The 115,343-nt window shown below is 30.6% G+C and carries 104 protein-coding genes and 1 tRNA gene (1 of these 105 running past the window's edge); 43 read left to right on the top strand and 62 right to left on the bottom strand.

The features are described from left to right. The 12 genes from atpA to ACYU7A_RS04000 all read right to left on the bottom strand — a co-directional run. Nucleotides 1–1,577, bottom strand: partial view of a F0F1 ATP synthase subunit alpha gene (gene atpA, locus ACYU7A_RS04055; RefSeq protein WP_344815852.1) — the 5' portion only. 1 nt of this gene lie to the left of the window's left edge; 1,577 of the gene's 1,578 nt are visible here — the first part of the coding sequence; its start codon is at nt 1,575–1,577; the stop codon is cut by the window's left edge — 2 of its three bases fall inside, at nt 1–2. Nucleotides 1,578–1,588: 11 nt separating this feature from the next. After that, nucleotides 1,589–2,056 (bottom strand): hypothetical protein, encoded by a 468-nt coding sequence (locus ACYU7A_RS04050; protein WP_460574298.1) that lies wholly within the window; start codon nt 2,054–2,056, stop codon nt 1,589–1,591. Between the two features lies 1 nt (nt 2,057). Further along, nucleotides 2,058–2,591, bottom strand: coding sequence for an ATP synthase F1 subunit delta (atpH, locus tag ACYU7A_RS04045; RefSeq protein WP_344815986.1), 534 nt, complete (start codon nt 2,589–2,591; stop codon nt 2,058–2,060). Continuing rightward, the gene (locus tag ACYU7A_RS04040) at nt 2,591–3,091 is read right to left on the bottom strand and encodes a F0F1 ATP synthase subunit B (protein WP_460574297.1); all 501 of its coding nucleotides are present in this window, start codon (nt 3,089–3,091) and stop codon (nt 2,591–2,593) included. The genes atpH and ACYU7A_RS04040 overlap by 1 nt, the downstream gene beginning before the upstream one ends. Nucleotides 3,092–3,178: 87 nt before the next feature. Then, complete coding sequence (gene atpE, locus ACYU7A_RS04035) at nt 3,179–3,379, bottom strand: ATP synthase F0 subunit C (protein ID WP_395052897.1); 201 nt, start codon at nt 3,377–3,379, stop codon at nt 3,179–3,181. A gap of 59 nt (nt 3,380–3,438) precedes the next feature. Beyond that, nucleotides 3,439–4,605: a F0F1 ATP synthase subunit A gene (atpB, locus tag ACYU7A_RS04030; RefSeq protein ID WP_460574296.1), complete on the bottom strand. Its 1,167-nt coding sequence runs from the start codon at nt 4,603–4,605 to the stop codon at nt 3,439–3,441. A gap of 514 nt (nt 4,606–5,119) precedes the next feature. Then, nucleotides 5,120–5,347 (bottom strand): AtpZ/AtpI family protein, encoded by a 228-nt coding sequence (locus ACYU7A_RS04025; protein WP_460574295.1) that lies wholly within the window; start codon nt 5,345–5,347, stop codon nt 5,120–5,122. After that, nucleotides 5,316–5,720, bottom strand: coding sequence for a bactofilin family protein (locus ACYU7A_RS04020; protein WP_460574294.1), 405 nt, complete (start codon nt 5,718–5,720; stop codon nt 5,316–5,318). The genes ACYU7A_RS04025 and ACYU7A_RS04020 overlap by 32 nt, the downstream gene beginning before the upstream one ends. 4 nt (nt 5,721–5,724) lie before the next feature. Next, nucleotides 5,725–8,586: a type IX secretion system periplasmic lipoprotein PorW/SprE gene (gene porW, locus ACYU7A_RS04015; protein WP_460574293.1), complete on the bottom strand. Its 2,862-nt coding sequence runs from the start codon at nt 8,584–8,586 to the stop codon at nt 5,725–5,727. A gap of 111 nt (nt 8,587–8,697) precedes the next feature. Continuing rightward, a complete protein-coding gene (locus ACYU7A_RS04010; RefSeq protein WP_460574292.1) occupies nt 8,698–9,276 on the bottom strand; it encodes a methyltransferase family protein in 579 nt (192 codons plus the stop codon). 4 nt (nt 9,277–9,280) lie between these two features. Continuing rightward, nucleotides 9,281–9,979 carry an ABC transporter ATP-binding protein gene (locus tag ACYU7A_RS04005; protein ID WP_460574291.1) on the bottom strand — a complete coding sequence of 233 codons (699 nt, stop codon included), beginning with the start codon at nt 9,977–9,979 and terminating at the stop codon, nt 9,281–9,283. Nucleotides 9,980–10,076: 97 nt separating this feature from the next. Next, complete coding sequence (locus ACYU7A_RS04000; RefSeq protein ID WP_460574290.1) at nt 10,077–11,546, bottom strand: DUF5687 family protein; 1,470 nt, start codon at nt 11,544–11,546, stop codon at nt 10,077–10,079. Nucleotides 11,547–11,664: 118 nt separating this feature from the next. On the opposite strand from ACYU7A_RS04000, the gene ACYU7A_RS03995 reads away from it, so the two are divergent. Beyond that, entirely contained in the window at nt 11,665–12,720 is a 1,056-nt protein-coding gene (locus tag ACYU7A_RS03995; protein WP_460574289.1) for a 2Fe-2S iron-sulfur cluster-binding protein, read from the top strand. 197 nt (nt 12,721–12,917) lie between these two features. Next, nucleotides 12,918–13,520, top strand: coding sequence for a hypothetical protein (locus tag ACYU7A_RS03990; RefSeq protein ID WP_460574288.1), 603 nt, complete (start codon nt 12,918–12,920; stop codon nt 13,518–13,520). On the opposite strand, the gene ACYU7A_RS03985 is transcribed toward ACYU7A_RS03990, so the two are convergent. Then, nucleotides 13,510–14,490 carry a glycosyltransferase family 9 protein gene (locus tag ACYU7A_RS03985; protein ID WP_460574810.1) on the bottom strand — a complete coding sequence of 327 codons (981 nt, stop codon included), beginning with the start codon at nt 14,488–14,490 and terminating at the stop codon, nt 13,510–13,512. The genes ACYU7A_RS03990 and ACYU7A_RS03985 overlap by 11 nt on opposite strands. 58 nt (nt 14,491–14,548) lie before the next feature. After that, complete coding sequence (locus ACYU7A_RS03980) at nt 14,549–15,154, bottom strand: DUF4254 domain-containing protein (RefSeq protein WP_344815844.1); 606 nt, start codon at nt 15,152–15,154, stop codon at nt 14,549–14,551. A gap of 67 nt (nt 15,155–15,221) precedes the next feature. Between ACYU7A_RS03980 and upp the strand changes: the two genes are divergently transcribed. Further along, nucleotides 15,222–15,875 (top strand): uracil phosphoribosyltransferase, encoded by a 654-nt coding sequence (upp, locus tag ACYU7A_RS03975; RefSeq protein WP_344815843.1) that lies wholly within the window; start codon nt 15,222–15,224, stop codon nt 15,873–15,875. Here the strand turns inward: upp and ACYU7A_RS03970 are convergent. Continuing rightward, complete coding sequence (locus ACYU7A_RS03970) at nt 15,870–16,799, bottom strand: DUF6427 family protein (RefSeq protein WP_460574287.1); 930 nt, start codon at nt 16,797–16,799, stop codon at nt 15,870–15,872. The genes upp and ACYU7A_RS03970 overlap by 6 nt on opposite strands. Nucleotides 16,800–16,847: 48 nt before the next feature. Here ACYU7A_RS03970 and ACYU7A_RS03965 point away from each other — a divergent pair, with 48 nt between their 5' ends. Then, the gene (locus tag ACYU7A_RS03965) at nt 16,848–17,078 is read left to right on the top strand and encodes a DUF6341 family protein (protein WP_344815841.1); all 231 of its coding nucleotides are present in this window, start codon (nt 16,848–16,850) and stop codon (nt 17,076–17,078) included. On the opposite strand, the gene purD is transcribed toward ACYU7A_RS03965, so the two are convergent. Beyond that, nucleotides 17,070–18,344, bottom strand: a complete 1,275-nt coding sequence (gene purD / locus ACYU7A_RS03960; RefSeq protein ID WP_460574286.1) for a phosphoribosylamine--glycine ligase — start codon at nt 18,342–18,344, stop codon at nt 17,070–17,072. The two genes, ACYU7A_RS03965 and purD, sit on opposite strands and share 9 nt — an antisense overlap. A gap of 152 nt (nt 18,345–18,496) precedes the next feature. On the opposite strand from purD, the gene ACYU7A_RS03955 reads away from it, so the two are divergent. The 3 genes from ACYU7A_RS03955 to ACYU7A_RS03945 are packed head-to-tail and all read left to right on the top strand — an operon-like array spanning nt 18,497 to nt 22,084. After that, complete coding sequence (locus ACYU7A_RS03955; protein WP_460574285.1) at nt 18,497–19,810, top strand: phenylacetate--CoA ligase family protein; 1,314 nt, start codon at nt 18,497–18,499, stop codon at nt 19,808–19,810. Nucleotides 19,811–19,814: 4 nt separating this feature from the next. Further along, a complete protein-coding gene (gene wecB / locus ACYU7A_RS03950; protein ID WP_460574284.1) occupies nt 19,815–20,900 on the top strand; it encodes a non-hydrolyzing UDP-N-acetylglucosamine 2-epimerase in 1,086 nt (361 codons plus the stop codon). After that, the gene (locus tag ACYU7A_RS03945) at nt 20,900–22,084 is read left to right on the top strand and encodes a glycosyltransferase family 4 protein (protein ID WP_460574283.1); all 1,185 of its coding nucleotides are present in this window, start codon (nt 20,900–20,902) and stop codon (nt 22,082–22,084) included. Before wecB (ACYU7A_RS03950) ends, ACYU7A_RS03945 begins: the two co-directional genes overlap by 1 nt. Here ACYU7A_RS03945 and ACYU7A_RS03940 read toward each other — a convergent pair. The 5 genes from ACYU7A_RS03940 to ACYU7A_RS03920 form a co-directional block, all read right to left on the bottom strand. After that, a complete protein-coding gene (locus tag ACYU7A_RS03940) occupies nt 22,081–23,448 on the bottom strand; it encodes an undecaprenyl-phosphate glucose phosphotransferase (RefSeq protein ID WP_460574282.1) in 1,368 nt (455 codons plus the stop codon). The two genes, ACYU7A_RS03945 and ACYU7A_RS03940, sit on opposite strands and share 4 nt — an antisense overlap. Nucleotides 23,449–23,451: 3 nt before the next feature. Then, the gene (locus tag ACYU7A_RS03935; RefSeq protein ID WP_298305063.1) at nt 23,452–24,435 is read right to left on the bottom strand and encodes a UDP-glucuronic acid decarboxylase family protein; all 984 of its coding nucleotides are present in this window, start codon (nt 24,433–24,435) and stop codon (nt 23,452–23,454) included. Continuing rightward, a complete protein-coding gene (locus ACYU7A_RS03930; protein WP_460574281.1) occupies nt 24,432–25,751 on the bottom strand; it encodes an O-antigen ligase family protein in 1,320 nt (439 codons plus the stop codon). Before ACYU7A_RS03930 ends, ACYU7A_RS03935 begins: the two co-directional genes overlap by 4 nt. Next, nucleotides 25,711–26,820, bottom strand: a complete 1,110-nt coding sequence (locus tag ACYU7A_RS03925) for a DUF1972 domain-containing protein (RefSeq protein ID WP_460574280.1) — start codon at nt 26,818–26,820, stop codon at nt 25,711–25,713. The genes ACYU7A_RS03930 and ACYU7A_RS03925 overlap by 41 nt, the downstream gene beginning before the upstream one ends. A 63-nt stretch (nt 26,821–26,883) precedes the next feature. Further along, on the bottom strand, nt 26,884–27,990 hold the full coding sequence (locus ACYU7A_RS03920; RefSeq protein ID WP_460574279.1) for a glycosyltransferase family 4 protein: 1,107 nt from the start codon (nt 27,988–27,990) through the stop codon (nt 26,884–26,886). A gap of 75 nt (nt 27,991–28,065) precedes the next feature. Between ACYU7A_RS03920 and wecB (ACYU7A_RS03915) the strand changes: the two genes are divergently transcribed. Next, complete coding sequence (gene wecB, locus ACYU7A_RS03915) at nt 28,066–29,178, top strand: non-hydrolyzing UDP-N-acetylglucosamine 2-epimerase (RefSeq protein ID WP_460574278.1); 1,113 nt, start codon at nt 28,066–28,068, stop codon at nt 29,176–29,178. Here wecB (ACYU7A_RS03915) and ACYU7A_RS03910 read toward each other — a convergent pair. From ACYU7A_RS03910 to ACYU7A_RS03820, 19 genes are all read right to left on the bottom strand, one after another. Beyond that, a complete protein-coding gene (locus ACYU7A_RS03910) occupies nt 29,141–30,166 on the bottom strand; it encodes an O-antigen ligase family protein (protein WP_460574277.1) in 1,026 nt (341 codons plus the stop codon). The genes wecB (ACYU7A_RS03915) and ACYU7A_RS03910 overlap by 38 nt on opposite strands. Before the next feature lie 251 nt (nt 30,167–30,417). After that, nucleotides 30,418–31,230: a glycosyltransferase family 2 protein gene (locus ACYU7A_RS03905; protein ID WP_460574276.1), complete on the bottom strand. Its 813-nt coding sequence runs from the start codon at nt 31,228–31,230 to the stop codon at nt 30,418–30,420. After that, nucleotides 31,231–32,523 carry an oligosaccharide flippase family protein gene (locus ACYU7A_RS03900; RefSeq protein ID WP_460574275.1) on the bottom strand — a complete coding sequence of 431 codons (1,293 nt, stop codon included), beginning with the start codon at nt 32,521–32,523 and terminating at the stop codon, nt 31,231–31,233. 2 nt (nt 32,524–32,525) lie between these two features. After that, nucleotides 32,526–33,680: a glycosyltransferase family 4 protein gene (locus ACYU7A_RS03895; RefSeq protein ID WP_460574274.1), complete on the bottom strand. Its 1,155-nt coding sequence runs from the start codon at nt 33,678–33,680 to the stop codon at nt 32,526–32,528. A 229-nt stretch (nt 33,681–33,909) separates the two neighbouring features. Continuing rightward, nucleotides 33,910–34,452: a hypothetical protein gene (locus tag ACYU7A_RS03890; RefSeq protein WP_460574273.1), complete on the bottom strand. Its 543-nt coding sequence runs from the start codon at nt 34,450–34,452 to the stop codon at nt 33,910–33,912. Between the two features lie 19 nt (nt 34,453–34,471). After that, complete coding sequence (locus ACYU7A_RS03885) at nt 34,472–35,212, bottom strand: glycosyltransferase family 2 protein (RefSeq protein ID WP_344815825.1); 741 nt, start codon at nt 35,210–35,212, stop codon at nt 34,472–34,474. Further along, on the bottom strand, nt 35,212–36,273 hold the full coding sequence (locus ACYU7A_RS03880; RefSeq protein ID WP_460574272.1) for an NAD-dependent epimerase/dehydratase family protein: 1,062 nt from the start codon (nt 36,271–36,273) through the stop codon (nt 35,212–35,214). The genes ACYU7A_RS03885 and ACYU7A_RS03880 overlap by 1 nt, the downstream gene beginning before the upstream one ends. Then, nucleotides 36,273–38,168, bottom strand: coding sequence for a hypothetical protein (locus ACYU7A_RS03875; protein ID WP_460574271.1), 1,896 nt, complete (start codon nt 38,166–38,168; stop codon nt 36,273–36,275). Before ACYU7A_RS03875 ends, ACYU7A_RS03880 begins: the two co-directional genes overlap by 1 nt. 1 nt (nt 38,169) lies before the next feature. Next, nucleotides 38,170–39,231, bottom strand: coding sequence for an NAD-dependent epimerase/dehydratase family protein (locus tag ACYU7A_RS03870; protein WP_344815822.1), 1,062 nt, complete (start codon nt 39,229–39,231; stop codon nt 38,170–38,172). Between the two features lie 64 nt (nt 39,232–39,295). Continuing rightward, on the bottom strand, nt 39,296–41,368 hold the full coding sequence (locus tag ACYU7A_RS03865) for an OstA-like protein (RefSeq protein WP_460574270.1): 2,073 nt from the start codon (nt 41,366–41,368) through the stop codon (nt 39,296–39,298). A 91-nt stretch (nt 41,369–41,459) separates the two neighbouring features. Beyond that, nucleotides 41,460–42,323: a dTDP-4-dehydrorhamnose reductase gene (rfbD, locus tag ACYU7A_RS03860; protein WP_460574269.1), complete on the bottom strand. Its 864-nt coding sequence runs from the start codon at nt 42,321–42,323 to the stop codon at nt 41,460–41,462. Then, nucleotides 42,317–42,868, bottom strand: coding sequence for a dTDP-4-dehydrorhamnose 3,5-epimerase (rfbC, locus tag ACYU7A_RS03855; protein ID WP_460574268.1), 552 nt, complete (start codon nt 42,866–42,868; stop codon nt 42,317–42,319). Before rfbC ends, rfbD begins: the two co-directional genes overlap by 7 nt. Nucleotides 42,869–42,944: 76 nt before the next feature. Beyond that, the gene (rfbA, locus tag ACYU7A_RS03850; RefSeq protein ID WP_460574267.1) at nt 42,945–43,808 is read right to left on the bottom strand and encodes a glucose-1-phosphate thymidylyltransferase RfbA; all 864 of its coding nucleotides are present in this window, start codon (nt 43,806–43,808) and stop codon (nt 42,945–42,947) included. A gap of 98 nt (nt 43,809–43,906) precedes the next feature. Then, entirely contained in the window at nt 43,907–44,902 is a 996-nt protein-coding gene (locus tag ACYU7A_RS03845) for a hypothetical protein (RefSeq protein ID WP_460574266.1), read from the bottom strand. Nucleotides 44,903–44,911: 9 nt separating this feature from the next. Beyond that, entirely contained in the window at nt 44,912–46,600 is a 1,689-nt protein-coding gene (locus ACYU7A_RS03840; protein WP_460574265.1) for a DUF6909 family protein, read from the bottom strand. 42 nt (nt 46,601–46,642) lie between these two features. Beyond that, nucleotides 46,643–47,524: a carboxypeptidase-like regulatory domain-containing protein gene (locus tag ACYU7A_RS03835; protein WP_460574264.1), complete on the bottom strand. Its 882-nt coding sequence runs from the start codon at nt 47,522–47,524 to the stop codon at nt 46,643–46,645. 11 nt (nt 47,525–47,535) lie between these two features. Beyond that, the gene (locus tag ACYU7A_RS03830) at nt 47,536–49,029 is read right to left on the bottom strand and encodes a GH3 auxin-responsive promoter family protein (RefSeq protein WP_460574263.1); all 1,494 of its coding nucleotides are present in this window, start codon (nt 49,027–49,029) and stop codon (nt 47,536–47,538) included. Nucleotides 49,030–49,031: 2 nt separating this feature from the next. Then, a complete protein-coding gene (locus ACYU7A_RS03825) occupies nt 49,032–49,310 on the bottom strand; it encodes an SdpI family protein (protein WP_460574808.1) in 279 nt (92 codons plus the stop codon). A gap of 82 nt (nt 49,311–49,392) precedes the next feature. Next, nucleotides 49,393–49,881 carry a peptidase gene (locus tag ACYU7A_RS03820; RefSeq protein ID WP_344815810.1) on the bottom strand — a complete coding sequence of 163 codons (489 nt, stop codon included), beginning with the start codon at nt 49,879–49,881 and terminating at the stop codon, nt 49,393–49,395. 209 nt (nt 49,882–50,090) lie between these two features. Here ACYU7A_RS03820 and tatA point away from each other — a divergent pair, with 209 nt between their 5' ends. After that, nucleotides 50,091–50,294: a twin-arginine translocase TatA/TatE family subunit gene (gene tatA, locus ACYU7A_RS03815; protein WP_345093482.1), complete on the top strand. Its 204-nt coding sequence runs from the start codon at nt 50,091–50,093 to the stop codon at nt 50,292–50,294. Nucleotides 50,295–50,358: 64 nt separating this feature from the next. Here the strand turns inward: tatA and ACYU7A_RS03810 are convergent, their stop codons facing one another. From ACYU7A_RS03810 to ACYU7A_RS03790, 5 genes are all read right to left on the bottom strand, one after another. Continuing rightward, entirely contained in the window at nt 50,359–52,485 is a 2,127-nt protein-coding gene (locus ACYU7A_RS03810; RefSeq protein ID WP_460574262.1) for a Tex family protein, read from the bottom strand. Between the two features lie 12 nt (nt 52,486–52,497). Beyond that, nucleotides 52,498–52,821, bottom strand: a complete 324-nt coding sequence (locus ACYU7A_RS03805; protein WP_460574261.1) for a hypothetical protein — start codon at nt 52,819–52,821, stop codon at nt 52,498–52,500. Further along, complete coding sequence (locus ACYU7A_RS03800; RefSeq protein ID WP_460574260.1) at nt 52,818–53,153, bottom strand: hypothetical protein; 336 nt, start codon at nt 53,151–53,153, stop codon at nt 52,818–52,820. Before ACYU7A_RS03800 ends, ACYU7A_RS03805 begins: the two co-directional genes overlap by 4 nt. Next, the gene (gene rpiB / locus ACYU7A_RS03795; protein WP_460574806.1) at nt 53,154–53,585 is read right to left on the bottom strand and encodes a ribose 5-phosphate isomerase B; all 432 of its coding nucleotides are present in this window, start codon (nt 53,583–53,585) and stop codon (nt 53,154–53,156) included. 681 nt (nt 53,586–54,266) lie between these two features. After that, entirely contained in the window at nt 54,267–54,500 is a 234-nt protein-coding gene (locus tag ACYU7A_RS03790) for a DUF2007 domain-containing protein (RefSeq protein WP_460574259.1), read from the bottom strand. 109 nt (nt 54,501–54,609) lie between these two features. Between ACYU7A_RS03790 and rnr the strand changes: the two genes are divergently transcribed. The 4 genes from rnr (at nt 54,610) to ACYU7A_RS03770 (ending at nt 59,186) form a co-directional block, all read left to right on the top strand. Further along, nucleotides 54,610–56,790, top strand: coding sequence for a ribonuclease R (rnr, locus tag ACYU7A_RS03785; protein ID WP_460574258.1), 2,181 nt, complete (start codon nt 54,610–54,612; stop codon nt 56,788–56,790). Nucleotides 56,791–57,085: 295 nt separating this feature from the next. Continuing rightward, entirely contained in the window at nt 57,086–57,754 is a 669-nt protein-coding gene (locus ACYU7A_RS03780) for a head GIN domain-containing protein (protein ID WP_460574257.1), read from the top strand. 84 nt (nt 57,755–57,838) lie between these two features. Further along, the gene (locus ACYU7A_RS03775; protein WP_460574256.1) at nt 57,839–58,543 is read left to right on the top strand and encodes a LysE family translocator; all 705 of its coding nucleotides are present in this window, start codon (nt 57,839–57,841) and stop codon (nt 58,541–58,543) included. Beyond that, on the top strand, nt 58,527–59,186 hold the full coding sequence (locus ACYU7A_RS03770) for a hypothetical protein (RefSeq protein ID WP_460574255.1): 660 nt from the start codon (nt 58,527–58,529) through the stop codon (nt 59,184–59,186). The genes ACYU7A_RS03775 and ACYU7A_RS03770 overlap by 17 nt, the downstream gene beginning before the upstream one ends. Nucleotides 59,187–59,524: 338 nt before the next feature. Here the strand turns inward: ACYU7A_RS03770 and ACYU7A_RS03765 are convergent. Next, nucleotides 59,525–59,595 (bottom strand) — tRNA-Cys (locus ACYU7A_RS03765). Nucleotides 59,596–59,701: 106 nt separating this feature from the next. Beyond that, nucleotides 59,702–60,061, bottom strand: coding sequence for a dihydroneopterin aldolase (gene folB / locus ACYU7A_RS03760; RefSeq protein ID WP_344815799.1), 360 nt, complete (start codon nt 60,059–60,061; stop codon nt 59,702–59,704). 117 nt (nt 60,062–60,178) lie between these two features. Between folB and ACYU7A_RS03755 the strand changes: the two genes are divergently transcribed. The 4 genes from ACYU7A_RS03755 (at nt 60,179) to ACYU7A_RS03740 (ending at nt 63,487) form a co-directional block, all read left to right on the top strand. Beyond that, entirely contained in the window at nt 60,179–62,281 is a 2,103-nt protein-coding gene (locus ACYU7A_RS03755; RefSeq protein ID WP_460574254.1) for a glutamine--tRNA ligase/YqeY domain fusion protein, read from the top strand. Nucleotides 62,282–62,549: 268 nt separating this feature from the next. Further along, on the top strand, nt 62,550–62,879 hold the full coding sequence (locus ACYU7A_RS03750; RefSeq protein ID WP_298303296.1) for a YtxH domain-containing protein: 330 nt from the start codon (nt 62,550–62,552) through the stop codon (nt 62,877–62,879). Continuing rightward, complete coding sequence (locus ACYU7A_RS03745; protein WP_460574253.1) at nt 62,879–63,229, top strand: competence protein; 351 nt, start codon at nt 62,879–62,881, stop codon at nt 63,227–63,229. The genes ACYU7A_RS03750 and ACYU7A_RS03745 overlap by 1 nt, the downstream gene beginning before the upstream one ends. A 3-nt stretch (nt 63,230–63,232) precedes the next feature. Then, nucleotides 63,233–63,487 carry a DUF6327 family protein gene (locus ACYU7A_RS03740; protein WP_396144395.1) on the top strand — a complete coding sequence of 85 codons (255 nt, stop codon included), beginning with the start codon at nt 63,233–63,235 and terminating at the stop codon, nt 63,485–63,487. 27 nt (nt 63,488–63,514) lie between these two features. Here the strand turns inward: ACYU7A_RS03740 and ACYU7A_RS03735 are convergent, their stop codons facing one another. Then, nucleotides 63,515–64,501 carry an SPFH domain-containing protein gene (locus ACYU7A_RS03735; protein WP_460574252.1) on the bottom strand — a complete coding sequence of 329 codons (987 nt, stop codon included), beginning with the start codon at nt 64,499–64,501 and terminating at the stop codon, nt 63,515–63,517. 74 nt (nt 64,502–64,575) lie between these two features. Between ACYU7A_RS03735 and ACYU7A_RS03730 the strand changes: the two genes are divergently transcribed. From ACYU7A_RS03730 to ACYU7A_RS03720, 3 genes are all read left to right on the top strand, one after another. Continuing rightward, on the top strand, nt 64,576–65,235 hold the full coding sequence (locus ACYU7A_RS03730; RefSeq protein ID WP_460574251.1) for an outer membrane beta-barrel protein: 660 nt from the start codon (nt 64,576–64,578) through the stop codon (nt 65,233–65,235). Nucleotides 65,236–65,239: 4 nt separating this feature from the next. Further along, the gene (locus ACYU7A_RS03725; protein WP_460574250.1) at nt 65,240–65,818 is read left to right on the top strand and encodes a hypothetical protein; all 579 of its coding nucleotides are present in this window, start codon (nt 65,240–65,242) and stop codon (nt 65,816–65,818) included. Nucleotides 65,819–65,924: 106 nt separating this feature from the next. After that, nucleotides 65,925–67,331, top strand: a complete 1,407-nt coding sequence (locus ACYU7A_RS03720) for a hypothetical protein (RefSeq protein ID WP_460574249.1) — start codon at nt 65,925–65,927, stop codon at nt 67,329–67,331. Nucleotides 67,332–67,364: 33 nt separating this feature from the next. On the opposite strand, the gene gltX is transcribed toward ACYU7A_RS03720, so the two are convergent. After that, a complete protein-coding gene (gene gltX / locus ACYU7A_RS03715) occupies nt 67,365–68,870 on the bottom strand; it encodes a glutamate--tRNA ligase (protein WP_460574248.1) in 1,506 nt (501 codons plus the stop codon). 138 nt (nt 68,871–69,008) lie between these two features. Here gltX and ACYU7A_RS03710 point away from each other — a divergent pair, with 138 nt between their 5' ends. From ACYU7A_RS03710 to ACYU7A_RS03685, 6 genes are all read left to right on the top strand, one after another. Beyond that, complete coding sequence (locus ACYU7A_RS03710; RefSeq protein WP_460574247.1) at nt 69,009–72,395, top strand: hypothetical protein; 3,387 nt, start codon at nt 69,009–69,011, stop codon at nt 72,393–72,395. Further along, nucleotides 72,388–72,807 (top strand): rRNA maturation RNase YbeY, encoded by a 420-nt coding sequence (gene ybeY / locus ACYU7A_RS03705; protein ID WP_460574246.1) that lies wholly within the window; start codon nt 72,388–72,390, stop codon nt 72,805–72,807. The genes ACYU7A_RS03710 and ybeY overlap by 8 nt, the downstream gene beginning before the upstream one ends. An 85-nt stretch (nt 72,808–72,892) precedes the next feature. Then, a complete protein-coding gene (gene mnmG / locus ACYU7A_RS03700; protein ID WP_460574245.1) occupies nt 72,893–74,764 on the top strand; it encodes a tRNA uridine-5-carboxymethylaminomethyl(34) synthesis enzyme MnmG in 1,872 nt (623 codons plus the stop codon). A gap of 144 nt (nt 74,765–74,908) precedes the next feature. Further along, nucleotides 74,909–75,760, top strand: a complete 852-nt coding sequence (locus ACYU7A_RS03695) for a class I SAM-dependent methyltransferase (RefSeq protein WP_460574244.1) — start codon at nt 74,909–74,911, stop codon at nt 75,758–75,760. Nucleotides 75,761–75,994: 234 nt separating this feature from the next. Then, a complete protein-coding gene (locus ACYU7A_RS03690) occupies nt 75,995–76,573 on the top strand; it encodes an OmpH/Skp family outer membrane protein (protein ID WP_460574243.1) in 579 nt (192 codons plus the stop codon). A 100-nt stretch (nt 76,574–76,673) separates the two neighbouring features. Next, nucleotides 76,674–78,944 carry a helix-turn-helix domain-containing protein gene (locus ACYU7A_RS03685; RefSeq protein ID WP_460574242.1) on the top strand — a complete coding sequence of 757 codons (2,271 nt, stop codon included), beginning with the start codon at nt 76,674–76,676 and terminating at the stop codon, nt 78,942–78,944. Here ACYU7A_RS03685 and ACYU7A_RS03680 read toward each other — a convergent pair. After that, complete coding sequence (locus ACYU7A_RS03680; RefSeq protein ID WP_344815786.1) at nt 78,941–79,324, bottom strand: DoxX family protein; 384 nt, start codon at nt 79,322–79,324, stop codon at nt 78,941–78,943. The genes ACYU7A_RS03685 and ACYU7A_RS03680 overlap by 4 nt on opposite strands. 3 nt (nt 79,325–79,327) lie before the next feature. Then, on the bottom strand, nt 79,328–80,476 hold the full coding sequence (locus ACYU7A_RS03675; protein WP_460574241.1) for a DNA polymerase III subunit: 1,149 nt from the start codon (nt 80,474–80,476) through the stop codon (nt 79,328–79,330). A 227-nt stretch (nt 80,477–80,703) separates the two neighbouring features. Here ACYU7A_RS03675 and ACYU7A_RS03670 point away from each other — a divergent pair, with 227 nt between their 5' ends. From ACYU7A_RS03670 to ACYU7A_RS03645, 6 genes are all read left to right on the top strand, one after another. Continuing rightward, nucleotides 80,704–82,665: a hypothetical protein gene (locus ACYU7A_RS03670; protein WP_460574240.1), complete on the top strand. Its 1,962-nt coding sequence runs from the start codon at nt 80,704–80,706 to the stop codon at nt 82,663–82,665. Then, on the top strand, nt 82,655–82,816 hold the full coding sequence (locus ACYU7A_RS03665) for a hypothetical protein (RefSeq protein ID WP_460574239.1): 162 nt from the start codon (nt 82,655–82,657) through the stop codon (nt 82,814–82,816). The genes ACYU7A_RS03670 and ACYU7A_RS03665 overlap by 11 nt, the downstream gene beginning before the upstream one ends. A gap of 77 nt (nt 82,817–82,893) precedes the next feature. Continuing rightward, nucleotides 82,894–84,081, top strand: coding sequence for a phosphoglycerate kinase (locus ACYU7A_RS03660; protein WP_460574238.1), 1,188 nt, complete (start codon nt 82,894–82,896; stop codon nt 84,079–84,081). Nucleotides 84,082–84,182: 101 nt separating this feature from the next. Next, nucleotides 84,183–86,519: a LysM peptidoglycan-binding domain-containing protein gene (locus ACYU7A_RS03655; protein WP_460574237.1), complete on the top strand. Its 2,337-nt coding sequence runs from the start codon at nt 84,183–84,185 to the stop codon at nt 86,517–86,519. Nucleotides 86,520–86,558: 39 nt separating this feature from the next. Continuing rightward, nucleotides 86,559–87,542 carry a DUF4837 family protein gene (locus ACYU7A_RS03650; protein ID WP_460574236.1) on the top strand — a complete coding sequence of 328 codons (984 nt, stop codon included), beginning with the start codon at nt 86,559–86,561 and terminating at the stop codon, nt 87,540–87,542. 1 nt (nt 87,543) lies between these two features. Beyond that, complete coding sequence (locus ACYU7A_RS03645; RefSeq protein WP_460574235.1) at nt 87,544–87,999, top strand: GNAT family N-acetyltransferase; 456 nt, start codon at nt 87,544–87,546, stop codon at nt 87,997–87,999. On the opposite strand, the gene ACYU7A_RS03640 is transcribed toward ACYU7A_RS03645, so the two are convergent. The 9 genes from ACYU7A_RS03640 to ACYU7A_RS03600 all read right to left on the bottom strand — a co-directional run bounded on the left by ACYU7A_RS03640 (nt 87,996) and on the right by ACYU7A_RS03600 (nt 97,676). Beyond that, nucleotides 87,996–88,832: an OmpA family protein gene (locus ACYU7A_RS03640; RefSeq protein WP_460574234.1), complete on the bottom strand. Its 837-nt coding sequence runs from the start codon at nt 88,830–88,832 to the stop codon at nt 87,996–87,998. The two genes, ACYU7A_RS03645 and ACYU7A_RS03640, sit on opposite strands and share 4 nt — an antisense overlap. 3 nt (nt 88,833–88,835) lie before the next feature. Further along, nucleotides 88,836–89,651 (bottom strand): OmpA family protein, encoded by an 816-nt coding sequence (locus ACYU7A_RS03635; RefSeq protein WP_460574233.1) that lies wholly within the window; start codon nt 89,649–89,651, stop codon nt 88,836–88,838. After that, nucleotides 89,651–91,285: a S41 family peptidase gene (locus ACYU7A_RS03630; RefSeq protein WP_460574232.1), complete on the bottom strand. Its 1,635-nt coding sequence runs from the start codon at nt 91,283–91,285 to the stop codon at nt 89,651–89,653. Before ACYU7A_RS03630 ends, ACYU7A_RS03635 begins: the two co-directional genes overlap by 1 nt. Beyond that, nucleotides 91,278–92,153 (bottom strand): DUF4349 domain-containing protein, encoded by an 876-nt coding sequence (locus ACYU7A_RS03625; RefSeq protein WP_460574231.1) that lies wholly within the window; start codon nt 92,151–92,153, stop codon nt 91,278–91,280. Before ACYU7A_RS03625 ends, ACYU7A_RS03630 begins: the two co-directional genes overlap by 8 nt. A gap of 156 nt (nt 92,154–92,309) precedes the next feature. After that, nucleotides 92,310–92,690, bottom strand: coding sequence for a ribonuclease P protein component (gene rnpA, locus ACYU7A_RS03620; RefSeq protein WP_460574804.1), 381 nt, complete (start codon nt 92,688–92,690; stop codon nt 92,310–92,312). Nucleotides 92,691–92,703: 13 nt separating this feature from the next. Next, nucleotides 92,704–93,117, bottom strand: coding sequence for a hypothetical protein (locus ACYU7A_RS03615; RefSeq protein WP_460574230.1), 414 nt, complete (start codon nt 93,115–93,117; stop codon nt 92,704–92,706). Between the two features lie 79 nt (nt 93,118–93,196). Then, entirely contained in the window at nt 93,197–95,092 is a 1,896-nt protein-coding gene (locus ACYU7A_RS03610; protein ID WP_460574229.1) for a M1 family metallopeptidase, read from the bottom strand. Nucleotides 95,093–95,154: 62 nt separating this feature from the next. Next, nucleotides 95,155–96,750: a S8 family peptidase gene (locus ACYU7A_RS03605; protein WP_460574228.1), complete on the bottom strand. Its 1,596-nt coding sequence runs from the start codon at nt 96,748–96,750 to the stop codon at nt 95,155–95,157. A gap of 65 nt (nt 96,751–96,815) precedes the next feature. Then, nucleotides 96,816–97,676 carry an MBL fold metallo-hydrolase gene (locus ACYU7A_RS03600; RefSeq protein ID WP_298303343.1) on the bottom strand — a complete coding sequence of 287 codons (861 nt, stop codon included), beginning with the start codon at nt 97,674–97,676 and terminating at the stop codon, nt 96,816–96,818. Between the two features lie 166 nt (nt 97,677–97,842). On the opposite strand from ACYU7A_RS03600, the gene ACYU7A_RS03595 reads away from it, so the two are divergent. The 4 genes from ACYU7A_RS03595 (at nt 97,843) to sufD (ending at nt 101,799) form a co-directional block, all read left to right on the top strand. Further along, nucleotides 97,843–98,172 carry a HesB/IscA family protein gene (locus ACYU7A_RS03595; protein ID WP_298303344.1) on the top strand — a complete coding sequence of 110 codons (330 nt, stop codon included), beginning with the start codon at nt 97,843–97,845 and terminating at the stop codon, nt 98,170–98,172. A 6-nt stretch (nt 98,173–98,178) separates the two neighbouring features. Next, a complete protein-coding gene (sufB, locus tag ACYU7A_RS03590) occupies nt 98,179–99,627 on the top strand; it encodes a Fe-S cluster assembly protein SufB (RefSeq protein ID WP_460574227.1) in 1,449 nt (482 codons plus the stop codon). 36 nt (nt 99,628–99,663) lie between these two features. After that, on the top strand, nt 99,664–100,413 hold the full coding sequence (gene sufC / locus ACYU7A_RS03585) for a Fe-S cluster assembly ATPase SufC (protein WP_298117636.1): 750 nt from the start codon (nt 99,664–99,666) through the stop codon (nt 100,411–100,413). Between the two features lie 69 nt (nt 100,414–100,482). Then, nucleotides 100,483–101,799, top strand: a complete 1,317-nt coding sequence (gene sufD, locus ACYU7A_RS03580) for a Fe-S cluster assembly protein SufD (RefSeq protein ID WP_460574226.1) — start codon at nt 100,483–100,485, stop codon at nt 101,797–101,799. Between the two features lie 77 nt (nt 101,800–101,876). Here the strand turns inward: sufD and ACYU7A_RS03575 are convergent, their stop codons facing one another. Beyond that, nucleotides 101,877–103,235: a serine hydrolase domain-containing protein gene (locus ACYU7A_RS03575; RefSeq protein ID WP_460574225.1), complete on the bottom strand. Its 1,359-nt coding sequence runs from the start codon at nt 103,233–103,235 to the stop codon at nt 101,877–101,879. Nucleotides 103,236–103,392: 157 nt separating this feature from the next. Here ACYU7A_RS03575 and ACYU7A_RS03570 point away from each other — a divergent pair, with 157 nt between their 5' ends. From ACYU7A_RS03570 to ACYU7A_RS03545, 6 genes are all read left to right on the top strand, one after another. Then, complete coding sequence (locus ACYU7A_RS03570) at nt 103,393–104,607, top strand: aminotransferase class V-fold PLP-dependent enzyme (protein ID WP_460574224.1); 1,215 nt, start codon at nt 103,393–103,395, stop codon at nt 104,605–104,607. 9 nt (nt 104,608–104,616) lie between these two features. Further along, the gene (locus ACYU7A_RS03565) at nt 104,617–105,051 is read left to right on the top strand and encodes a hypothetical protein (protein ID WP_460574223.1); all 435 of its coding nucleotides are present in this window, start codon (nt 104,617–104,619) and stop codon (nt 105,049–105,051) included. 33 nt (nt 105,052–105,084) lie between these two features. Beyond that, nucleotides 105,085–105,504 carry a SufE family protein gene (locus ACYU7A_RS03560; RefSeq protein ID WP_460574222.1) on the top strand — a complete coding sequence of 140 codons (420 nt, stop codon included), beginning with the start codon at nt 105,085–105,087 and terminating at the stop codon, nt 105,502–105,504. 6 nt (nt 105,505–105,510) lie between these two features. After that, nucleotides 105,511–105,834 carry an SUF system Fe-S cluster assembly protein gene (locus ACYU7A_RS03555; RefSeq protein ID WP_298117622.1) on the top strand — a complete coding sequence of 108 codons (324 nt, stop codon included), beginning with the start codon at nt 105,511–105,513 and terminating at the stop codon, nt 105,832–105,834. A gap of 1 nt (nt 105,835) precedes the next feature. Beyond that, nucleotides 105,836–106,342: a DUF2480 family protein gene (locus tag ACYU7A_RS03550; RefSeq protein WP_460574221.1), complete on the top strand. Its 507-nt coding sequence runs from the start codon at nt 105,836–105,838 to the stop codon at nt 106,340–106,342. Nucleotides 106,343–106,442: 100 nt separating this feature from the next. Then, a complete protein-coding gene (locus ACYU7A_RS03545; protein WP_460574220.1) occupies nt 106,443–107,330 on the top strand; it encodes a DUF3078 domain-containing protein in 888 nt (295 codons plus the stop codon). Nucleotides 107,331–107,381: 51 nt separating this feature from the next. On the opposite strand, the gene hflX is transcribed toward ACYU7A_RS03545, so the two are convergent. Further along, nucleotides 107,382–108,608, bottom strand: a complete 1,227-nt coding sequence (gene hflX, locus ACYU7A_RS03540; protein WP_460574219.1) for a GTPase HflX — start codon at nt 108,606–108,608, stop codon at nt 107,382–107,384. Between the two features lie 188 nt (nt 108,609–108,796). On the opposite strand from hflX, the gene ACYU7A_RS03535 reads away from it, so the two are divergent. Next, nucleotides 108,797–115,343, top strand: a 6,547-nt coding sequence (locus tag ACYU7A_RS03535; RefSeq protein ID WP_460574218.1) for a fibronectin type III domain-containing protein, incomplete at its 3' end; no start/stop codon positions are given.

Raw genomic sequence — 115,343 nt, 5'->3', positions numbered from 1 at the left:
TAATTATATTTCGCTGAAATTTCTTTAGCTGCTTTTTCTAAAACATCAGTAATGTTGTCATCCAACTTACCAGCTTTAAGAGCATTAAGCGTGTCTCTGTGTTTGTTATTTAAGTATTCGATATAATCATTTTCGAATTCTTTAACTTTATTTACAGGAACATTTCTTAACAAGTTTTTAGAACCAGCGTAGATAATTGCTACTTGGTCTTCTACTGTGTAAGGATCGTTTACTGCTTGTTTTAAGATTTCAACGTTTCTTCTACCTTTTTCAATTACGTTTAAAGTAACCGCATCCAAATCAGAACCAAATTTCGCGAAAGCTTCTAATTCACGGAATTGAGCTTGGTCTAATTTTAATGTTCCTGCAACTTTTTTCATTGATTTAATCTGTGCGTTACCTCCAACACGAGATACCGAAATACCTACGTTAATTGCAGGACGAACTCCAGAGTTAAACAAATCTCCATCAAGGAAAATTTGTCCGTCTGTAATCGAAATTACGTTTGTTGGGATATATGCAGATACGTCACCAGCTTGAGTTTCGATAATTGGTAAAGCAGTTAACGAACCACCACCTTTTACGATACCTTTCAAGTTGTCTGGTAAATCGTTCATGTTTTTTGCGATATCATCATCGGCAATTACTTTACAAGCTCTTTCTAATAAACGAGAGTGTAAGTAAAAAACGTCTCCAGGATAAGCCTCACGACCTGGTGGTCTTCTTAATAAAAGAGACACCTCACGGTAAGCAACCGCTTGTTTTGATAAATCATCATAGATAATCAAAGCAGGACGACCTGAATCACGGAAATATTCACCAATTGCAGCACCAGCCATAGGAGCATATACTTGCATTGGAGCTGGATCAGAAGCATTTGCAGCAACAATAACTGTGTAAGCCATTGCACCTTTTTCTTCTAATGTTTTTGCAATTAATGCAACAGTTGAAGCTTTTTGTCCAATTGCAACATAGATACAAAATACTGGTTGACCAGCATCATAAAATTCTTTTTGATTTAAGATAGTATCGATACAAACAGTTGTTTTACCTGTTTGACGGTCACCAATAACCAACTCACGTTGTCCTCTACCAACTGGAATCATCGCGTCGATTGACTTGATACCTGTTTGTAATGGTTCAGTTACTGGCTGACGAAAGATAACTCCAGGAGCTTTTCTTTCTAATGGCATTTCATATAGTTCTCCACCGATTGGTCCTTTACCATCGATTGGATTACCTAATGTATCTACCACACGACCTACGATTTGCTCACCAACTTTTAAAGAAGCAATACGTTGTGTACGTTTTACTGTAGAACCTTCTCTAATTCCTGTAGATGGTCCTAAAAGTACAACTCCTACGTTGTCTTCTTCTAAGTTCAAGACGATAGCTTCCAATCCGTTTTCGAATTGTACTAACTCTCCGTATTGAGCATTTGATAAACCGTAAACACGAGCGATACCATCACCCACTTGAAGTACAGTTCCTACTTCTTCTAACGATGCACCTGATTCAAAACCAGATAATTGTTTTTTTAATATTGCTGAAATTTCAGCAGGTTTAATTTCTGCCATAATATTTATGATTATCTACCTATGTTTATATTAACGCCTGATCTTCTTGGCTCTTCTTTTATAATTATTGTGTTAGTTGAATTTCCTTTTAATCTATCTTCAACTTTTTCATCATATTTTAAAATAAAATTTTCTAATTTTTCATCATTTAAAACACAATCAACTAAAGCATTAGACTTTATTAATTTTTCAATCAACGCCTTTTTTGTAAAAATATAATTTTGAGATGTGAATTCTCGACGAGATTCAATGAAAATTACTTTGGTATATAAAGATGCTTGAGAACCGTCTGGTCTCATATACTTTAATATCATTATATCGTCACCATTTAGGTTTTGATAAGTAACAGTATTTGCATCAGAATCGTATTTCATGCATTCTTTTCCGTCTACAGAAATAATTCCTTTCTTAAAATCAATATCTTGACTAAATCCTAAAAAAGAAAAACTTGATAAAAATATGATTAGTATATGCTTCATCTTAATTTGCAAATTCACGTTTCAATTCACTCAATTTACCTGCTACAGAAGCATTATACTGCTGGTCGCCAACTCTTAGAATAAATCCACCAATAATTGAAGGATCTACTATATTTTCAATTGTAATTTTATTTTTTGAAAATTCTGCAATTTTAGCCAATACTTTAGTTTCTAATTCAGCAGTAATTGGGAAAGCTGTTGTTACTTTGGCAACTTCAACTCCATTACTTACATCATACAACTTAGTGTATTGAACCGCTATTGATTCCAGAATTTCGTATCTTTTGTTTTCAAACAACAAGTTGAACAAACTTTGAGTTTCAGCTTGAACATTTGAAAATATTTCAGATATAGCTGATTTTTTTACATCCATTTTGATAACTGGACTTGATAAAAAATCTTTCAACTCTGTACTTTCTGCAACAGCTGTAACGATAGATTTCATATCATTATTTACTGCCTCAGCTTTTCCTGAAGTTTGAGCAATATCTAAAATTGCTTTTGCGTATCTAATCGCTGCTCTAGACATAATGATTAGTTTAATTTAGCATCACCTAACATTTTCTCAACTAATTTAGTTTGAGATTCTTTGTTAGATAATTCGTCTCTTAATACTTTTTCGGCAATTTCTAATGACAAAGAAGAAACTTGATTTTTCAATTCTGTCATAGCTGCATTTTTTTCACTTTCGATAGCTGCTTTAGCTTGAGAAATCATTTTTTCTCCAGCTGCTTGAGCTTCTGATTTTGCATCGTTAATCATTTTTTCTTTGATTTCACGAGCTTCTTTCATCAACAAGTCTCTTTCAGCTCTTGCATCAGCTAATAATTTTTCATTATCTGATTTAAGGTTTTGCATTTCTTTTTTTGCATTTTCAGCAGAAAGTAATGCATTTTTGATTCCTTCTTCTCTTTCGTTAACCGCGTCAAGAATTGGTTTCCAAGCGAATTTTTTTAATAGAAGAACTAGTCCTACAAAAATAATTAATGCCCAAAAGAACAATCCGAAACCAAAATCATTTATTAACTTATCCATATTATGATGTAATTATAGTATGTAATGTAATTTTTTAATTTAGAAACAAAAGCTACAACCAACCGTTATAGCTTTTGATTTTTTCTACTAGTTTTCAGCTACAGCAAATAATGCAGCGAAACCAATTCCTTCAATAAGTGCAGCTGCAATAAGCATAGCTGTTTGGATTTTTCCAGATGCTTCTGGTTGACGAGCAATAGCGTCCATTGCAGAACCACCGATTCTACCGATACCAATACCAGCTCCAATAACAACTAAACCTGCTCCAACAATTCTTGGGATGTCCATAATATATGTATTAAAAATTAAACATTCTTTTTAAAATAGATATTACTATCTATTGACTATTAATGATGAGCCTCTTCGTGATGATGCTCTTCTACTGCTGCTCCAAAGAACAAGGCAGATAACATTGTAAAAATATATGCTTGTAGCAAAGCTACTAATATTTCGATTGATGAAATTGCAAATGATAGTAAGAAAGATAAACTACTTCCTAACCAGCTTTTGAAAATAAACATTAATGCAATCAAACTCATTAATACAATGTGTCCTGCAAAAATATTTGCATAAAGACGTATCATTAATGAAAATGGTTTAATGATTACACCTAATAATTCGATTGGAGCTAAAATAAATTTCATTGGTGTTGGAACTCCTGGCATCCAGAAAATGTGTCCCCAATAATTTTTATTAGCTGTAAGATTTGTAATGAAGAAAACAATAATTGCTAAACAAGCTGTTACTGTAATATTTCCAGTAGCGTTAATTCCAAGTGGTGTTAAACCAATAATGTTTAAGAACCAAATAAAGAAAAATACTGTCAATAAGAAACTCATGTATTTTTTATAGTGTTTTTCACCAATATTTGGAATTGCAATATCATCACGAACATACAATACAATTGGCTCAAAAAATCTTCCAACTCCTGAAGCGATTCCGCCATTCTTAACATAAGACTTAGCTAAACCTTTGAATAAGAAAAACATTAAAATAGCTACAAGTAACATTGAAAAAACCGCTTTAGTAATCGATAAATCTAGTGGTTTTACATTTGTTGGGTGATGCTCGTCACCTGTTAAAGTTCCTGCTGCATCTGTTTTGTATATTTTTTCGTCGTGTCCTAATTTAAAGTAAGCACCTTTAGATTCTGCAACATCATGACCATGATTAAATTTAGATGAAGAAAAGATATGTAATCCGCTTTCTTTATCCCAAAGAATTATTGGAAGTGGAAATCCATAATGTTTTCCGGCTGCTTCATCTTCAAATAATGAAAATTCGTGAGCATCCAAAACGTGGTGATTGATATATGCGTTGATTTTTGACTTTAAATCAGTTGGTTCAGCATGTTCTCCGTGAGCTGCTTTTTCTGTGTGAGCAGTTGCTTCTGCATGAGTTGCCTCTGCTTTTGCATGAACAGAATCAGTTGCAGTATTTGCAGAACTAAATAAGGGAAGACAAGCGACTAAAACGGCTACTATAAATTGGAGTGGTTTGTTTGAAAACACCATATCTGATAATTATCTTTAATTTATTTTCTGAAATTTGGTGCAAAAGTACAATTTAAATTAATATTAAAAAGTATTACTTTTATTTTTTTTGATGAAATTGTCGATTTTTGAACTATTTATTGTTTATTGTTCAATATTCTTATGGTAACAACAGTTTCTATTATTAAAAACAGAATGAAAATAACGAAGAAATTGATTTTTTCTGATCCTGCATAAATACTTTGAGAATTGAGAATAGGTTGCATAAAAAAATAGGCAATTGCCATTTTTAAACTCGTTAAGAACATAAATGAAAAACCTACATTATTTATATTCTTTTGATTAATCTTGATCAAGATAAATAATATGATTGCGGCGAAAACAAAAAAGAAGGCATAAAGAAGTTCAGTTGAATAAACGAAACTCGATTCAAATTTTTCTGGTGCAAATAAAAGAAAGGCCGATTTGTGAATAGCAAATAGAACTAGAGCTACAAAAAAAGAAATAAAAATAGATTTGTATGGATTGGATTTCATTATTGAGAGGAATTAATGTCTTTTAGTTGTCTATTAAGATTGTAAAAGGCAATAGCTACACCTATTAATGTAAGGATTTTTACAAATAAACCATGTTCATTTATATATTTTTGATCAAGCCAATTACCTAAGAGGGAAAACAAATAAATAATTACTCCCATTTGAATAGGTATATTTATCAAAGCCAACCACTTGTTACGCTGTTTTTTCTTCGACTGGTTGTCCATTTTGTGGAAGATTTTTTACATGAGGTTTCATAACACATGTGGCACTAAACTCTGCTCCTGGTTCAACGGCTAGTTTTCCACAAACTACTTCTCCATGAATTATTGCTTTAGATTTCAAGTTCAAAATTTCTGAAACTTGAATTTTTCCGTCAAATTTACCTTCGATATCACAACTTTTACAAATAATATCGCCTTTTACACTTCCTGCAGGTCCAATAACTAGTTTGCCTTTTGACTCGAAATTACCAATTAAATGTCCGTCTAAACGAAAATCAGCTGGGGAAGAAATATCACCTTTAATTGTGGTTCCTTCAACTATTCTATTAGTTTTTCCTAAAAGGTCTGTGTATGATTTTGGTTTTTTATCAAACATAACTTTATGGTTTTTTAGGTAATTCAGGTGTTGGAGGCATCATTCCTTTTGGTGGAGCATCATCAGTTTCTATTGAATTAACTCCTTTTGGTGCTTGATTTGATCTACCTTTTTCTGGAGGAGCTTGTTGATTGAGTTTGTTTAAAACATCTTCTTTTGTGAGCTCTGGTTTCTTTTTTGCATCTTCTTTAGGTTGGTCTAATTCAAGAGTTCTCTGAACAGGAATTATATCTTTATTTAACCAATCGCCTGAAAGATATTCGTCGATGTTCTTTTTAACCTGAACTACTTTATAATTCTCACTCGAAATAACAATAGCTGGTTCTGCAATTTTGTATTCTTTAAACTCTTTTAAAACCTGAGCAATTCCTTTTGCGTTATCTAAAGATTTGATTCCGTGAATTACAATGAAGTTTTTGTCAATGGTATAAATATCTGTTGATATTGTTAATTTTTCTATTGTTCTTTCTTTGGCAAACTTGTTTAACTTTTCTAACAATGCTTTAGTGTTTTTGTCTTCCAAGTTATCTGCTTTATACAAAATATTCCAAGATAGAGGAAACTCCGAATTAAAAGAAAGAGATTCTAAGTAAGGCATTTTTTTAGCCAAAAACACTTCAGTAGATTTTCCTTCCTCACTATTAGGATATGTTAACGCTACATAATTAAGTGCTTTTTTAAATTCACTCAATCCTTTAAGTTTTCCTAAAAGATTGGCTTTTAGTAATTCAAATTTTGATGCCATTTCCTCACCTGTAAACTGCTCTACTGCAAGTTCGGTTTTTGGCAGCACTTCTCTATACAATCCTTTTTCATAATCTTTATAAAGTAAATCATAAGCTACTTCAGGTGTAGAACCTAATTGACCAGAATTTGATGAATTATTTATAATTAGTGCATAACGAGAATCTGGATATTGAGCCGTAATTTTAGCTTTCATCGCTTGCGCTTTACTTGAATCTATAATTTCATAAATCTTGTATAAATTATACATTGAAGGAAGCACTAATCGCTCTTCAGGATTGTTAAGAAGTAGTTTTTCAAGTTTTTCAGCAGCTCTTTTGTACTCTTTAAATTTCTCTTTGTAGATAACACCCAATTGATAGTAGGCGAAATTTCTTTCCTTAGCAATACTATCCAAATCTTTATCTGAAGAAGGAATTTGTTTCAAATAGAAATCAGTAGTGTAACGTTCATCTACTTCTTCTTTTTTATCACTATTGTCGGCAACTTCGTTATTGTCATCAGGATTTTTATCGTCTTTGATAATGTCTTTTGACCATCTCCAATTTTCTACATGAGGTCTATTTCCCCATTTTTTCTTAAACTCTACTTTACCTAAAGCGACAGTTGATGGATTGTAAAAGTAAAATGTGCTTGAATTACTTGAAATTGAAGGTTTTGGTGCAATTGCTTTTGGAGCTACTTGCTTAGAAGTCATATTGTCTGGTTGGGCTAATTCTTTAGCTCCGTTTTTACCTAAAACATCACCATCAGATGAGTTTAAGGCAGCCAACTCTTTAATTTTCGCTTCTTTCTCAGCTAATTCTTGCTTTCTTTTTTCTTCTTTTTTAAGTTCATCAATAAACTGTTTGTAATAATTCTCCTTTTCAGAAGATGACATTGATGCCACTTTCAAAATACTATCATTACGTTGCGCAATTCCTTCAAATTTAATTACATCTTCTAGATTCTCTCTCTTTTTTGTAATCAATTTAAACTCACGTGTTCTTGAATTTAAAACAGTTAAAGTGCTATCAAAATATTTTCCTGCTGTTACATATTTAGCTTTGTTGAAATAAATTTCTGCTAAATTTCTATAATTAGAAGCTATTAAATATTCATCTTGAGATCTAGATTTTAATGATTTATTATAATATTTTTTAGCAACTTCAGGCTTTTTTGATTTGTCATAAAATAAGGCCATTTGATGATTAAGAACATCTAAATGAGGACGATTTTCTCTATCTTTCAAAAAATCTTTATATTTTTTTATAAAGGATAAAGTGTCTCCTTTTTCAAAATCAAATTGTTGTGCTTGACGAGCATGTGCTTGAATTACATATTGTCTTGCTGCTTTTCTCTTCATATCAATTACATCTTGATATTTAGCAAACGCACTGTCCTTATGACCCATTTGTTCATATACTTGTCCTAAAATGAACTGATATCTTGCTTTTTCTTCGTTAGATTTTGTAAATTCTGTAGCCAATTTCAATTTTGCTACAGCACTATCTTGCTCTTTTAAGTTCAGAAAAGCCTGAGCTAATGTTGCATTTGCATCAGCAAAAATTTGATCTTTAAATTTAATTTCTTTTAGAAGTTTTCTAAGATTTGTAACCGCTAACGCGTCATTATCCATGCGCATATTAGTTTTTTCTCTCCAAATTTTCACTTCATAAATCTTGTCGCTATTTGGATATTTGTATAAAACATAATTAAATGCTTCTAATGCAGGAACAAATCTTTGGTCGTAGTAACGCGCTTTCCCCAACATTAAATGTGCTTCATCCATTTGCGGATTCTTTTCACCGCCTTCAATATTCATTGAATGTTTTTGAATGGCTTTTGTTGCTTTGGTTTCGGCTCTTTCAAAATTGGCGTTTTTGGCTTGACCAGGAAGCATTTGATCTTGAGTAATTTGCATTCGCTCTACTGGAAGTACTTCCCAGAAGTTATCTTTATACTGAGATTTTAAGTCGGCAATACCTTTATCTAAAGCAATACCACCATTATAAAGGATATTATATTCTGTACTTAAAGCATGTGAATTTCTAGCAAGAAAAGTGTTCTTCTTTGTTGAACAAGCCACAAAAAAAACAATAGTTCCTAGTAAAAAAATGTATTTGATAGTATTTGATTTCAATGTAAAAACGTTTTAATAAGTAACTCTAAAAGGTTAATTTTAGTATAACTAACTGGTAAAAATACGTTTCTTTTTGATAAGTGAAAATAAATTGATAGTTTTTTTGATTTACTATAGCAAATAAGGAAGAATTGCTTTGGTGGTTTTTTTATAATTATGATAGTCTTCGCCAAAAATTTCTATCAGCCATTTTTCTTCTTTTTTTAGTTTAAACCAAAAAGAAATGAAAACTATTAACACAGCAATAATTCCTCTGTAATCGCCTACAATTATAGTGTTTCCAATGAAAATTAAAAGAATTCCTGTATAAATGGGATGACGTAAAATAGAATAAGGTCCAGATTTTATTAATTCATGATTTTCTTTTTTTTGAACCGATAAACTCCAATTTTTTCCTAATAAATATCGAGACCAACAAGCAATTAATAATCCCATGAAAGATATTAAAAGTCCTATTCCGCCGACTAAATTAGTGTGTTCAACAAAATTTTCTCTAATGAGAGAATGACCAAACCATTCACCTGGACCAAGAAGTAACATCGCAATTAATATTGGCAACCAATAAAGAAGAAGTCTTTTAAAAAAAGATTCTTTGTGAATTGATTGTTTGTTGTTTCTTCCGGATAGTATCCAAAATAACAATAATGAAATCCAAATTAATGACAATCCAATTTTGATGATTTCACTCATGATTTTATACTGCAAAAAATGCTTCTAATTCTCTAAGAGTTTCTGGCGATGTTTCAATATCTTTTACAATTTCGCCTTTGTTTAAAGCTACAATTCTGTTACAAACCTCAACGGTGTGAACTAAATCGTGCGAAGAAACTAAAACAGTAACTTCTGGATTTTCAGACAATTCTTTGATAATTTTCTTTAATCTATTTACAGTTGTTGGATCTAAATTGGCAAATGGTTCGTCAAGAATTACAACTTCAGGACTTCCTATTAAAGTGGCAATGATTCCCACTTTTTTCATATTTCCTTTAGATAAATCACGTAAATATTTTTTGCTTTTTAAGATTTCTCCATTAAAAAACTCTTCGTGTTTTGCTAAAAGTGTATCCACATCGGCTTTATTTTGACCACGCAAATCTCCAATAAAATAGAAATATTCTTCGGCTGTCAAATATCCTATAAGGAAACTTTCGTCAATAAATGCTGCGGTAAAAGGTTTCCAAGCTTCACTAGTATTTACTTGAATGGCGTTATTTTTTATAGAACCTGTAGTAGGTTGAATTAAATCGAGTAATAAACTGAAAAATGTTGTTTTTCCTGCACCATTATTTCCTACTAGACCAAAACTTTGCCCTTTTGGAATATCAAGATTGGTGATATTTAAAACTTTAACTCCGTTGATATATGTTTTTGAAAGATTGTTTACTTGTATCATTTTTAAAATAGTTTAAAAGTTTATCCTGAAATAAATTCAGGGTTTATGGGTTTAAAAGCCTAGCTCAAACTGAATCCTGCCAACTGAAAACTGAACACTAATTCTTTTGTTTGTAAGCTGCAATGGTTGCATATTTTTCTCTTTTGTAGATTTTTTCAATCTGACTGAAAACGTAATTTCTAAAAGCAAATCCGAGAATTCCTGCCAAAGCCACAAATAATAATCCGATGTTTGGTGAAAAAAAGTAATATCCTATTGCATAAAGCGCCATTGGAATTAGCATTTTTGGAAGAGAAATTAACATGGTTTTTATATTGAACGCTTGTTTATCGCCAAAAGCTCCTTTTCCGGTTGTTAAATCGATTGGTGTTTTTACAAATGCACCGCCAAGCATTACCAAATGCGAGTTTACTCCGATGTTGAAAATCGCACCAACTACAATTAATAAATAGGTGTGAACTCCAAAGAATAAATAAAACGATGCTAAAATTGTTGAAATCACTGTTCCAATAACCATCAACCACCATTTAGAACTAATGTATTCTCTGTATTGAATGTTTTGACTCATCATCAACTGATAATAAGCGCTGTCCCAACTTGGTACAAATTGTCCGAACGTGAAAAGAAATCCGCCTGAAACAAAAATTCCAGCAAAAATTTGAAACATCGGACTTCTATAAGCTTCTATCGAATTTGTGAAAAACAATAATCCATAAAAAATAAATAAGAAACTCATTGTAAGAGTAGTTTTAGAACGCTTGTTTCTTAATAACAATCGAAGGTCATTTTTCAAAAACGTTCCTAAAGTTCCGAATTGGTCTAGGAAAGAAAAGTTTTGTGTCTTTGCAATTTCACTTTTCTTCGCCAAACCTTCATCTAAATTCAAATTACTTTTAAAATAGTTGAAAGCAAAATAATAGGTCGCAACTACCAAAATTATTGGAATCAAAAACACAAAAACCGTGTCATACATTCCTTGAAAAAAAGGTTGTGTATAAAGCGTAACATCAAATAATTTATAATAATGAGCCAGACCTAAGCCTGCAACAACAGCCAAAACCGAGTAGAAAACACTGTCTTTATTATTGATTAAAACATTTATAAAATTATTTAAATAAAACAGCGCCATAATTCCTAAATGCCAAAGAATTACATTCAAAACAGAATAACCATTCATCATTAAAACAATAGAAAACGGAATGAAGAACAAGGCATGCGACCAATTGAAAAAAGACAAGGCCGTTTTTCCTAAAGTAAAATGAACAATCGTATTTCTTTTAATAGGTAACGTCAACAAAGGACGAATATTCATCACAGGCATTTTTTGAAGAAAATACCTAACCACTAAATCTAAGACTAAATAATAAATCATAAACTTATTTACTGTTGATAGCGGTTCAAGTCCAGACTTTTTCAAAATGAAGAAAACTCCAATACCAGCTGCAATAAAAATCACCATAAAATAAGCTGCAAAAAAACCAATAAAGATTTTCATTGCAATATTAGTTCCTAAGGATGCCGAACGAAGAAATGCCTTCCATTCGAGCATGATAAAATGTTTGAACATAGTTGATTGTTTTTGGATGAAGTATTAGATGATGAATTTAAAAATTTGTTACAAACATTTCAAATTTTAAATAAAAGTAAATAATTGCTATTTATTACCTTTGTAAAAATTACTTACAATGTCACAATTCTATAAATTACAAATCAAAGAAGTAAAACGTGAAACGCCAAGCGCAGTTTCTGTAGTTTTTAATGTTCCTTCTGAATTACAATCGGCTTACCAATTTATTGCAGGTCAATATATTAATCTAAAACTTACACTTGACGGACAAGAAATACGTCGTGCCTATTCTATCTGTTCTTCACCAGAAAGTGGTGAATTGCGCATTGCTATTAAGTCAGTAAAAAACGGTCATTTTTCAAAATTTGCAAACGATAATTTGAAAGTTGGCGATATTATAGAAGTGGGTCAACCTGAAGGTAAATTTACTTTTGAACCACAAGTTGGCAGACAAAGAAACTACGCAGCTTTCGTTGCAGGAAGTGGAATTACGCCAGTGATGTCTATTCTAAAATCGGTTTTGCATAACGAAAAAGACAGCACTTTTGTTTTAGTTTACGGAAATAAAAACACTGACGAAACCATATTTCATCAAGAATTACACGATTTGCAACAACAATATGTAGGAAGATTTTTTGTTCATTTTGCGTACACTCAAATTAAGGTTGAAAATGAACTTTTTGGTCGAATTGACAAAGCCAACGTAAACTTTGTTTTGAACAACAAACACAAAGAAAAAGAATTCTCAAAATTCTATTTATGTGGTCCAGAGGAGATGATTAATTTGGTTTCCAATGTTTTAAAAGAACATAATGTTGCTGATAAAAACATCAAATTTGAATTATTTTCAACATCAACTTCAGCAGAAAAAGAAATTGCAACTTCTGAAAATGGTCATACCAAAATCACAGTTTTAGTTGACGACGAAGAAACAACTTTTGAAATGAGCCAAAAGCAAACTTTATTGGAAGCAGCTTTAAAACAAGGCATCGATGCTCCTTATTCTTGTCAAGGAGGAATATGCAGCAGTTGTTTAGCGCGAATTTCAAAAGGTACAGCCGAAATGAAAAAGAACTCCATTTTAACTGATAAAGAAGTTGAAAGTGGTTTAATTTTAACTTGTCAAGCGCATCCAACGAGTAGTGAGATATTTGTTGATTTTGATGATGTGTAGTTAGTTGGGATTGTTCAGATTTCAGTTATAAAGATTGTGCTTAAATTAACTTATGCGTTTTTGCCACAGATTCACAGATTTTGAATGATTTCTAATTTGAAAAGATGTGTTTTGGATATTTGTTGAGTAAATCTGTTTTATTCTTGAGTTAAAGTTGATACTTAAAGTAATAATTAAAATCTAAACATAAAAATAATATGAGTTACGGATATGATTTAAAAGATATCGCAAATAATTATTCTAAAAAAACAGATTCAGAATTAATTTATATTGCAACTCAAAAAGCTAGCGGTTTAAGACCCGGAGTTATTGAAATTATTGAAGATGAATTAAAAAAAAGAAATCTAAATTTAAATATTCTCGATGGTGTAAAAGCACAAAATAAAGAATATTCAATTGAAGAAATTAATGAACTTTCAAAAAAACTGAGAGATTTGCCTTGTCCTCTATGTGGAGATAAAACATCTAAACTTAATGGTACAATAATGCATACTGTAAAAAGTTTTGTTTTGTTTTCAACTTTCAGAAAAGAATCAATTCTAGGTTGCCCAGATTGTTTAGATAAAAAAAATCAAGAATCTATTATTTCAACTGCATTATTTGGATGGTGGGGTTTTCCTTGGGGATTATTAAAAACACCTTTCTACATTTATAACAATATTAAAGCCAAAAAACAAAATAGAATTTTAGAACCTAATGAAGCCTTACTGAGTTTTACTTTAGAAAATGTAGGTCAAATTGAAAGTTATACAGATAATGTTGAAGAACTCAAAAAAATAATAAAATACGTTAAAAAATAATCTTCTCAATAACACTTTCCACAGAAATACTTCGCATCACGTCTTCATAACCAGCAACTTTTTTATTTCCATACACAGAAGTTGGTAATAATGGATATTGATTTCTATCGGAAGTCAAGCAATTTTCTAAAGGTTGATTGAATGGTAAAAAACCAGCAAACGGATGTGTTGCGCCCCAAAGCGTGATGGTTTTTATGCCAAACATGGCTGCCAGATGTGCGTTTCCACTGTCCATCGATACCATTAAATCTAAATTTGAAATCAGATGTAATTCATCATCAAAAGATATTTTCCCAGCAAAATTTATTACATTTTCATTTGAAAACTCTTCTAATAGTTCCATTTCCTTTTTTCCTCCACCAAAAAGAAGGATTTTTAAGTTTGGATTTTCAGATAATTTACTAATAACTTCTCTCATCAAATCCATTGGATAGGTTTTACTTTGGTAATGAGCAAAAGGTGCTATTCCTATCCACTTTTGACTTTTATTCCCAATAATTTTTTGTGCTTTCAAAGGAATATCCATTTGTCTCAAAAAAACAGGGTTGCTTAAATCTATATCATAACCTAACTGTTTAAAAGTATCAATATGTCTTTCAAACATTGATTTTAATGGCTTGAAAATTTTATTTTCTGCACGTGTTAATTCTTTTTTCTCTTTTCTTCCTTTATCAGTATAAGCTACTTTTTTTCCGCTTAAAGCAAATAAAAATCTAATAACTTTTGAACGCAAAACGTTGTGTAAATCGGCAACTTGTTCAACGTTTTGGTGTTTAATTTCTTTGTATAATCTATACAATCCAAATATTCCTTTGTGTTGGTGATTGGTATGAACTGATAAAAAAGTTACATTAGGTATATTTTCAAAAATGGGTTTGAAAAATGGGCGAGAAACCATCGTTATTTTAACTTCTGGATACTGATTGACTAATGCTAAAATAACAGGAACTGTCATCGCGACATCTCCCATTGCAGAGAGTCGAATGACAGCTATATGTTTTATTTTATGTGACAAAGTTTGTCGGAAATTATTTTTTATTCTGATACAAAACCGGATTCAAATCATCGTCATTGTACATTTTCATTTGTTTGTACACTTTCATGAATTTGTCACCATTTTCAATATCAGTCAATAAATCGTCGATTGCTGTTGACAAATCGGTTCTTTGCTCTAAAAGTACGTTCAGTTTTTCTTGACATTTATCTCTGTGTTCTTGTGAAGCTTCAGCACGAGTTGCTTCTTCGTTCATGTGATAAATTTTTAAAGCTAAAATTGACAATCTATCAATCGTCCAAGCAGGCGATTCTGAATTGATTTTAGCTGTTGGTTTTACTTCAACATGAGCATATTTTTGAAGAAAATAACTGTCAATATATTCTACCATGTCGGTACGTTCTTGATTAGAAGCGTCGATTTTTCTTTTCAAAGTTAATGCTGCAACAGGATCGATATTTGGATCACGAATAATGTCTTCATAATGCCATTGAACCGTGTCAATCCAGTTTTTAAAATAAAGTAAATGTTCTATTTTTTCCTTTGGATACGGATTGTTAATAGGTTGGTTTACATTGTCGTAAACGTGATAATCCTTGATACTTTGTTCAAATATAGAATAGGCAAATTTTGAAAACATAATGATTAATTTTATTTGCAAAGATAGTTTTTATACTTTTACGTAAACATACAAATTTTTTACTTTTATGCAAATTCATTACATCTCTGAAAACAATAGTATTCTTAATCATTTTTTGGCAGAAATTCGTGATGTCAACATTCAAAAAGACAGCATGCGTTTCAGAAAAAATATTGAACGTATTGGAGAAATTATGGCGTATGAATTGAGTAAAACTTTAGAATATAAATCAATTGATGTTCAAACTCCTCTTGGCGTAAAACACACTACAACTATTGCAGACAATGTCGTTTTATGTTCTATTCTTCGTGCAGGATTGGCATTGCATACAGGTTTTATGAATATTTTTGATAATGCCGAAAATGGTTTTGTTTCTGCTTATCGTCATCATCCAAATAACGATGATTATTTTGAAATTTTAGTAGAATATCAAGCGGCGCCATCCTTTGAAAATAAAAACTTAATTCTAATTGATCCCATGTTGGCAACAGGTCAATCTATTGTTGCTGTTTTAAACAAACTGCATTTGGAACAAAAACCAAAAGAAATTCACCTTGCTGTCGTCATTGCTGCGCCAGAAGGAATTGCTTATCTTGAAGAAAATCTTCCTAACAATTGTCATCTATGGGTTGCCGCTCTTGATGAAAAACTAAACGAGAAAAATTACATTATTCCAGGACTTGGAGATGCAGGTGATTTAGCTTACGGAAGTAAATTATAACTGCGAAAAGAAACAGAATACTCCACAAATAATTGATACGAACAAAATAATTTCTTGTTGAATTTTATTCTGTAAATATTCTACCGTGTTTGTCGCCATTATAGCCATTGGTAAAAACGTGTAAACCAATACTTCATTACTTTTATTTGCTGAGATAAAGAAAATTGCTATACCAATAAAAAAAGCTAACAACACTTTTTTATAGGAAGCTTGTAAATTTAGTGGCTTGTTTGTTAAGGTAAACAGATAAGGTAAAACAAAAAAAACAGCGAATACTGCATAAATAGAAAAAGCAATATTTTGATAATTATTAGTAAAATAATCTACCTGCAAATTTATTACTTCCGATTGAAGATAAACATCAATAGCTCCTTTATCAAATAGTAAAGCATAAAAAACAAAGATTATTGATGAACTGAAAAGGGCTACAAAAGGAATTAACCAATTTCTATAATCTCTTGAAACGTGAAAAATTATGGAGATGTAAACCAATAAAATAAAAAGTATTGCCCAAAAATGGAATAAACTAGCTACAAAAATCCATAACGAAGCATCAAATATTTTTTCTTTTGGGGCTTTCAATGTTTGCAAAGAAACCAATCTTCTCATCGCTAATAAAATGAAAAAATTTGATACAATTAGTTTGTAATTATCTAAAACATTCGGGAAAAACATTAAAAAAATAAAGAAAAATAAAATAGTATAAGCACTATCCTTTGTTAATGCGTTTTTCTTAACAATAAAATTTGATATAAAAAGTGATGCAAATAAAATCAATAATAAAGCCGCCTTTTTTGCAATTTCAAATAACGAACTTGTCCATTTTGTATCCTGCAACTGGTAGGTAAAAAAGACAAAAACCATCAAAATTCCTATAAAAGAATAATTAATTGGTGTAGATTTTTTAAAAACGCTTGTTATCATGAGGATATTTTATACTTTTGTGGATGTAAATATAACACTTGTTTAAAAATGAAAGCATTTTTCGAAGCAATACAATCACTTTTTGTAGATTTTTTATTTAAACCACTAGATTGGTTACGTGCATTAGAGTTAGATAATTGGTGGTTGGCTAATATCGTTAGCTGGACATTAATGGCAATTTGTGCTAAATACATTGTATACTGGTGCAAACAATTGGCTGCTCACCAAAAAAACAACGAAGAAAACCAAGATACAACGGCTCACTCTTTCTTAAAGTAAGTCGAAACCGATATCTTTTCTAAAATACATCTTATCAAAATGTAGCTTGTCTATGTTTTGATAAGATTTTTTTATGGCTTCTTGAAAGCTTTCGCCAAATGAAGTAATGGCAATAACTCGACCTCCATTGGTAACAACTTTTCCGTTTTCTAATTTTGTTCCGGCATGAAAAGCAATCGAATCTTCGATGTTTTCTAAACCAGAAATTTCAAAACCTTTCCCATAATCTTCAGGATATCCGCCAGAAACTACCATAATTGTTGTGGCACTTCTGTCGTCGATTTCTAAAGAAACTTGATCTAATGTTTGATTTCCAACCGCTTGAAAAAGTTCCACCAAATCCGATTTCAACCTCGGAATTACAACTTCCGTTTCTGGATCGCCCATTCTTACATTGTATTCAATAACAATTGGTTCTCCTTTCACATTAATCAGTCCAATGAAAACGAAACCTTTATATTCAATTCCGTCGCTTTGCAAACCTGCGATTGTTGGTTTTACAATTCGTGTCTCAATTTTTTCTAACAAAACTGCATCTGCAAATGGAACTGGAGAAACTGCTCCCATTCCACCAGTATTTAAACCTGTGTCACCTTCACCAATTCTTTTGTAATCTTTCGCTGTTGGAAGAATTTTATAATTTTTTCCGTCGGTTAAAACAAAACAACTTAATTCAATTCCGTCAAGAAATTCTTCAATCACGACTTTTGCACTTGCTGTTCCAAATTTTTCATGAACCAACATGTTTCTTAATTCAGTTTTGGCTTCTTCCAAATCTTGAATAATCAAAACACCTTTTCCAGCAGCCAAACCATCCGCTTTAAGAACGTATGGCGGTTGTAATGTTTCTAAAAAATGACACCCTTTTTCAACTGTTTCTTTGGTAAAACTATCATAAGCTGCAGTTGGAATTTTATGTTTGATAAGAAATTCTTTAGCAAATTCTTTACTTCCTTCTAATTGCGCTCCCACTTTTGATGGTCCAATCACAGGAATTTGATTTAAATCAGCGTCGTTTTTGAAGAAATCATAAATTCCATGAACCAATGGGTCTTCAGGGCCAACAACAACCATGCTCACTTTTTCTGCTAAAGCAAATGTTTTTATCGCATCAAAATCTAAAATATTTAAAGAAACATTTGTGGCAATTTGAGATGTTCCAGCGTTTCCTGGCGCTACAAAAAGTTTAGAACATTTGTCTGATTGTAACATTTTCCATGCTAAAGCGTGTTCGCGTCCACCTGAACCAAGTAGTAAAATTGTCATTGTGTGTGTAGTTAGCCCTTTACTTCGATATACTCAGTATAAACTAGCTCAGGGTAAATTGTCATGCAAAAATAGTTTGTTTTCAAAAGAATTTAAAGCTAATTGATAGAAAAGTTTTTGTTTTTAGTATTTTTGAACAAAATAGATTTTTTGTGTTCAACATTTTCAATTTATCACTCAAGGCAAACGGTTTTCCGATGAAGGAAGCAATTGCTGAATTTGAAAAAATTCAAGCCATTTCTGATGCTGAATATGAAAATTATATTAATCTAAAACGAAAAGAAATTGTTGACTACCATTTAAAAAACAACGAATCATATCAAGAATTTGTTGGGAAATCTGAGATTAAAAATTGGCATAAACTTCCAATAATGACTAAAAAAGAATTTCAGAAACCTTTATCTGAAAGACTTTCAAATGGATTTAAAATTAAAAATGTTTACGTCAATAAAACTTCTGGTTCAAGTGGCGATCCGTTTATTTTCGCGAAAGATAAATTTTGTCATGCCTTAACTTGGTCAAATATTATCAATCGATTTGGATGGTTTGGAATTGATTTTAATTCGTCTAAACAAGCAAGATTTTATGGAATTCCTTTAGATTTTATTGGAAATAAGAAAGAACGATTAAAAGATGTTTTGAAAAACAGTTATCGATTCACCATTTTTGATTTATCAGATAAAATTCTTGAAAAAGTATTGCTGAAATTTCAGAATAAAAAGTTTGATTACATTAATGGTTATACTTCTTCCATCGTTTTATTTGCAAAATTTCTTCAAAAGAAAAACATTGTATTAACATCAGTTTGTCCTAGTTTAAAATGTTGTGTTGTTACTTCCGAAATGTTATTTGAAGAAGATAAACTATTGATGGAAAAACAATTTGGAGTTCCAGTTATCAACGAATATGGGGCTTCAGAATTGGATTTGATTGCTTTTCAAAATCCAAATGATGAATGGCAAGTAAATTCTGAAACCTTATTTGTAGAAATTTTAGATGAAAATGATAACGTTCTTCCCAACGGAAAAGAAGGTCGAATTGTAATTACTTCATTGTATAACAAAGCGCATCCATTCATTCGATATGATATTGGAGATGTTGGAATTCTTGATGAGAAAAGCACCTTCAAAAAACCAATTTTAAAGAAACTGATTGGTCGAACCAACGATATTGCTATTTTACCAAGTGGAAAAAAATCACCAGGATTAACATTTTACTACGTAACCAAAAGTATTATTGAAGACGACGGAAATGTAAAAGAATTTGTGATTAAACAAACAAAAATCGATACTTTTGAAGTGGAATATGTAAGTGAAAATGCATTAACCGAAAGTCAAATTCGCGATATTGAAAAAGCAATTACTACCTATTTAGAAAGTGGTTTGAACTTTAGCTTTATTAGGAAAGAAAAATTAACACGAAGTAAAAGTGGTAAGTTGAAACAATTTGTTTCATTGATGAAATAACAATATGAAAATAACCATAATCGCAGGCGCAAGACCTAATTTTATTAAAATCGCACCCATTATAAAAGCGATTGAAAAACAGCAATCTGAAGGAAAAACTATTTCTTATAGATTAGTTCACACAGGTCAACATTATGATAAAAATTTGAGTGATACTTTTTTTGAGGAGTTGAATATTCCGCATCCAAATGTAAATTTGGAAGTAAAAAGTGGTTCACAAGCAGAGCAAACTGGTGCAATAATGGTAGCTTTTGAAAAAGAATTAACTCAAAATCCTTGTGATTTGGTTTTGGTTGTTGGTGATGTCAATTCGACTATGGCTTGTGCTATTGTAGCTAAGAAAATGAACATAAAAGTCGCTCATGTGGAAGCCGGAATTCGTTCTGGAGATATGACAATGCCTGAAGAAATTAACCGAATTGTTACCGATAGTATTACGGATTATTTCTTTACAACGTCAAAATCTGCATCTGAAAATTTATTGAAAAATGGAGTTGATTCTTCTAATGTACATTTTGTTGGAAATGTAATGATTGATACTTTACATCAGAATTTAAATCGAATTTCCGCTCCGAGTTTTTGGGATGAATTCTGTTTAGAAACTGGAAATTATATCATTTTAACCTTACATCGTCCATCCAATGTTGATGAAGAAAAATCATTAATCAATTTATTGGAAGGAATTGATAAAATGGTTGGAGATAAAAAAATAATCTTTCCAATTCATCCGCGAACGAAAGCAATTTTAGGTGAAACCAATTTGAATTTGAAAAACATATTATTTGTTGAGCCACAAGGCTATTTGAATTTTATGTATTTGATAAAAAACAGTTTTGCTGTGATTACCGATTCTGGTGGAATTTCTGAGGAAACTACGGTTTTAGGAATTCCATGTTTTACTATGCGAACCACAACCGAAAGACCAGAAACTATTGAAATTGGCACTAATAATTTAGTTGGAATTTCAATAGAAAATTTGACTATAGAATTTAGTAAATTTCTAAAAAATGGTTTGTCGAAAAGAGGGATTCCTGAGCTTTGGGACGGAAAAGCATCAGAGAGAATTATTGATATTTTGCTTTCAAAATAATGGAAGAAATTCTAATTATATCTAATTATTATCCGCCTGAAAAAGGTGCTGCTGCCAATAGAATTGAACAGTTGGCTTTGAAGTTGCATCAAAATAATTATAAAGTTTCTGTAATTTGTCCGCTTGGAAATTATCCAAAAGGTGAATTGTTTCCTGAATATAAAGGAAAGTTTTCAGTTACAGAAAATCGAGATAATATTGCTGTAAAACGTCTTTGGATTTATCCGAGTGTGAGCAAAAATTTGGTTGTTCGAATAATTTCTGTTTTGTCTTTTTCGTTGAGTTTGTTTTTCTATTTACTATTTAAAAAGACTCCTAAAAAAGTGGTGGTTCAATCTCCGCCTTTATTACTTTCTTTTATCTCTGTTTTTGTACTGTCGTTGAAAAATAAAAAGATAATTCTCAACATTTCAGATCTTTGGCCATTGGCAGCAATTGAATTGAAAGCGTTGAAAGAAGGCTCTTTTTCACATAAATTCTCTTTGTTTTTAGAACGATTTATTTATAAAAAAGCAACTTTAATAATTGGTCAATCTAACGAAATTATTACTCACGTAAAATCATTATTACCTGAAAAAAAATGTTATTTATATCGCAATTTTCCAGATCATAAAGTTGAAGAATTTGATTTAAAGTTTGAAAAAAATCAGCCTATAAAAATATTTTATGCCGGTCTTTTAGGAATTGCGCAAGGTGTTTTAGAAATGTGTGAAAAAATCAACTTAAACGGCTTAAATATTGAATTACACCTATTTGGTGATGGTGCTGAAAAAAGTCAAATCGAAGCTTTACTATCCTCTGAAAAAGGGAAAAATATCTTCTTTCACGGCATGATGGAACGTAATGATTTACACGAAAAATTAAAAACTTTTGATATTGCTATTGTTCCATTAAAAGTTCGAATTTATGGTTCTGTTCCTTCAAAGATTTTCGAATATGGTGCACTTGGATTTCCTATTTTATACTTTGGAGGTGGAGAAGGCGAAACTATTGTTGAAGAAAACAATATGGGTTGGATTGCATCTGTAGAGAATTATGAGCAATTAAATCATGAAATTCAAAAGATTTCGAAGATGAGTAAATCAGAATTATTCGAAATGAAAAAGAGCATCTTTATTAAATCAGAAATCAATTTCAATTTAGACAATCAAATGAATTATTTAATTGAAAAAGAGGTGTTTTAGTAAGCTTTATCTTCACCTTTAAAAATGTTTACAACAGTTTGAAAAATGATTTTGATATCCATTACTATTGACCAATTTTCAATGTAGAAAACGTCAAATTTGATACGGTTTATCATGTCTTCATCGGTTTCAATTTCACCACGATATCCTTTTACTTGAGCAAGTCCTGTTATACCTGGTTTCACATAGTGACGAACCATATATTTTTTCACCTTACTTGCATACGATTTATTCTGTGACCACAAGTGCGGTCTTGGTCCAACAACCGACATATCGCCAAGTAATACATTGAAAAATTGTGGTAATTCATCAATACTGGTTTTACGCATAAATCGTCCCATTTTAGTAACTCTAGGGTCGTTTTTGGAAGCTTCTTTTTCAGTTGTTTCATTGACTTGCATGGAACGAAATTTATAGCAAAAAAATTCGTTTTCATCTAAACCTGGTCTTCCTTGTTTGAAGAAAATAGGTCCTTTAGATTCTAATTTAATTAAAATTGCAATTAAAGGCATTAACCAAGAAAGGATGAGAACGATAACCAAAAAAGAAAAAATAATGTCAAATCCTCTTTTAATCCCTTTTATTGTTGGGTTATGAAGTTGGGTTTTTTGAAGCGATAAAACAGGGAAAAGCTCATAATAATCAATTCTCATGTTTTTAGAAAATATCTCTTTTGTATCAGGAATAAATTTTATTGTTTTATTGTTTTCGTCAGAAAACTCAACTAATTCTTTCAATTTTTCATTAGAAATCTCATTTAGAGAACAATAAATTTCATCTATTTTTTGATCTATAACAAAATTCTTAATGTCGTCTACTCTACCTTTTACCTCAGGATTCTGTTTTTTATCTGAAAAATATCCTTGAAAACGATATCCATAATCTAATCGATTATCAAAAACTTCTTTAAGTCGAATTGCCTCTGGAGTATATCCTATTATAATTGCATTTCTGAAATTATTTTTGGTGGTAATTCTGTATTTTTTTAGGTAAAAAAACAAGAAGTATTTAATTCCTGCAATAATAACAAAACTGATAGTTGTCATAATTGCAATTGCTTTTCCGCTGAAAATTACTGTTTTTGCAAAAGGAAAAAAAGCAATTACAACTAATAGAAATAAACTAAATTGTTTAAATATTTTAGATATAATTTCTACCGGAGTTGTAAACCTATATACCTCATAAAACTTGAGTAAAAAGGCAATGAATATCCAAGCAAGTGTTTGATATGCGATATAATATACCATATTAAGATTTAAATCTCTAAAGAAATATAAACTTAATATGGTGATGACCAAAATATCTATTGTGATACTTATTGGTCTAATATATTTTGAATATCTACCTGTTTGCTGTGCAACCATATTTTAATGGATGTAACCTTTGAAATCTTTGTGTTCTTCTTTTAGTAATTCTTCCGATGATAAAGATTTGAAATAATCATACGTTAATTTCATACCTTCTTCTCTGTTTACTTTAGCTTCCCAACCTAGAATTTCTCTAGCTTTAGTAGTGTCTGGTTGACGTTGTAGAGGATCGTTTATTGGTAATGGATGATAAACAACTTTTTGTTCAGTTCCAGTTAGTTTAATAATCTCATCAGCAAAATCTTTAATTGTGATTTCATCTGGATTACCAATATTCACAGGATAAATATAATCTGAATGTAATAGTCTGAAAATTCCTTCAACTTGGTCGGTAACATAGCAAAAAGATCGTGTTTGACTTCCGTCACCAAAAATAGTTAAATCTTCACCACGTAAAGCTTGTCCGATAAAAGCTGGAATTACACGTCCATCGTTTAGTCGCATTCTTGGTCCATAAGTGTTAAAAATTCTAACTATTCTTGTTTCCACACCATGAAAAGTATGGTAAGCCATTGTTATTGATTCCTGAAAACGTTTCGCTTCATCATAAACACCTCTTGGACCAATGGTGTTTACATTTCCATAATATTCTTCTGTTTGTGGATGAACTAAAGGATCTCCATATATCTCTGAAGTAGATGCAATAAGAATTCTAGCTTTTTTTACTCTCGCTAATCCTAAAAGATTATGAGTTCCTAAAGATCCAACTTTAAGTGTTTGAATAGGAATTTTTAAGTAATCAATTGGTGATGCAGGAGATGCAAAATGAAGAATATAATCTAGTTTTCCAGGAACATGAACGAATTTAGTTACATCGTGATGGTAAAATTCAAAGTTTTCAAGTTTGAATAAATGTTCAATGTTTTTTAAATCTCCTGTAATCAGGTTATCCATTCCGATAACAAAGTATCCTTCTTTGATAAAACGATCACAAAGATGTGATCCTAAAAAACCTGCCGCTCCTGTTATTAATATTCTTTTCATAATTTTGTTTCTATATTAATTGATTCTTTGGGGCTTATTGAATTGAAAATACAAAATAATAATGTAAAAAATACAACGCCTCTTTGCCTGCAAAGAAAAGATTCTGTCAAAAATAAACTTATCATTAGAACTGCAAAAGAAAAATGCATAAAATCTTTGTTATTTATTGCTTTTTTTAATATTTGAAACAGCATAATGACTAAAAGTAGCCATCCAACCACGCCAATTTCGGCAAAATTCTGGATGTATTGATTGTGAAAGTTAAATCTTCCGTATCCATTATGTAGATTATATTTCTTTTCTTTTTCTAATAATTTAATTTCGGAAGCATTTAAACCAAATCCTTTAAGGAAAATTGATTCTTCTTTTAAAAGTTCCAAAAACATTCTTGCTTGATAAACTCTTAAAGCAGTTCCTGGAAAGTAATCATTTGGAGAAAATTTTTCATTGTTCCATGCTTCATAGATACTAACGTTGTGCACACCATTCTCAAAAGTTGCTGAAACATTTGTGCTTATACTATTTGGTGCATTATTTCTAAACTCCTCTTGAAAACGTTGTTTAATTTTGCCAAAAGACAGTCCAATCACAATAATCCCTCCAAAAATTATAAGATTTCTTAGTCTCATTTTGTTAGATGCTTTTGAATAGTAGAAAAAGTAAACTAAAATTAAAACAACAACAACTAGAATTATATTTTTGGAAGAAAGTAAAATAATAAATCCTGCGAGAAGTAATGAGAGTGCAATATCAATTTTAGATTTAATTTCTTTTGTGAAAAAATAAAAAAAAGCTAATGCAACAAAAACTGAAACATGAATTGCATTTAATAGATTAGGTACTAATCCATAATCATCATTGTTTTCTCCATGGTAGAAAAAGCTCCGTGTGTCTTGACTTATTAAATATCTAAATATTGCTCTTAAAAGGAAAAAAACTACAATCAATACCATTGAAAAGCTATAATATTTCAAAAGTTTTTCTTTTTCTGTTTTGGAAATTTGTACTTTCATGAACACCAATGGAAGTAGAAGTAAAGTAATTCCTTTTGGAATAGCTTTTAACGTTTCATGTTTATCAATACTCCAAAAATAGGATACAGACATCCACAAAAACAATACTATTGGAAAGAAAAAAAGTAGATTTATATTAAAATTGGTCTTATTGAAATTTATAAGAACCGATAAAATTAATAGTATTAATGCAATATTGTTTAAGGCTAATGAAAATGGAATAGTAACAAGTAATACTAAGGTGAAAATAAAAGAACTATTATTATTGCTTTCTTGTTTTATGTCTTGAATAACACTCTTCAAAAAGTTGTAAATATTGACCATTTATTTTCTCCCAATTAAAATCTTTAATTATAGCTTGATAGTTATTTTGAACTTTCTGCAAGTTATCAATTTTTTTGACAGATTCTAAAATATTTTTTACTTCAGAAGGATTAGAAAAATAGATTCCATTTTCTTTCAAAATCCCTTTATTGAAATCATTATTGTGGGCAATAACTAATGATTGCGAAGCCATAGCTTCTAAAAGTGATGGATTGGTTCCGCCAACAGAATGACCATGAAAATATAATTTTGAAAAATAACGAAGATTATTTAAATGCTCAAGATTATAAATTCCTCCTAGAAATCTAATATTATCATGACTTTTAAATTTATTTTTTAGGTATTCACCATATTTTGTTTCGTGTTTTCCTATGACTAAAATTGGTGTTTTATCGTTGGATTGAGCAACACCTTCGAGAACCATATCAAGATTGTTTTCTGGTTCAAAACGTGCCATAATCATGTTGAAATTTTGTTTTTCAACATTATATTCTTTTAGAAAATCTTCATTAGGTGAATCAAACGGATAAGCTCCATAGGCAATGTAGGTTGATTCTTTTTTGTATTTTTCTTTTAAAAATTTTTCAATTCCAATAGAATCTGAAACTAAATAATCACTTGAATTTGCTGCAAGTCTTTCGGCAAATTTTAAAAATTGTTGAACCGGTTTAGAATACTTAGTCCTTTTCCACTCTAAACCGTCCATATTTGTAATAATGATTGGCTTTTTTGGAAGAAGAAAAAACCAAATTGAATTACTGGTATAACCTAATTGAAGGATAATATCAAAATCTCTTTTGCGAGAATCCATGATGCAATTGTAGTCATAAATAAACTGCCCAAACGTTCCAAATTTATGTTCTGGATCATTTTGGTGAATGATATTTACTCCATGAAAAGTTTTTTCTTGAAACTTGTGATTATGCGAGTTATAGCAATATACTTCATGTCCTTTTTCTACAAGATAAACCGAAAAAAATTCAGCAAATTGTTCAAAACCTCCGTAATGATTTGGAATTCCACGAGTTCCGAGAATGGCAATTTTCATGAAGTGATTTCTTTTTCTGAGAGCAAAAATAGGGAATTTTGTTGTTTTAAAAAATTATAAAAACTAATGTTTTAATATTAATTCATATCCTTTCAAGGTTTCTTGTGCGGTTTTTTCCCAAATATAATCAGTGAGTATTTTTTCCTTTAGTTTTGGATTGAATGTTGAATTGTAAGCTTTATCAATTGCTCTTTTAATCGAATCTACATCATCTGGTTCACAATAAAATGCATAATCTTCAAAATAGTCATAGGTGTCTCCTTTTTTGGTAACAACTATATTGCATCCCATTGCGGCAGCTTCTAAAGATGATAATCCTGGTGTTTCCATCCAACTTGCTAATACATGTACTCTAGCAACTTTGTATAAATCTCGTAAATCATCATGTGAAATTGCACCTAAAAAAGTTACGTTGTCTCCAGCTTCTTCATGAACTTGTTCAACATATTTTTTTTGATTTTGTGATTCTTTACCTACTAGAACTAACTTATAATTAGTTCCTTTCACTGCTTTTACTAAATTTAATGTTGATTTCCTTCCTTCTATTCTGGCCGCACAAAGTATACAATCTTTGAATTCTGAATATTTATTTGGCTTTTCAGTATCGCTATCTGTAAAAACCGATTTATCAATTGCATTTGGAATTGAAACAAAATTATAGTTTTTAAGATTAAATTCAGTTGCAACTCTGTTCATTTCGGAAACTGAATTAGGTAAAAAAACAGAAGTGTTATCAACAATCTCTTTCATTAAGCCATAATATCCTTTATAAATCATTTTGAAAACTCCTTTGTGAAAACGTTTTTCAAAATAGTGTTTTATTAATGTTTTTAAATAATTTATCTGATATGGAGAGAGAAAATTGGCTACCTTTTGAAAAATTCCACCACGTGCTTTCCTTTCAAATTCGGTATAAAGACCATAAATTGTTGATAAAGCAATTTTTTTATTTTGCTTTTTGGCATTTACCATTTGACGATAAATGTCTTGAGGCTCCATTAAGTTAAATAGATGAACTAAATCATAATCTTTTAAGTCTGGTTCAAATTCTAATGAAACATCAACGGTTACACCAAGTTTTTCAAGAAATTCCTTCGTTTTTAACATTTGAACCATGTCGCCACCTGGAGCATCAAATAAATTGGTTCGAGATTGAAAAAGCACTTTCATTTTAGCAAATTAAGAGTTGCAAATATAGTTTTTATTAGTAGTTTTACACTTCTTAAAATTAGGATTATTCTAATAATGAAAAAAATACTATTCCTATTTGGAACTCGACCAGAGGCTATAAAAATGGCTCCGCTAATTCAATGTTTTTCTAATGATGAATTATTTGATGTAAAAGTTGCTGTTACAGCTCAACATAGAGAAATGTTAGATCAAGTTTTACATTTTTTTAATATTAATGTTGATTATGATTTGAACATCATGAAGCCTAATCAAACTCTTCATCAGTTAACTGCCGATTTGATTTCGCGTATTACAGATGAAATTTTATTAAAAGAGCATTTTGATTATGTTTTTGTTCAAGGCGATACTACAACAGTTTTAGCATCGTCAATTGCTGCTTTTTATCAGAAAATTAAAATTGTACACATCGAGGCCGGATTAAGAAGTAATGATATGCACTCGCCGTTTCCAGAAGAAATGAATAGGGTTTTGACTTCAAACTTAGCATCTTTTCACTTTTGCCCTACTGAAAATTCTAAAGAAAGTTTAATAAAAGAGAATATCAATAAAAATGTTTTCGTTGTTGGGAATACCGTTATAGACGCTTTGCTTTTAGGATTAGAAAAAGTAAAAATGATAGAAAATCAATTTGTTGAAAAGTATAATTTTATAGATTTTTCAAAAAAGATACTATTAGTTACGTGCCATCGAAGAGAAAATTTTGGAGAACCATTTGAAGATATTTGTGATGCTTTACTTGAAATTTCTTCAACGTATTCAGAAAGTGTTGAAATTGTATATCCTGTTCACCTTAACCCTAATGTTAAGGATATTGCTTATAAAAAACTAATTGCTAAAAACATAAAATTAATCTCACCTCTTGATTATCCTGATCTTATTTGGATGATGAGTAAAAGTAATATAATACTAACCGATTCTGGTGGTATTCAAGAAGAAGCTCCAAGTTTAGGGAAACCTGTTTTGGTTTTAAGATACGTTACAGAAAGAATGGAAGGTGTTGATGCAGGAACAGCAATTTTAGTAGGTTCAGACAAAGAGAAAATTGTTTCAGAAACAAAGAAATTATTAGAAAACAACGACTATTATAATTCCATTTCAAAAGCAACAAATCCTTATGGTGATGGAACTACTAGTGAGAAGATAAAGCAGGCTTTGTTGATGAATTAATTTTATCTTTAAAAAACAATAATGCTCCAAGAATAAAAACAATTATATCTCTAGAATTGTATATTCCTGTAATGGTTAGTGTTGTAAAAAAATATAAAATTCCAATTGAAGAGATAAAAGCCGTTGCGTAATTAGAGTTCTTATATATTACTTTATATAAAGAAATTAAAAAACTTAAATAAATTATTAAACCAATAATTCCGGTTTTATAAAAGACATAGGCAAATCCGTTGTGAAGCTCAGAAATAAATTTCATTCCTTTATTTTCACCTGTAAGTGGTGCTTCAAACTTTAGATTGACTAAAGAACCATAACCTGTTCCGAAAACAAAACTACTTGGATATTCTGTCATTAGATCGAAAGCTCTTTTTGCTTCATATCCACGCCAGTGATCCCATAATTCTTTATGGTTTTCTCTATCTATTCTTGTTTTAAAAATTTCTTCGGGAGCAATTTTTACTTTAAATAAAAATGCTTCTAATCCTGGTTTGCCTCTGTCTATTTTTATACTATGTAAAAAAACATAAAATCCAATAATGGCTAATAAAAATATTCCCATTACTTTTAATCCTTTCGTCGTTATTTTAGTATATCCATTGATTGATAATAAAAGTAATATTGCCAAAACCATCATTGTTCTAGATAAGTACAAAATACACGATAATAAAAGAACCCAAAAGACTATTCTATAATTTAATTTATTATCAAATAAGTTGTCTTTTGTTAGTTTTTTGTAAAACGATAAAAAGAAAAAAGAAAACAATTCTAAGTAATTATCTTTCCCATATTCTCTTATTTCTGCAACTGTATTGGTTTTACTAAAACCAAAAACAATAATAAAATGAATTATTGCAGAAATAAATCCAACTAAAACAATTGTTTTAGTAAATGTCTTTAAATTATCAATCTTCTTGTAAAACAAATATCCAATAAGTAAACCTGTTATTGGTTTTAAAAAATGTGAAATGTCTTTTATTATGTTAAACATTCCAAAATTATTGATAATTGCTCCTATAAATCCAATAAAAAAAAGAAGAAAAAGTGGTGTAATAATTTTATAAAACTCAATATTTACTTTTATTTTTTCATAAAAGAAAAATAGTGCCAATAAAAATAATTGAAAAATTATATTTAACTTAAATGATGGCAAGTACAATTGCAATAAAATTACAATTACAAACAAGCCGCTATAAAATTTAGTGGAATTTATTTTCATTTAGGTTTTTTGAGAATTCAAAATTAATCTAAATTCAGAGATGATTTTATTTTTTTTACTAACTTATTTATTTTCAAAGCCGTCATCACCTTTAGTTTTTCTAAACCATTAAAGTGTTTGGAAATATATAATTCATAGCCTTTGATTAGCATTGGGTTTTTTGATTTTGTGAAGCCTACAAAATGAATATAACTATAGTTTGGTAAAAACACTCTTAAGCGTCCTTTATTTGCAATCTTTTTACAAAAATCTACATCTTCTACGTACATAAAATAATCTTCATCAAAACCGTTTATTTCATCGTAAAGGGTTTTGGTTAGTAATAAGAAAGAGCCTCCAAGCCAATCTACATTATAACTTGATTTTGAAAAATTTCCATTAACAAATTCATCATCTATTTGGAGAAGTTTCTTCATTAGAAACATATTGTTGAAATTAGGAAACACGCCTGCAGCAGGAATGTATTTTTTTTCCTTATTCAACATGTTTATGCCAATTACACCAATATTTGCATTGCTTTTTATGTGATTTAAAACTGGTAATAAATTGTCTAAAACAATTGTATCATTATTAATTAATAATAAAAATTCGCCTTTAGCATATTTGACCGCTTCGTTGTTTCCTTTACCGAAACCATGATTTACTTTTGACTCAATTAAAATTACTTGAGGATAATTTTCTTTTATAAATAAGCAGCTGTTATCTGAAGAATTATTATCAAGAACAATTATTTCAAATGAAATTCCTTCAAGTTTATTGTATAACGAATCAAGGCAATCTTTAAAATAAATTTGCCCATTATAATTAACTATTATAACTGATAACTCAACTTTCATTTAAAAAAAGGTAAAAAATCCTAATTTCTTTTTAATGTAAATATTACAAATTAGATTCATTAAGACGGTTGAACAAGTACTTGCAATTGCGGCTCCTACTATATTATACTTTGGTATTAAAATGTAGCAAAGTAGAATATTTATTACTAAACAAATCAAATTTATTCTTAAAAGTGTGTTTTGATTGTTTGACATGTTCAAAATTTGATCAACGTTTCCTGATATTGCACTAAAAAACGATGATAAAATTATTATTGTCAAAACGGTTGATCCTTCTTGATAATTACTTCCTAAAATTGCCAATAAATCTTTGTTGAAAACTAATAAAAATAAAACTATTGGTAACGTTATAATTGCTGTAAAGTATGTTGATTGATGAATTATTTTTTTAAGTTCAGCTATTTTATTTTTGTGAAAGAGTTCAGCAATTTTTGGACCAATAATAACATTTACAGATGCTAGAACAAGTAAAACTAAAAGTCCAATTTTATATGATGCATTATAAATTCCAACACTTTTTGATGTTGACATTATTCCTAACATAAAAACATTTGTTGTATTCAATAGAAGTAATAATAATCCACTTGTCATCATTGGTAAAGCGTTTTTGATAATCTCTTTATATGAAATAACATTACTTATAATTTTAAATGGCTTGTATATGTATATAATTTCTATTAAAAAAGTTATTAAAAAAGACAAGCCATAAAGCAAGGTGACATTTATATTTTGTATTAGAATTTTTTTGCAAATTAGTACTAATAGAATAAAAAAAGTGTTTGGTAAAACAAACATAAATAGCCCAAAGCTGATGAATTTTTTTCTCGCAATAAAAAAGTATAGTATAATTTCATGAAGCAAAAAAGGCAATAAAAAGAGAGCAATATTTTTGAAATCATGTTGTAAGATTTCCTTTGAAAATATATTTAAAGCTATAAATTTTGAAAAAAAGTAAATTACAATAATTGGAATTATTGAAGTAAACAAAATTAGCTTTATGGCTTTGAATAAAATATTTAATTGAGCCGAATAATCATCTGGATTTGTAGTAGCAACATTTATGATTAATACATTTTGAATACCAAGTGTAAAAATCATGGTTAATACTAAAATCGTTGATTGAACAAGCGAAAAATTTCCATAAGTATCTACATTATAAGCATTAGAAACTAAATCTATAATGTAAAAACTTAGCCCCATGCCGAACATTCTAAACAAAAAAGAAATACCTCCTTTTCCCAAAAGGAATTTTATATTTGAAGTATCTAATGGAAGTAGTGTTTTAATGTTCAAGTCTAGGATTTGTTATTATTACTAATTTTGGAAATTATTTCGGCCACTTCATTAGCCCAATTTTCCCAATTTAATTTATTTAAATACAACGCTCTTGATGATTTACTTAAGGCTTTGTACTTTTCTTTATCTTCAATTAGTTGAACTATTGTATTGTAATATTCTTTTGGACTTGCATTAACATCTAAGCAATAACCATTAATACCATCATAAACAGCATTAGGTATTCCTCCAGTATTTGTCGTTATACTTGGGATTCCATAAGCACTTGCTTCGCAAAAAACTATGCCAAAACATTCTGCTTTACTTGGTAAAAACAAAAAGTGTGTTTGTGAAAGTATGGTATTAAAAGTTGCAAAATCTTCTTTATTATTTTTATTCAAAAATGGGTAAACCGTCATTTTAGGATGCGAAACTGGTGGAATACAACCACAAACAATTAAGTTTATATCGTATCCATTTTCTAGTAACATTTCAAAAGTTTTAAATACTACATCGCCTCCTTTTCTTAACCATTCGACTCCTAAAAAAAGTAATGTTATTGGTGTTTTATTAGAAATTTCTTTTTCTAAATATACAATATCTTCATTATTTATATTGGCACCAAATGGAATAACGCTTACATTTTGTTCATCAACACCATAATTTTGAACAATATAATTTGCCGCCCATTTTGAAGGATAAATAAAATAATCTGATTTATCAATTGCTTTTTGTTCTATGTAATTAGACTCTTTACTAGAAAATTTAAATAAATTAGAAAAAACATCATAATAACCATTTAATTGTCCAAAGGAAGAATCTGAAAGGTAAATAATTTTTGCATTAGTTTTTATAAATGCTACTTCTGAAGAAGATGCTGGAGCAAAAATTATATCGTATTTTTTTTTATTAATTCTCTTATTGATGGTTAATGATAAAAGGTAACTTCTAACGATGGAGTTATTGTGATTATAACCTTTATTAAATAAAAAACGAGAAATTTTATTTACAATTCCTATTGATTTTAATAAAAAACCATCGATTGGACCAATAACATCAACGGTTACAAAATTATTTTTCAAGGAGTTATACATACAATAATGAATTCCTGACCATGATCTTTTATCATTTGGATCTGTAGAAGTTAGAAAAGCTATTGTAAGATTTGATTTCACTATTTTTTGATATTACTTTTTAAGTCCTTTTTACTATAATCGTTTAAACTTATTTAACTCTTTTTATAATGTAAATAAATCGCTGTTTTTTGTAGTTTATACTTTTATTTTTACTGATAATATCCTTTATCTATGCTTGAAAGAATTAATAATTATTGTTATCATTGTTTCTTAAAAAAGAAAAAGTTATCTTGCTGAGATAACTTTTTAACCTATTCTATTGTGAAAATTATTTTAATAATTTTTGTAATTCAACACCAACTGGTTCCATTGGATATAGTATTGGATCATAAACAACACCTTCTTTAACAACTGGTGTTAATGTTGATAAATCATAATTTAAAGTCATTTGGTCATTTGGTCCAAAAAATTGAAAAAACAAATTACCTTTTGCTTCCCATTTTTTATCAAAGTAATTGACTAAAAAATTGTTTATTTTTATTTCGCTTTGTTTGTTGTTTTCTCCCATATCAATTCGCAAAAAAGTAAACTTCACATCCTCTGGTAACTCAAAAACAACTTTTTGACTGTTTTCACTTCCTTTTACAGGTGTTCTTACAGAAAATTTGTCATTAAAATTTAATGTTCCATCTTCAGTATAAAATAATTGAAAAGTGTCGTCTGTCTTAACTACCATATCAATTGTAACTTTAACTTTACTCTCAACCACTTGAGGTGTTTCAACTTTTAAATCATCAACAGATTTTTCATTTTTACACGATAAAATTGAAATTGACACCAATACTAATAGGAATTTTACTCTTGCTTTCATTTTTTTATTTTTTGCAAATTTATAATTTTTTTATTTTAAAATCACCTCGTGAAAAATATTTTTCAACAAAGCAATATACTAAAATGAAAAAATAGCGACTTCCCATTTCTTTTATTTTTAATTTTGATTCTCCATATTTTCTATTTGTCCAAGAGTTTGGAACAACAGTATAGCTAAATCCTCTTATAATTGCTTTTAATGGCAATTCTATTGTTAAGTTAAAATGTGGAGAGAGGATTGGTTTTACACCATTAATGACTTCTCTTTTATATAATTTAAATGCATTTGTTGTATCGTTGTATTTTATTCTCATTACAAATCTGATTATAAAATTTGCGATTCTATTAATAATCTTTTTTAACCAAGGATAGTCTATTACTTTTCCACCTTTTATAAATCTACTACCAAAAACACAATCATAATTTCCCTCAATCATTGTGGTGTAATATCGAATTAAATCATAAGGCGAATCAGATAAATCAGCCATCATTACTGCTACACAATCTCCAGAATATCTTTCTAACCCATATCTAACAGCGTATCCAAAGCCATTAGGTCCTGAATTAGTTTCGTATTTTAAAGTTGGATATTTTTGAGCTAACATTTCAAGAACCTTCAATGTTCCATCTTTTGAGTTATCATTAACTACAAATATCTCATGATTAATATTTACTTTAGACAGCGCTTCTTCTATTTGATCAATTGTTTCTGAAATTGATTCTTCTTCATTATAAGCTGGAATTACTATACTTAACTTCATTATTGTTTATTAGTTGTTGCTTCAAATATTTGAGTTAAAATATCATTAATGTTATATTTCCATGTCCAATCTGGATAATGTGTCTTAAACTTTGAAACGTCACTAATCCACCAAATATGATCCCCTATTCTATTTGTTTCAGAATATTCATAATTCATTGGCTTACCTGTAATTTTTTCACACATTTCAATTGCTTCTGCCATAGAACAATTTGAATGTCTTCCACCACCAGCATTATATACTTCACCTTGACGAGGATTTTGATAAAAATGCCAAAACATATTTACTAAATCCCAACTATGAATGTTATCTCGAACTTGTTTTCCTTGGTAACCAAAAACGGTGTATTTGTCGCCTGTTATTGCACATTTCATTAAATAAGAGAGAAAACCGTGGAGTTGTGTACCTGAGTGATTTGGTCCTGTTAAACATCCTCCGCGAAAAACACCTGTATTCATTCCAAAATATTTTCCATATTCTTGCACTAAAACATCAGCAGCAACTTTTGAAGCTCCAAATAGAGAATGTTTCGTTTGATCAATACTCATTGTTTCGTCGATACCATCTTTGAAATAAGAATGAGATTCATCTATTTCCCATCGCTTATCTAATTCAACTAATGGTAAATAATTAGGAGTGTCTCCATATACTTTGTTAGTTGAAGTAAAAATGAAAGTCGCTTCTGGAGCGTGTAAACGAGTCATTTCTAACATGTTTAATGTTCCGTTTGCATTTACGGTGAAGTCTGTTAATGGTTCGCGTGCTGCCCAATCATGACTTGGCTGTGCTGCTGTATGAACTATTAACTTTATATCCGATTTATGTTTAGAAAACAATTTTTCAAGCTCTTCAATATTTCTTATATCAATAGCGTGATGTTCAAAATTTGGCACATCGTTAATTAATTTTCTGGTATTCCATTCGGTAGAGGCATTTTCACCAAAAAAAACTTGGCGCATATTATTATCTACACCAATTATTTTATCAAATTTATCAGCAAAAAAACCAACTGATTCACTACCTATTAAGCCTGATGAGCCTGTGATTATACAAATTTTCATTATTGTTTTATTTTATATTCTTTTACTCTGATCTTTTCTTTAAAATAATGGTCTTTTACTTTAAAACTAAAACTTTTTATTTGATTTGTTGCATCTAAACTATCGTTTTTTAAAACCTTTTCAAAATCATCAGTGCTTTCAATAAAATGAGTAAAGAAAAGACCTGTTTTTAATTGCGCTTTAGAACTTTTAAAATCAATTAATCTATTGTTGCTCGTTTTTATATTTAGCACAACTTCAGGTGCATATTCCATAAAAGACTTTATTTTTCCATTAACTGAATTATACAATTCAACTTCATAAAAACAATTTTCTTTTATTACTAAAGGCGAATTTAATAATAAAGCATACTCATTTTGCAATATTAAACTAATTGGTTTAAAATCACTTTTTCGTTCTAAAAGTAATAACTTTCTTTCTTGGAAAATGAAGGATTCTACTAGTTGATAATTTTTAAACAAAACTAAATGAACTTTTGATTCGTCGAGCAAAGGATAAGTCGCATTGATTGATTTATAATCAAACAAAACAAATTTTGGCGCTTTTGATGAATTGTAATGATTAAAATTTAAATCTTCAAGATATGGAGTATATGCAGTATATGATTGAATTACAGGTCTTGGTAAATAATTAAGTTTATTTTCATATAATAACTGAATGTTCCAAGGAAAAATATCGATAGTGTTATCTTTTACTTTATTTAAAACTGATTGTGGTAATTGATTATTGTTTGGAAATAATTTAAAAGTTGATGTAGGTGTATAACTTGAATAACTATCTATGTATCCTTTTTTACTAGTTTTATCTTTAATACTGACAAAAAGATTTGGTTCATTATTTGCCACAACATAAACAGGAATTACAAAAATCGGTATAAGAAGTAAATTAATTTTATTCTTAAAAGAAAATTCGAAAAAACAACTCAAACCTAATACTAAAAGTGGAAAGAATTTAAAAAATTCCATAATATGAGGTAAATCTGCTCTTAAAAAGGCTTGTTTATATAAAATAAATAGTCCTGAAAGAAATAATACAAAAACAAAAATGTTTTTAAACAATATTCCTTTTTCTATGTACATTTTATAAACAAAAAATATTACTGTGATAATAATCAATAATAATGATGTTGGGTGTAATTTTTCATAATCCTCAGCTCTAAGATACATTATTTCGTTATATCCACTAACCATTTCTAATCCTACTTTAATGTAATTTAAAATTGATACATTTAAAATTTGTGAAAATAGAACTATTAATATGATTGGTGATATCAAATAAAATAGTAATAGAGTGATTTTTTCAAGTTTGAAAAATCCTAAATAAATAAGAGAGAAAACAAATAATAAAAAGCAAACTAGTCCTGTATTAAATTTTATAAAAAATAATAGTACAACAATTAATATTTGGAAAACATAATTTATTAAAGCTACTTTATCTGTATTTTTTTTTATCCAAAAAAGAAGAAAAAAGTAAAATACAAGCGCATTTCCACCACCCAAATAATTTGGTAAAAACAAGACAACTAGAGCAATAAAAACAGCAACTATAATTTTGTTTTTACTTTTTGAAAAATTATCATTAAATAAAAAAAATAAATTTATAGCATAAAATAAATCAAATAACAAGAAATAAATAGCTTTACAATTCCAACCCATTTTTATCGCTAAATATGATAACGGACCATAGGTAAATGCTATATCATTTCCCCAATTCAAATTTTGAAAGTTAGCATAGTTTAAAGTTACAGCCCAAGATGGGTCAAGAGAAGCTCCTTCGGAAACAGGATAAATATCTAATGCCAAAAATGATGGAAACAATAAGTATGCACAAATTAATGAAAATACGAATCCTGTTATTTTTATTTTGTCATTTAATAGTTGTTTTATTTTTTCCATACTATTTTAATATTGATTCCAATTGCTTTTCGTTTTCTTTAATCCAATTATAAATATCTTGAAATGTTGTTTCAACCGATTTTTTAGGTTTCCAACCAATTTCAGATTCAATTTTAGAATTATCTGTTACGAAAATTCTTAAATCGGCAGTTCGTGTTTCAGGAATTTCATCAATTTGAATTGTGTTTCCTGATATTTTTTCACAAATAACGGTCATTTCTTTTAATGATGCACTATTTTCTATTCCGCCACCAACATTGTAAATTTTGCCTTCAAATTTTTCTATATTATGGATTTGTAAATCTACTAAATCTACTAAATCATCAACGTGAAGAATATCACGAACTTGTTTTCCTGTTCCGCCATATCCAATATATTTCAACGATTGATTCCAATAGTGTTTTGCCATCCAGAGAGTTACAACTCCTTGGTCTGTTTTACCCATTTGTCTTGGTCCAGCAATAACACCAAATCTTGTAATTGCAGCTTTTAAACCATAAAAAGCAGCATATTCCTGAATAAATAATTCTGAAGATAATTTTGTTGTTCCATAAAAAGATCGCGCGCCATCTAACGATAATCTTTCGGAAATCCCTTTTGGAGAAATTCCATCACTTTTTTGGTTTTCATTAAATATAAATCGAGTATCGTTTTCAGTAAAAGTTGCTTCTTCTATTATTTCAATAGGATAAACTCTACTTGTAGAAAGAAAAATAAGTTTGGATTTGTATTTTACACAAGCGTTAAAACAATTTATTGAACCGTAAAGATTGTTATTAATCACATATGTAGGATCAGAATCTAAACCAGCTGTAACCGATGGTTCGGCAGATGCTTCAATTAAAACATCAAAATTTCCTATGGCAAGAATATCTTCATTGTTACGAATATCACCGTGAATAAACTCTATACCTTGTTTTTGAAAATCAATTAAATTTAATTCAGAACCTCTTCGCTTCAAATTATCAAAAGCAACAATTTCATATCCAGGGTATTTTTTTTTTAGTTGAATACAAAGCGTTGAACCAACAAATCCTGCTCCACCTGTTATAACTATTTTCATTATTTTTAAATTTAATTTTTATTCAACTAAAAAAGACTGCTATATAAAAGCGAATGTTATCTTATTATTTTTTAAAATTTTTAAGCGCTTTAACCATCTTTAAACTGCAATTTAAATTAGGGTCAACTTTTTTTGATTTATCTTTACTTTTATGAATAAAGGTTTGATTATTTTCATTGTATATCAAATCATTATTTATAACAAAATAATCTAATATTTCCTTGCTATTTATTATGATTTTTTTGTCGTTTTTTTCTATTGTTATACTTTTAATATTGATTTCTTTTTGATGAGGATTTTCACCTAAGTCAAGCCTTAAATTAGTAAAATTTAAATTTTCAGGTAAATAAAAAACAACTTTTTGTTTTGTGAGATTTCCTATTATATTTACTTTTTCCGAATTTCCTTCGGTAAAGTTAAATGTATTATCAATAGTGTAAAATAACTGAAACTGATCGTCGTTTTGAACAACAACATCTAATATTATTTTATTGTTTGTGTTATTATAATTTGGTCTAAAATTAGTGTCTAAAACATAATCTAAAACTTTATATTTAGCGAGTTCTTCACTTTCTTTACTTAATATTTCATTTACATTTGAACTCTCTTTTTTATACTTTTCCCTACTTTCCTCCACTATTTTTTTATCCAATTCTACCTCATCTTCTGGGAAAATATCTTCTTTTGTCTTTATTCGTTCATCACCTCGCCATACAAAACCTCGAAGTTTTCTTGCGTTTTCGGGTAAATCTTTTTCTGGATAAATATCACCATCTACATTATTGAAAAAAGTAATTGTTTCTACTTTACTTTTATCATCCATTATCATATTAATCTTGCTACTAACGTTTTTATTGATTCCTATTAGTTCGTTTTTGTCATTTCGCATGTAATAAACAACCTCTGTATTCTTAATTACATCGACTTCATGAAGCTTATTTTCTAAAAATTTTCCATAAAGATTTAAACCTTTTATCTGGTTAAAACCATCACCAATAGTATCTTTTGAAATAATAAAAGTATTGTTTAACACTTTAAGTGAATCTAGTTTTTCTGTTTTATTATCACCTATCAAATGCATTACATCACCTGTAAGTTGGTTTTCAAAATTCCAAAGAATTGGTTTTCCAATAAGTTGCGTTAAAGCTCTCTTTTGGTCGGAATGAATAGAATCACATTTACCACTTAAATCTGTTTTGAAAAATCTAACGTTTTTTTGTCCTCTCACAATTCGTTCGCCTGTTTTTCCGGTTAAATACAACTTTTTAGCGTGAACAAACATCGAATCGTTTTCAACTTTATAGCGTATTGAAGCGTGCTTAGTCATGTAAACAGAGTCCTTTTGTTTAAAAACTTCGCCATAATGTCCTTTGATGATGGCTTTATTAATGGAATCTGTAATTTTTACATTATTAGTTCCAGAGGCATATTCAATTTTTCTATCGTAATATAAACTGTCTCCTTCTATCAATCTGTCTTTGTATTTTATATACGATTTTTGGAGAAAATGTCCTGTATTGTTCTTGCTGTTATAATGTCCGTTTTCTGTATAAATAAAGGTTTCTTTACTTACAATAGTTGACGGTCCTTTTAAATCGGAATTGCCTTGGGTTGTTTTGTAATCTAAATGATTTGTCTTTATAGTATATTCTGCGTTTTTTAACTCAACAGCAGATAAAAATTGGTATTTTTTTTCCTTTAAATAATAACGTCCTGCTTTACTTTTTAAAGTGTTATTTTTATTTACAATGGTTCCGTTTGAATTAAAATAAGCTTCTTGAGTGTTTCGGTCAAAGTGAATAGTATCGGTTGTCATTGTTGACTCTGGTGAAGTCATAACTACATTTCCTGCTGCAAATGCTTTTTTGATATTTCCATTATACTCGGCATATTTACTGTTTAAATAAAGTGTGTCGCCTTGCACCATTTGAACATCTCCAAATGCTTTTATATAGTTTTCTTTTTGATAATAATAGGCTTTGTTGCAAGTCATTGTTGCTCCATCATGACTAAGTCTCACATTACCTGTTAAAAGTACAGCGTCTGGAACTTCATATTGATTAATGTCTGAGTAATCAGTATGTTCAATAACAATTGTTTTTGCTTTTTGGGCAAATACAAATGCAATGTTCATCATTAGAAAACTCAGTATAAATATCGTCTTTTTCAAAAGTACTGTTTTGTTGGTAAAATTATATTTTATGAATTGATAAACTCCTAAATAAAATTTAAATTTTACATGCTTTTAAACTTTCTTTCCAATCCTTAATTTCAACTTGAAAAAACTTTTTTATTTTAGTTTTATCTAAAACACTATAAGCTGGGCGTTTTGCTGGTGTTGGAAAACTTGTTGTTGGTATAGCGCTTAAATTTATATTGACATTATTTATTTCAAATATTTCCTTAGCAAAATCATACCATGAACATCTTCCTTCGTTTGAGAAGTTATAGATTCCGAAAATATTGCGAGTTTCGGGTTGCGAGTTTTGGGTTTTTATTATAATTGAAATCAAAACTTCGGCTAAATCTACTGCGTTTGTTGGTGTTCCAATTTGGTCATTTACTACTGATAAACTATCTCTTTCGGAAGCTAAACGAAGCATGGTTTTCATGAAGTTATTTGCGAATTGCGAATAAACCCAAGAGGTTCTTATAATGAAATAATTATCAAATGTTTCTTGAATCGCTTTTTCTCCTTGTAATTTTGTCAAACCATAAACTCCTGTTGGATTTGGTGAGTCTTCCTCCTTATAAGCTATTTTGTTAGTGCCATCAAAGACAAAATCAGTAGAAACATGAAGTAAAATAGTGTCATATTCCTTACAAGCCTCAGCCAAGTTTCTTGCGCCAATTATGTTTATTGATTGTGCTTTTTCTAGTTCACTTTCTGCTTTATCAACTGCTGTGTAGGCTGCTGCGTTTATGCAATAGTCTGGTTTGTACTTTACAAAAACAGCTTCACAACTTTCTTTTTTAGTAATATCTAAATCTGAAGAAGAGCAAAAAACAAAATCTATTTCTGGATAATTTCCTGAAATAGATTGTAACGCTTGTCCTAGTTGTCCGTTTGCTCCTGTTACTAAAACTACCATACTTTTTTAGCGTTTTTTAAATTGGGAAGCTGTTGGTCTTTCTCAGATATAATTAGTTCATCAACATCAAATTGCCAATCAATATTGATATCTGAATCGTTATATTTTATTCCGCCTTCGCTTTCTTTGTTATAAAAATTATCACATTTATAAAAGAAGGCGGCTTTTTCACTCAAAACCAAAAATCCATGAGCAAATCCTCTTGGAATAAAAAACTGTTTTTGGTTATCACCTGAAAGTAAAATAGCAATATGCTGTCCAAACGTTTCAGAATCTGGTCTTATGTCTACTGCAACATCAAGTACTTCTCCATTTAAAACTCTTACAAGTTTTGCTTGAGCATGTTCTCCTGTTTGATAATGCAATCCCCTAAGTACTCCTCTCGAAGAATAGGATTGATTATCTTGAACAAAATGTACTTTTTCTCCTGTACCTTTTTCAAAAGTTTGTTCATTAAAGCTTTCCATAAAATAACCTCTTTCGTCATTGATTATTTTTGGTTCTATAATAAAACAACCTTTAAGTTTTGTTTCTGTAAAAATCATGTTCAATAGCAATTTCAATAGCAAAAATCAAAGTCAATTTCTAAAAAATCAAACTTCATTTAAACTTAAATTAATTTTATTCTTCTAATAAACTCATTAAATGTAATCCGTAACCGCTTTTAAGTAATGGTGTTGCAAGTTCTTTTAATTGTTTAGCATCTATAAATCCCATTTTGTATGCCGCTTCTTCTATTGCTCCAATTTTCAATCCTTGGCGTTCTTCAATTACTTGTACAAACTGTCCGGCTTGCATTAATGATTGGAAAGTTCCTGTGTCTAACCACGCGGTTCCTCTATCGAGAATACTAACTTTTAGATTTCCTCTTTTTAAATATTCTTTATTAACATCAGTTATTTCAAGTTCACCTCGATGACTTGGTTTTATATTTGCTGCCACTTCAATAATGGAATTATCATAGAAATAAATTCCAGGAACTGCGTAATTTGATTTTGGTTTTTCCGGTTTTTCTTCTATTGAAAGAACGTTTCCGTCTTTATCAAAATCAACCACTCCATATCGTTCTGGATCATGAACGTGATAAGCATAAATAATTCCTCCATCAGGATTACTATTGGCTTGTAACAATTCGGCTAAGCCTGTTCCGTAGAAAATATTATCTCCAAGAATAAGAGCTGCTTTATCATTTCCTATAAACTCTTTTCCAATAATAAATGCTTCTGCAAGACCGTTTGGATTTTCTTGAACGGCATACTCAAAACGACAACCAAATTTTTTTCCATCGCCTAATAATTGTCTAAATAAAGGCAAATCGTGTGGTGTTGAAATGATAAGTATTTCATTAATTCCTGCCCACATCAAAGTTGAAAGTGGATAGTAAATCATTGGTTTGTCATAAATAGGCATTAACTGTTTGCTTACAGCAAGAGTTAATGGGTGTAATCTAGTTCCTGAGCCACCAGCTAAGATAATTCCTTTCATATATTTAAATTTTATTTATCATTAGTTGAATATGGTATCGCCTTTGTTTATTGATGTTTGTTGCGCAAACTTTATGTTAATGGCGATTTCATAAATTTCTATTTTGTTTTAGTTGATTGATTTTTATAAAAAGCCAGAAATAGAGAAATAAGTACAAATAAAGAAATAAATAGTATAGGTAAAATCAATTTCATCTTTCCATTTGTCCCTTTATTATTTATAATATTTGGAGTTATACTAATGTCTTTTATAAAAGATTCTATTTTTACTAATTGTATTTTTTGAGAAGCAATTTCACTAATAAGATTGTTTTTTAACTCAAACATTGCATTTATCTCGCTGTTTTCGTTATTGTATATTAGATTATTACTCTTGTTGTTGTTAGAAATGTTTTTAGATATTACACTAATAAGCGAATCTATTTGAACGATTTCTTCTTCGTTCTTCTTCATTTTTATTAATATATTCTCCTTATTAATTTTTGAAATCTGATTCATGTAATCATCTGTATTCAAATATTTTAATAAAGGTTTAATAATATCATCTGATTCTATTCTACCGTTTGATGATATAAGTAAAGAATGATATGGATAGTTTTTACTTGTAAGTTCATCTTCAATTACTTTATTAATATCATTGCTTTCTGCAAGTAATTTTATTACTTCAAAGTTTTGAGTGTTTTGAGCATTTGAAGCGATTGCAGTATTGTTGTTTACAAAATTATAAAGATCAACAATTGGTTCAATTTTTATATTTTGAATTTTATCTGAATTGGTAATCCCAATACTTTTAAAAAAAGTCTCGTCTTTTTCAGATAGTCTTGATTTAATCAAATCAATTTTTGAATATAAATAATCAACTCCTCCACTTGGTGCAACAATTATTTGACTATTATAATTTTTATTTGAATCTAAAAAATAACCTAATCCTGCTCCGATTATAAATAATAATCCTAGAATTAAGGCTTTTCTTTTAAAAAACAAAATCAAATTAAAAATTGACATTAAGACAGCGTCATATAATCCACCAATTTTTTTTGAAATATCAGACAAGTCAATCTCTTGATTGTCATTATTTTGAGAATTTGTACTCATAGAAATATGTTATTTTACGTTGAAAATTTGTTCTAATATTTTGATTGTAATCAAATAAGTTGGTTTTACTCCTGTTGTTCCAAGTCCGCCTGAAGCTAATGTACTTCCTGTTTCTAAAGGATTATCTGAAGCATAATAAGCATAACGAACTTTTACATTTGGATTAATGCTTTTTCTAATTTTAGATGCTGATTGAATAGCTTTTTGATAATAAGCACCTTCCATTTCTAGACCAATTACGCTCCAAGTTGACTCGTGGAAAAATTTCAATAAATCTTTATTTTGAAGTGATGTTCCTAAAACAGTAATCATTGGTCCGGCAAAAACAGGAATTCCGTTTCCTTCAAGCATTTCGGCAGTTAATTCATTTTCAAAGAAATAATTATCTGCTGTTCCTTCGTTAATATGAGCGTTTGGAATCATGATGTCGCCTTTTCCGCCTTCTAAAATTCCTGCTTTACCCATAATGGAAACCGATTCTACATTAAGTAAAATTTTCTCTTTTCCGTTTTTGTAAGGTTTCAATAATTCATCAATAGTTTCGTAAGCTTGTTCTCCAAAAGCATAATCCATTACAATAATAACCGGATTATCTTTTCCAACTTTTGCATTTGGAAATGCCGATTTTATCCAATCAATTTTTGAAGTGTCAAATATTTGAACATCAATGTTAGTTCCAGATTGGTCTGGAAGCGAAATCATTCCGTGTTTTAGAGCAAATTCTTCTACTTTATCACGAACATCATGTGCGCCTTGACGACTCAATTCTTCAAAAATATCAAAATCTGATTTTCCTTTGAATTTTGAACCTAAAACATGCGTTGCAAAAATTGAATTCATCACACTGTGCATGTTCGCACTAATAATATGAATTGGTCTTCCTAGTAAATTATTTTCTTTTAAAACTTCTTTGATATTGGTTGCCCAAATTTCACCGTGAATGTGGTGTCCAAGACGTTCTCTCAAAATTGGACTGAAAGTAATTGTTCTTTTGTTATTGTCAACCACTTCTTCAATGGCAAGTTTTCCTAACCAGTAAATTACGTGAAGAAATCTGTCTGGTTTTTCTTTGGTTCCAAAAGAATCATAAATATCTAAAACCTCAACAAACGTTCTTCCCAACACATTTGCTGCGTGAGAAATGGCTTTCTCCTTTTCAATTTGAGTTAGTTTTTTGGTTTGTAAAGCGGCTTGTTCTAATTTTTGCCAATCGCGTGAAATTCTTCCTTCATCATCAATTAAAACTCTGTCTTTAATTTTGTGAGATTCGATGAAAATGAAAGTCAAATGTGTCAAAATATCATAAATGTCTGAACGTCCGCGAGTAATTTCTACATTCATTTGTTCTTCATCAATTCGGTAGCAATTTCTTCTACGTTTTGGTGGAACAATGGCTTGAAAATGTGATTTTGAATACCCTTCATCTGAAGTTAAGTTGATGTAACGGCATTCTTCAATTCCTACTGGAAGTCTTTCTATTACATAAAGTAAACCGTTAAGTTCTACTTTTTCTTCTGCAATACTTCCATAAATTTCTGGTCGAAGCTCTAATAATGCTTCTCTTAAAGTTTCTCCTGAAACACCCATTGGTTTGTAAAAACCTCTGTTAAATAAATGTCTCATGGTAATGTACAATCGTTCGATAGCTGCCGACGATTCTTGCGCTCTTGAGCGCGAAATGTTTTTAATTTCTTTCATTAAATTTTATTTTCTAACCTGCAAATATACTGATTTTATGCTTTAGTTGGTTAGGATAAGGTTAATTGCCGGCTCATTTATCATCATTTTACTCACTGAACCATCAAGATTGAATTTTTGTTGTTTGCTCCATTTTCCGCCAGAATATTCAAATTGAAAATCTTTTTCAACAAAATTATATAGTAAGAATGGGTAATATTTTTTTTGGGTTTTTGTTGTGTTCGAATTAAAATCTGTAATTGTAGTTTCAAGTTTGTTCTTCTCGATAAGTAATTTTTCAAAGCCCACAAAAAGTCCTGATTTTGGCATAGTAAGATTCAAATCTGAAATATCAAAAGCATGATTGTTTACACCTTTTTTAACAGTTAGTATCAAATCTTTTTTTAATAACTCTTTTGATGGAAAACCTAAAGAATCAACAGCATAAAAATGTAATTTTATCGTGGCGTTTTCTATTTTGCTATCAGTTAAAACAGTAACTTTTTTTATATATTTTGTTGCTTTATAGGACAATTTATAAGGAAAGAATTTAGCAACAATTTTAGGACCATTATCAAATGCTTGTGAAATCGAATTTTTGGTTTTGCCTATTTCAATTTGCTTGGTTTCTTTACTATTAGAAAGCACAATTTCTTCCAATAAATATTCTACCGATTTTAGTTTTACTTCTTTACTTTCTAAGATTTTTACAATTTTTTTCTCAAAGCCAATAGCAGAAAATATTAAGTTTTTACTCTTTTCTGAAGTATAAATTTCAAAAGTTCCGTTTTCTTCTGAGCTTGCACCAATATTCTCATTTTCTACCCAAATGTTTACATAAGGAATAGGATTTCCTGTCAAACTATCTTTTACAACGCCACGAATTTGAGAAAAAGTAAATTGTGAAATTAAAAGTAAAACCCAAACCAATCTTTTTTCTATCATCTTTTTTCTATTTACTCAAAAAAATTGGCTATTTTTCTATCATTAGAAAGTCTTGGTAATTTGTTTTGACCACCTAATTTTCCTATAGATTTCATGTATTCTTGGAAACCGTTTTTAGAAACTTTTGTTATTACTAATGTTCGCAATACTTTTCCAACTATTAAATCATCGTAATACACATTTTGCTTGCGCATTGCGTTATCAATTTTTAACGCAAATTCTTCAAGATTATTTGGTTCTTCCGAAACTTCGGAATCAAATTCGATAAACCATTCATGATAAGGTAATCCTGAATTTGGAGCAATTTGTGGTGCTACAGTAAATTCATTCACACGAATATCGGTGTCTTCCATAGCTTCTTGCAAAGCGTGTTCGACTTCTTTGCCAATTACATGTTCACCAAATGCGGAAATATAATGTTTGATTCGACCAGAGACGATAACTCGATAAGGTTTTAAACTTGTAAATTGAATCGTATCGCCAATGTTATATGCCCAAAGTCCGGCGTTAGTTGAAAGAATTAAGACGTAGTTTGTATTAAGTTCGACTTCACCAATGGTATATCGTTTGGGATTTTCTGTGAAAAATTCGTCGGCTTTAACAAATTCGTAGAAAATTCCTGAATTCAAGAGCAACAACATTCCTTTTTCTTTTTGAGAATCTTGGTAAGCAAAAAATCCTTCAGAAGCTGGAAATAACTCAATAGAATCTACTTTTCGTCCGATTAGATTTTCGAATTTGGCACGATAGGGTTCATAGTTTACACCACCATAAATAAATAAATTGAAGTTTTTAAAGAGTTCTCCAACTGGCTTTTGAGCTTTTTGATGCAATTTTTCGAAATACATTTGCACCCAAGAAGGAATTCCTGAAATCACCGCCATATCTTGATTGAAAGTTTCTTCAACAATAGCGTCAACTTTGGTTTCCCAATCTTCAATGCAATTGGTTTTCCAACTTGGCATTCGGTTTTTCTGTAAATATTTTGGAACAAAATGCGCAACAATTCCGGAAAGACGACCTAGTTTAATTCCGTTTTTTTCTTCTAATATCGGACTTCCTTGTAGAAAAATCATTTTACCATCAACAAAATCGGCTTTTCCAGTTTCATGAATGTAACTCAAAATCGCATTTCTCGCAGCTTGAATATGAAAAGGCATCGATTCTTTAGTCAGTGGAATGTATTTTGCGCCAGAAGTTGTGCCAGAGGTTTTGGCAAAATAAAGAGGCTTTCCTTTCCAAAGAATATTTTCTTCACCTTTTACAACTCGGTCAACATAAGGTTTTAATGCTTCATAATCTCTTATTGGAACTTGCTTGGCAAAATCTTCAAAAGTTTTAATTTCATTGAATTTGTGATCTTTTCCAAACTGCGTTTCTTTCGCTTGAAGAATTAAATCATTAAAAACTTTTTGTTGTGTTTCAACAGGATTTGAAGCCCATTTTTGAGTTTTTTTATGAATGGAATTAGCAAATAGCTTGGCTGCAATTGATTTTATCGACATATTTATTCGTTAGGAAAATTAATTTTAATCGCTTTTTCTATTTTGTAAAACATAAATCCCACAGCTACAATCACGATAACTATTTGTAAAAAAATATTTGATTTGAAACTTTCATTAAACCAAGGTAAAATCAATGAAACTATAAATAATTTAATTGCTGTAAACATCATTTGAATAGAAGAATATTTTTGAGAAAAATCCCATCTTTCTTGAGATTTCATGGAAGCATTTGTGCGATATCCATACAAATAGTTAATTTTTTTAGGTGGAAATTTATACATGATAAATCCTGTAATTAAAAAAACAATGCTAACAAAAGCAGATAAATGCATAATATTATCTAAATTGAACATAATCTTTTCTCTATTTTCTTTTCTCTATTTTCTTTTTCTCCTCCTCGGCAACTTGTTTTCTCAGATTCATTTCGGCTTCAGTAGCTGTTAATTGTAAATCTGGTAAAGTATCAACTGATATTGCTAAAATGGAGTCTTTATTGACTTTAGCGTATTCTAAATTACCATTCAAAACTTTTTTTATGGATTCGAGATAAGCTTCGTTTTTCTTAATAGCAAATTCTAATGAATCTGATTTTAGAGCTAATTCTGTAGCGTCTTTTTTAAGTTTTGTTGAAGTGTAACCAGGAATATATTCTCTTAAAGGAGTAAAAGCAATAATAAAAGTAGTCACAAAAATGATTAAAATAGCTCCAATTGAGGCAAAAACAAAGACATTCATCAAGGTTAATCTCAATGAAAAAACTTCTTCAAAAGTCTCATCATTTAAAATTACTAAACGATTTTTAGTGAAAAGATGTTTCTTTAATTTTTGCTTTTTGAGGCGCTTTTCAGACATGTTTTTTTATTATTATACAAATATAGAAAATTTGTTGAATTGCTATGTTTATTAAGGTTTTTGCTTTTTAAAAAAATAAAATGAATAACTAAAAACTATATTAAACTTAAATTAATTGTAAAAATTTTTAGTAATCACAATTCACGACCATTTTATTTTTACATTTGCATATTGTAAATAACTGAATTTAATTTTTAATAAATAAAAAAATGAATTTTTTAACTATATTTTTAGGGTTTATGCCAGGAGGATCTGAGTGGATACTTATCATTGTAGTGGTATTGTTACTTTTTGGAGGTAAAAAAATTCCTGAACTAATGAAAGGTTTAGGCTCTGGAATAAACGAATTTAAAAAGGCCTCAAAAGGTGAAGATCAACCTGCTGATTCTAAAAAAGAAGAAACTAAAGAGTAATCTTTCAAGTTTAAAATAAAAAAATCCCAAATTCTAAATTGTTTTAGATTTTGGGATTTTTTATTTAAAGTATCATTGTAAGTTGTATTCTTTTCCTGTCTTCATCAACCTCAACAACTTTTACTTGAACGTGTTGGTGGAGTTTTACGACTTCATTTACATCACTAACAAATCCTGCTTTTAATTGGGAAATGTGAACCAAACCACTTTCTTTTACTCCAATATCTACAAAACAGCCAAAAGCGGTGATGTTGTTTACAATTCCTGGTAAAATCATTCCGGTGCGAACGTCTTTTATGGTTTTTACATTTGGGTCAAATTCGAAAACTTTAGCGGCTTTTCTTGGGTCTAATCCTGGTTTTTCTAATTCTTTCAGAATGTCTTTTATACCAAGAATTCCGATGGTTTCGTTGGTGTAACTTTCTGGTTTTATTAAGGCTATTTTTTCTTTGTTAGCTATTAATTCGTTAACCGAAATTTTTAAATCTTTTGCCATTTTTTCCACAATTGGATAAGCTTCTGGATGCACTGCCGAATTATCTAAAGGATTTTTTCCGTTGTGAATTCTAACGAAAGCTGCAGCTTGTTGATACGCTTTTTCACCAAGTCTTGGTACTTTTTTAATTTGTTTTCTATCTTCAAATGGACCATTTTCTTGACGATAAGCAATAATATTTTCGGCCATCTTCTCTCCTATTCCACTAACATAACTCAACAAAGATTTACTTGCTGTGTTGATGTTAATTCCGACCGAATTCACACATCTAATCACCGTGTTATCCAATTCTTCTTTCAATTTTGTTTGATCTACATCGTGTTGATATTGTCCAACACCTATCGATTTTGCATCAATTTTCACCAATTCTGCTAATGGATCTGAAAGTCGTCTCCCAATAGAAACTGAACCTCGAACCGTTACATCATAATTTGGAAATTCATCACGTGCAATTTTACTTGCCGAATAAATGGATGCTCCAGCTTCTGAAACTACAAAAACTTGAACTGGTTTGTCAAATGCAATTTTCTTGATGAAAAATTCGGTTTCTCGACTTGCTGTTCCGTTTCCGATAGAAATGGCCTCGATGTTGTAAGCGTTCACCATCGATTTTATCTTTTTCATCGCCATTGCAGTTTCATTTTGCGGCTGATGTGGATAAATGGTCTCGTTGTACAATAAATCGCCTTTTTCATCCAAACAAACTATTTTACAACCACTTCTGTAACCTGGATCGATGGCTAAAATTCGTTTTTCTCCCAATGGTGGCGCAAGTAACAACTGACTCAAATTTCCTGCAAAAACATCAATGGCTTTGATATCAGCTTTGGCTTTGGCTTCTTGTAACGTTTCATTTGAAATGGCAGGATGAAGTAATCTTTTGTAACTGTCTTCAATAGCCAACTGAACGTGATTAATCGATGGACTATTACCGTTTTTGATTATGATTTCATCAATCAAATCGTAAGTTTCATCAATATCGATTTCTATTTTTAGTTTTATAAAACCTTCATTTTCTGCACGAAGCATTGCTAATAATCTATGTGAAGGTGCTTTTGACAAAGGTTCTGCCCAATCAAAATATTGTTTGAATTTTTGAGCGTCTTCTTCTTCGGCTTTCTTTTTTACAACTTTAGTTTCGATAACTGCTTTTCGGTTATACAATCGTCGTAAACTTTGACGCACTGCAATATTTTCGTTTATCCATTCGGCAACGATATCTCTTGCGCCTTGCAACGCTTCTTCCTCGTTTTCAACATTTTTATTGATATATTGTGTTGAAAGAAAATCTACATCATCATTTTTTTGAGCTAAAATCAAAGTTGCTAGTGGTTCCAAACCATTTTCACGCGCGACGTCGGCACGTGTTTTTTTCTTCTTTTTATAAGGCAAATACAAATCTTCAACTTCTTGTAAGTCAAAAGATTTTTCAATTTTAGATTTTAATTCAGGTGAAAGTTGTCCTTGTTCTTCAATGGTTTTTAAGATGCTTTCTTTTCGCTTTACAATTTCGTCGTATTGCTTAGAAAGTTTGGCAATATTTTCCACTTGAACCTCATCTAAATTTCCGGTTTGGTCTTTTCGATAACGAGAAATAAACGGAATGGTGCAATCTTCTGAAAGCAATTTTAAAGTTGCTTCAATGTTTTTAGGAGTTGTGTTTACTTGGCTTTGAATGAATTGAATATTAGTCATCAATAAAATTTATTAATTTGGATTGGAGTGTGAATATATTTTTAAACCAATTTCTACATATAGATATCCTATAGGAATGTTTAATAACATAATTCCAAGAGTTAGAAGAATTTGATTTGTTATTTGCTTTTGTTTTAATTGAAAAAATAATGTAACAAACTGATAAGTATTAACAAAAAAAGCTGCTACAATAAAGAGTAAACTAAAATAAATCATTCCGTTAAACTCTGTGAAATAAAATATTAGCAACAAAATAGAGGCAACCAAAAAAGTTGAAAAAGCAACTTTTTTAGAGTTAGAAATAGTTTGATTTATATGAATTAAATTATCTTTCAATGTTTTATAAAATACTTTGCTGCAATGAGTAGCATTATCGTGTAAAATAGAATTCCATAAATAAAAAATCTCCAATATTGTTTGTATGCTTTTTTATTTCCTTGACTTAATAATTGTGATGATTTTTCTAAATGTTTTTTAAAAGAAAAATAACTTGTAAAAATTATTGAAATTTTAGTTTCAAAATCAATTTCTTTATTAACAGAAGTTATTTTCTCTAAATCTCTTCTGTCAATTTCAGTTATTATTGATTTTTTTAATTCCTTATCAATATTCTGATTTTGGAATAAACTAATTAATTGTTCATCAGTTAATTTTTCAATTTTATTCATTTAAGAACAACTAATTTTATCAACTCTTGTTGCGTGTCTTCCTCCTTCAAAATCGGTAGTTAAAAAAGTATCTACAATTTCAATTGCTTGTTGAATAGAAGTAAATCGCGCCGGAATACTTACGACATTTGCATTATTGTGTTGGCGCGCAAGCGCCGAAATTTCTTTGGTCCAACAAAGAGCTGCTCTAATTCCTTGATGTTTGTTGGCAGTCATTGCAATTCCATTGCCGCTACCGCAAATTACTATTCCTAAATCGGCTTTTCCTGATTCAACATCAGTAGCAACAGGATGACCAAAATCTGGATAATCTACACTATCAAAAGTATCGGTTCCGTGGTTTAAAATTTCGTGTCCTTTTGATGTTAAATAATGAACAATTGCTTTTTTATAATCTGGTCCTGCGTGATCGTTTCCGATTGAGATTTTCATAATAAATTGTGTTGTAGTTGTGGAAACAAATTTAGTTAATCTTATTTGTATTTCCATTTCATTTTTATAAAAATATAACTAGCTGATTTACTTACATTAAGAAAATATTGTTAATAAGATATATTTATAAGTAGCTGTAAATCATTACATTTTATTTAATTCAAATGTTAAAATTTTACATTGTTAATAGTGATTTGTAATTCGTTGATAATCAGTTAACGTTAAGTTAACATCAATTGTTAACAACTTAAGATAGAAAATTAGAAGTTTTTCTTGGTTGTATGTAAATTAATTGTAATCAAAAATTGGTATTAAAAATCCAAATTTAGTTTCGTGAATTTTTAGAAAAGTTATCAATATAAAAAAGTACTTTTTCAACAGAAATTAACAATCAAAGTTATCTACAAAATATTTGTTTTTTTACTTGTTAACAACTGTTAATGAAATCTAAAAATTACTTCAAAATGAATGATTTACTTTCTTAAAACTATGTTGATAAATCGGTATAAAAAAGTATAACTTGAAAATCAACTTTTAAAAATTAAAGTTATTGTACAAATTAACACGCTATAATAACCATCATAAATTAATTTAAATTTAAATTTTCTTTTTGTTGTTTTTAATAGATGTTGAAAACTTTCAAATTTTAGAAAATAGAATAAAGAGAAAAGAAAATAGATTTTATACTATTTCTAAATTTGTATTTAAGTTATTCAAAATCTCTTTTACTCTTTCAACATCGTTTGGATGTACTTTTAAATCAATTCCGCCGTAAGCATAACTTGCTAATGGATCAACAGCTATTAAATTTTCATTTTGAAATAAATACGGAATTCCTTCATGGTCTAAAATTGATTTTAGAACTATGATTTCGTGAGCAAAATTAAATGTAGCAACTGTTATAAATTCAGACATTTCTATTTTTTTATAAAGATACAAAAGTTATATTTTCGATAAATCTATTCTCTATTTTCTATTTTCTATTTTCTTCTTCGTAATTTTAAACCTTATTAGAAAAAAGATTATGAGTAAATTCCCAAAAAAGTTTGGAAAAAAAGAGAAAACTTTCTCTGAAAAGATTTTAAAAATACTATCACAAAACGCAAATAAACCATTCAATTACAAACAAATATGTGCTGTTCTTGAATTGAACGATACCAAAAGTAGAAACGAAATTATTAAAGATTTAAAAATTCTTGCTGCACAAAAAGTAATTATTGAAAGTGAGCCTGGAAAATATTTAGTAAAAGCAGTTTCACAAGATTATTACGAAGGAACGATTGATATGACTTCTCGAAGAACTGCATATTTTATTTGCGACGAGTTTGAAGATGATGTTTTTATTCCAACGAATAATTTGAATCACGCTTTAGATAAAGACAAAGTTAAGGTTTATGTTTACAACCGTCGTCGTGGTAAAAAACCAGAAGGTGAAGTAATTGAAGTTTTAGAAAGAGCTAAAACAGAATTTGTTGGAGTTATTGATATTCAAAAGAATTTTGCGTTTGTAACTACTGCCAATGCTAAAATGTACACCGATATTTTTATTCCAAAAGATAAATATAACGGAGCTGAACAAGGTGATGTTGTTGTTGTAAAAATTGAAGATTGGCCAAAGAAAGCCGATTCACCTTTTGGTTCAGTAATTAATGTTTTAGGAAAACCAGGAGAACACGATACTGAAATTCATGCAATTCTTGCTGAGTACGGTTTACCTTATGATTTTCCGGTTGATGTTGAAGTTTTTGCACAAAAATTAGACACTGCAATTCATCCAGAAGAAATTGCAAAACGTCGTGATATGCGCGACACGTTGACTTATACTATTGATCCAAAAGATGCTAAAGATTTTGATGATGCTTTATCGTTCAAAAAATTAGAAAACGGAAATTACGAAATTGGAATTCACATTGCTGATGTTTCGCATTATTTACAAGAAGGAACTATTCTTGATGATGAAGCTTATAACAGAGCAACTTCGGTTTATTTGGTTGATAGAGTTGTGCCAATGTTGCCAGAAGTATTATCTAATTTTGCTTGTTCACTTCGTCCAAATGAAGAAAAATATACGTTTTCAGCCATTTTCGAAATTGATAATAAAGCAACTGTTTTAAATCAATGGTTTGGTAGAACGGTTATTAATTCTGACCAACGTTTTGCTTATGAAGAAGCGCAAGTTATTATTGAAACCAAATCTTCTACAATTCCTGCTGAAATTTCATTAACTGGAAAAGAATACAAAGCTTCCGATGAAATTACAGAAGCTACTTTAAAATTAGATGAATTAGCAAAAATTCTTCGTAGAAAGAGAATGAATGAAGGTGCGATTTCATTTGATAAAGTGGAAGTTAAATTCAATCTAGATGAAAATGGTGAACCAGAAGGTGTTTATTTCAAAGTTTCAAAAGATGCTAATCATTTGATAGAAGAATTCATGCTTTTAGCGAATAGAAAAGTAGCAGAATTTATTGGAAAACAAAAGAAAACATTTGTGTATAGAATTCACGATGAACCTAATGAAGACAAGCTTTTTGCAATGCAAGCTTTGATTTCAAAATTTGGTTACAAAATGGATTTACGTGATAAAAAAGATATTTCAAAATCATTGAATAAATTGATGGAAGATGTCAATGGTAAGAAAGAACAAAATCTAATTGATACGTTAGCTATTCGAACGATGAGTAAAGCTAAATATTCAACAGAAAATATTGGTCACTACGGATTAGCATTTGATTATTACAGTCATTTTACATCGCCAATTAGACGTTATCCTGACGTTATGGTACATAGATTACTTCAATATTATTTAGATGGCGGAAAATCGGTTTCTGCAGAAGAATTTGAAGAAAAATGCGAACATTCTAGTAATATGGAAAGTTTAGCTACAAATGCTGAACGCGATTCGATTAAATACATGCAAATTAAATACATGCAAGATCACAAAGATGAAGAGTTTTTGGGTGTAATTTCTGGTGTAACCGAATGGGGAATTTATGTGGAAATCATTTCTAATAAATGCGAAGGAATGTGTAGAATTCGTGAAATTAAAGATGATTATTACACATTTGATGAAAAACAATATGCTTTAGTTGGTGAAATTTCTAAGAGTTTACTACAATTAGGCGACGAAGTTTACGTTAAAGTAAAGAATGCTGATTTGGTTAAAAAACAATTAGACTTTACTTTTTTAAGAAAGAATGAGTAAAAAATGAAGAGAATTATATTTAATATTTTAATTATCATTTTATTTATAATATTTTTATTTATAAATTTTATGTTTTTTTTAGCAATAGGTTCAGGACATAAAATTCCTACTTCTACAAGTAATTCATTTATTATTAGTAATTTAATTATTATTACTTTATTGTTTATTGTTATTATTTTGAAAAGAAAATATTATAATAAAAATGATTTTTAGTTATTTTATTTAGTTTGATATTGAAAAGATTTAAAATACTGTAACATTTCAGTTTTCTTATTGTCTTTAATTAAAAAACATCATGAAAAAAATAATTTGTAGTTTCTTATTGATTAGTTCAATCGCATTTTCACAAACAGAAAAAAGTGTTGGGGATTTTAATAAAGTAACTTCTTTTGATCAAATTGAAGTTTTACTAATTCCATCCGATGAGAATAAAGTAGTTCTAGACGGTTCAGGTTCAGAAGATGTTGAAATTGTTAATAAAAATGGTGAGTTAAAAATTAGAATGCGTTTAACAAAAATGCTTTCTGGTGAAAATATTTCAGCTACGGTTTATTACAAAAATATAGATGCAGTAGAAGCTAATGAAGGATCAAGAATTTCTTCTGAAGCTACATTTAAATCTACCACTTTTGATATCATTGCAAAAGAAGGATCGCAAATTAAAATCAAAATTACTGTAGATAGATTAACGGTTAGAGTTGCTAATGGTTCTACTATTTCAATCTCTGGAACTGCTAAAAATCAGGATGTTTTAATCAATTCTGGTGGAATCTATGAAGCTGAAAGACTTAAAACTAATCAAACTATAATTACTGCAAATGCTGGTGGCGATGCCGATGTTTATGCAACTGATTTGGTTGACGCTAAAGTTCGTGCAGGCGGTGATATTAGAATCTACGGTAAACCAAAACAAATCAATCAAAAAATTGTTGCTGGCGGAACGATTAAAGAAGGAAATGATTAGTACTTTTTGTTTTTCAGAATAAAAGTTAGATATTTGATGAAGCAAAGTTTATTCTTTTAAACTTCAAATCCATAAACTTTTTAAATGATAAACGATATTCTATCTGCCATACCTTGGGGAATTTTACTTGCATTTACTGTTGGTCCCGTTTTTTTTGTACTTCTTGAAACTAGTATTACAAAAGGATTTAGAGCAGCAATGGTTTTTGATTTTGGAGTAGTTTTTGCCGATTTTGTATTCATTCTTATTGCTTATTTTTCTACCAATCAAATACTTGAAAAACTTAAAGACGATCCAGGTTTATTTATCTTTGGTGGCGCTGTAATGTTGGCTTACGGAATTATTTCTTATGTAAAAGAAAAAAAGAGTTACAAAAAGCAACTTGATGAAGAACTTGAAGATGATAATATCCAAAAAAACAACTACTTAGGTTTATTTTTCAAAGGATTTTTATTAAACTTTATCAATATTGGAGTACTTGCTTTTTGGATGGGAATCATCATTGTTTTTGGTCCAAAACTAAATATGGAAACCAATAGAATTATCATTTTTATAGCTTGTATTATCCTTACTTATTTCGCTGTTGATATTATAAAAATCATGGTTGCCAAACAACTAAAATCAAGAATGACACCACACAATATTTACAAGATAAAAAGAGTTATAAGTATTATTTTAATGATTTTTGGTGGATTTTTAATGGCACAAGGTTTCTTCCCAAAAGAAAAAGAAATGATAAAAGAGAAGTTCGGAATCAAAGAACCGGTTGTAAATGAAAAGTTTAATTAATGTAATTTTTCTAGTTTTCACACTTTCATTTTATGGACAAAATGATACGATTTCGGTTATAAAACATACTGATAAAGATATTGTTGTAAATAAAGAATCTAAAGTTGTTTATCGTGGTATGATTAATAGTTTATCTATTGAAGTTCCTAATTGTAAATCATTTAAAGCAACTGCTGATGGATTAACGATGGTTTCTAAAAATCTATATAACTTAAATCCTCTTGCTAATTCAGAAGTAATTATTACTGTAGATATTGTTTTAAATGATAATAAAAAGAAAACAGAAAAACATGTTTTTAAAATAAAAAATATTAGTGGTTTTGTAACTACAATAAATGGAAGAAGTGGTTTAGTCCGTTTTCAAAAAAGTAGTTTAAAAGATGCAGTTATTAAAATAGGCTTTGAAGACAAAAATTTATCTTTTTTAAATAAGATAAATAGTTTTAGTTTAAAAATTCCTGGAATGTCTTCTATTCAAGTTATTGGAAATAAGATAGACAAAGAATCTTATGAAAAAATTCTAAAAAATGCTTCATTAGGTGATCAAATAGTAATTTCGGATATTAAACTTCTAGTTTTAGAAGAAAGTTTAAAAGGAGGAATGTGTTTTCAAACAAACCCGATTGTTATTGAAATTTATTAGTTTCTGTCATCTCGATTAACAAGAAATCACATAATGAGATTCTTCATTTATAAGAATGACAAAAACGAGATGAAAATTTGAGATTCGAACATCACTTTAATCAATTTTTTCTAAAAATTTAAAACAAAAAAAATTCTCTCGATTGTATGTTTTTTATGAAGTCATCGTCCGGATTCGAACATAACTTTAATTAATTTTTTCTAAAAATTTAAAATAAAAAAAACCTCCAAGTTTCCTTGAAGGTTTCAGTGGCATCGTCCGGATTCGAACACAACTTTAATTAATTTTTTCTAAAAACTTACAATAAAAAAACCTCCAAGTTTCCTTGAAGGTTTCAGAGGCATCGTCCGGATTCGAACCGGAGTAGGAGCTTTTGCAGAGCCCAGCCTAGCCGCTCGGCCACGACGCCAATTATTTATTGGATTGCAAATATATAAAAAAGTTTAAAGTTTGAAAGTTTAAACTTTAAAAAGTTTCATTTTCTTACTTCGTACTTCTAATCTTGTACTTCGTACTTAATTCCTATATTCTTCCATTTCTATAGTAACAGCTTCAACATCACCACCAATAGGCGGATTTAGTTTAGAAACAGCCAACACAATTCTAGAAACAGATGGAATTTCCTTGAAGATTCTTGTGATGATTCGATGAGCAACATGTTCTAAAAGTTTCGCTCTAATATCCATTTCTTCCACCACAATTTGATTTAAAAGTACATAATCAACTGTATCTTTCAATTCATCTGTGAGTGAAGACTTTCTTAAGTCGGTTTTAATTTCTAAATCAACTCTATAATCTGAACCAATTTTTCCTTCTTCTTCAAGACATCCATGAAATGAAAAAGTTCTAATATTTTGTAATTTAATAGTTCCCATTTTTTTTAGTTTTCAGTCGCAGTTTTCAGTCGCAGTTACAAGTTTCTAAAAGAAATCTGTAAACTGTAAACCGAAAACTGTAAACTTTTTTATCTTTGCTAAAATTACGAAATAATTATGTCAACAGAAGAAAAGTCTCTGAATTTTATTGAACAAATCATAGAAGAAGATTTAAAAAACGGATTATCACAAGATAAACTTCGTTTTCGTTTTCCGCCTGAGCCAAATGGTTATTTACACGTTGGTCATGCGAGTGCTATTTGTTTAAATTTTGGTTTAGGAATTGATTATCAAGCGCCAGTTAATTTGCGTTTTGATGATACCAATCCTGCCAAAGAAGAACAGGAATTTGTTGACGCAATTAAAAAAGATGTGGAATGGCTTGGATTTAAATGGGCTAATGAATGTTATGCTTCTGATTATTTTCAAGAGTTATACGATTGGGCAGTTCAATTTATAAAAGACGGAAAAGCGTATGTAGATAGCCAAACGTCTGAAGAAATGGCCAAACAAAAAGGAACTCCAACAACTCCTGGAACAGATTCTCCTTATAGAAATCGTTCGGTTGAAGAGAATTTAGATCTTTTTACAAGAATGAAAAACGGCGAATTTGAAGAAGGTTCTCATATTTTAAGAGCTAAAATTGATATGGCTTCTAACAATATGTTGATGCGTGATCCAATTATGTATCGAATTCTAAAAAAACACCATCACAGAACAGGAAATGATTGGTGTATTTATCCAATGTACGATTGGGCACACGGAGAAAGTGATTATTTAGAACAAATTTCGCATTCGTTTTGTACACTTGAATTTTTGCCTCACAGAGAATTATACGATTGGTTTTTAGATCAAATTTATGATAGTAATAAAGTGCGACCAAAACAAAGAGAATTTGCTCGTAGAAATCTTTCGCATACGGTTGTTTCTAAAAGAAAATTATTGCAATTAGTTCAAGAAAAGCATGTTACCGCTTGGGATGATCCAAGAATGAGCACCATTTCTGGAATGAGAAGACGTGGATATCCGCCAGTTGCTATTCGTAATTTTGCGATTTCTACAGGAATTGCAAAAAGAGATAATCTTATTGATTTATCTGTATTGGAATCACACGTTAGGAACGCCTTAAATACTTCTGCTCCAAGAGCAATGGCTGTTTTAGATCCTGTTAAATTGGTTATTACAAATTATCCCGAAAATAAAGTAGAATGGTTTGATACTGAGAACAACCCTACATTAGAAAATTCAGGATTTAGAAAAATTCCTTTTTCTAAAGAATTATATATTGAAAGAGAAGATTTTATGGAAAATCCAATTCCAAAATATCTTAGATTAACAAAAGAGAATCAAATTCGTTTAAAAAGTGCTTATGTTATAAAATTTGAAAAACTTATAAAAGTTAATGGTGAAATAACTGAAATACATGTTACATATGATCCTAATAGCTTAAGTAGAAGTAATGAGGATGCAAGTCAAATTAAAGTGTCATCAACTATTCATTGGGTTTCAATAGAACATGCGTTGAAAGCTGAGATTAGGTTATATGAACGGTTGTTTACAGATGAAGCGCCTGATTCACATAAAGGAAAAAATTTCTTAGAATTTGTAAATCCAGAGTCACTTAAAATCGTTACAGGCTATGTAGAGCCAAGTTTAAAAGAAGCAAAAGTAGAAGATTCATTCCAGTTTTTAAGATTAGGTTATTTTACTCTTGACAAAGATTCTAATGACAGTAAAATGGTTTTTAATAGAACTGTTGCATTAAAAGATGTGTGGGAAGAAAAAGGAAAAAATGAACAGAATATAATTGTTAATTCCTTAAAAGAAATTAACAATTATTTTAAAGTTGATTTTGAAGAAAGAAGAAATATTGAAAATAAAATAGCTAATAATATTATTAAAATTTATGATTATAGTTTGCTTTATAACAGTCTAAATAAGAATATAAATAACAATAAGAGTTCATTATTATTTTCAAATTTTTTAATAAAATATTCTAACAAAATAGAACTGAATAATCTTGATTACTATTTAGTAGAAAAGTTTTTTTATATGTCTTTAAAATGTGAATCTTCTTTCGTGAAGTTTGAAGCATTACAAAATTTAAATAAAAATATTTCCTATCTCAAAAACTTCGAATATTTAATTAACTATATAATAGATAATGAAAAAGAAAATGAAAAGTTAAGAGAAAAAGCAATTGAAATAATTTCGAAATAGTTTTTTCTTATAAAACCCAACAGAAATGTTGGGTTTTTCTATTATTGAAAAAACTTATCATAAAACAAAAAGTATATTTTTTTACTATTAAAATCGGCCTTTATATTTTAATTTTAATCAATTTTTAAAAATTCACCAACATAATTCACCAAACCATCAATAAACGTTGGTTATTTGGCTTTAAAATGGTTTTTACTTCTTTAACGACGATTTAACACTACGACACGATAAAATTTCGTAACTTTAGTATAATCAAAATTTAAAAGTTATGTCAAGTAAAAATGGAAATAGCATTTTAGCAATTTTAGCAGGTGCTGCAATCGGAGTTGGATTAGGAATTTTATTTGCACCTGACAAAGGTTCAAAAACTAGAGAAAAAATAAAAGAAGGTTTTGATGATTTAAAAGGAGAGGCCAAAACAAAATGGGATGCACTAGAAGAAGACACCAAAGAAAAATTTTCTAAAACCAAAGATGAGTTAAAAGAAACTGTTGAGGATTTACTTTCTAGTTCAAGTTACAAAGCAGAAGAAGCAATTACTTTTCTTGAAGAAAAATTGGCTGAGTTAAAAAAGCAAAACGCAAAACTTCAGAAATAATGGCTTTTGAAGAATTAAAAGAAAATACTGAGGCGATTCAAGAAAATGCCAAAGCTTATATGGAAAGCAGTTTAGCTTACTACAAGCTTTGGGGTTTCAAGGTTGCAATGAAATCAACCACTTTGTTAGTCAAGTTTTTGTTGATAGCATTATGTTTGATGATTGTTTTATTTTTTGTTTCCATAGCAGGAGCAATGGCTCTAGGACAATTATTTGGTAGTTATCCACTAGGATTTCTTGCTGTTGCAGGAATCTATTTGATTTTGGCTTTGTTATTATTTTTAGTAAAAGATAAAATTGTGGAAGGACCTATTTTAGAGAAATTTTCAGAAATATTTTTTAACGACTAGATTATGGAAACAAAAAAATATTCGTCCTATGCAGCAATAGAGCAGGATTTAGAAATTCTGAAATTAGAAAAAGAACTCTATTATCAAAAAATGCTTTTAAGTATTGATAAAACAAAAGAAAGTATTCTGCCCTCTAAATCAGTTTCTTTTATTGGAAATCTGTATCAAAAGGTGTTTTCAGGAACTTACGGAACGCTTTTAAAAATAGCAATTCCTTACATCATCAATTGGTATATAAACAGAAAAAGAGGCGATTAAGCCTCTTTTTTTATCTGAATAACTTCATTAAACTTCCTCACTTGGATTCGAAGTATCACTTGGATTAAAATCTGTTGAAGTGTGATCATTTTTTGTTTTCACACGTTTTGGTTGGTTTTTCATCGTTTCACCAATTTGGTTACTTGCAGAAAAACTTGCTACCATATTATTCAACATGTCGCTTCCAGCTTGAGGAGAATTTGGTAATAAAATCAAATTCGAATTTGTATCAGCACCAATAGCTTGTAAAGTATCATAATGTTGAGTAACTACGATTAATGCCGAAGCTTCTTGCGAGTTAATACCAACAGAATTTAATACTTCAACACTTTCTACCAATCCACGAGCAATTTCTCTTCTTTGGTCAGCAATACCTTGACCTTGAAGTTTTTTACTTTCTGCCTCAGCTTTAGCTTTAGCCACAATTCTAATTCTTTGTGCTTCTGATTCAAATTCTGCAGCCGTTTTTTCTCTATCTGCAGCGTTGATTCTGTTCATCGCATTTTTAACTTGAATATCTGGATCAATATCGGTTACCAATGTGTTGATAATGTCATATCCGTAAGTTGTCATTGCTTCGTTCAATTCACGTTTTACAGCAATAGCAATATCATCTTTTCTAACGAAAACGTCATCCAAAATTAATTTAGGAACTTCGGCACGAACTACGTCAAAAACATAAGCTGTAATCTGATCGTGAGGATATTCTAATTTATAAAATGCCTCATAAACCTTATCTTGAATTACTTTAAACTGAACCGAAACTTTCATTTTGATAAACACGTTATCTTTAGTTTTGGTTTCAATTAATACGTCCAATTGTTGAATTCTTAAGTTTACTCTTCCGGCAACTCTATCAATAATTGGAATTTTAAGTTGTAAACCTGAGTTTCTAATACTTGTAAATTTCCCAAAACGTTCAATAACTACTGCCGTTTGTTGCTTTACTGTAAAGAAAGAAGAAAATAAAATAATTAATCCGAAGACTACTAAAACAATCAAAAATGGTCCCATGTGTAATATTTAGTTTGTTAATACAGTTATTATACGAGAATAATGTATGTTTGTTACAAATAAATATTTTAATAATGAAGAAATTATTTTTTATCCTTGTTTTTTGTGCTTTCACAAATTTAGCTTTCTCTCAATATAGAAATAGAGATGGTAATAGAATAGGGTTGTCGGCCGGAGTTTCTCAAACAAGTTTATTTACTTCAGATTTTGATACCAAACCAGGAATGGGCTTTGCAGGAGGACTTTCTGTTAGAGGAAATTATTACAACAATTGGAGTATGATTTATGGAATGCAATTTTTCAGCAATAATTTTAGTCTTGAATCAACATCGTTAACTTCATTAGCTAAAGAAACAGAATTCAATTTACAAGGCGTACAAGTGCGATTATTGTTAAGTTATAACGTAGTAGAAAATCATGTATCGTTTGATTTTGGTCCAGTTTTACAAATTAATGGAAAGCTTTCGGTTAACGAAAGAGATCAAAATAATATTTTAAACGGTACAGCACTTACAGCAAAACAAATAGAAGAAGTTTCTACTATCAACGGAAATTTTTATGCTGGCTTTTCAGCAGGAGGTAAAGTTGTTCGTGCAGTGATTTTTTATGAATACGGATTTACTAATATCTTTGGTAAGTTGAATAAAAATGATGATTTTAAATTACTAACAGGTAACGAAAGTATAAAAGGAAATCTAGGAACTATAAACGGTCAGATAATTTTTAATTTGTAATAATATGAAAAAGCTATTTTTAATTTCATTATTTTTAATTTCATTTAATAATTATGCTCAAGGTTCAGAATATGAATTAGAGGTTAAAGGTGCTGTTTTAACAAAAAAAGACGGAACTCAAATTGCTATAGAAGACGGTTTTATGGAAATAAGCTATTTAAGTTTTAAAGTTCATTTTAGAGATAGTAATGATAAGAAAAAAGCTGTTACAATAACAGATATAGATAATATTAAAACATCAGAATATTTTTTTAAAACATTTAAATTAGAAAGAAGAGAAAACATTTATTTAGTTCTTGCTGATTCAAATGATAAAAAAATGGTTACTAGAAAAGGTCGTTTTTCACAAGATTTAGGCTATGAAATTTTCATAGTAGACAATAACGGAGCTATTATAGATGCCTTAAAAAGCCATGGAGGCCCTTTTGTAAAAGGATATGTTCACAGAAGTTTCATTGCTCCTTTTATAAAAAAATACTTTCCAGATTGCCAAGAGTTAATTGATAGAATTCCAAATACAATTACCGATAAAGTAGATGGTTATCCTTTATTAGACGATCCTATATATGTAAAATGTAATTAATTAAAAAACACTTAAATTCGGGAACTATTAGTGGTCAGATAATTTTTAATTTGAAAAAAAATAGTTTCTTTATTCTTTAGCATTATTAATTAAAAAACACCTTTTTATGAAAAATGTATTAACAAGCTTTGCTTTATTTTTAGTTTGTGTTTTAAATGCTCAACAAGTAATTGTTGATGAAAAGTTTGATAAGGATTATGGTCCTATTGGTTATCATTTTTCAACTTTATCTAATAAAATTTTTATAGAAAAAGGTAAACATAGCGTTGGTATGTCAAGAAATAAACAAGTTAATAGTATTGTTTGTTATGATTCAAAAGGTTCAAAAACCAATTTGTTAGAAAATGTTAACGTAATGAATGTTCGTTTTTCTCCATCAGGAAATTTATTTAGAACTGATGAATACGAAAAAATGAGTTTTTCAGGTGATCATAAATTCTATAAAAACGGAAAAAAGATTGCAGATTTACCAAAGAGCAATAATTTTAAACTTATGTTGGACGACTTTTTATTTACTAGTAATCACAAGTTTAAAGAAAAAGAATTAAGTTTTACAATTACTGATTTACCATCTTTTAAGACCACTGAAAAAAATTGCGAATCGCCAAGTTATGATAGAATAGTAAATGTAGATAATGTTGAATATGCAAGAGATGTTAAAACAAGAGTAGCAGTAGCAAAAGACTACTTTCAGGTAATATCTAAATCTATTTCAAAAGATTATAAATCAACTACCTTATATCTTACAAGATTTAATTATGAAGGAAAAAAATTAAGTGATGTAGGTTACAAAATTGATATTAAAAATGATTTTTTAATTTATTCAAATAATAATGGTGGAAATACTGAAACAAAAGGATTTGGCGATACTGCTAAACGCATTTTTTCAGATGATTTAAGTATTAATAATTTTATAGTTGATCCAGATACCAAAGAAGTTTATGTTTATGGATTGTATGGAAAAAGACTTGAAAAATCAAACGATAATTCTAACACTCCTTTAGGTTATTATGTCTTTAAATTTAAAGAAGACGGTACTAAAATATGGGAAGTAATAAATCCAATCGATGATAAAAGTGATTTTAGTGATAATCAAAATTTGACTTACTTGTATGTTGATTTGTTTTTAATGGGAGATTCAGTAGTTTTTAATGTTGGAGCAAAAGAATCTTTAGATGATTATATTCATTACATAAAAGTAAATTCTAACGGAAAAGTTGATTCAAGCTCAAAAATAACCTTTAAGTCAGAATCAAGTGCTTATAATATTTCAAGTTATGGCGACAAAAAATTTCTTCATGCAAATCTTACAAATAAAGAAGACTTGAAAAATAAAATTTTAGATTATGAAACCATGGTTGTTTATAACACAAACCAAAAAATAAAAAATTATATAATGACAGTTAACAATAAAAATAAAACATCTTTTTGTACTGCTGTTAACAAAGGAAATACTTGGCTAATTGAATCAGATAATGAAACGTATTACAAAGTAACTTACTTTGAAAACTAAAAAAAAGCCCTGAATTTCAGGGCTTTTCTTTTTCTATAATGTAGCAATCGCTTTTTCCAATCGCTTGATGGTTTCGTCTTTTCCAATCAACTCTACAATATCAAAAAGATGCGGACCTTTTAAAGCACCAACCAAACTCAATCGGAAAGGTTGCATCACTTTACCCATACCAATTTCGTTTTTAGTCATCCAATCTTTTACAATCGTTTCTATATTTACTGAAGTGAAATCACCAATATTTTCTAAAACAGAAATCAATTGTTGCATTAAATTTGGTGTTTCTTCTTTCCAGTTTTTAGCTGCTTTTTCATCGTAAGATGTTGGTGCAACAAAAAAGAAATCACTCATTTCCCAAAATTCAGAAACAAAATTGGCTCGTTCTTTTATTAACGAAACTATCTTTATTAATTTATTATTATCAACAACAATTTTTTTCTCAGATAGAATAGGAGCGAAGGCTTTTGCTAAACTTTCATCACTTTGCTTTTGCAAATACTGATGATTGAACCATTTATTTTTCTCAGGATCAAACTTGGCTCCAGCTTTATGAACTCTATTTAAATCAAATTTTTCAGCCAATTCTTCTAATGAAAACAATTCTTGATCTGTTCCGTCATTCCAACCTAAAAGCGCCAAAAAGTTAATTACAGCTTCAGGAAAGAATCCTTTTTCTCTGTAACCAGATGAAATACCTTCTTCGGTTTTCCATTCTAAAGGAAATACAGGAAAGCCCATTTTATCTCCATCTCGTTTAGATAATTTTCCGTTTCCAATTGGTTTTAAAATCAATGGTAAATGCGCAAATTCTGGAGCTTCCCAACCAAATGCTTTGTATAATAAAACGTGTAATGGCATACTTGGTAACCATTCTTCACCACGAATAACATGAGAAGTTTCCATCAAATGATCATCAACAATATTAGCTAAATGATAAGTTGGCATTCCGTCAGATTTGAATAAAACTTTATCGTCTAATAAATTAGTATCAAATTTTATATCGCCACGAATGATGTCATTCAAATGCAACGTTTCATTCACAGGAGTTTTAAATCGGATAACATAATCAGCACCTGATGCAATTCGTTTATCGGTTTCTTCTTTAGAAATTACTAATGAAGTATCTAATTTTTCACGATTATGCCAGTTGTAAATGAAGGTTTTTCCTTCTGCTTCGTGCTGTTTTCTATGCGCATCCAAAGCTTCTGCTGTGTCAAATGCATAATAAGCCCAACCCGAATTAATCAATTGGTCAGCATATTGTTTGTATAAATCTTTTCTTTCAGACTGACGATAAGGGCCAAATTTTTCGTTTTTCCCAACGGTTTCACTTGGTGCAATTCCCAACCATTCCAAAGCTTCCATTATGTATTCTTCTGCTCCAGGAACAAATCGATTTTGGTCGGTATCTTCAATTCGTAAATAGAAAACACCACCATGTTTTTTAGCAAATAAATAATTAAATAAAGCGGTTCTTACACCACCAATATGCAATGGTCCAGTTGGACTTGGTGCAAAACGCACACGAACTTGTTTAGACATTATGTAATAATTTTTGCAAAGATACAATTTGCTATTGAAATTGTTATTGTCATTGCTTTTTGTGTTTAATAAAGATTTAACTTTTATCGTAAGTATAAATTTGTATTTTTATCGGTTATAAACATAGTATCAACAATTTTGGAACATCAAAACATTATATTCGATAAACTCGAACAGTTTATTAAGAAGTTTTACACAAACGAATTACTACGTGGAACCATTTTCTTCGTCGGAATTGGTCTGCTTTATTTTCTTTTTACGCTTTTTGTTGAATATTTTCTTTGGCTAAAACCTACAGCGAGAACCATTTTATTTTGGACATTCATCGCAGTAGAACTTTTCTTGTTGTTGCGTTTCATTTTATTTCCTCTCTTTAAATTATTCAAACTTCAAAAAGGAATTAATTATGACGACGCTTCCAAAATTATTGGAAATCATTTTAATGAAGTAGGCGATAAGCTTACCAATTTTTTACAATTATCTCAAGATAAAAACAAATCAGAATTATTAGTTGCTTCAATCGAACAGAAAGCTAATACACTTCAACCCGTTCCTTTTGGAAATGCAATTAACTTTGGAAGTAATAAGAAATTTTTACCATTAGCAATTATTCCAATTTTGTTTTTTGCGTTTTTCTATTTGTCAGGAAATAGTAGTTTTATTTCTCAAAGTTTGAATCGTGTGGTTAATTACAAACAACAATTTTTACCGCCAGCTCCATTTGAATTTCAACTTTTGAATAAGTCTTTACAAACCGAACAAAACCAAGATTTTCTTTTGAAAGTTAAAACAGTCGGAAAAATAGTTCCAGAAAATGCTATGATTTTTATTGGTGAGGAAAGTTATTTTATGGAAAGCACTAAGCCTGGGGAATTTCAGTTTGTCATTCCTAAACCAAAAGAGAATTTAGAATTTCATATTGAGGCAAATGAGGTTTCGTCTAATGATTATGAATTGAATGTTGTGACAGTTCCATCGATTGCAAACTTCGAAATGGTTTTGAATTTTCCTGGGTATTTGAATAAAAAAGCAGAAGTAATTAAAGGAACAGGAAATGCTGTCATTCCAGAAGGAACTCATGTAACTTGGAGAATGAATACCTTAGCTACTCAAAAAGTGGAATGGTTGGATGCTTCAGCTAAGTATGCTTTTACAAAACAAGAAAATCAATTTTTATTATCAAAAAATATTGTTCAAAATACAGATTACCAAATTGTTACTTCAAATAATAAGGTTCAAAACTACGAAAAGTTGAATTATCAGATTTCCGTGGTTAAAGATCAATTTCCAATAATTACTGTAGGAAATGCGCCAGACAGTCTTAAAATCGAAAAAAACTATGTTTTAGGGCAAGTTTCAGATGATTATGGGCTTTCAAAATTACAAGTAGTTTATTATCCAAAAGACAAACCAAATTTTGCCAAACGTGGAACAATTGCTGTAAAGAGAGATGTTTATGACCAATTTGTTTTTGCTTTCCCAAGTAATTTACCTGTTGAAGAAGGTGTTTCGTATGAATATTATTTCGAGATTTTTGATAACGATGCTTTACACAATTTCAAGAGCGCAAAGTCTTCTGTTTTTTCAAATAGAATTGCTACAGAATCTGAAAAGGAAGACCAGGTTTTACAACAGCAAAATGATAATATTAATTCTTTAGAAAAGTCTTTAAAAACGCAAGATAAGCAATTGAACGAAATGGAGAAGTTGCAAAAAATGGGTAAAGAAAAAGACAATCTTGAATTTAAAGAACAACAGAAGGTTAATGATTTCTTGAACAAGCAAAAACAGCAAGATGAGCTGATGAAAAATTTTGCTGAAAAGATGAAAGAGAATTTAGACAAAGTTAAAACTGAAAAGAAAGATGAAGTAAAAGAGGTTTTAAAAGAACGTCTAGATAAAGTTGAAAAAGACTTAGAAAAAAATAAAAAGCTTTTAGATGAACTCCAAAAGTTAAATGAAAAACTTCAAAAAGAAGAGCTGTTTGAAAAGATGGATAAGCTCAAACAGCAGAGTAAAAATCAAACAAAGAGTCTTCAACAATTAGTTGAATTGACTAAGAAATATTATGTAGAAAAGAAAGCAGAACAAATCGCAGATAAATTAGACAAGCTTTCAGAAAAGCAAGAAAAGTTATCGGATAATGACAAGGAAAATTCTACAGAAAAACAAGAAGAAATAAACAAAGAGTTCGATAAAATTCAAGAAGAACTTAATGAATTAGATAAAGAAAATAAAGAATTAAAAACTCCGGTTGAACTTCCAGATACAGCTCCAAAAGAGAAAAGTATTGATGAAGATTTAAAGAAAGCATCAGATGAATTAAAGAAAGATTCTAAGTCAGCTGCAAAACCAAAACAAAAAAGTGCTTCAAAGAAAATGAAGCAAATGAGTCAAGACATGCAAGCAAGTATGGAATCTGGCGAGATGGAACAAATGGATGAAGATATTGCAATGTTACGTCAAATTCTTGATAATCTTTTAGCCTATTCTTTTTCACAAGAAAACGTTATGAAGGAGTTTAGAGGTTTAAAAAGAGGTTCTTTGAGTTTTAATAAAAACCTTAAAATCCAACAAGATTTAAAACAACAGTTTAAACATGTTGATGATAGTTTGTTTGCACTTTCATTACGTAATCCTAAAATAGCTGAAGAGGTAACTACTGAGGTTGGTAATGTTCAATACAACGTTGACAAATCTTTAGAAACTTTAGCAGATGCAAATGTACCAAAAGGAATTTCTCACCAACAATTTGCTACAAGTTCTGCTAATAAATTGGCAGACATGTTAGCAGACACCATGAATAATATGCAGATGTCTATGTCAATGTCTGGAGCAGGAAAAGGAAAACCTAAACCTGGTGAAGGAAGCGGAATGCAATTACCTGACATCATTAAAAAGCAAGAAGGTCTTGGTGAAAAAATGAAGAAAGGCATGAAACCTGGTCAAAAGCCAGGTGATGGTAAAGACGGAAAAGAAGGTGAACAAGGAAGTGGTAAAGAAGGTCAGAAGGAAGGAAAAGAGGGTAAAGGAAAATCTGGAAAAGACGGAAAAAGTGGCGGTAGCGGAAACAGTCAAGGTGATTCTGATGGAGAAAACGGCGAAGACGGAGAAGGCGATGCAAAAGCAATCATGGAGATTTATAAAGAGCAACAACAGTTAAGAGAGGCTTTACAAAATGAACTTAACAAACAAGGTTTAGGAGGTCAAGGACAAAATGCTTTAAATCAAATGAAGCAAATAGAGAAACAATTATTAAACAAAGGTTTTAATAATGAGGTGCTTCAAAAGATGCTTAATCTAAAATATGAAATGCTCAAATTAGAAAAAGCAATTCAACAACAAGGCGAAGAAAAGAAACGTCAGTCTGAGACTAATAAAAAAGAATTTACTAATTCAACGAATGCTTTACCTAAACGTTTGCAAGAATATTTGAATAGCGTTGAAATTTTAAATAGACAAACCTTACCTTTGCGCTCCAATTTTAATCAAAAGGTTCAAGAATATTTCAAAACAAATGATTAGTTTTAATTACGAATTAGAGTTTCAACTTGAAAACGAAGAACAATATTCTTCATGGATTTCAAATGTTATTTCATCTGAAAATAAAAAAGAAGGTGATATTAATTATATCTTTTGTGATGACGAATACATCCTTGAAATCAACAAGCAATACCTAAATCACGACTATTATACAGACATTATTAGCTTTGATTATTCTGTAGGAAACGAATTACACGGCGACATTTTTGTTTCTATAGAAAGAGTTCGTGAAAACGCTATTGAATTTGAAGTTACTTTTAATGAAGAACTCAAAAGAGTTCTTGCACATGGTGTTTTACACTATTGTGGATACAAGGATAAGACAGAAGAAGAGGAGCTGTTAATGCGCTCCAAAGAAGATGAAAAAATTAAAATGTTTCACGTGGAACATTAATTGGTTTTTTATAAATTGAATTGACAAACGTTCCACGTGGAACAATAAATAAATCGAGTATATAGTTGTCTCGAATCAAAATAAAATGTTTTTAGAAAAATACGATGTTATTGTTGTTGGTGCCGGTCATGCTGGTTGTGAAGCCGCTGCTGCTGCTGCCAATTTAGGCTGTTCAACCTTGTTGGTTACAATGAGTTTGCAGAACATTGCTCAAATGTCTTGCAATCCTGCTATGGGCGGAATTGCTAAAGGACAAATTGTTCGTGAAATTGATGCGCTTGGCGGTTATTCAGGAATTGTTTCTGACAAAACAGCTATCCAGTTTAAGATGCTTAATAAATCAAAAGGACCTGCAATGTGGTCGCCAAGAGTTCAATCAGATCGAATGCGTTTTGCTGAAGAATGGAGATTGATGCTTGAGCGAACTCCTAATGTTGATTTTTATCAAGAAATGGTTTCAGGTTTGATTATCAAGAATGGAAAAATTGAAGGAATAAAGACTTCTTTGGGAATTGAAATTAAAGCCAAAACAGTTGTTCTTACTAATGGTACTTTTCTGAATGGGTTGATTCATATTGGTGACAAACTATTTGGTGGAGGAAGAGCTGGCGAAAGCGCTGCTTATGGAATAACAGAAGATTTGTTAAAAGTAGGTTTTGAATCAGGAAGAATGAAAACAGGAACACCACCAAGAGTTGATGGACGTTCATTAGATTATTCGAAAATGCAAGAAGAAGCTGGAGATGTAAATCCAGATAAGTTTTCGTATTCAGACGAAACCAAACCATTAATACATCAAAGATCTTGTCACATGACTTATACTTCACTTGAAGTTCATGATATTTTGAGAGAAGGTTTTGATAGGTCACCAATGTTTAATGGAAGAATTAAATCACTCGGACCAAGATATTGTCCGTCTATTGAAGATAAAATTAATCGTTTTGCAGATAAAGAAAGACATCAGCTTTTTGTTGAACCAGAAGGTTGGGATACTGTTGAAGTTTATGTAAATGGTTTTTCAACATCCTTACCAGAAGATGTTCAGTTTAAAGCATTACGTTCTGTTGCGGGTTTTGAAAAAGTAAAATTCTTTAGACCAGGTTATGCAATAGAATATGATTATTTTCCGCCTACACAATTAAAGCATACATTAGAAACTAAGTTGGTTAACGGTTTATATTTTGCTGGTCAAATAAACGGAACAACTGGTTATGAAGAAGCAGCTTCTCAAGGAATGATGGCAGGTATTAATGCTGCGCTACAAGTTAAAGAGCAAGAACCAATGATTCTTAAAAGAGATGAAGCTTATATTGGCGTTTTAATTGACGATTTAATCACTAAAGGAACTGAAGAGCCTTATAGAATGTTTACATCTCGTGCTGAGTTTAGAACACTTTTGAGACAAGATAATGCCGATTCGCGTTTAACTCCTAAATCATTTGAGATTGGTTTGGCTTCAGAAAAGAGAATGCGTAGAATGGAAGAGAAGTTTGCGAAAAGTGATGCTATGGTAAATTTCTTTAAAGAAACCAGTGTGACAATCGAAGAAGCAAATCCTGTTTTAGAAGCTAAAGGAAGTTCGCCAATGATTCAATCGGATAAAATGTTTAAAGTTTTTTCTCGTCCACAAATTGATTTAGACGATTTCATAAAGTTTGACAAAGTAAAGCAATACATTGAGGATAATAATTTAGATAAAGAAATTATCGAACAAGCAGAAATTAATGTTAAGTATTCGGGCTACATTGAAAAAGAAAGAAACAATGCCGATAAACTTACACGTTTGGAGGATATGAAAATCCCGGAGGATTTCGACTACAATAAAATAAAATCGATGTCAATTGAAGCACGACAAAAATTAAGTAAAATACGTCCTGTAACAATTTCACAAGCTTCAAGAATAAGCGGAGTTTCTCCAAGTGATATTTCAGTTTTGCTAATTTACATGGGAAGATAATTCAAAACAAGATTAATAAAGTTTAGAACACGACGTAAAATAAATATAGAATTTTAACCTTCGTATTTAGTATTTCTAACTTTTAACTTAGAAATGTTCCACGTGAAACTAACTTTGTTAACACCTATAAATAAAGAGAATTTAATGAATATTGAAAAGACAAAACATTTTTTAAACGTAAAAGATCATTCGGTTTCAAAAGAAACTTTTGAATTGCTTTATCAAGAAGATTTGGATATGTTGATTACGCATCCTCAACCTTCTTTAGAAAAACTTCCTAGTTATTATGAAAGTGTAGATTACATATCTCACACTGATGGAAACAAATCGTTGTTTGAAAAAATGTATCAGTTTGTAAAAGGAATTGCTTTAAAAAATAAATTAAAGTTAATCAATACAGAATCTGCAAAAGGAAGAATTTTAGATATTGGAGCAGGAGTTGGTGATTTTTTATCGGTTTGTAAAAATGATGGTTGGGAAACAATTGGAATTGAACCAAGCGATAAAGCTAAAACAATTGCAATAAAAAAAGGAGTTTCATTTGTAGAACATCTTTCAGAATTAGAAAGCAATTCATTTGATGTAATCACAATGTGGCATGTATTAGAACATGTACCAGATTTAGAAAATCAGATTAAAGAATTAAAAAGATTAATCAAACCAAACGGAACGATTATTATTGCAGTACCAAATTTTAAATCATTTGATGCAAAACATTATGGAGTTTTTTGGGCTGCTTATGATGTGCCAATTCATTTATGGCATTTTTCTAAAACAGCAATTAAAAAATTATTTTCTAAAGAAAATTTAGAATTAGTTAGAGTACTTCCAATGAAGTTTGATAGTTTTTATGTTAGTCTTTTATCTGAAAAATATAAATCTGGAAAAATGAATTTCTTCAAAGCATTTTTCGTCGGATTGAAATCAAATTGGAAAGGAAGTCAAAATTCTGAGTATTCTTCGCATATTTATGTGATAAAAAACGCTAAAAACTAAAATAAAAGGGAAATTTTAATCGTTTTCAACACAACAATCACTTTGGTTGTCAAAAATGAGAAGGTTTCTTAAACAGCTTTATTTCGATTCGTTTTTAATAGAGGATTACTATTTAAGTTTATAAAACAATAACAAACACTTATATTATTAAAATTTGGCCAATTTTATAACTTTTTATCTTTTACGACTAAAATTTTATACTTTTGGCAAATAGAAAAAAATAACACTTTTAAAATGAAAAAAATTATAGTATGTCTTGCAATGGCAGTTGCAATTGTATCATGTAACAAAACTACAGACGCAAAAGAATTTAAAACAGCTTATATCGATACCAATAAACTTTTGGATGAATCTATAGAGAAAAAAGATATTGAAGAAAAATACAAAGCTAAAGCTGATGTAATGGATTCAAGATTGAAAGTCGCTGCAGAAAAATTTCAAAGTGAAGCAGCTAGTTTCAAACAAAATGCAATGGCCAATGGTCAAGCATGGGCACAACAAAAAGGAGCAGAATTGCAACAAAGAGAACAAGAATTACAATATGCTCAGCAAGGGATGCTACAACAATTGCAAACAGAAAGCGGAAAAGAAATGGATTCTTTAGTGACTAAATACAAGAAAATTTTCAAAGAATACGGAAAAGACAAAGGATACGATTATGTTTTCGGAACAGGTGAAGCTGCTACCGTATTGTATGCTAAAGACAGTTACGATATCACTAAAGAATTAATCAAATTGGTGAACGATAAATACAAGTCTGAAGGTAAAAAAGAAGAAAAACCTGCAGATAAAAAAGAAGAAGCTAAGAAATAATTTTAGTTTTTAATTTTAGATAAACGCCTTTCAAAAGAAGGCGTTTTTTCTTTGTATATTGATTAACAAACTTTTATATTTGCTTTTTAAAATATAAGCCATGGAATTTGTATCAGCAGAAGCAAAATATGTTTTGCAATTTATCAACCAAACTAACCGTTCTGTATTTCTCACAGGAAAAGCAGGAACCGGAAAAACTACTCTTCTCAAAGAAATTATCAGAACCACTCACAAGAATTGTGTAGTTGTTGCACCCACAGGAATTGCTGCATTAAATGCTGGAGGCGTAACAATTCATTCTATGTTTCAACTTCCTTTTGGCGGATTTATTCCAGACAATTCTACACCACAATTCGCAGAAAATTCTAAGTTTGAAAGTCGTGTTACACTTCGTAGACACTTCAAAATGAGTGGATTAAAAAAAGCTGTTATTAAAAACATGGAGTTACTGATTATTGATGAAGTCAGTATGTTACGTTCCGATTTATTGGATGCTATGGATTTTATGCTGCAATCAGTTCGTAAAAAAATACAACCATTTGGTGGAGTTCAAGTACTTTTTATTGGCGATTTACTTCAGCTACCGCCTGTAATTCGTGATGAAGAATGGCGAACTTTAAAGCAATATTATCGAGGAAAATTCTTCTTTCATTCTCATGTAATTGAACAATTTCCGCCGTTGTATATTGAACTTTCGAAAATCTTTAGACAAACAGATGATCGTTTTATTTCTGTACTTAATAATTTGAGAAACAACCGAATAACACAAAATGACATCCAAATTTTAAATGAATTTGTTAAACCAGATTTTGATTTAAAAGCAAATAAAGGTTACATAACACTTACAACACATAACGTAAAAGCCGACACAATAAATTTAGAATCTCTTCAGGATTTAGAAGGAAGATCAAAAACCTATTATGCAGAAATAACTGGTGATTTTCCGGATAAGATTTATCCTATTGAAGAAAAATTGGAACTTAAAGTTGGTGCTCAAATCATGTTTATTAAAAACGATTTGTCTTTTGAAAAGAAGTTCTTTAATGGTAAAATGGGTTTTGTAAAATCTATTTCCGAGAAAGAAATAATGATTCATTTTCCTGATGAAAATAAAACCATTGAGGTTGAAAAATACGAATGGCAAAATATTAGATATTCCATAGACGAGAACACAAAAGAGGTTCAAGAAGAGGTTTTGGGCACATTTGTTCATTATCCAATTAAATTAGCTTGGGCAATAACCGTTCATAAAAGTCAAGGATTAACTTTTGACAAAGCAGCGCTTGATGTTTCGCAAGTTTTTCTTCCAGGACAAGCGTATGTTGCACTTTCTCGTTTACGCTCTTTAAATGGCTTAATTTTACTTTCTCCGTTAAGAATGAACGGAATTTCTAACGATCAAGATGTAATGGATTATTCTTTAAATAAAGCCTCAGAAGATCACTTAGAAAATGCTTTACAAAATGAAACTAAGAACTTTATTCATAATTATTTAATAAACAGTTTTGATTGGACTGAACTTGCTCAAGAATGGCGTAATCATAAATTTAGTTACCTTGATAGTGATAAATCTGTAAAGTCTAAATCTGCCAATTGGGCTGCGCAACAGTTAGAACTTTGTGATTCAATTATTGATCCATCTAGGAAATTTATTTCTCAACTAAATAAATTATTTTCTCAAGAAACTACAGATTATCAGTTTATTAACGATAGAATTCAAGCAGCTTACAGTTATTTTTTTGATAAATTAGACAAGCTAGAATACGAAATTTTATATAAAATTGAAGAAATAAAAAGGGTTAAACAAGTAAAACAATTTTACGACGAATTGCTAGATTTAGAAGATTTGCAAACCAAAGCAGTATTACGATTAATGAAAGCCAAATTGTTGATGGAAACTATTATGAATAGAAAAACCATTAGTAAAGATAGTTTAAATTCTTCGGAAATAAAGAATTACAAATTGAACAAAATTGAGAGAGTTGTTGAAGATTTCAAACGAAACAACCTTAATTTGATAGAAGATAAAGAAGACGTTAGTTATTACGAGCCAAAGAAAAAGAAGTCGGAAATAACTCCAAAAAAACCAACATCTCAAATCACTTATGAACTTTGGGTAGAAAGAAATACAATAGAAGAAATTGCCAATTTGAGAAAGCTTACTGTTGCAACAATTTTATCACATTTTACAAAACTAATTCAAGATAAAGCAGTTAGCATCAACGATATTATGCCAGAAGATAAAATTGAAATTTTAACGAAAGCATTTTATGGCTATAAAGAAGAATCATTAACACCAATGAAAGAACAATTAGGCGAGGATTTTTCTTGGGAAGAATTAAGAATGTTTAAAGCGAGTTTGAATGTTTAACTCAACCAAAAAACACCTAAAATAGCTATAACAAAGTAAATGGCTATCGTTCTAGCTCCGTCAAAATCTTTTGCCAATCGTTGACCAAATAACATCATTAGTAGTGAGATACAAGAAAAAACAGCACCATAAAAACCAAACATTCTGCCACCATTAATGTAAAGTTCTATGATTCCTACAACGCAAGAAATTCCTGCTATTAATTCAAAAAAGACCAAAACTCCAAGAGCTTGAGGAACAAAGTTTTTTAGAATAGTTTTTTCAAAATGAGGTTTCATCCAAGCCATATTATCATTCCAATGAAAAAGCTTATCGTGTGCCGACATTATGAAAGTTATAGTTAGAAAAACCAAAACCAAAACTGATGCTGTATTGTTCATAGCTTATTTTTTGTGAATTAAACGAGTAAGTTTTATTGATAAATCGGTCAATATAATTTTTGCATTTCCGTTGCGTTCAATGTGGTAAGATGCATCGGATAGTTCTTTAAAAATTTCTGTAATATTGTTTCCTGTTACAAAAGGAGCAAAATTCTCTAGTTTAAATTTATCAACTGTTGGTTCCATATAGACCAATTTTTCAGCTTGATAATTCAGCAATAATGCTTGACGGAACATATCGATACAATAATTTAAAAATTTCTTCTGTGCTTCACGACCTAAACTTGCAATTTGATCACTCCAAGCAATTAAATCTTGAATAGCTGTGGCATTTCCTTTGGCTCTAAATGCAGCTCGAATCCAGTCGACAAACCATTTTTCGAAAGGCAATTCTTCATGGTCTTCTTTTAAAAAGTGCAATGCTTTGTTATAATTTCCTTGAGCTTGATGTGCAATTTTGAATGCTAATTTTTCATCAATATTTTCATGTGAAACCAAAGCTTCAGAAATCACATTTTCTGGTAATCGGTTAAAATGCAATACTTGACATCGTGAACGAATGGTTTGAATTATATCTTCTTCATTTTCAGAAATTAATATAAAAACTGTTTTATCTGTTGGTTCTTCAAATAGTTTTAAAAGTTTATTAGACGCTTCTAAATTCATTTTATCTGCCATCCAAATAATCATTATTTTGTATCCTCCTTCGTGCGATTTCAGCGCTAATGATTTTAATATTTCAGAGGCATCTTCAACACGAATCATCCCTTGCTTATTCTGAACTCCTAATATTTTGTACCAATCAAACAATCCACCATAAACATTTTCAGTAATGAATTGGCGCCATTCTTGAATAAAATCTAAACTTTTAGGTTTTGTTTTTACATCTTCTGTAGAAACTGTAGGATATATAAAATGTAAATCAGGATGTTGTAAGTGATTGAATTTTAAATTACAAGCTTCATTCTGTCCAATATTTTCATTTCCAGAATTTTGGCAAACGATATATTGTGCATAAGCGATTGCCATTGCTAAAGTTCCACATCCTTCTTGACCAACAAATAGTTGCGCATGTGGAATTCTTCCAAGGCTTGCACTTCTAATTAAGTGGTTCTTAATATGTTCTTGACCTAAAATTTCTGAAAACTGCATAAGCAAAGATAATAAAAATTAGTATTTGTTTTGTTGATAACTTTAAAAAACACGTAGGAAAAAACATATAAATATAATTAATAAGCAGGAAAAAGTATTCAAAAACAACAAAAAACAGCATTTAATCGGTTAAATGATGCATTTAATCGATATTTATTATAATTTTGAATTGTTAATAACGATTTTTTCAAATGTTTTAAAGACCCCAATCTAAAAAACTTAGAATTATGAATGCTAAAATTACTCTTCGAAAAATAGTTTTTCTAACTATGTTATTGGTTAGCACAACCAATTTTGCTCAACTTTCGGTTCCGTTTAAAATTCGTTACCAAGGATTTGTAAAAGGCGATATGACTATAATTGCCAATAATAGCGTAAACAGAGTTGACTTTACAAGCGGTCCAAACGAACCTTACTATAATCTTACTTCTTATGCCAAATTGAATGATGAATTTGATATGGCTTATATTGATATTGATGAAGATGAATCTACTTTTTCTTCAAGTAGTGCTGAGTTATATCTTGAGAATTCTAACAGAAAAAAAATAGTTTACGCAGGACTTTATTGGTCAGGAACCTATCGTTATAATGCGGGAATTCAAAAATCAGAAAAAAAGTTTATTCCATCAGACGCTTCACGAGGAACTTTTTCTAATGTAAAATTAAAGCTACCTAATAAAGAGAAATACATAGATGTTTCGGGTCAAGTTATATTTGATGGTGCTGGCAAAAATGAGTTTGATGAAATTGCTCCCTATGCAGTTTACGCTGATATTACAGAATATTTAAATGAATTATCAAATGCTTCGGGTGTTTATTCAGTTGCTAACGTAAAAGCAACTCAAGGAATAATCGAAGGTGGAGTTTCTGCAGGATGGACTATTTTTATTGTCTACGAAGACCAAAACATGAGTGGAAAGTTTGTATCAAGTTATGATGGTTTCGCTGGTGTTACAGACAAGTCAACAGATATAGTATTTAACGGATTTCAAACTTTACCAGAAGGAAATGTTAGAGCAAAAATTGCTTGTGCCGCTTTAGAAGGTGATAACAACCTTTTGGGAGATCAATTACTTTTTAGTTCAAACGAAAGTAAACTTTTCACACCATTAAGCACAAACATTAGAAAAGACAATAACTTTTTTAATAGTTCGATTACTATAGAAAATCAGAATTTCATTAATAGATATCCTGATAGTAAAAACACATTAGGTTACGACACATGTTTGTTTACAATACCAAATCCTAATAATACAATCATTGGAAATAATATCAAAGAAGCTACATTAAGATTAAAATCAGTAGGTGATAGATGTTTTATGTTTTTTACTGCATTTGGAGTAGAAGTAACGCCATCAATTGGTGAAATTAATTATGCCACAAATGATGACAAACCATTGAAAGTCAATTCAAAAAATAATCTGATAAAATTTATACCAGCCAACAAAGATTTTTTAATCGAAGATTATAGAACAAGTTCTTCAATAAACAGAAATAGAAAAAACACTTTTATAGATAGTAAAAATAACATTATTGAAGTACAAACTGCATCAATTTCATCTGCAACTACAGGTTATTATATAATAGCTAATATTTTTAAAACAGAACAAAGTGCAATAGAATTTGTAACTTTTCTAAAATCAAAAGATATCGAAGCCGACTTTTTTACTAATGTTTTAAACAATTATCGTTATGTTTATCTAAAGAAAAACAACGATTTAAATGAAATAGTCGATTTATATCTTTCAAAACTAGATGATACTTACGAAGATAGAATTCAGATTTTGGCAATCAACAAAAACAATAATGATTTGATTGCCGATGCAAGTAAAAAAGAGCAGCCTATTAAACAAGAAGTTGCAATAAAAGAACCAAACAAAAAAGAACTTTTTGATGTTCAGATTGTCTCTATACCAAATGAACCAAGAGGATATTATATTGTTGCCAATGTGTTTTCAGTATCAGAAAATTCGGTTAACTTTTTCAATTTACTAAAATCAAAAGGATTGACACCAAAAGTGTTAATTAATCCAATGAATAATTATAAATATGTTTATTTAAAAAAGGTCGACAATGAGCAAGAAGCGCAAGCATTGTATCTTTCTAAAATTAACAATACTTACCAAGGTAAACTTTGGATTTTATCAGTAAACAATAACAACGCACTAATTACAGACAATGACGATTAATATACTTATATACGGAATCTACAAATCAGTTATAGAAAAGAAAAATATGTTTCCAAAAATTATCCAAGAAATTGAATTTAAATCAAGTATTTTCGGATGTGAAGGAGTAAAAATACATTCAGTGCGTGACGAAGAAACGGATAACGAATAGACCTGATATTTCTCATTTTTAATAAAAAACAAAATACTTATATTTGCAGATTAATATCAATTAATACTGCAATTTAAATGAAAACCTTAAACGATTTCAATTTCAAAGATAAAAAAGCTTTAATCAGAGTAGATTTTAATGTTCCGTTAGACGAAAATTTTAATGTTACAGATACCAATAGAATTGAAGCTGCAAAGCCAACAATTGATAAAATTCTTGCAGATGGCGGAAGTGTAATTCTAATGTCGCATTTAGGAAGACCAAAAGGAAAAGAAGAAAAATATTCTTTAAAACATATCGTTAAAACAGTCTCAGAAGTTCTTGGAACAAATGTAGAATTTGCTTCAGATTGTAGAGGCGAAGTTGCTTTTAATGCTGCTGCAAATTTACAACCAGGTCAAGTTTTACTTCTAGAAAATTTACGTTTTTATGCAGAAGAAGAAGCTGGAGATATTGATTTTGCTAGGGAACTTTCTCAACTTGGAGATATCTATGTAAATGATGCTTTTGGAACTGCCCACAGAGCTCATGCTTCAACAACAATTGTGGCACAATTTTTCCCAAATCAAAAATGTTTCGGATTGCTTTTGGCAAAAGAAATAGATAGTTTGAATAGAGTTTTAAAAAATTCTGTCAAACCAGTTACTGCTATTCTTGGCGGCTCTAAAGTTTCTTCTAAAATTACCGTTATTGAAAATATTTTAGATAAGGTAGACCACATGATTATTGGTGGTGGAATGACTTTTACATTCATCAAAGCTTTAGGAGGAAAAGTAGGAGATTCTATTTGTGAAGACGATAAATTAGATTTAGCAATCGAAATTTTACATAAAGCCAAAGAAAAAGGTGTTCACATTCATATTCCAGTTGATGTTGTTGCTGCCAATGCTTTTTCAAATGATGCAGAAACACAAATTGTAGATGTTCGTGAAATTCCTGACGGATGGCAAGGACTTGATGCAGGACCAAAATCATTAGAAAATTTCAAAAAAATTATAATGGATTCAAAAACAATCCTTTGGAATGGTCCTTTGGGTGTTTTTGAAATGGAAAAATTTGCTCACGGAACCATTACTTTAGGCGAATATATTGCAGAATCAACTGCCAATGGTGCTTTTTCACTAGTTGGTGGTGGCGACTCAGTTTCAGCCGTAAAACAGTTCGGGTTAGAAGACAAAATGAGTTACGTTTCTACTGGTGGTGGAGCTATGTTAGAAATGCTTGAAGGAAGAGTTTTACCAGGTATTCAGGCAATTTTAGACTAAAAAAAGACTTTAACAATAATTAAACATATTGTTGCGTTATAGTTAGTAACTTTGCATTTTAGCATAAAATGCTGATTAACAAATTTTTGAGAATACAAAATATGATTATAAAAAATAAATTAACAGCGTTTCTTTTGGTAGCTTCTTCAGTTGTTTTCGGACAAGAAGTTGCAACACAACAAGATTCGATTGTAAAAAAAGAGACCAAAATTTCCTACTTAGATTCAATAAAAGCGACTTTCGTTAATGACGAAATGGCTTCATGTATTGATAGTCTTTGGATGAAAGAATTAACCTCTTTAGACGTTTACAGCACTCTTCTAGAAGATATAAAAAATATTGATATCGATAAGCCTGTTGATTACGAATTACCAACAGAATTATTGAAAGAACGTTTAAAGATATTAGACGAAAAATCACCTTTCAATATTGAGTACAACATTGGTTTAGAAAACGTTATTAAGTCATTCTTAAAAAATAGAAAAAAAGGATTTGAACGTTTGATGGGAATATCTCAGTTTTATTTTCCAATATTTGAAGAAGCTTTAGCGGTTCAAAACATCCCATTAGAAATTAAATATCTTGCTGTTGTTGAATCTGCTTTAAATCCGAGAGCGGTTTCTAGAGTTGGCGCAACAGGTTTGTGGCAATTTATGTATCAAACAGGAAAACAATATGGTTTGAACATTACTTCTTATGTTGATGAAAGAAGCGATCCACTTAGAGCAAGTCAAGCGGCAACCCAATACATGACCAATATGTACAAAATTTTTGGTGATTGGGATTTAGTTTTAGCGTCTTACAATTCTGGACCTGGAAATGTTGCCAAAGCTATTCGTCGTTCAGGAGGTCAACAAAATTATTGGAACATTAGAAAAAATCTTCCAAAGGAAACTCAAGGATATCTTCCAGCTTTTTTAGCAACAATGTATATTTTTGAATATCATAAAGAACACGGAATTGTGCCGAATAAAGCTGTTGCCAATCATTTTGCAACCGATACAATAATGATTAAAAACCACATGACGTTTAAACAAATTTCAGATTTGTTAGATGTTCCAGTGGCTGAAATCCAGTTTTTCAACCCTTCGTTTAAGAGAAATGAAATTCCAGCAATTTCAGGTGAAAAAAACTTCTTGAGATTACCAAAAGACAAAATTGCAATTTTTGCTTCTAACGAAGATAAGGTTTATGCCTATGTAAAATATCAAGCAGACAAAAGAGAACGTCCTTATGAGCGTTTAGCTTCTGTTAAACAAAATGATTCTACTAATGTTGCTTTTACCGAGAGAGAATTTACCACTAGAACCAAATATCATAAAGTAAGGAAAGGTGATAATCTTAGTGAAATAGCCGATAGATATCAAGTTTCAATTGGTGATATCAAAAAGTGGAATGGATTAAGAAGTAACAAAGCACCTTTAGGAAGAAACCTTAAAATTGTCTCAACAGAAAGAATAGCTTACAAAGACAAAAAAGATTCAAAAGCCGATTCAGTTGCAACCAAATTGCCTAAAGTAATTTCTAATGAAAACACCAATGTTGCTTCAAATGAATTAAAAACTGAAAAAGTTTTCAAGACAGAAAAAGTGGTAACTTATAAAGATGTTACGAAATATCATAAAGTTAAAAAAGGTGATGTACTTGGTGAAATTGCCGATAAATATGAAGTTTCTGTTGCAGACGTTAAAAAATGGAATAAGATAAAAGGAAGCAATATTGGTCTAGGCGATAACCTAAAAATCATTAAAAACGAGAAAGTAGTTACAACCGTTAAGAAAGAAGTTAAACAGCCATTTACTTCTAAAAAAGAAGAAATAGCATCAGTGGAACCAAAAACTTCTAAAGCTAAAAAAGAGGAGAAAGTAGACACAACTTCAAAATCTGAAAACTATTATGTTGTAGCTAAAGGTGATAATTTGACAGCTATTGCTAAGAAAAACAATGTAACAGTTCAAAATATTAAAGAATGGAATAATTTAATTGATACCAATGTAAAAGTAGGAACGCAATTAATTATTTCAGGTGAAAGTTTAGCAGAAGTTAAAGAGGAATCAATTTCTAAAGGAGAACTAAAAAATATTGAACACGTAGTTGGTAAAGGTGAATATCTTGGAACTATTGCTAGAAAATACAATACAACTGTTAATGATTTATTAGAATTAAACTCGCTTTCAGATACAAATATCAAAGAAGGTGACAAACTAATAGTTGGTAAAGAAGAAATCGCTTCTATAGCAGATAAAAAAGCTAAGAAAAACGATTATGCAGCCAATCAGAAGAAAGCTAAAGAGAAAATGTACCAAGTAAGAAAAGGAGATTCTTTATTTAGTATTTCTCAAAAATTCCCTGGAGTTACCATTTCAGACATTAAAAAATGGAATAATATCAAAGGCGAAAGTATTCAACCTGGAATGAAATTAAAAATTAACGGATAATACAAAAATCTTACATAAATTTGGGCTTTATTTCTAATCATGAATAAAGCCCTTTTTTTATTTTCTATTGTAGCTATTTTTCTAACTTCTTGCGATTCTAAAGAAGTTAAAAACACTAGTGAAACTTCCCGAAAAACCAACGAAGTTGCCGTTATTATCGACGACCAACTTTGGAATGGAGAAATTGGTGATAGCGTACGAAATAAATTTGCATCACCAGTTGTAGGTTTGCCTCAAGAAGAACCTATTTTTACATTGAATCAATATCCAGTAAAACTACTTGAAGGTTTTATGAGCAATAGTAGAAATATTATTGTTGTTAAAAAAGAAGCTAAAAGTCAGTTTAGAATTGAAAATAATGAATATGCTAATCCTCAAGTAGTTGTTCATGTTTCAGGTAAAACGGTTCAAGAGATTTTAGATACCATTCAAGCAAATGATTCGCTTATTATAAGCAGAATAAAAACTTCTGAAATCAAAGTTTACCAAGACAGAATTAAAAAAGACTCTGTTTTAGATTTCAAAAAAGTAGTAGAAAAATTCAATATCAAGATTAACATTCCTTCTAAATATCGAATGGTAATGCATGGAAAAAGGTTTATTTGGTTTAAAAAAGACATTACAAGTGGTAACATGAGTTTGGTTTTTTATCAAGTACCACTTAATAGCATTAAAGACAATGGTAAAGCTGTCAACAGAATAATTCAAATTCGTGATTCTATTGGTAGAATTTATATTCACGGAGCTGTTCCAAAAACTAGAATGATTACGGAACCAGCATTTTCTCCATATTTTTCTAAAACCAAAATTTTCAATAGAGAAACATTTGAAACCAAAGGAAATTGGGAATTACTTCACGAATCAATGAATGGACCATTTATCAATTATGCTATTATTGACAAAACCAATAACAGAATTTTAATAATTGAAGGATTTTGCTACGCACCATCAAAACAAAAAAGAGATTTAATGTTCGAATTGGAATCCATTATTAAATCGGTTCAGTTTTTAAAAAAGAAATAAAATGGCAGAAAGCATTAAATGGAAAATAAAGCGATTTAACGAACTATCTCTTCAAGAACTATATTCTTTACTACAACTTCGCTCTCTTGTCTTTGTAGTGGAGCAAAATTGCGTTTATCAAGACATTGATGGCAAAGATGAAAAAGCATTACACTTACTTGGCGAGTTAGAAGGCAAAATTGTAGCCTACGCAAGATTGTTTAAAGCAGGAGACTATTTCGATAATGCTTCCATAGGAAGAGTTATTGTTCATCCAGAAGTGCGCGATAAAAAATTTGGACACGAAATGATGCAGCAAGCTATTGAAGGGATAGAAACTTATTTTGAGGAAACTAAAATAACTATTTCAGCTCAACTTTATTTGAAGAAATTTTACGAAAGCCATGATTTTGTTCAAACAAGTGAAATGTATCTAGAAGACGATATTCCGCATATTGAAATGAAACGAGAGCATTAAATCTTTGTAATTAAAATCTCCACACGTTTATTATCAGATTCAATTCCACCAGGAATAGGAAATTTTCTACCGTAACCCATGTGTGTCATTCGGTTTGGCGAGATTCCTTTTTCAATTAAATAGTCAAATACTTTTTGAGCTCTTGTATGCGATAAGTTATTTTTTCCAGAAAATCGATCGTGAGCATCGCTATGAGGGCTTCCTATGCAACAAACATGACCTTGAATTTCGATAGTTGTGTTGGGATTTTCATTTAGATAAACTACTATTTTTTCAAGTTCAATAATTGCCTCTTCTGGATTTTCAAAAATCGTTAAACTACCTTTAAAAAGAAGATTTTTGATAATGATTTTATCACCAACAACTAATTTATCTGAAAAGGTTTTGTAGTTTTTGTAACGGTTTTCAGAGTCTTTGTTTGATACATTATTTTCTTCAGAACTTTTAGAGAAAGTAATTTCTAGAATAGCTTTTCTATTGTTTTTTCTAGATTCATCGACAGAAGAGATGTTTGTTAGTGGAAGTTCTCCTTTGCCAAGAATAGAGTTGCAATTCAGATTAAATTCCTTTTTCAAATAATTTGCAACTGATTGTGCTCTATTTGTAGATAAAATCAAGTTGTTTTCTATAGAGCCAACATCATCACAAAAACCCTCAATTGAAATTGATGCAATGACTAAAGTTTCATCAGAAAAAAAAGCACTTAAAGTTCCTTCAGCCTCAGAAGATAAAGCGAATTCGTTTGAATTAAATAAAACTATAATTGATTTTTGTTCTTCTTGTGAATAGAGAATGGAACAACAAAAAAGGAACAACAAATAAATTTGCTTCATAAATTATATCTTGGTAATTACCAATTCGACACGTCGGTCATATTCAGGTTCTTTACCAAGCGGAACAGTATTTCCGTATCCTTTGAATGTCATTCTGTTTTTTGGAACTCTTCTAAATGCCAAATATTTAAAAACAGATTGTGCTCTGTTGGTAGATAATTGACGTTTTTTAGTGTCTTTATCAATAGCTTCTTTTTGATTTGGCGGCGTGCAACAAACATGTCCTTGAATTTCAAATTCTAAGTTTTTATATCTCAAACACAAAAGCGCAACCTTGTCTAATTCACTTTTTGCTTTAGTTGTAAGGTGGCTACTACCTTTGTCAAAAAGAATATTTTCAAGATAAATATGATCGCCTACCACATGATTTTTTTGAATCATATTATAAAACCCAGGCAAAACCAATTTAGGAAGTTCTTTTAAGTTTAAAACAACGTCTACACGACGATTTTTAGAGCGTTTTTCGGGAAGATTGTCTACAATATCATCATCTATAAGTATTCTTCCTTTTCCTTCAATGGTAACGATGATTTTGTTTTTGATACCATTTTCTATTAGTTTATTTTGAATGGTATTGGCTCTATTGGTAGAAAGTTTAAAATTATAAGCTTCTTTTCCAATATCATCAGTGTAACCAAAAATTTGTACTGATTCAATTCTTGTAGAATCCGTATTTTTAATGAAATTAACTACCTCTTTAGCTTGTTTATCATCTAAAGAAAATTTATCAAATTCAAAATAAACAGAATAAACTGCTTCCTCTTGAGCCGAAATAAAACCAAAAAATAAAAGCGGTAAATATTTTAAAAATCGAAACATTATTGTAGTATTTTGTTGTACTCAGTTGGGTTAGCCAAAATAGAACTTGCCTTAGCAATTTCTGGATTATTTTTTACATAATATTGGTACAATCCTTCTTTGTATTGATAACGTTTAATGATTTCATCCAGAATTAATTTCTTAATTTCCTTCTGATTTTTATCTAAAAGCGCTTCTTCACTTTTTTGTAGAGCAGCAAATAATTGGTCGTATTGAGCTTTAATAGATTCGTCAATTTTTTCTTTTTTAGCTTTTTCTAAAGTATTTTTCAAAGCCAATTCTGTTTCTGTATCGAAGCTAATTTTTTCTTTTTTCAAAAATGCTTTAAAGTCTGCAAAATCAGCATCAGTAATGGTTGGAATTTTATCTCCAAGCGAAGGATTTTTGTAGTAATAATTAGTTACATAATTAAAAATTCCATCATTCTTTTGAAGCACCTCAGCAATAGTGCTTAGTTTGGTTTCTTCCAATTCTACATCAGGTTGAATTCCACCACCATCATAAACTGTTCTTCCTTTTTTGGTTTTGAAGGCTGTATATTTTGAAGCATCTGTACGAGTAGCTTTTCCGTCTTTGTCTTTATGCCAATAGTCTAATGCTTGAATACATCTTCCTGATGGTGTATAATAACGAGAAATTGTAACTTTTACTTGAGTGCCATAAGTCATATCAATTGGTCTTTGAACTAAACCTTTTCCGAAACTTCGGCTACCAATTACAACGGCACGATCTAAATCTTGCAAAGCACCAGATACGATTTCAGAAGCTGATGCACTTTTTCCATCAACAATAATAGCTAGTGGAATTTGCAAATCAATAGGCTCTCTAGTTGTCTTGTAAGTAACATTATACTTAGGATTTTTAGATTTAGTTGTTACAATAACTTCACCTTTAGGCACAAAAAGGTTACATACATTTACAGCTTCGTTTAAAAGACCTCCTGGATTTCCTCTTAAATCTAAAATAATTCTTTCAGCACCATCGGCTTTTAGTTTTTCAAGTGCTTCTTTAGTTTCTTGAGTGGTTTTTCTGTTGAAAGCAGAAAGCACAATATATCCTGTTTTTTCATCAATTTTTGAGAAAAATGGAACGGCTTTTATTTCTACTTCATCCAAAATAATTTGTGCAGTTAGCGTTTTTCCTTGACGAAGGTATTTTACCTCAACTTTAGTGTTTTTAGCTCCTTTTAACAATTGAGAAGCATCTTCTTTAAAATCTGCTAAAAGCACATCACCAATTTGAATAATGGCGTCACCAGCTTTCAATCCGGCTTTGTCGGCAGGAAATCCTTTGTAAGGTTCTTTGATGATTAGCTTGTCTTCTTTTCGAGTAATCATCGCGCCAATTCCAGTATATTCACCAGTGTTGTTTATTTTAAATTTTACAACATCTTGTTCGTTAAAATAATTAGTATACGGATCTAAATCAGCTAACATACTTTTGATTGCTTTATCCATCAATTCAGAAGGATTTACTTCATCAACATAGTTTTGATTTACGGTTTTGAAAAGTGTTGTGAAAATTTCAATTTGCTTAGCAATTTCAAAAAAATCGTCTTTGAAACTAGCGCCAACAAATAAAAAACCCGAGGCAACAATCGGAATTATATATCTTTTTTTAAAGTACTTAAACATCTTTTTTTGTTTTTTTCTTGAATCGTTTTCTTACGAAGTAAATAATGGCTACTAAAATAACAATAAAAGGCCAAATTCCTATTAACCATATAAAGAAACTTGATATTCCGTTGAATCCTGATTTGATTGCATTAATAATTTTTGAGCCAAATGAAACTGTTGCTCCACTTTTTTCAGCATCGGTTTTATAAATTTCAAGAGTTATTGTACTCATTGAAACTCTATTTTTAATATATTTTAGTCGTCCTTCTTTAGCTTCAATTTCTTCTCTAATTTCTGAAAGTTGTCTTTCTACTTCAAGTATTTCGGATACTTTTGTTGCTTTTTTTAATAGCTCCAAATATCTTTCTTCTAATGCTTTTTTTGTTTTAATTCGGCTAACAACATCAATGTATTCTTCAGTCACATCATTTGATGAAATTTCTTTTCTATCAAAATAATTTACTCCAGTAGAAATTTCTTTAATAAAAGAATCAAAATTTTTACTAGGAACCCTGATAGTTAAATTTCTATAATGAGTTTGATAATCTTTACCCTCATTATCATTTTGAATAGTTCCTTCATTCTTTTTGACAGCATTTTGAACAATTTCATAGGTTTTTTCTAAATCGTCAGTTTCAAAACGCAAATCACCATTTTTGATAATTTGAGGTTCAATTTTTTCTAAACTAGATTCGGAATCATTTGATGAAGGTTCGTCAACCGCCGCAGCTGTAGAATCAACTGCTGCAACATCATAATTAGCGTCCTCTTTTGGAGGCATTTCGATAGACATTATTTTCTCATCAGAATAAGCATCAGCGGAAGCATCTTCTTTACAACTTGTTATTAAAAAAGAGATTAGCAATAAACAAAAGTAATTTTTCATATGTTTAAATTTTATTTTTTAGCGGTAACATATGGTATCGCGTATTTAATCATAGGTGTTTGCTTAAGCAAACTTTTTGTTAATGGCGATTTCATAATAAAAAGAGTTTATTTTTCAAAAACGTTAAAAACTAGATAATTATTGCAGAAAGGAAAATTAGGATTGTTCAGAATTTATTGTGGTAATAAATTTTTCGAAAAGCAAAATTGTTTTTTCATTTATTTCAGCATAACTCAGCCTTTCTTTAGTTTGATAAAAAAACATAACAGCATATTTTTGGTCTAAATTATCGTGTATCAAATGTTTATTTAATCTGTAACATTCTCGTAAAACGCGTTTGAAATAATTTCTATCTACGGCATGTTTGAAATGTTTTTTAGAAACAGAAACGCCAAATTTTATTTTTCCTTCACAGTCTTCTATAGGTGTATAAACCAATCGTAAAGGAAATTTTGAGACAGATTTTCCTTCAGTAAAAAGCAAATCGATGGTTTTTCTGCTTTTAAGTTTTTCGTTTTTCGGATATTTGAAATCCACTTCTGTTGACAAATTATTTGGTAGTATAAATATTGTACACCATTTTCAAGTCAGGATAGTTGATGTAAAACTGCATTCTATTGTTTTCTTTTTTGCGAGTGACAATTAGAATAGCACATTTAACACCATCATTATCAGTGCAAATAAAACCTAAAGTGTCATCATTTTCATTTGAAACTTTTTCAAGATAGGATTCAATTTTATACAATTGAAGTTCTTTTGAATTGATAACAAATCGATCTTTATTTGCATCTAAAGTAATTATAATTTCGGCTTTTTTAAATTCGGTCCATTCGTTCCAACCACCTTTAGAATTTTTATCCATAACACTCAAACTACTCGTTTTGAAAGTGTAAACTTGTGCTGAGGTTTTGTGTAAACCTAGGTTTAGGGTAAGTAAAAAAAGTATAAAATGTAAAGGTTTCATAAATAAGAAATTTAATCGAGTGTAAAACTACAAATTCTATTCCAAAAAAAAGCGTTCCAATTTTAGAACGCTTTTTGGTTTATTTTATTTCGTAAGAATTATTATCTGGTTTCACATCTGCCATTAAACCGCTAGGATCAATAGTGATTTTTTTAATTGCTGTTTTCTCTTTATCAATTTCAAAGAAATAATTCGGGTTTCCCCAAGCCCAATCTTTCAGAATAGTTCTTTTAATTTCGGGTGTTGGATTTTCTTTTTCAAAACTCATCATTCGCAACGGAATGTAAAAAGTTTCTTTTGTGCCATCGGTATATTCTACTAAAATATCTATTGGCATTGGCATTCTTCCTATTCTTTCGAGAGAAATTTTAGTTTTGGTTGATTTTAGAAAATTCCCATCACTTTCTACAACATTTTTAATTCCATAATCAATAGTATTAAGAGTTTTGGTCCAATCGGTTAAATACCAATCTAGATTTGCTCCCGAGACTCTTTCTGCTGTTCGTTTAATGTCATTAGGCGTTGGATGTTTGAATTTAAATTCTGAGTAAAATCTTTTTACTGTTTTCATCAAATTCTCTTTTCCAATAAGATATTCTAACTGAGTTAAGAAAAGTTCACCTTTGCTATAAGAAGCAATGCTATAACTTCTATTTTCGTCATATCGATCTGAATGTGTTGAAAGCGGCTGTTCTTTGCCAGAATTAGCCAAATTGATGTACGATTTATAAGAGCCAGCAAAAGGATTGGCTGATTTTTTCTCGGCAAGTTCGTTGACTCCTAAGTCTTCAATAAAAGAGGTAAATCCTTCGTCCATCCAAGAATGTTTGCTTTCGTTTGTTGCAAGTACATGTTGAAACCATGAATGTCCCATTTCGTGGGCAATTACTCCAACAAGTCCTTCAAAAGTTCCTTCTCCCAAAATTAAAGTACACATGGCATATTCCATTCCGCCATCACCACCTTGAATAACAGAATATTGTTCATATGGATATTTACCAACAGTAGTGTTAAAATAGTTCATTAGCGCAACGGTTTTCTGTTGAGCTTGTTTCCAGTTTTCAAGAATTTTAGGATTGTTTTTGTATATAAAATGAAGTGTTGTTCCGAAATCGGTTTTTACAACATCATGAAGATAATTTTTATCAGCAGCCCAAGTAAAATCATGCACCATTGGCGCAACAAAATGCCAAGTTAATGTTTTCTGTTTTTTAGGGATTTTTACAATAACACCTTCGTTTTGATAGTTATATCCAATTTCATTTCCGTTTTGAAGATAACCAGTTCCTCCTAAAAGATATTTTTTATCGATTGTTATTTTTACATCAAAGTTACCCCAAACACCATGAAATTCTCTTGCTATGTAAGGATCGGCGTGCCATCCTTCAAAATCAAATTCGGCAATTTTTGGATACCATTGTGCCATCGAAAGTTCTACACCTTCTTTGTTATTTCGTCCAGAACGGCGAATTTGAAGCGGAACTTGTCCATCAAAATCTAATGTGAAAGTTGTCGTTTTACCTGGTAAGATAGGTTTTGCTAAAGTAACTTCTAAGATAGTTTCTACTTCTTTAGCAACAGCACTTTGGCCGTCTTGTTTAAAATTTGAAATGTGTAAATAGCCTATTTCATTAGGTAGTAATTTGGCTATTCTACTTTCGTTTTTAGTTGTTTTATCGTCAACTTTAATTTTATTTACCATTCTACCATCTGGATCTTTTACAGACTGCAATCGCATATCCATTTCACTTCCTGGTTGAAAAGCATTATTGTACAAATGATAGAAAACTTTTCGTAAAGTATCAGAAGAATTATTAGTGTAAATTAACTCTTGTTTTCCTTTGTATTGGTATGTTTTAACATCCATAGAAATTTCCATTTTGTAATCAGCTTTTTGTTGCCAATAACCATTACTTTGCGAAAAAGAAGTCGAAAAACTTATAATAAAAAAAGAAAGCGCAATAAATTTTTTCATCAGATTTTAAATAAAAAATGGAAGAACGTTATGCTCTTCCATTAGTTTAATACTATGGGTTTTTATTTTTTTGACATTTGTTCTGCCATTAACAAAGCATTGTAAGCATTAACAATTTTACCTGAAACACAAGTGCTTGAAAATGGGACAGTAGTTTTTTGCTCACCTACAACAACATTTGCTGATATTGGAGTTCCAGAGTCCATAAGAATATGTTTCACTTGAGATGCTGTTAAATTTGGGTAATAAGAACGAATTAACGCAGCAACTCCAGCAGCATTTGGTGAAGCCATTGATGTTCCTTGTTCGTATTTGTATTTGTTGTTTGGAATAGTGGCATAAATTTTAACTCCAGGAGCAAAAACATCAACGTTTTTTACACCATAATTTGAGAAATCAGCAACAAGTTTTGAACCATATTCGTGGTTTAAAGCGCCAATTGTGATAAGATTATCAGCAACTTCAACTCCATTTACTTCATCTGTTGGAAAATTTGGAGCCGTATCAATATTTTTTGAATCATTTCCTGCAGCATGAACGATTAATACATCTTTACTTGCAGCATATTTTATAGCATCTTGAACCCAATCAGAATGTGGAGAATAATCTTTTCCAAAACTTCCATTAATTACTTTAGCACCATTATCTACAGCATAGCGAATAGCCAATGCAATATCTTTATCATATTCATCTCCGTTTGGAACAGCACGAAGAGCCATTATTTCTACATTGCTAGTCACAACGCCATCTCCACCTTTATTGTTTCCTTTTACTTGAGCAATAATTCCAGCTACGTGTGTACCATGTTCTGTATCTGATACATCTGGTCCTTTTACGTTACCGTTACCATATTTTTTATCATTGATGTCTTCTGGATTATCGCCAACGGCTTTTCTACCATCAAAGTTTACATTCAAGTTATAGTTAATTTGATCGTATACATAATCTATTTGACCTTTCATTTCCTCTTGAAAATTTGGACCAACTTGTGTCGCAACGCTCAACATTATCATTTTGTTTTGATTTAAAGCAGCATCCGTGGTAACAATTTTTTTCAAATCATCAATAGTATATGTTTCTTTTTTCAAATGAGTTTTAATCGCTTTATCAGCCTTAGAAATCATATCCATTTGAGGTTTGTATTGCATCATTTCTGCTAATTTAGCATCTAATTCAGCTTTAGCTTCAGCATAATTTGGAGTGTTTGGACCTTTTTTTACAATACGAGTTAACTCTAAATTCTCGTCGGTTGCTTCACCTAAAAAGTTCCAACCATGAACATCATCAGTATATCCATTATTGTCGTCGTCTTTTTTGTTGCCAGCAATTTCTTTTTTATTTGTCCAGATTTTACCTTTCAAGTCTTCGTGATCGATGTCAAGACCAGAATCTACTACACCAACTATAATTTTTGTCCCTTTTTTACTTTTCAAAAGCTCTTTATAAGCTTTATCAACACTCATTCCAGGAATGGTATCATTTGTTAAATCTAAATGACTCCATCTAAGCATGTCGGCTTCACTAATTGGAGTTGTTTTTAATGGAGTTTTATCAATATTTGCTGGATTTGTTCCAACCATTGGAGCTAATGATGGGCTACAACTTGAAAGTGCAAGCGCTACTACAGCGGAGATAAAAAAAGGTTTTATTAATTTCATTATTATTATTTTAAAAAATTGGTTTAAAAGTATTTAGTTTTATTAGAATTTAAAAATGATTAACATTAGATTAAGATATCTTCACATTTAAAAACTTCTTTCAATCGAATGCCTTTTTCTGTTTTTTCTACTGTGATGATTTCGTTGTGTGCATCGTGTTCTAACAATAAATAGAAGTTATTTTCTGCACAATTTTCTAAAAACTTCGATTTTTCAGGCATTGTTAAAAGTGGTCGCGTATCATAACCCATAACATAGGGTAAAGGTAAATGACCTGCAGTTGGAATCAAATCGGCACAAAAAACAATAGTTTTATCTTGATATTGAATATGTGGAATCATCATTTTTTCAGTATGTCCATCAACAAAGAAAATTCCAAAATCAAGTTCCGACTTTTCTAAGAAATCACCTTCAGGTCTTTTTATGAAATTTAACTGTCCACTTTCTTGCATAGGCAAAATATTTTCTGAAAGAAATGATGCTTTCTCACGTTGATTTGGTTTTGTTGCCCATTCCCAATGGTTTTCATTGGTCCAAAATTTGGCGTTTTTGAAAGCAACTTCATAACCTGTTTTGTCTTTGTTCCAATTAACGCTTCCGCCACAATGATCAAAATGCAAATGCGACATGAAAACGTCGGTTACATCATCACGATGAAAACCATATTTTGCTAATGATTTATCTAAGGAATGATTTCCCCAAAGCGAATAATAACTAAAAAATTTCTCCGATTGTTTGTTTCCCATTCCAGTGTCTATAAGGATTAAGCGATTTCCTTCTTCAATTAAAAGACAACGAGCTGCAATGTCAATAAGATTATTTTCGTCTGCCGGATTGGTTTTATTCCAAATGGTTTTTGGCACTACACCAAACATGGCACCACCATCTAATTTAAAATTTCCAGCTTCAATTGGGTAAAGTTTCATGATTTTTAATTTTAAAAACGTTGCAATTTACTAAATAGGTTGGTTTGATAAACGATAAAATCAATTTTTTCTATGGAAACATTAGTTATAAAAATGTTAGTGTTTGTTGATAAAATCGATAATTGTAGTAACTTTGCCATTAATTTAGACAAAATCAAAATAAGCAATGATAAAAGTTTCTGATTCAGCAAGCAAAAAAATCATCGACATGATGAAAGATGACGGTTTTGACGCTGCCAAAGATTACGTTAGAGTAGGCGTAAAAAGTGGTGGTTGCTCAGGTTTGTCATATGAATTAAAATTTGACAAAGAGTTGGGTGAAAACGATAAAGTTTTTGAAGATAATAATGTAAAAATAGCCGTTGAGAAGAAATCGTTTTTGTATTTAGCAGGAACAATTTTAGAATTTTCTGGCGGATTGAACGGAAAAGGATTTGTATTTAATAATCCAAATGCAAGTAGAACTTGTGGTTGCGGAGAATCATTTTCGTTATAAAAAACTATGGCAAAATATACTGAAGACGACTTAAAAGTCGAATTAGAAAATAAAGAATACGAATATGGATTCTACACCGATTTGGATTCGGAAACGTTTCCTATTGGGTTAAACGAAGATATTGTTCGTGCGATTTCTAAAAAGAAAGATGAACCTCAATGGATGACCGATTGGCGTATTGAAGCGTTTCGTGCATGGCAAGAAATGATAGAACCAGAATGGGCAAATGTTCATTATGAAAAACCCGATTTTCAAGCAATTTCATACTATTCAGCACCCAAAAAAGCTGATCCAAACAAAACACTTGACGATGTTGATCCTGACCTTTTAGAAATGTATAAAAAGTTAGGAATATCTATCGACGAACAAAAGAAATTGAACAATGTTGCAATGGATATTGTTGTCGATTCAGTTTCGGTAGCGACTACTTTCAAGAAAACATTGGCGGAAAAAGGAATCATTTTCATGAGTATTTCTGAAGCAATTCGCGAGTATCCAGAATTAGTTCAAAAATATTTAGGAACTGTTGTTCCACAAAGAGATAATTTTTATGCTGCTTTAAACTCGGCTGTTTTTTCAGATGGAAGTTTCTGTTATATTCCAAAAGGCGTTCGTTGTCCAATGGAATTATCAACGTATTTCCGTATCAATCAAGCTGGAACAGGACAATTTGAAAGAACACTTCTTATCGCTGATGAAGGTAGTTATGTTTCTTACTTAGAAGGTTGTACAGCTCCAAGTCGTGATGAAAACCAATTGCACGCTGCAGTTGTAGAACTTATTGCTTTAGATAATGCCGAAATAAAATATTCAACAGTTCAAAACTGGTATCCAGGAAATAAAGAAGGAAAAGGTGGAGTTTTTAACTTCGTTACCAAAAGAGGAATTTGCGAAAAAAACGCAAAAATTTCATGGACTCAAGTTGAAACAGGTTCGGCCGTTACTTGGAAATATCCATCAGTGGTTTTAAAAGGAGATAATTCAATTGGAGAATTTTATTCTATTGCAGTTACTAATAATTTCCAACAAGCCGATACCGGAACTAAAATGGTGCATTTAGGAAAAAACACTAAATCGACTATTATTTCTAAAGGAATTTCGGCAGGAAAATCACAAAACAGTTATAGAGGATTGGTTAGAATTAGCGCTAATGCAGATAATGCTAGAAACTTCTCACAATGTGATTCCCTTTTGATGGGAAATAATTGTGGTGCGCATACTTTTCCATATATCGAAAGTAAAAATTCAAGTGCCAAAATCGAACACGAAGCAACGACTTCAAAAATCGGTGAAGATCAAGTATTCTATTGCAATCAAAGAGGAATTCCAACCGAAAAGGCTATTGCGTTAATCGTAAATGGTTTTAGCAAGGAAGTCTTGAATAAATTACCAATGGAATTTGCAGTTGAAGCGCAAAAATTATTAGAAATTTCGTTGGAAGGATCAGTTGGATAATCAATATTAAATCAGAATAAAAAACACATTCAAAAAATGTTATCAATAAAAAATTTACACGCTTCGGTTGAAGACAAAGAAATATTAAAAGGAATTAATCTTGAAATAAAAGCTGGAGAAGTTCACGCGATTATGGGACCAAATGGTGCTGGAAAATCAACACTTTCTTCCATCATTGCAGGAAATGAAAATTATGAAGTTTCTGAAGGTGAAATCCTTTTAGAAGGTGAAGATATTTCAGAATTAGCACCAGAAGAAAGAGCGCACAAAGGTGTTTTCTTGTCGTTCCAATATCCAGTTGAAATTCCGGGAGTTTCCGTTACGAATTTCATCAAAACTGCGATTAACGAAAAGAGAAAAGCTAACGGACAAGAAGAAATGCCAGCCAACGAAATGTTGAAATTAATTCGTGAGAAATCAGAATTATTGGAAATGGACAGAAAATTCTTGTCACGTTCATTAAACGAAGGTTTTTCAGGTGGAGAAAAGAAACGTAACGAAATCTTCCAAATGGCGATGTTAGAACCAAAAATCGCTATTCTAGATGAAACCGATTCAGGTTTGGATATTGACGCACTTCGTATCGTTGCTAATGGTGTTAACAAATTGAAAAACGAAAACAATGCGGTGTTAGTAATCACGCACTACCAACGTTTGTTAGATTATATTATTCCAGATTTTGTTCATGTATTAATGGACGGAAAAATCGTAAAATCAGGCGGAAAAGAATTGGCTTACGAATTAGAAGAAAAAGGATACGATTGGATAAAAAGTGAATTAGTTTAAAAAGTTATCAGTTGTCTGTTATCGGTTTCAAACGGACAACAAAAACAACTGACAACCGACAACAAAATTATGGATTTAAAAGAAAAATTAGTATCGTCTTTCATGGCATTTGAAGAACAAATCGATGTGACTTCACAGTTGCATGATGTGCGTACTTCGGCTATAAAAAACTTTGAAAATAAAGGTTTCCCAACCAAAAAAGAGGAAGCATGGAAATATACTTCGTTGAACGCCATCTTAAAAAATGACTTCACCGTTTTTCCAAAACACGAAAATGCTATTGAATTTGCTGAGGTTAAGAAGTATTTCCTTCACGAAATTGACACTTACAAAGTGATTTTTGTGGACGGAAAATTCTCTTCGTTTTTATCATCAACGACACATGATGGATTGGATGTTTGCTTAATGTCGTCGGCATTGACCAAACCAAAATACAAAATGGTTATTGACGAGTATTTCAACAAAATTGCGAGCAAAGACGAGACCTTAACTACGTTGAATACCGCTTTCGCAAACGAAGGTGCGTACATCAACATTCCGAAAAGTAAAGTGGTTGAAAAACCAATCGAAATCATTTATTTCTCTACTGGAGTTGAAAATGCTTTGATGGTGCAACCTCGAAATTTGGTAATTGTAGGTGAAAATGCTCATGTTCAAATCATTGAAAGACACCAATCGTTAAACGAAAATCCAGTGTTGACCAATGCTGTAACTGAAATTTTTGCACAAAAACGCGCCATCGTAGATTATTATAAAATACAAAACGATTTACTAACGGCAAACCTAATTGATAACACCTATATTTCTCAAAAACAAGAAAGTAGAGTTTCGGTTCACACGTTTTCTTTTGGTGGAAACATCACCAGAAACAACTTGAATTTCTATCATTTTGGAGAAAGAATCGATTCAACTTTAAAAGGAATTACGATTATTGGCGATAAGCAACATGTTGATCATTACACACTTGTAAATCATGCAACGCCAAATTGTGAAAGTCATCAAAACTATAAAACCATTTTAGCTGACAGTTCAACAGGCGTTTTCAATGGAAAAATTTACGTAGAAAAAGAAGCTCAAAAAACCGATGCTTTTCAGCAAAATAACAATATTTTAATTGGTGATAAAGCTACAATCAACGCTAAACCACAATTGGAAATTTTCGCCGATGATGTAAAATGTTCTCACGGTTGCACCATTGGTCAATTAGACGAAAGCGCTATGTTTTACATGCAAAGCCGTGGAATTCCAAAGAAAGAAGCTAAAGCTTTGTTGATGTATGCGTTTTCAAATAGTGTAATAGAAAGCATTAAAATACCTGAATTAAAACAACGAATTACCAAGATTATAGCTAATAAATTAGGCGTTAATTTAGGGTTTGATTTGTAATATTTAACCGCAATGGTCGCTAAGATTTACGCAAAGAGCGCAAGGTTTTTTTTAATCTTTGCGCTCTTTGCGATTTTTTACTTTGCGCTCTTTGCGGTTAGAGAAGAAACAACGCCACTCAACAATCCATTAAAATCAAATTCTGGATCTTCTTTTAAACCCATTCGCACAATGACTAAATCGTGACTTGGAAAAATGGCAACCATTTGTCCTTGATAACCACTTGCGTAGAACATGTCTTTTGGAGCATTTGGAAATCTTCCACCTGCGTTTAACCAAAATTGTGCACCATATTGTCCGTTGGAAGTATTAGTTGGTGTAGACACGTATTTCGCCCAACTTTCGTCAAAGATTTGTTCGCCGTTCCAATTCCCTTTGTGTAAATACAATAAGCCAAATTTTGCCCAATCACGAGTTGTTGCCCAACCGTAAGAAGAACCCACAAAATTCCCAGCCATATCGGTTTCAACAATAGCTGAATTCATGCCGATTTTGTCTAATAAATTGGTGTACCAAAAATCTAAATATTCTTGATGCGTTTTGAATTGTTTTCGCAAAATTCCGCTTAATAAATTGGTTGTTCCTGAAGAATAATTCCAAGTGTTATTTGGTTTTCCAACCAATGGTTTATTGATTTGAGATTTGGTCATATCTTCCTCAATAAAAAGCATTTTGGTAACATCCGAAATTTTTCCATAATCTTCTTCCCATTCTAATCCTGAATTCATGTGAAGTAAATCGTTTGTGGTGATTTTAGAACGTTCATCGGTTGCCCATTCTGCAATTGGAGCAGCTTTCATGATGTCGAATTTACCTTGTTTTTGCAAAACTCCAAATAAAGTTCCTGTGATACTTTTCGTCATCGACCAACCTAAAATTCTTGAGTTTTTATTGAAACCATCAGCGTATTTTTCAGCTATAATTCTGTTTTTATAAATTACAATTACCGAGCGTGTTCGCTTGTCTTTTTGACCTTGTTTATCAAAAGCATTTTCAACAATAGCGTTTAATTTGACATAATCAATATTTGAAAAAACAGTGTCTTTTGGTTCCAAATTTCCATAAGGAAAAGTTAAAGTAGTATTATTTTTATTCCTTTTCGGAACATTGTAAGGTTTGGAAACATCAAAATCATCGTTAATCAATGTTGCTCCTAATCCTTCACGATAAATAGCTTTTCGTTCTTTTAATCCATAGACTTTTGAAGTAACAAATCGTTCCTCATCATTAATTTCATTGGTTGCCCAATCTATTTTATCAATATCATTATCGCCTTGTTCAATGCTTTCCAACGAACGATTATCTAAAAAATGGCCTGACGTAACGCTTTTAGATGAAAAACCAGTTATCATATCAAGTTGCGGATAAATTTCTATTCGAAGATAAACCAAAACTAATAGGAGTAAAACCGCGAATATTTTGAAGAATTTTTTCATTGTAAATAGATTTTCATGCAATTTATAAATTAAAAATGAAATCAGTAATCATTATAAAATTTTACATTTATAAAACTATGATTTTATTAACATCTGTTTGGTAAAAATCAGTTTCAATTTTATTACTTTTGTATTTAGAAAAATTCTAAATAAAGAAATGTTAGATATAAATAAAATACGAGCTGATTTCCCAATATTATCGCAACAGATTTATTGTAAACCGTTGATTTATTTTGATAATGGTGCTACTTCACAAAAACCTAAAGTAGTCATTGATGCTATTACAAAATACTATGAACATTTGAATGCAAATATTCATAGAGGAGTTCATAAATTAAGTCAAGATGCTACCGATGCGTATGAGGTTTCTCGTGGTAAAATTCAAAATCATATTAATGCTAAATTCCCATACGAAGTAATTTTTACTTCAGGAACTACACATTCTATAAACGCTGTGGCCAATGGTTTTGCTTCTATTTTGAAAACCGGCGATGAGGTTTTAGTATCTGCTTTAGAACATCATAGTAATATTGTGCCTTGGCAAATGTTGTGCGAAAAAACTGGAGCAGTTTTGAAAGTAATTCCAATGAACGAAGCTGGTGAATTAATACTATCAGAGTACGACAATTTGCTTTCAAATAAAACTAAAATTGTAACCGTAAATCATATTTCAAATGCCTTAGGAACGATTAATCCTATTGAATATATGATTAAAAAAGCGCATGAAGTTGGTGCTGCTGTTTTAATTGATGGCGCGCAAGCAACACCGCATTTAAAACCTGATGTTCAAGCTTTAGATTGTGATTTTTATGTGTTTTCAGGACATAAAATTTGTGGACCAACAGGCGTTGGAATTTTATATGGAAAAGAAGAATGGCTTCGAAAATTACCTCCTTATCAAGGCGGTGGTGAAATGATTGCAACGGTTTCATTTGAGAAAACTACTTATGCCGATTTGCCACACAAATTTGAAGCAGGAACACCCAATATTGAAGGTGGAATTGTACTTGGAACAGCAATTGATTACATGAATGAAATAGGTTTTGATAATATTGCTTCCTACGAACAAGAATTACTAGAATACGGAACAAAAAAACTTCTTGAAATAGAAGGTTTGAAAATCTATGGAACTGCTAAAGAAAAAGCTTCTGTAATTTCGTTTAATATTGATGACATTCATCCTTATGACATTGGCACGATAATAGATAAATTAGGAATAGCAGTAAGAACAGGGCATCATTGCGCACAACCGATAATGGATTTCTTTAGTATTCCTGGAACTATTAGAGCAAGTTTTGCTTTTTACAATACTAAAGAAGAAATCGATATATTTGTCGAAGCAGTTAAAAAAGCTAAAATGATGCTAACTTAAACAATCATTATGAAAGTATTTACATTATTAGTACTAACCATTTTCATGGCAAAAGGATGTTCACAAGAGGCTAAAAACGATATTGCTAATGCAAAAATTGTTTATACAGCTAATACTCGTGGTTTTTATCAAAAAATAACAATACAAAATCAAGAAATTTCTGTTTCTAAAGAAAGAGACTCATCGGATAAAGGAGTTACTTCTAAAATTTCTGATGCTGATTGGAAAGAGTTAGTTGGATATTTTGAAAAAATAGAACTTGATAGTTTGTCGACTTATAAAGACCCGACTCAAAAAAGAGTTTATGATGGTGCAGCCATTGCAGAGTTAATAATAAATTATCAAGAGAAAGAATATCAAACCAAAAATTTCGACCATGGTTATCCACCTGTTGAAATTGAAAAGTTTGTGAACAAATTGGTTTCTTTGGTTAAAGAAGAATAAATTATAATAGATACTGAAATAATTCAGCATAATATGACAATACAAGAAATACAAGACACAATTGTTGATGAATTTTCGATGTTTGACGATTGGATGCAACGTTATGAGTACATTATCGATTTAGGGAAAGCACTTCCTTTAATTGATGAACATTACAAAACAGAAGATAATATTATAAAAGGTTGTCAATCTAAAGTTTGGGTTCATGCAGAACAAAACGAAGATAAAATAGTTTTTACTGCAGATAGTGATGCTATTTTAACTAAAGGAATAATTGCAATATTGATTAGAGCTTTTTCAAATCAAAAAGCAGCGGATATTTTAGATGCAAATACCGACTTTATAGATGAAATAGGATTGAAAGAACATCTTTCTCCAACTCGTGCTAATGGTTTGGTATCAATGATTAAACAAATAAAAATGTATGCTTTAGCTTATAATGCTAAAAATTAAATAATTATGGAAGAATTTAAAGACGAAATTAATTTAGGTGAGAATGTGGTTAAGGTTTTAAAAGGAATTTACGACCCAGAAATTCCTGTTGATATATATGAGTTAGGATTGATATACGACGTGATGATTAATGAGGATAATGAAGTAAAAGTATTAATGACTTTAACATCACCAAATTGTCCAGTTGCAGAGACTTTGCCTCGTGAAGTGGAAGAAAAAGTCACTAAAATTGACGTTGTTAAATCATGCGAAGTTGAAATCACTTTTGATCCGCCTTGGAGCAAAGATTTGATGAGCGAAGAAGCAAAACTAGAATTAGGAATGTTGTAAAATGTCAGAGGAAATAATAAATAAAGTTGCCAATTCTGCGCTTGAAGTTTTCGATTTGGAAGATTATTATCCAAATGGAGTTCGAACTCAAATAGATATATCAAAATGGCTTTATGAAGGATTTCTTTTGAAAGAGAAAGATTTTCGTGAAGCATTAAAAAATCACGATTGGTCACAATATCAAGGTCATTTAGTTGCAGTATATTGTTCTACAGACGCTATAATTCCGGCTTGGGCAAGTATCCTTGTAACTGTTTATGTTTCACCATTTGCAAAGAAGGTTGTTTTAGGTAATTTATCTGATTTAGATACTTTGTTGTATCAAGAGATTTTGTCTGAAATTGATTATTCTACATATCAAGATAAGCCTGTTATTTTAAAAGGTTGTTCTAAAAAACCAGTACCAGAAAGTGCTTACATCATTGCAATTCAAAATCTTCAACGAGTTGCAAAAAGTATAATGTATGGCGAAGCATGTTCAGCGGTGCCATTATACAAGAAAAAGTAGTTTAAATTCTACAAAATCAACAGCTTACATTTTTTCATATGATTTGTTAAAGTCAAATGTATTTTTACCTTTGCACTCGAAAATTTTAAAACAAAACAAAATGAAAAAAATTTTACTTTCAATAGTTTTTTTAATGACTGTGAGTTTATCAATAGCTCAAACCGCAGAAAAAGAGAACTTAAAAAAAACTGAAGAAGCTGCAAAAGTTGCTGCAGATAAACCTAATGGATGGGTTAAAAAAGGAACTTTTACTTTTTTAGCAAATCAAGCAACTTTCAATAATTGGTTAGCAGGTGGTCAAAGTAACATCTCAGGAAATGTGGGATTAAATTATGATTTCAATTACAAAAGCGGAGATTGGAATTGGGACAACAGATTATTTGCTGCTTATGGTCTTACAAAAATAAAAGATCAAGAAATGCAAAAGTCTGATGATAGATTGGAATTCAATTCGTTATTAGGTAAAAAAGCTTCTGGATACTGGTTTTATTCAGCATTTTTTAATTTTAAAACTCAATTAGACTCTGGTTTTGATTTAGGGTCTGGAATAAAAACTTCTCATTTCTTTTCACCTGCCTTTTTTCAATTTGGACCAGGTATGATGTGGAAAAAAAGCGATAATTTGAAAGTAAATATTGCTCCTGCAACTTCTAAATTAATTATTGTTCATCCTCATTTTACAAAATTTGGATCTTCATTTGGTGTTGCACAAGGTGATAATACACGTTTTGAATTTGGAGCAGCTGTAAATGGTTATTACAAATTTAAGTTAATGGAAAACGTAACTGTTGAAAATATATTAAATTTATATTCAAACTATTTAGAAGATCCTCAAAATGTAGATATTGATTATACTTTAAATATTGCAATGAAAATAAATAAAACTTTATCAACAAATTTTGCATTCCAAACAATTTATGACGACAATGCATTCAGAGGTTTTCAAACTAGACAAATTATTGGTTTAGGGGTAAATTATGGTTTTTAATATTTAATCAATTATAAAAAAAATGCCTTTAGAATTTCTAAAGGCATTTTTTTATTCTTCTTTTTCTATAGCATCTTTGTAATCTGGATAAAGAAACTTATTGTACGGAAATCTAGTTACATGAATTTCTCTTACAGCTTCATAAACGATTTCTCTAAATTGTTCAAAGTTTTCTTTTTCTGTTGCAGAAATAAATAAGGCATTTTTTTCTCCAACATTACTCATCCAAGTTTGTTTCCATTCTTCTAACGTATAATGTTTAGTTGTTCTTTCAGTCATTAAATCATCTTCTTCAATAGTAAGATGTTTATAGGCGTCAATTTTATTGAAAACCATTATGGTTGGTTTATCATTACTTTTAATATCCATCAGAATCTGATTTACAGATGCTATATGATCTTCAAAATCTGGATGTGAAATATCTACTACATGAAGTAACAAATCTGCTTCACGAACTTCGTCTAATGTGCTTTTAAAAGATTCAACTAATTGCGTTGGTAATTTTCTAATAAACCCAACAGTATCAGACAATAAGAAAGGTAAATTTTTAATTACAACTTTTCTAACAGTTGTGTCTAAAGTGGCAAATAATTTGTTTTCTACAAAAACATCACTCTTTCCAACAGCATTCATCAAAGTTGATTTTCCAACATTTGTATATCCAACCAAAGCAACTCTAACCATTGCGCCACGATTACTTCTTTGAACAGACATTTGTCTATCTATAGTTTTAATTTTATCTTTCAATAAAGCAATTCTATCTCTAACAATTCGTCTGTCGGTTTCAATTTCTGTTTCTCCTGGACCACGAAGACCAATACCTCCTTTTTGTCTTTCAAGGTGCGTCCACATTCCAGAAAGTCTTGGTAGCAAATATTGACATTGAGCCAATTCTACTTGTGTTCTAGCATAGGAAGTTTCAGCTCGTTGAGCAAAAATATCCAAAATAAGATTGGTTCTATCTAATACTTTACAATCTAAAATTTTTGAAATATTTTTTTGTTGTGAAGGTGATAATTCATCATCAAAAATCACAGTAGATATTTCATGTTCTTTTACATAAAGATGAATCTCATCCATTTTTCCTGTTCCAAGAAAAGTCTTCGGATTTGGTTTGTCCATTTTTTGCCAAAATCTTTTTACAACTTCACCGCCAGCAGTAAAAGTTAAAAATTCTAGTTCATCTAAATATTCAACAAGTTTTTCCTCATTTTGATTTTGAGTTACAATACCAACTACGACTGTTTTTTCAAAATCTATTTTTTCTTTTTCTAACATAATATACTTTTCTATGTGCAAAAATAGACAAAATGCACAAAAAATCGACAATCTGCAACATGAAATATTTTTAACAATTTTATTTAGTTAAAAACACCATTTTTATAGCTTTATTTATAAATTTTGTTAAATTTGGAGATTAAAACCAAACAAACACAAAATAATAATTAACTTAAATTACTACGTTAATGAAGAAAATTACTTTACTAATTGTTGCTTTATTGTTTACAATAGTTGGTTATTCTCAGTTTCCTACTCCAGGTTCTGAAGGATTTGAAGGTACCACAGGTACCGACTTACCAACAACTCCAACTCCATGGACTTTGGGTACAGGAGCAACAGGAAATCAATGGGCCGTTTTTGATAACGGAGTTGGTCCAACAAGAAAATGGGGTATAAACACAGCTGTTTATCCTGCCTATCAAGGTGCAAATTGTGCTTTTATCGATCGTGAAAATATTGGTCTCGGAAATACTTCTGAAGATTATTTGGCAACACCAATTGTAACAGTTCCAGCAAATGGACAATTACGTTTTTGGACAAGGTCAACAATCGCAACTGTGTCTGCAACGGAATACCTTATAAAAGTTAATACAAATGTTACTGCTGGTTCACAAACTACAGCTGCAAATTATGCAATAACGGCAGCTTCATGGACAGAAACCACTTTAAATACAACTTACAATGTTTATGAAGAAAAAGTTGTTGATTTAACTGCTTATGCGGGTTTACAAGTTCATATTGCTTTTGTAATGCGTCATACTCAACCTACAGCAGGTTTAGGCGGCGACAGATGGTTGGTAGATGACATTAGATTAATTCAAAGATGTCTAGAGCCAACAAATTTATCAGCAACTGGAATAACTCAAACTTCTGCTAATTTAAATTGGTCAAACCCAAGTGGATCTACTTCATGGGAAATTGAAGTAACAAATACTGCTCAAACAGGAGTTGGAGTTGTATATAGCGGACCACTTCCTTATGTAGCTACAGGCTTATTACCTGGTACAGCTTATGTTTATTATGTTCGCTCTCTTTGTACAGATGGTTCAAGTAACTGGGTAGGTCCTTTTAATTTTGCAACCACAACACCCGGTTTATCATGTGTAGCTCCAATTACGGTTACAACACTACCTTATAGTACAAATGATAATACAGCTAATTATGGCGATACAACAGATACTAATCAAGGAGCATCATGTGGTTCAACCACAAACTTCATGACAGGGAATGATGTGTTTTATTCTTACACACCTACAACTACTGGAGCTATTAGTATTACTATGACTCCAGGTTCAAATAGTTCATCTATTTTTGTATATCAAGGTTGTGCTAATGTTGGCGCTACTTGTTTGGCTGGTGTTGCTAATACTACCAATACAGTAAGATCAATTCCAAGTTTAAACGTAACAGCGGGTCAACAATATATTATTGTACTTTCTGGAACAACAGCAGCTCAAACATATGCTTACTCTCTGGTTATTCAACAGTTAAATTGTGCTCAGCCAACAAACTTAGCAGTAACAGGAATATCATTGAATGGTGGTAACTTATCTTGGGATAATCCAGGAGGAGCAACTTCATGGGAATATGTTGTGCAAACATCCGGTTCGGCAATTCCAGCTGGCGCAGGTACCCAAACAAGTTCTAATACAACAAATCCTATTACAGGTTTAAATCCTGATACAGCTTATCAATATTGGGTAAGAGCAGATTGTGGAAATGGAACTTTTAGTGCTTGGTCTGGACCTTTTGTATTTAACACATTAGTACCGCCACCAGCATGTGGAGGAACATATACAGATCCAGGTGGAGCTGCAGCGAATTATGCTGATAATTTAGATTCAACAGTAGTTATTTGTCCATCTACTCCAGGTGAAGTAGTAACTGTAACTTTTACTTCTTTCAATACGCAAGCTAGTAATGATGGATTATATATATTCAATGGAAATTCAGTTGCATCACCTCAATTTTTAAGCGGTAATCCTGCAGGAACAGTTCCTGGAGGATTAGCAGGTTCTTATTGGGGAACAACTAATCCTGGAGCGTTTACATCTTCAAGTGCTGATGGATGTTTAACATTCAGATTCAGAAGTAATGCAACCACTAATGCTGCAGGATGGGTTGCTAATGTAACTTGTGCATTACCTCCAGCTTGTCCAGCTCCTTTTTCAGTTACAGCAAACACAATTTTATCTAGTTCAGCCAATATAGCTTGGACTTCGGCAGGACCTGCAACACAGTGGCACGTATTAGCTTTACCTTGTGGATCACCAGCACCAACAGCAGGGTCTACAGGATGGGTAACGGCAAACACGAATCCTTTTCCATTAACAGGGTTGACAGGAGAAACTTGTTATAATGTTTATGTGAGAAGTGCTTGTTCGGTTTCAGATTTAAGTACTTGGTCTGGTCCAGCAGTATTTACCACTACAATAACACCACCAGCATGTGGAGGAACATTTACTGATCCGGGTGGAGCAGCTGCAAATTATGCTAATGGTGCTGACTCTACTGTAACAATTTGTCCTACTGTTGCTGGAGAAGTAGTAACAGTAACTTTTACAACTTTTAATACTGAGGCCAACTGGGATGGATTATATGTATTCAATGGTAATGCAATTACATCTCCTCAAATATCAAGTGCTAATGGCGCTGGAAATGTTCCTGGTGGATTAGCAGGATCTTATTGGGGTAACTTAACAGGAGCAAATTTACCTGGCCCATTTACGTCAACATCACCTGATGGTTGTTTAACTTTTAGATTTAGAAGTGACGCATCAGTTAATAATCCTGGATGGGTAGCAAATGTATCATGTGCAGTGCCACCAACTTGTCCAAATCCAAATACTTTAACTACATCTACAGTTACATCAAATTCTGCTACTTTAGCATGGGTGAATCCAAATACAGCTACTACATGGCATGTTTTAGCATTACCTTGTGGTTCTCCAGCTCCAAATGCATCTACAACAACTTTTATAACAACTACTACAAATCCACATGTATTTACAGGATTAACACCAGATACTTGTTATAATTTATATGTTAGAGCTGTATGTCCTGGAAATGATTTAAGTAATTGGGTAGGACCAACTACAATAACTACTCAAATTGCACCACCAGCTTGTGGAGGAATATTTACAGATCCAGCAGGTGCAACTGTTAATTATGCTAATGGTACAGATTATACAGTTACAATATGTCCAACTATACCAACAGAGCAAGTAACAGTAACTTTTACAACATTTAATACTGAGGCTAACTGGGATGGATTATATGTTTTTGATGGAAATTCAATTGCAGCTCCTCAATTAGCTAGTGCTAATTTAGCAGGAAATGTTCCTGGAGGTTTGCCAGGTTCTTATTGGGGTAATTTAACAGGTGCTAATTTACCTGGTCCTTTCACCGCATCAAGTGCTAATGGATGTTTAACATTCAGATTTAGAAGTGATGCTTCTGTAAACGCTCCGGGTTGGGTTGCAAATGTAACTTGTGCACCAGCACCTACATGTCCAAAACCTACTGCAGTTGCTATATCAACTATAACACAAACAGGCGCAACAATTTCATGGACTGAGATAGGAACAGCAACAACTTGGGAAGTACTTATTTTACCTGCTGGTTCTCCTCCTCCTACTGCAACTTCTGTTGGAATTATAACTACCACAAATCCATATATAGCTACTGGACTTAGTCCAGGAACTCCATATATTGTTTATGTACGTTCTATTTGTAGTGTTTCAGACATAAGTTTATGGTCAAATGTTAGAGCATTTACTACTTTAATTGCAAATGATGAATGTATAAATGCTACAGTAGCTCCTGTAAACACTTCAAATGCTTGTACACTAAGTGTTGGTGGTACCCTAATTGGTGCAACCGCTTCAGCACAGGCAAATGCTTGTGTTGGAACCGATGATGATGATGTGTGGTTTCAATTTACTGCAACTAGTACATCACATACAATTAATTTAAATAGCATTGCAGGAAGTACAACAGATTTAGTTCATGTTTTGTATTCAGGTTCTTGTGGAACACTAACACAGATAAGTTGTAACAATCCAAATAATAGTTTAGCTACCGGATTAATAGTTGGTCAAACATACTATGTTAGAATATATTCTTGGACAGCAACTGCAAATCAAACATCAACTTTTAGTCTTTGTATTGGAACTCCAGTTCCTCCTCCAAGTTGTATAACAAATACACCTGCTGGAAATACATGTGCTCAAGCAACACCTATTTGTAATTTAAATGGATATTGCGGAAATACTTCGGCTTCATATACATCTAACTCTTGGCCAGAATTATCAGCTGAGTTTTGTGGTTCATTAGAAAACAACTCTTTCTTAACATTTGTTGCTTCATCTTCTACAATATCATTAGATGTTTGGGTAACTAGTTCAGAAGATAACAATGGTATACAGATTATGATTTTTGGAGCTGCTACATGTGGTTCCGGACCGGTAACAGAATATTTATGTTGGAGTCCAGGAAACGTTCCTGTTACTTCTACAAACTTAACAGCAACAGGATTAACTCCTGGTCAAACTTATTATGTAATGATTGATGGTTTTGCTGGTGATGTTTGTAATTATGTTATTGGAGCTAATACAGGAATTCAAACTCCAGTTGCAATTAATACTTCTACCTCTACAACTTCTCCTACAATTTGTTTAGGACAAACAGCAACTTTAAATGCGACAGGTGGTAATGGTATTTATACTTGGACACCATCTGCTCAGTTAAGTGCAACAACAGGAAGTAGTGTTATATTCTCTCCAACAGCAGTTGGTACATATAATATAACAGCAACATCTTCTGATAATAACCCATTATGTCCTCAATCAGCATCAAGTACACAAACTATTATAGTTGTTGATTATGTTAATGCAACATTTAATCAGATAGCTCCATTCTGTGAAGGAACTACACCTCCAGTGTTACCGACAACATCAACTACTGGTGTTACTGGTACTTGGTCACCACCTGTTGTAAGCAATGTAGTAGGTACAACAACCTATACATTTACACCAGCTATTACACAATGTTCTTTTCCAACAACTATGGATATTGTTGTAACACCTAGTATAGTACCAACATTTTTAGCTCCAGCACCTATTTGTCCAGGTTCTCCAGCACCGGTACTTCCAACATCATCAAGTAACTCAACGCCAATTACAGGATCTTGGTCTCCACCAACCGTAAGTAACACTGCTTCTGGCACTTATACGTTTACTCCAGACGCTGGACAATGTGCTACAACAACAACATTAAATGTTACTGTTTTACCGAGTTGTGATTTTGGTAGTTATGCAAGTGCAGTTTGGTTGACGAATTGTGCAACTTCAAATTTCTTTAATACTGTTGGATCAGGTGTAGATATAATTGGCCCTGCAACAAATGTTTTCCCAAATACTGATTTAGGAACTTATGTTCAAAATTCAAATGCATTAATTTTAAGAGGTGCAGAAGTAAAAACATTTAAATCTGCAACAGCTAATGTTTGTAGTGCTAGATTAAATTATAGAATTTATCCTGCTGCTACAACTCCAGGCGCATTTACAGTATTAGATTTACCTTTCTTTGATAACTGTGGAGGAGGTACTTTCCCATCTGGAGGTCCATGTAATACAGGTGACCAAAAATGGCAAAGAGTATTGAATGATTCACAATCTCCAATTAACTTGACAGCTTATGCTCCAGGTGATTATGTTTTAGAAGTTTATTATGATGTTACAGGAGACGTTAACTCAACAACGGATTGTGATGATACAGTAATAATCAATAATAACGGAACAAATTATATTGCAACATATACAATTCAAGCTCAACCTTTATATACAAGCACAAATCCTACAACTTGTGGAGGTACAGATGGTACAATTACAATTTCTGGATTAGCACCTAATGAAGCATATGATTTGACTTATCAAGATGGTACAACTACAGTTGGACCAAACAACGTAACTACTAATGCTTCAGGTCAATATGTTATTACAGGGTTAAATTCAGGTAGTTATTCTAACTTCTTATTGTCAATCAATAGTTGTTTATTAACTAATAATACACCAATAATTTTAGTTGATGCTAATAGTCCAACTGTTACAGTGAATAGCCCAACAGTTTGTGCTGGTACTCCAGCTACAGTAACTGCTACGCCAGGTGCGGCAGGTACATACAACTATGTATGGACCGTTCCAACAGGAGCGGCAGACCCTGGAAACGTTGCAACATTTGATGCAACTATTTCAGGAACTTATTCGGTGATTATTACAAATACTGCAACTTCATGTAGTAGTTCAAGTGTTTCTTCAGTTGTAACTATTAATGCTAATCCTACAGTAACTGTTAATAGTCCTACAGTTTGTGCTGGTACTCCAGCAACAGTAACTGCTACGCCAAGTGTGGCAGGTACATATAATTATGTTTGGACCGTTCCAACAGGAGCGACAGACCCAGGAAACGTTGCAACTTTTGATGCAACAGTATCAGGAACTTACTCGGTAGTTATTACAGATACAGCAACAAGTTGTACTAGTTCTAGTGCATCAGGAATCGTAACTATTAATACTAATCCTACAGTAACAGTTAATAGCCCAACAGTTTGTGCTGGTACTCCAGCTACAGTATCAGCTACGCCAGGTGCGGCAGGTACATACAACTATGTTTGGACCGTTCCAACAGGAGCGACTGACCCAGGAAACGTTGCTACATTTGATGCAGCTATTT

Source organism: Flavobacterium koreense (assembly GCF_054776075.1).
This window is presented reverse-complemented; position numbering and strand designations above follow the sequence as displayed.

Excerpts from the sequence above, each read along its gene's own strand:
- ACYU7A_RS03735 (WP_460574252.1), bottom strand. The coding sequence starts at position 64,501 with ATGGGACCATTTTTGATTGTTTTAGTAGTCTTCGGATTAATTATTTTA.
- ACYU7A_RS03840 (WP_460574265.1), bottom strand. The coding sequence starts at position 46,600 with ATGAAAGAAATTAAAAACATTTCGCGCTCAAGAGCGCAAGAATCGTCG.
- ACYU7A_RS03755 (WP_460574254.1), top strand. The coding sequence starts at position 60,179 with ATGTCAACAGAAGAAAAGTCTCTGAATTTTATTGAACAAATCATAGAA.
- ACYU7A_RS03655 (WP_460574237.1), top strand. The coding sequence starts at position 84,183 with ATGATTATAAAAAATAAATTAACAGCGTTTCTTTTGGTAGCTTCTTCA.
- ACYU7A_RS03835 (WP_460574264.1), bottom strand. The coding sequence starts at position 47,524 with ATGATAGAAAAAAGATTGGTTTGGGTTTTACTTTTAATTTCACAATTT.
- ACYU7A_RS03820 (WP_344815810.1), bottom strand. The coding sequence starts at position 49,881 with ATGTCTGAAAAGCGCCTCAAAAAGCAAAAATTAAAGAAACATCTTTTC.
- atpE (WP_395052897.1), bottom strand. The coding sequence starts at position 3,379 with ATGGACATCCCAAGAATTGTTGGAGCAGGTTTAGTTGTTATTGGAGCT.
- sufC (WP_298117636.1), top strand. The coding sequence starts at position 99,664 with ATGTTATCAATAAAAAATTTACACGCTTCGGTTGAAGACAAAGAAATA.
- ACYU7A_RS03665 (WP_460574239.1), top strand. The coding sequence starts at position 82,655 with ATGACGATTAATATACTTATATACGGAATCTACAAATCAGTTATAGAA.
- rpiB (WP_460574806.1), bottom strand. The coding sequence starts at position 53,585 with ATGAAAATCTCAATCGGAAACGATCACGCAGGACCAGATTATAAAAAA.
- mnmG (WP_460574245.1), top strand. The coding sequence starts at position 72,893 with ATGTTTTTAGAAAAATACGATGTTATTGTTGTTGGTGCCGGTCATGCT.
- ACYU7A_RS03635 (WP_460574233.1), bottom strand. The coding sequence starts at position 89,651 with ATGTTTCGATTTTTAAAATATTTACCGCTTTTATTTTTTGGTTTTATT.
- wecB (WP_460574278.1), top strand. The coding sequence starts at position 28,066 with ATGAAAAAAATACTATTCCTATTTGGAACTCGACCAGAGGCTATAAAA.
- ACYU7A_RS03845 (WP_460574266.1), bottom strand. The coding sequence starts at position 44,902 with ATGAGTACAAATTCTCAAAATAATGACAATCAAGAGATTGACTTGTCT.
- rfbD (WP_460574269.1), bottom strand. The coding sequence starts at position 42,323 with ATGGTAGTTTTAGTAACAGGAGCAAACGGACAACTAGGACAAGCGTTA.
- ACYU7A_RS03780 (WP_460574257.1), top strand. The coding sequence starts at position 57,086 with ATGAAAAAAATAATTTGTAGTTTCTTATTGATTAGTTCAATCGCATTT.
- ACYU7A_RS03670 (WP_460574240.1), top strand. The coding sequence starts at position 80,704 with ATGAATGCTAAAATTACTCTTCGAAAAATAGTTTTTCTAACTATGTTA.
- ACYU7A_RS03560 (WP_460574222.1), top strand. The coding sequence starts at position 105,085 with ATGACAATACAAGAAATACAAGACACAATTGTTGATGAATTTTCGATG.
- ACYU7A_RS03680 (WP_344815786.1), bottom strand. The coding sequence starts at position 79,324 with ATGAACAATACAGCATCAGTTTTGGTTTTGGTTTTTCTAACTATAACT.
- purD (WP_460574286.1), bottom strand. The coding sequence starts at position 18,344 with ATGACAATTTTACTACTTGGTTCAGGTGGACGCGAACACGCTTTAGCA.
- ACYU7A_RS03615 (WP_460574230.1), bottom strand. The coding sequence starts at position 93,117 with ATGAAACCTTTACATTTTATACTTTTTTTACTTACCCTAAACCTAGGT.
- ACYU7A_RS03675 (WP_460574241.1), bottom strand. The coding sequence starts at position 80,476 with ATGCAGTTTTCAGAAATTTTAGGTCAAGAACATATTAAGAACCACTTA.
- ACYU7A_RS03865 (WP_460574270.1), bottom strand. The coding sequence starts at position 41,368 with ATGATGAACATTGCATTTGTATTTGCCCAAAAAGCAAAAACAATTGTT.
- ACYU7A_RS03825 (WP_460574808.1), bottom strand. The coding sequence starts at position 49,310 with ATGTATAAATTTCCACCTAAAAAAATTAACTATTTGTATGGATATCGC.
- ACYU7A_RS03745 (WP_460574253.1), top strand. The coding sequence starts at position 62,879 with ATGGCTTTTGAAGAATTAAAAGAAAATACTGAGGCGATTCAAGAAAAT.
- ACYU7A_RS04025 (WP_460574295.1), bottom strand. The coding sequence starts at position 5,347 with ATGGACAACCAGTCGAAGAAAAAACAGCGTAACAAGTGGTTGGCTTTG.
- ACYU7A_RS03800 (WP_460574260.1), bottom strand. The coding sequence starts at position 53,153 with ATGAATAAAATTGAAAAATTAACTGATGAACAATTAATTAGTTTATTC.
- ACYU7A_RS03690 (WP_460574243.1), top strand. The coding sequence starts at position 75,995 with ATGAAAAAAATTATAGTATGTCTTGCAATGGCAGTTGCAATTGTATCA.
- atpB (WP_460574296.1), bottom strand. The coding sequence starts at position 4,605 with ATGGTGTTTTCAAACAAACCACTCCAATTTATAGTAGCCGTTTTAGTC.
- ACYU7A_RS03550 (WP_460574221.1), top strand. The coding sequence starts at position 105,836 with ATGTCAGAGGAAATAATAAATAAAGTTGCCAATTCTGCGCTTGAAGTT.
- ACYU7A_RS03980 (WP_344815844.1), bottom strand. The coding sequence starts at position 15,154 with ATGTTTTCAAAATTTGCCTATTCTATATTTGAACAAAGTATCAAGGAT.
- ACYU7A_RS03890 (WP_460574273.1), bottom strand. The coding sequence starts at position 34,452 with ATGAAAGCAAGAGTAAAATTCCTATTAGTATTGGTGTCAATTTCAATT.
- ACYU7A_RS03770 (WP_460574255.1), top strand. The coding sequence starts at position 58,527 with ATGAAAAGTTTAATTAATGTAATTTTTCTAGTTTTCACACTTTCATTT.
- ACYU7A_RS03985 (WP_460574810.1), bottom strand. The coding sequence starts at position 14,490 with ATGGGAGATGTCGCGATGACAGTTCCTGTTATTTTAGCATTAGTCAAT.
- ACYU7A_RS03640 (WP_460574234.1), bottom strand. The coding sequence starts at position 88,832 with ATGAAGCAAATTTATTTGTTGTTCCTTTTTTGTTGTTCCATTCTCTAT.
- upp (WP_344815843.1), top strand. The coding sequence starts at position 15,222 with ATGCAAATTCATTACATCTCTGAAAACAATAGTATTCTTAATCATTTT.
- ACYU7A_RS03775 (WP_460574256.1), top strand. The coding sequence starts at position 57,839 with ATGATAAACGATATTCTATCTGCCATACCTTGGGGAATTTTACTTGCA.
- sufB (WP_460574227.1), top strand. The coding sequence starts at position 98,179 with ATGGCAAAATATACTGAAGACGACTTAAAAGTCGAATTAGAAAATAAA.
- ACYU7A_RS03595 (WP_298303344.1), top strand. The coding sequence starts at position 97,843 with ATGATAAAAGTTTCTGATTCAGCAAGCAAAAAAATCATCGACATGATG.
- ACYU7A_RS03695 (WP_460574244.1), top strand. The coding sequence starts at position 74,909 with ATGAATATTGAAAAGACAAAACATTTTTTAAACGTAAAAGATCATTCG.
- rnr (WP_460574258.1), top strand. The coding sequence starts at position 54,610 with ATGAGTAAATTCCCAAAAAAGTTTGGAAAAAAAGAGAAAACTTTCTCT.
- ACYU7A_RS03625 (WP_460574231.1), bottom strand. The coding sequence starts at position 92,153 with ATGAAAAATTACTTTTGTTTATTGCTAATCTCTTTTTTAATAACAAGT.
- ACYU7A_RS03925 (WP_460574280.1), bottom strand. The coding sequence starts at position 26,820 with ATGAAAATTGCCATTCTCGGAACTCGTGGAATTCCAAATCATTACGGA.
- ACYU7A_RS03970 (WP_460574287.1), bottom strand. The coding sequence starts at position 16,799 with ATGATAACAAGCGTTTTTAAAAAATCTACACCAATTAATTATTCTTTT.
- tatA (WP_345093482.1), top strand. The coding sequence starts at position 50,091 with ATGAATTTTTTAACTATATTTTTAGGGTTTATGCCAGGAGGATCTGAG.
- ybeY (WP_460574246.1), top strand. The coding sequence starts at position 72,388 with ATGATTAGTTTTAATTACGAATTAGAGTTTCAACTTGAAAACGAAGAA.
- wecB (WP_460574284.1), top strand. The coding sequence starts at position 19,815 with ATGAAAATAACCATAATCGCAGGCGCAAGACCTAATTTTATTAAAATC.
- ACYU7A_RS03660 (WP_460574238.1), top strand. The coding sequence starts at position 82,894 with ATGAAAACCTTAAACGATTTCAATTTCAAAGATAAAAAAGCTTTAATC.
- ACYU7A_RS03650 (WP_460574236.1), top strand. The coding sequence starts at position 86,559 with ATGAATAAAGCCCTTTTTTTATTTTCTATTGTAGCTATTTTTCTAACT.
- ACYU7A_RS03810 (WP_460574262.1), bottom strand. The coding sequence starts at position 52,485 with ATGACTAATATTCAATTCATTCAAAGCCAAGTAAACACAACTCCTAAA.
- folB (WP_344815799.1), bottom strand. The coding sequence starts at position 60,061 with ATGGGAACTATTAAATTACAAAATATTAGAACTTTTTCATTTCATGGA.
- ACYU7A_RS03565 (WP_460574223.1), top strand. The coding sequence starts at position 104,617 with ATGAAAGTATTTACATTATTAGTACTAACCATTTTCATGGCAAAAGGA.
- ACYU7A_RS03600 (WP_298303343.1), bottom strand. The coding sequence starts at position 97,676 with ATGAAACTTTACCCAATTGAAGCTGGAAATTTTAAATTAGATGGTGGT.
- ACYU7A_RS03995 (WP_460574289.1), top strand. The coding sequence starts at position 11,665 with ATGTCACAATTCTATAAATTACAAATCAAAGAAGTAAAACGTGAAACG.
- ACYU7A_RS03935 (WP_298305063.1), bottom strand. The coding sequence starts at position 24,435 with ATGAAAAGAATATTAATAACAGGAGCGGCAGGTTTTTTAGGATCACAT.
- ACYU7A_RS03720 (WP_460574249.1), top strand. The coding sequence starts at position 65,925 with ATGAAAAATGTATTAACAAGCTTTGCTTTATTTTTAGTTTGTGTTTTA.
- hflX (WP_460574219.1), bottom strand. The coding sequence starts at position 108,608 with ATGTTAGAAAAAGAAAAAATAGATTTTGAAAAAACAGTCGTAGTTGGT.
- rfbA (WP_460574267.1), bottom strand. The coding sequence starts at position 43,808 with ATGAAAGGAATTATCTTAGCTGGTGGCTCAGGAACTAGATTACACCCA.
- ACYU7A_RS03570 (WP_460574224.1), top strand. The coding sequence starts at position 103,393 with ATGTTAGATATAAATAAAATACGAGCTGATTTCCCAATATTATCGCAA.
- ACYU7A_RS03545 (WP_460574220.1), top strand. The coding sequence starts at position 106,443 with ATGAAAAAAATTTTACTTTCAATAGTTTTTTTAATGACTGTGAGTTTA.
- ACYU7A_RS04010 (WP_460574292.1), bottom strand. The coding sequence starts at position 9,276 with ATGAGTGAAATCATCAAAATTGGATTGTCATTAATTTGGATTTCATTA.
- ACYU7A_RS03555 (WP_298117622.1), top strand. The coding sequence starts at position 105,511 with ATGGAAGAATTTAAAGACGAAATTAATTTAGGTGAGAATGTGGTTAAG.
- ACYU7A_RS03685 (WP_460574242.1), top strand. The coding sequence starts at position 76,674 with ATGGAATTTGTATCAGCAGAAGCAAAATATGTTTTGCAATTTATCAAC.
- ACYU7A_RS04050 (WP_460574298.1), bottom strand. The coding sequence starts at position 2,056 with ATGAAGCATATACTAATCATATTTTTATCAAGTTTTTCTTTTTTAGGA.
- ACYU7A_RS03750 (WP_298303296.1), top strand. The coding sequence starts at position 62,550 with ATGTCAAGTAAAAATGGAAATAGCATTTTAGCAATTTTAGCAGGTGCT.
- ACYU7A_RS03910 (WP_460574277.1), bottom strand. The coding sequence starts at position 30,166 with ATGTTTAACATAATAAAAGACATTTCACATTTTTTAAAACCAATAACA.
- ACYU7A_RS03740 (WP_396144395.1), top strand. The coding sequence starts at position 63,233 with ATGGAAACAAAAAAATATTCGTCCTATGCAGCAATAGAGCAGGATTTA.
- ACYU7A_RS03940 (WP_460574282.1), bottom strand. The coding sequence starts at position 23,448 with ATGGTTGCACAGCAAACAGGTAGATATTCAAAATATATTAGACCAATA.
- ACYU7A_RS03725 (WP_460574250.1), top strand. The coding sequence starts at position 65,240 with ATGAAAAAGCTATTTTTAATTTCATTATTTTTAATTTCATTTAATAAT.
- ACYU7A_RS03610 (WP_460574229.1), bottom strand. The coding sequence starts at position 95,092 with ATGAAAAAATTTATTGCGCTTTCTTTTTTTATTATAAGTTTTTCGACT.
- ACYU7A_RS03575 (WP_460574225.1), bottom strand. The coding sequence starts at position 103,235 with ATGAAAAAATTCTTCAAAATATTCGCGGTTTTACTCCTATTAGTTTTG.
- ACYU7A_RS03870 (WP_344815822.1), bottom strand. The coding sequence starts at position 39,231 with ATGAAAATAGTTATAACAGGTGGAGCAGGATTTGTTGGTTCAACGCTT.
- ACYU7A_RS03885 (WP_344815825.1), bottom strand. The coding sequence starts at position 35,212 with ATGAAGTTAAGTATAGTAATTCCAGCTTATAATGAAGAAGAATCAATT.
- ACYU7A_RS04005 (WP_460574291.1), bottom strand. The coding sequence starts at position 9,979 with ATGATACAAGTAAACAATCTTTCAAAAACATATATCAACGGAGTTAAA.
- ACYU7A_RS03790 (WP_460574259.1), bottom strand. The coding sequence starts at position 54,500 with ATGTCTGAATTTATAACAGTTGCTACATTTAATTTTGCTCACGAAATC.
- ACYU7A_RS03990 (WP_460574288.1), top strand. The coding sequence starts at position 12,918 with ATGAGTTACGGATATGATTTAAAAGATATCGCAAATAATTATTCTAAA.
- ACYU7A_RS03920 (WP_460574279.1), bottom strand. The coding sequence starts at position 27,990 with ATGAAAGTGCTTTTTCAATCTCGAACCAATTTATTTGATGCTCCAGGT.
- ACYU7A_RS04040 (WP_460574297.1), bottom strand. The coding sequence starts at position 3,091 with ATGGATAAGTTAATAAATGATTTTGGTTTCGGATTGTTCTTTTGGGCA.
- sufD (WP_460574226.1), top strand. The coding sequence starts at position 100,483 with ATGGATTTAAAAGAAAAATTAGTATCGTCTTTCATGGCATTTGAAGAA.
- ACYU7A_RS04020 (WP_460574294.1), bottom strand. The coding sequence starts at position 5,720 with ATGTTTGATAAAAAACCAAAATCATACACAGACCTTTTAGGAAAAACT.
- ACYU7A_RS03630 (WP_460574232.1), bottom strand. The coding sequence starts at position 91,285 with ATGTTTAAGTACTTTAAAAAAAGATATATAATTCCGATTGTTGCCTCG.
- ACYU7A_RS03880 (WP_460574272.1), bottom strand. The coding sequence starts at position 36,273 with ATGAAAATTTGTATAATCACAGGCTCATCAGGCTTAATAGGTAGTGAA.
- ACYU7A_RS03965 (WP_344815841.1), top strand. The coding sequence starts at position 16,848 with ATGAAAGCATTTTTCGAAGCAATACAATCACTTTTTGTAGATTTTTTA.
- ACYU7A_RS03945 (WP_460574283.1), top strand. The coding sequence starts at position 20,900 with ATGGAAGAAATTCTAATTATATCTAATTATTATCCGCCTGAAAAAGGT.
- ACYU7A_RS04000 (WP_460574290.1), bottom strand. The coding sequence starts at position 11,546 with ATGTTCAAACATTTTATCATGCTCGAATGGAAGGCATTTCTTCGTTCG.
- ACYU7A_RS03875 (WP_460574271.1), bottom strand. The coding sequence starts at position 38,168 with ATGGAAAAAATAAAACAACTATTAAATGACAAAATAAAAATAACAGGA.
- ACYU7A_RS03730 (WP_460574251.1), top strand. The coding sequence starts at position 64,576 with ATGAAGAAATTATTTTTTATCCTTGTTTTTTGTGCTTTCACAAATTTA.
- ACYU7A_RS03905 (WP_460574276.1), bottom strand. The coding sequence starts at position 31,230 with ATGAAAGTTGAGTTATCAGTTATAATAGTTAATTATAATGGGCAAATT.
- ACYU7A_RS03830 (WP_460574263.1), bottom strand. The coding sequence starts at position 49,029 with ATGTCGATAAAATCAATTGCAGCCAAGCTATTTGCTAATTCCATTCAT.
- rfbC (WP_460574268.1), bottom strand. The coding sequence starts at position 42,868 with ATGATTTTTACAGAAACAAAACTTAAAGGTTGTTTTATTATAGAACCA.
- ACYU7A_RS03645 (WP_460574235.1), top strand. The coding sequence starts at position 87,544 with ATGGCAGAAAGCATTAAATGGAAAATAAAGCGATTTAACGAACTATCT.
- gltX (WP_460574248.1), bottom strand. The coding sequence starts at position 68,870 with ATGTCTAAACAAGTTCGTGTGCGTTTTGCACCAAGTCCAACTGGACCA.
- ACYU7A_RS03605 (WP_460574228.1), bottom strand. The coding sequence starts at position 96,750 with ATGAAATTAATAAAACCTTTTTTTATCTCCGCTGTAGTAGCGCTTGCA.